Annotated in this window: 69 protein-coding genes, 17 tRNA genes, 1 rRNA gene, 21 pseudogenes and 1 riboswitch; of the genes and pseudogenes, 24 read left to right on the forward strand and 84 right to left on the reverse strand. The window is 47.4% G+C overall.

The features are described from left to right. Window positions 1-4: 4 nt before the first annotated feature. The 3 pseudogenes from D368_RS08925 to D368_RS08935 form a co-directional block, all read right to left on the reverse strand. Window positions 5-774: pseudogene (locus tag D368_RS08925) on the reverse strand (NAD-dependent protein deacylase). A gap of 24 nt (window positions 775-798) precedes the next feature. After that, window positions 799-1913: pseudogene (locus D368_RS08930) on the reverse strand (mechanosensitive ion channel family protein). Window positions 1914-2076: 163 nt separating this feature from the next. Further along, window positions 2077-2182, reverse strand: a pseudogene (locus D368_RS08935) (YhdX family protein). A 169-nt stretch (window positions 2183-2351) separates the two neighbouring features. Here D368_RS08935 and D368_RS08940 point away from each other — a divergent pair. From D368_RS08940 to crcB, 3 genes are read left to right on the forward strand one after another with little or no spacing between them, the layout of a single operon-like run. Next, window positions 2352-3068, forward strand: coding sequence for a glycerophosphodiester phosphodiesterase family protein (locus D368_RS08940; protein WP_128574729.1), 717 nt, complete (start codon window positions 2352-2354; stop codon window positions 3066-3068). A gap of 1 nt (window position 3069) precedes the next feature. Further along, entirely contained in the window at window positions 3070-3465 is a 396-nt protein-coding gene (locus tag D368_RS08945; RefSeq protein ID WP_070081569.1) for a fluoride efflux transporter FluC, read from the forward strand. After that, window positions 3462-3821: a fluoride efflux transporter CrcB gene (gene crcB / locus D368_RS08950; protein ID WP_070081568.1), complete on the forward strand. Its 360-nt coding sequence runs from the start codon at window positions 3462-3464 to the stop codon at window positions 3819-3821. Before D368_RS08945 ends, crcB begins: the two co-directional genes overlap by 4 nt. A gap of 12 nt (window positions 3822-3833) precedes the next feature. On the opposite strand, the gene D368_RS08955 is transcribed toward crcB, so the two are convergent. The 3 genes from D368_RS08955 to D368_RS08965 form a co-directional block, all read right to left on the reverse strand. Further along, entirely contained in the window at window positions 3834-5222 is a 1389-nt protein-coding gene (locus D368_RS08955; protein ID WP_121984133.1) for a hemolysin family protein, read from the reverse strand. 229 nt (window positions 5223-5451) lie between these two features. Continuing rightward, window positions 5452-6696, reverse strand: coding sequence for a beta-ketoacyl synthase N-terminal-like domain-containing protein (locus D368_RS08960; RefSeq protein WP_101562854.1), 1245 nt, complete (start codon window positions 6694-6696; stop codon window positions 5452-5454). Between the two features lie 32 nt (window positions 6697-6728). Further along, a complete protein-coding gene (locus D368_RS08965; protein WP_015417125.1) occupies window positions 6729-7913 on the reverse strand; it encodes a pyridoxal phosphate-dependent aminotransferase in 1185 nt (394 codons plus the stop codon). A 179-nt stretch (window positions 7914-8092) separates the two neighbouring features. Between D368_RS08965 and cueR the strand changes: the two genes are divergently transcribed. Then, window positions 8093-8518: a Cu(I)-responsive transcriptional regulator gene (gene cueR / locus D368_RS08970; RefSeq protein ID WP_014304704.1), complete on the forward strand. Its 426-nt coding sequence runs from the start codon at window positions 8093-8095 to the stop codon at window positions 8516-8518. Window positions 8519-8579: 61 nt separating this feature from the next. Next, window positions 8580-9914 carry a hemolysin family protein gene (locus D368_RS08975; RefSeq protein WP_003155308.1) on the forward strand — a complete coding sequence of 445 codons (1335 nt, stop codon included), beginning with the start codon at window positions 8580-8582 and terminating at the stop codon, window positions 9912-9914. Window positions 9915-9958: 44 nt separating this feature from the next. Here D368_RS08975 and D368_RS08980 read toward each other — a convergent pair. Continuing rightward, window positions 9959-10557: pseudogene (locus tag D368_RS08980) on the reverse strand (lysophospholipid acyltransferase family protein). A gap of 238 nt (window positions 10558-10795) precedes the next feature. Between D368_RS08980 and sigM the strand changes: the two are divergent. The 3 genes and pseudogenes from sigM (at window position 10796) to D368_RS08995 (ending at window position 12630) form a co-directional block, all read left to right on the forward strand. Continuing rightward, window positions 10796-11287 (forward strand): RNA polymerase sigma factor SigM, encoded by a 492-nt coding sequence (gene sigM, locus D368_RS08985; RefSeq protein WP_003155312.1) that lies wholly within the window; start codon window positions 10796-10798, stop codon window positions 11285-11287. Then, window positions 11277-12352: pseudogene (locus D368_RS08990) on the forward strand (anti-sigma factor). Before sigM ends, D368_RS08990 begins: the two are co-directional and overlap by 11 nt. Then, complete coding sequence (locus D368_RS08995) at window positions 12340-12630, forward strand: anti-sigma-M factor (protein ID WP_003155315.1); 291 nt, start codon at window positions 12340-12342, stop codon at window positions 12628-12630. The pseudogene D368_RS08990 and the gene D368_RS08995 overlap by 13 nt, the downstream one beginning before the upstream one ends. A gap of 35 nt (window positions 12631-12665) precedes the next feature. Here the strand turns inward: D368_RS08995 and D368_RS09000 are convergent, their stop codons facing one another. From D368_RS09000 to D368_RS09015, 4 genes are all read right to left on the reverse strand, one after another. Further along, a complete protein-coding gene (locus tag D368_RS09000) occupies window positions 12666-14021 on the reverse strand; it encodes a sodium-dependent transporter (protein WP_128574730.1) in 1356 nt (451 codons plus the stop codon). 114 nt (window positions 14022-14135) lie between these two features. Then, the gene (gene bcaP / locus D368_RS09005) at window positions 14136-15539 is read right to left on the reverse strand and encodes a branched-chain amino acid transporter BcaP (protein ID WP_014304702.1); all 1404 of its coding nucleotides are present in this window, start codon (window positions 15537-15539) and stop codon (window positions 14136-14138) included. A 330-nt stretch (window positions 15540-15869) separates the two neighbouring features. Beyond that, window positions 15870-16739 carry an SDR family oxidoreductase gene (locus D368_RS09010; protein ID WP_033574464.1) on the reverse strand — a complete coding sequence of 290 codons (870 nt, stop codon included), beginning with the start codon at window positions 16737-16739 and terminating at the stop codon, window positions 15870-15872. Window positions 16740-16818: 79 nt separating this feature from the next. Further along, window positions 16819-17922, reverse strand: coding sequence for a citrate synthase/methylcitrate synthase (locus D368_RS09015; protein ID WP_024085068.1), 1104 nt, complete (start codon window positions 17920-17922; stop codon window positions 16819-16821). A 109-nt stretch (window positions 17923-18031) separates the two neighbouring features. Between D368_RS09015 and citR the strand changes: the two are divergent. Further along, window positions 18032-18906 (forward strand): annotated as a pseudogene (gene citR, locus D368_RS09020) (transcriptional regulator CitR). 68 nt (window positions 18907-18974) lie between these two features. Here the strand turns inward: citR and D368_RS09025 are convergent. Next, window positions 18975-19799 carry a C40 family peptidase gene (locus D368_RS09025; RefSeq protein ID WP_024085067.1) on the reverse strand — a complete coding sequence of 275 codons (825 nt, stop codon included), beginning with the start codon at window positions 19797-19799 and terminating at the stop codon, window positions 18975-18977. Between the two features lie 457 nt (window positions 19800-20256). On the opposite strand from D368_RS09025, the pseudogene phoA reads away from it, so the two are divergent. Continuing rightward, window positions 20257-21620: pseudogene (gene phoA, locus D368_RS09030) on the forward strand (alkaline phosphatase PhoA); the annotation flags it as partial. A 7-nt stretch (window positions 21621-21627) separates the two neighbouring features. Here the strand turns inward: phoA and D368_RS09035 are convergent. Next, window positions 21628-23033: pseudogene (locus D368_RS09035) on the reverse strand (SpoVR family protein). 169 nt (window positions 23034-23202) lie between these two features. Between D368_RS09035 and D368_RS09040 the strand changes: the two are divergent. The 3 genes and pseudogenes from D368_RS09040 (at window position 23203) to lytF (ending at window position 26907) form a co-directional block, all read left to right on the forward strand. Further along, entirely contained in the window at window positions 23203-24717 is a 1515-nt protein-coding gene (locus tag D368_RS09040) for a mechanosensitive ion channel (RefSeq protein WP_031378438.1), read from the forward strand. Between the two features lie 126 nt (window positions 24718-24843). Next, a pseudogene (nsrR, locus tag D368_RS09045) lies at window positions 24844-25276 on the forward strand (nitric oxide-sensing transcriptional repressor NsrR). Window positions 25277-25452: 176 nt separating this feature from the next. Beyond that, window positions 25453-26907: a peptidoglycan endopeptidase LytF gene (gene lytF, locus D368_RS09050; RefSeq protein ID WP_071392053.1), complete on the forward strand. Its 1455-nt coding sequence runs from the start codon at window positions 25453-25455 to the stop codon at window positions 26905-26907. 42 nt (window positions 26908-26949) lie between these two features. Here the strand turns inward: lytF and D368_RS09055 are convergent, their stop codons facing one another. Continuing rightward, window positions 26950-27273 carry a DUF3889 domain-containing protein gene (locus D368_RS09055; protein ID WP_071392054.1) on the reverse strand — a complete coding sequence of 108 codons (324 nt, stop codon included), beginning with the start codon at window positions 27271-27273 and terminating at the stop codon, window positions 26950-26952. Between the two features lie 191 nt (window positions 27274-27464). On the opposite strand from D368_RS09055, the gene D368_RS09060 reads away from it, so the two are divergent. Then, a complete protein-coding gene (locus tag D368_RS09060; RefSeq protein WP_070081560.1) occupies window positions 27465-27707 on the forward strand; it encodes a YhdB family protein in 243 nt (80 codons plus the stop codon). Window positions 27708-27720: 13 nt separating this feature from the next. On the opposite strand, the gene D368_RS09065 is transcribed toward D368_RS09060, so the two are convergent. The 13 genes and pseudogenes from D368_RS09065 to D368_RS09125 all read right to left on the reverse strand — a co-directional run bounded on the left by D368_RS09065 (window position 27721) and on the right by D368_RS09125 (window position 41842). Continuing rightward, window positions 27721-28245: an NADPH-dependent FMN reductase gene (locus D368_RS09065; RefSeq protein WP_128574732.1), complete on the reverse strand. Its 525-nt coding sequence runs from the start codon at window positions 28243-28245 to the stop codon at window positions 27721-27723. Then, window positions 28242-28889 carry a response regulator gene (locus tag D368_RS09070; protein WP_071392056.1) on the reverse strand — a complete coding sequence of 216 codons (648 nt, stop codon included), beginning with the start codon at window positions 28887-28889 and terminating at the stop codon, window positions 28242-28244. Before D368_RS09070 ends, D368_RS09065 begins: the two co-directional genes overlap by 4 nt. Further along, on the reverse strand, window positions 28889-30025 hold the full coding sequence (locus D368_RS09075; RefSeq protein ID WP_070081557.1) for a GAF domain-containing sensor histidine kinase: 1137 nt from the start codon (window positions 30023-30025) through the stop codon (window positions 28889-28891). Before D368_RS09075 ends, D368_RS09070 begins: the two co-directional genes overlap by 1 nt. 144 nt (window positions 30026-30169) lie before the next feature. Continuing rightward, window positions 30170-31911: pseudogene (locus D368_RS09080) on the reverse strand (phospho-sugar mutase). A gap of 139 nt (window positions 31912-32050) precedes the next feature. Beyond that, window positions 32051-33718: a glycerol-3-phosphate dehydrogenase gene (gene glpD, locus D368_RS09085; RefSeq protein WP_101562852.1), complete on the reverse strand. Its 1668-nt coding sequence runs from the start codon at window positions 33716-33718 to the stop codon at window positions 32051-32053. A 138-nt stretch (window positions 33719-33856) separates the two neighbouring features. Continuing rightward, window positions 33857-35345: pseudogene (glpK, locus tag D368_RS09090) on the reverse strand (glycerol kinase GlpK). 16 nt (window positions 35346-35361) lie between these two features. After that, window positions 35362-36188: pseudogene (locus D368_RS09095) on the reverse strand (MIP/aquaporin family protein). A 172-nt stretch (window positions 36189-36360) separates the two neighbouring features. Next, window positions 36361-36936, reverse strand: a complete 576-nt coding sequence (locus tag D368_RS09100) for a glycerol-3-phosphate responsive antiterminator (protein WP_025649522.1) — start codon at window positions 36934-36936, stop codon at window positions 36361-36363. A gap of 16 nt (window positions 36937-36952) precedes the next feature. Continuing rightward, window positions 36953-38305 carry an aspartate aminotransferase family protein gene (locus D368_RS09105; protein ID WP_102422641.1) on the reverse strand — a complete coding sequence of 451 codons (1353 nt, stop codon included), beginning with the start codon at window positions 38303-38305 and terminating at the stop codon, window positions 36953-36955. Between the two features lie 241 nt (window positions 38306-38546). Continuing rightward, window positions 38547-40085 (reverse strand): bifunctional GNAT family N-acetyltransferase/carbon-nitrogen hydrolase family protein, encoded by a 1539-nt coding sequence (locus tag D368_RS09110; protein ID WP_003155346.1) that lies wholly within the window; start codon window positions 40083-40085, stop codon window positions 38547-38549. Then, entirely contained in the window at window positions 40078-40767 is a 690-nt protein-coding gene (locus D368_RS09115) for an HAD family hydrolase (RefSeq protein WP_071392058.1), read from the reverse strand. The genes D368_RS09110 and D368_RS09115 overlap by 8 nt, the downstream gene beginning before the upstream one ends. A 127-nt stretch (window positions 40768-40894) precedes the next feature. Continuing rightward, window positions 40895-41317, reverse strand: coding sequence for a CBS domain-containing protein (locus D368_RS09120; RefSeq protein ID WP_003155348.1), 423 nt, complete (start codon window positions 41315-41317; stop codon window positions 40895-40897). Window positions 41318-41447: 130 nt separating this feature from the next. Continuing rightward, window positions 41448-41842: pseudogene (locus tag D368_RS09125) on the reverse strand (DUF5365 family protein). Between the two features lie 109 nt (window positions 41843-41951). On the opposite strand from D368_RS09125, the gene D368_RS09130 reads away from it, so the two are divergent. Further along, window positions 41952-42860 carry an RluA family pseudouridine synthase gene (locus D368_RS09130; protein WP_101562850.1) on the forward strand — a complete coding sequence of 303 codons (909 nt, stop codon included), beginning with the start codon at window positions 41952-41954 and terminating at the stop codon, window positions 42858-42860. On the opposite strand, the gene D368_RS09135 is transcribed toward D368_RS09130, so the two are convergent. Together D368_RS09135 and D368_RS09140 are read right to left on the reverse strand one after the other, a co-directional pair. After that, complete coding sequence (locus tag D368_RS09135; RefSeq protein ID WP_101562849.1) at window positions 42857-43453, reverse strand: class D sortase; 597 nt, start codon at window positions 43451-43453, stop codon at window positions 42857-42859. The genes D368_RS09130 and D368_RS09135 overlap by 4 nt on opposite strands. Continuing rightward, a pseudogene (locus tag D368_RS09140) lies at window positions 43450-45503 on the reverse strand (bifunctional metallophosphatase/5'-nucleotidase). Before D368_RS09140 ends, D368_RS09135 begins: the two are co-directional and overlap by 4 nt. A 192-nt stretch (window positions 45504-45695) precedes the next feature. On the opposite strand from D368_RS09140, the gene D368_RS09145 reads away from it, so the two are divergent. Beyond that, complete coding sequence (locus D368_RS09145) at window positions 45696-46361, forward strand: spore coat protein (protein WP_014304688.1); 666 nt, start codon at window positions 45696-45698, stop codon at window positions 46359-46361. On the opposite strand, the gene D368_RS09150 is transcribed toward D368_RS09145, so the two are convergent. After that, window positions 46281-47264 (reverse strand): hypothetical protein, encoded by a 984-nt coding sequence (locus D368_RS09150; protein ID WP_128574733.1) that lies wholly within the window; start codon window positions 47262-47264, stop codon window positions 46281-46283. The two genes, D368_RS09145 and D368_RS09150, sit on opposite strands and share 81 nt — an antisense overlap. A gap of 120 nt (window positions 47265-47384) precedes the next feature. Next, window positions 47385-47903, reverse strand: a complete 519-nt coding sequence (locus tag D368_RS09155) for a YhcN/YlaJ family sporulation lipoprotein (protein WP_486129249.1) — start codon at window positions 47901-47903, stop codon at window positions 47385-47387. 148 nt (window positions 47904-48051) lie between these two features. On the opposite strand from D368_RS09155, the gene D368_RS09160 reads away from it, so the two are divergent. After that, the gene (locus D368_RS09160) at window positions 48052-48549 is read left to right on the forward strand and encodes a hypothetical protein (RefSeq protein WP_128574735.1); all 498 of its coding nucleotides are present in this window, start codon (window positions 48052-48054) and stop codon (window positions 48547-48549) included. A gap of 56 nt (window positions 48550-48605) precedes the next feature. Here D368_RS09160 and D368_RS09165 read toward each other — a convergent pair whose 3' ends face one another. Beyond that, the gene (locus D368_RS09165) at window positions 48606-49997 is read right to left on the reverse strand and encodes an L-cystine transporter (protein ID WP_003155366.1); all 1392 of its coding nucleotides are present in this window, start codon (window positions 49995-49997) and stop codon (window positions 48606-48608) included. 151 nt (window positions 49998-50148) lie between these two features. On the opposite strand from D368_RS09165, the pseudogene D368_RS09170 reads away from it, so the two are divergent. After that, window positions 50149-51222 (forward strand): annotated as a pseudogene (locus tag D368_RS09170) (GGDEF domain-containing protein); the annotation flags it as partial. Window positions 51223-51243: 21 nt separating this feature from the next. On the opposite strand, the gene D368_RS09175 reads toward D368_RS09170, so the two are convergent. Continuing rightward, window positions 51244-52074 carry a MetQ/NlpA family ABC transporter substrate-binding protein gene (locus D368_RS09175; RefSeq protein ID WP_003155368.1) on the reverse strand — a complete coding sequence of 277 codons (831 nt, stop codon included), beginning with the start codon at window positions 52072-52074 and terminating at the stop codon, window positions 51244-51246. 382 nt (window positions 52075-52456) lie between these two features. Here D368_RS09175 and cspB point away from each other — a divergent pair, with 382 nt between their 5' ends. Next, window positions 52457-52657, forward strand: coding sequence for a cold shock-like protein CspB (cspB, locus tag D368_RS09185; RefSeq protein WP_003155376.1), 201 nt, complete (start codon window positions 52457-52459; stop codon window positions 52655-52657). Between the two features lie 90 nt (window positions 52658-52747). Here the strand turns inward: cspB and D368_RS09190 are convergent, their stop codons facing one another. The 18 genes and pseudogenes from D368_RS09190 to queG all read right to left on the reverse strand — a co-directional run bounded on the left by D368_RS09190 (window position 52748) and on the right by queG (window position 68992). Beyond that, window positions 52748-53695: an ABC transporter permease gene (locus D368_RS09190; protein WP_003155377.1), complete on the reverse strand. Its 948-nt coding sequence runs from the start codon at window positions 53693-53695 to the stop codon at window positions 52748-52750. Then, a pseudogene (locus tag D368_RS09195) lies at window positions 53688-54604 on the reverse strand (ABC transporter ATP-binding protein). The gene D368_RS09190 and the pseudogene D368_RS09195 overlap by 8 nt, the downstream one beginning before the upstream one ends. Next, window positions 54605-55276 (reverse strand): ABC transporter ATP-binding protein, encoded by a 672-nt coding sequence (locus tag D368_RS09200; protein ID WP_128574736.1) that lies wholly within the window; start codon window positions 55274-55276, stop codon window positions 54605-54607. Window positions 55277-55309: 33 nt separating this feature from the next. Continuing rightward, window positions 55310-55687: a GntR family transcriptional regulator gene (locus D368_RS09205; RefSeq protein ID WP_071392067.1), complete on the reverse strand. Its 378-nt coding sequence runs from the start codon at window positions 55685-55687 to the stop codon at window positions 55310-55312. 2 nt (window positions 55688-55689) lie between these two features. Beyond that, window positions 55690-56457 carry a hypothetical protein gene (locus D368_RS09210; RefSeq protein ID WP_070081544.1) on the reverse strand — a complete coding sequence of 256 codons (768 nt, stop codon included), beginning with the start codon at window positions 56455-56457 and terminating at the stop codon, window positions 55690-55692. Between the two features lie 119 nt (window positions 56458-56576). Next, window positions 56577-56948 carry a hypothetical protein gene (locus D368_RS09215; protein WP_128574737.1) on the reverse strand — a complete coding sequence of 124 codons (372 nt, stop codon included), beginning with the start codon at window positions 56946-56948 and terminating at the stop codon, window positions 56577-56579. A gap of 12 nt (window positions 56949-56960) precedes the next feature. Beyond that, a complete protein-coding gene (locus D368_RS09220; RefSeq protein WP_003155386.1) occupies window positions 56961-57494 on the reverse strand; it encodes an NAD(P)H-dependent oxidoreductase in 534 nt (177 codons plus the stop codon). Between the two features lie 24 nt (window positions 57495-57518). Next, a complete protein-coding gene (locus tag D368_RS09225) occupies window positions 57519-59114 on the reverse strand; it encodes an MFS transporter (RefSeq protein ID WP_003155387.1) in 1596 nt (531 codons plus the stop codon). Window positions 59115-59154: 40 nt separating this feature from the next. Then, window positions 59155-59820, reverse strand: coding sequence for an HlyD family secretion protein (locus tag D368_RS09230; protein ID WP_007610259.1), 666 nt, complete (start codon window positions 59818-59820; stop codon window positions 59155-59157). Between the two features lie 36 nt (window positions 59821-59856). Then, the gene (locus D368_RS09235) at window positions 59857-60321 is read right to left on the reverse strand and encodes a MarR family transcriptional regulator (protein WP_003155389.1); all 465 of its coding nucleotides are present in this window, start codon (window positions 60319-60321) and stop codon (window positions 59857-59859) included. Window positions 60322-60506: 185 nt separating this feature from the next. Next, on the reverse strand, window positions 60507-61685 hold the full coding sequence (gene yhbH, locus D368_RS09240) for a sporulation protein YhbH (protein WP_069473223.1): 1179 nt from the start codon (window positions 61683-61685) through the stop codon (window positions 60507-60509). A 190-nt stretch (window positions 61686-61875) separates the two neighbouring features. Further along, window positions 61876-63771, reverse strand: a complete 1896-nt coding sequence (prkA, locus tag D368_RS09250; RefSeq protein WP_069473222.1) for a serine/threonine protein kinase PrkA — start codon at window positions 63769-63771, stop codon at window positions 61876-61878. A gap of 358 nt (window positions 63772-64129) precedes the next feature. Further along, a complete protein-coding gene (locus tag D368_RS09255) occupies window positions 64130-64840 on the reverse strand; it encodes a hypothetical protein (RefSeq protein ID WP_101562844.1) in 711 nt (236 codons plus the stop codon). Window positions 64841-64851: 11 nt separating this feature from the next. Continuing rightward, the gene (locus D368_RS09260; RefSeq protein ID WP_071392070.1) at window positions 64852-65565 is read right to left on the reverse strand and encodes a polymer-forming cytoskeletal protein; all 714 of its coding nucleotides are present in this window, start codon (window positions 65563-65565) and stop codon (window positions 64852-64854) included. Further along, on the reverse strand, window positions 65556-66188 hold the full coding sequence (locus tag D368_RS09265) for a YhbD family protein (protein ID WP_015417094.1): 633 nt from the start codon (window positions 66186-66188) through the stop codon (window positions 65556-65558). Before D368_RS09265 ends, D368_RS09260 begins: the two co-directional genes overlap by 10 nt. Window positions 66189-66325: 137 nt before the next feature. Then, entirely contained in the window at window positions 66326-66808 is a 483-nt protein-coding gene (gene trmL, locus D368_RS09270; protein WP_007610253.1) for a tRNA (uridine(34)/cytosine(34)/5-carboxymethylaminomethyluridine(34)-2'-O)-methyltransferase TrmL, read from the reverse strand. A gap of 36 nt (window positions 66809-66844) precedes the next feature. Next, window positions 66845-67755 (reverse strand): annotated as a pseudogene (locus D368_RS09275) (amidase domain-containing protein). A gap of 76 nt (window positions 67756-67831) precedes the next feature. Next, window positions 67832-68992: a tRNA epoxyqueuosine(34) reductase QueG gene (gene queG, locus D368_RS09280; RefSeq protein WP_029973233.1), complete on the reverse strand. Its 1161-nt coding sequence runs from the start codon at window positions 68990-68992 to the stop codon at window positions 67832-67834. A gap of 84 nt (window positions 68993-69076) precedes the next feature. On the opposite strand from queG, the pseudogene D368_RS09285 reads away from it, so the two are divergent. Next, a pseudogene (locus D368_RS09285) lies at window positions 69077-69701 on the forward strand (hypothetical protein). A gap of 89 nt (window positions 69702-69790) precedes the next feature. Here D368_RS09285 and D368_RS09290 read toward each other — a convergent pair. After that, window positions 69791-69864: transfer RNA gene (locus D368_RS09290), tRNA-Gly, on the reverse strand. 188 nt (window positions 69865-70052) lie between these two features. Between D368_RS09290 and D368_RS09295 the strand changes: the two genes are divergently transcribed. Together D368_RS09295 and D368_RS09300 are read left to right on the forward strand one after the other, a co-directional pair. Beyond that, window positions 70053-70256 carry a helix-turn-helix transcriptional regulator gene (locus D368_RS09295; RefSeq protein WP_003155407.1) on the forward strand — a complete coding sequence of 68 codons (204 nt, stop codon included), beginning with the start codon at window positions 70053-70055 and terminating at the stop codon, window positions 70254-70256. After that, window positions 70253-70719: pseudogene (locus D368_RS09300) on the forward strand (hypothetical protein). Before D368_RS09295 ends, D368_RS09300 begins: the two are co-directional and overlap by 4 nt. Before the next feature lie 20 nt (window positions 70720-70739). On the opposite strand, the gene rpsN reads toward D368_RS09300, so the two are convergent. From rpsN to D368_RS09330, 6 genes are all read right to left on the reverse strand, one after another. After that, on the reverse strand, window positions 70740-71009 hold the full coding sequence (gene rpsN, locus D368_RS09305; protein WP_014417259.1) for a 30S ribosomal protein S14: 270 nt from the start codon (window positions 71007-71009) through the stop codon (window positions 70740-70742). Between the two features lie 174 nt (window positions 71010-71183). Further along, window positions 71184-72320, reverse strand: coding sequence for an FMNH2-dependent alkanesulfonate monooxygenase (gene ssuD, locus D368_RS09310; RefSeq protein WP_128574738.1), 1137 nt, complete (start codon window positions 72318-72320; stop codon window positions 71184-71186). A gap of 24 nt (window positions 72321-72344) precedes the next feature. After that, window positions 72345-73181, reverse strand: a complete 837-nt coding sequence (locus D368_RS09315; protein ID WP_128574739.1) for an ABC transporter permease — start codon at window positions 73179-73181, stop codon at window positions 72345-72347. Then, entirely contained in the window at window positions 73178-74131 is a 954-nt protein-coding gene (locus tag D368_RS09320; protein WP_128574740.1) for an aliphatic sulfonate ABC transporter substrate-binding protein, read from the reverse strand. The genes D368_RS09315 and D368_RS09320 overlap by 4 nt, the downstream gene beginning before the upstream one ends. Window positions 74132-74181: 50 nt before the next feature. Continuing rightward, the gene (locus tag D368_RS09325) at window positions 74182-74949 is read right to left on the reverse strand and encodes an ABC transporter ATP-binding protein (protein WP_014417255.1); all 768 of its coding nucleotides are present in this window, start codon (window positions 74947-74949) and stop codon (window positions 74182-74184) included. 222 nt (window positions 74950-75171) lie between these two features. After that, window positions 75172-76107: an amidohydrolase family protein gene (locus D368_RS09330; protein WP_128574741.1), complete on the reverse strand. Its 936-nt coding sequence runs from the start codon at window positions 76105-76107 to the stop codon at window positions 75172-75174. A gap of 256 nt (window positions 76108-76363) precedes the next feature. Here D368_RS09330 and katA point away from each other — a divergent pair, with 256 nt between their 5' ends. After that, window positions 76364-77809 (forward strand): catalase KatA, encoded by a 1446-nt coding sequence (katA, locus tag D368_RS09335; RefSeq protein WP_003155420.1) that lies wholly within the window; start codon window positions 76364-76366, stop codon window positions 77807-77809. 70 nt (window positions 77810-77879) lie between these two features. Here katA and D368_RS09340 read toward each other — a convergent pair whose 3' ends face one another. From D368_RS09340 to D368_RS09365, 6 genes and pseudogenes are all read right to left on the reverse strand, one after another. Beyond that, window positions 77880-78845, reverse strand: a complete 966-nt coding sequence (locus D368_RS09340) for an ABC transporter ATP-binding protein (protein WP_014304668.1) — start codon at window positions 78843-78845, stop codon at window positions 77880-77882. Further along, window positions 78838-79824 (reverse strand): ABC transporter ATP-binding protein, encoded by a 987-nt coding sequence (locus D368_RS09345; protein ID WP_071392074.1) that lies wholly within the window; start codon window positions 79822-79824, stop codon window positions 78838-78840. Before D368_RS09345 ends, D368_RS09340 begins: the two co-directional genes overlap by 8 nt. Then, window positions 79821-80726, reverse strand: a complete 906-nt coding sequence (opp4C, locus tag D368_RS09350) for an oligopeptide ABC transporter permease (protein WP_003155427.1) — start codon at window positions 80724-80726, stop codon at window positions 79821-79823. The genes D368_RS09345 and opp4C overlap by 4 nt, the downstream gene beginning before the upstream one ends. 12 nt (window positions 80727-80738) lie before the next feature. Next, window positions 80739-81694, reverse strand: a pseudogene (locus tag D368_RS09355) (ABC transporter permease). Window positions 81695-81762: 68 nt separating this feature from the next. Further along, complete coding sequence (locus D368_RS09360) at window positions 81763-83484, reverse strand: ABC transporter substrate-binding protein (protein ID WP_069473213.1); 1722 nt, start codon at window positions 83482-83484, stop codon at window positions 81763-81765. Window positions 83485-83486: 2 nt separating this feature from the next. Continuing rightward, window positions 83487-83666, reverse strand: coding sequence for an FbpB family small basic protein (locus tag D368_RS09365; RefSeq protein ID WP_003155431.1), 180 nt, complete (start codon window positions 83664-83666; stop codon window positions 83487-83489). A 254-nt stretch (window positions 83667-83920) separates the two neighbouring features. Between D368_RS09365 and D368_RS09370 the strand changes: the two are divergent. Further along, window positions 83921-85277, forward strand: a pseudogene (locus D368_RS09370) (FAD-binding oxidoreductase). A 40-nt stretch (window positions 85278-85317) separates the two neighbouring features. Here the strand turns inward: D368_RS09370 and thiC are convergent. From thiC to rrf, 20 genes are all read right to left on the reverse strand, one after another. Continuing rightward, window positions 85318-87090 (reverse strand): phosphomethylpyrimidine synthase ThiC, encoded by a 1773-nt coding sequence (gene thiC / locus D368_RS09375; protein WP_069473211.1) that lies wholly within the window; start codon window positions 87088-87090, stop codon window positions 85318-85320. A 121-nt stretch (window positions 87091-87211) separates the two neighbouring features. Then, a riboswitch (TPP riboswitch) is annotated at window positions 87212-87322 on the reverse strand. Between the two features lie 49 nt (window positions 87323-87371). Further along, window positions 87372-88070, reverse strand: coding sequence for a Type 1 glutamine amidotransferase-like domain-containing protein (locus D368_RS09380; RefSeq protein WP_198863607.1), 699 nt, complete (start codon window positions 88068-88070; stop codon window positions 87372-87374). Window positions 88071-88155: 85 nt separating this feature from the next. Beyond that, entirely contained in the window at window positions 88156-88482 is a 327-nt protein-coding gene (locus D368_RS20095; RefSeq protein WP_223883531.1) for a hypothetical protein, read from the reverse strand. A 399-nt stretch (window positions 88483-88881) separates the two neighbouring features. After that, window positions 88882-88963, reverse strand: a tRNA-Leu gene (locus D368_RS09390). A gap of 246 nt (window positions 88964-89209) precedes the next feature. Further along, window positions 89210-89298: transfer RNA gene (locus tag D368_RS09395), tRNA-Leu, on the reverse strand. 7 nt (window positions 89299-89305) lie between these two features. Beyond that, window positions 89306-89376, reverse strand: a tRNA-Cys gene (locus D368_RS09400). A 6-nt stretch (window positions 89377-89382) separates the two neighbouring features. After that, a tRNA-Gly gene (locus tag D368_RS09405) sits at window positions 89383-89457 on the reverse strand. 54 nt (window positions 89458-89511) lie between these two features. Next, window positions 89512-89583 (reverse strand) — tRNA-Gln (locus D368_RS09410). A 9-nt stretch (window positions 89584-89592) separates the two neighbouring features. Next, window positions 89593-89668, reverse strand: a tRNA-His gene (locus D368_RS09415). Between the two features lie 29 nt (window positions 89669-89697). Then, window positions 89698-89771, reverse strand: a tRNA-Trp gene (locus tag D368_RS09420). Between the two features lie 10 nt (window positions 89772-89781). Further along, a tRNA-Tyr gene (locus tag D368_RS09425) sits at window positions 89782-89866 on the reverse strand. An 11-nt stretch (window positions 89867-89877) separates the two neighbouring features. Next, window positions 89878-89950 (reverse strand) — tRNA-Thr (locus tag D368_RS09430). A gap of 3 nt (window positions 89951-89953) precedes the next feature. Next, window positions 89954-90029: transfer RNA gene (locus D368_RS09435), tRNA-Phe, on the reverse strand. Window positions 90030-90039: 10 nt separating this feature from the next. Beyond that, a tRNA-Asp gene (locus tag D368_RS09440) sits at window positions 90040-90116 on the reverse strand. An 8-nt stretch (window positions 90117-90124) separates the two neighbouring features. Next, a tRNA-Met gene (locus tag D368_RS09445) sits at window positions 90125-90201 on the reverse strand. A gap of 7 nt (window positions 90202-90208) precedes the next feature. Then, a tRNA-Val gene (locus D368_RS09450) sits at window positions 90209-90284 on the reverse strand. Between the two features lie 10 nt (window positions 90285-90294). Then, window positions 90295-90366, reverse strand: a tRNA-Glu gene (locus tag D368_RS09455). A 35-nt stretch (window positions 90367-90401) separates the two neighbouring features. Then, window positions 90402-90492 (reverse strand) — tRNA-Ser (locus D368_RS09460). 5 nt (window positions 90493-90497) lie between these two features. Continuing rightward, window positions 90498-90572: transfer RNA gene (locus D368_RS09465), tRNA-Asn, on the reverse strand. Between the two features lie 9 nt (window positions 90573-90581). Continuing rightward, window positions 90582-90697 (reverse strand): 5S ribosomal RNA (gene rrf / locus D368_RS09470). Between the last annotated feature and the right edge of the window lie 62 nt (window positions 90698-90759).

The raw sequence follows: 90759 nt of genomic DNA on the forward strand, positions 1-90759 counted from the left end.
TTTTTTATGTCGCGGCGCTGATCCGTTTTGCAAATTCACCGATCTTCTCATGGATGACAAGATCAAATAAATGGTCGCAATATGTCGGCTCAAGGTTAATGATCACCTGCTTCAAACCGGGAATCCGGCCCGCATCCTCAGGGACAAACCTTGCCGGCGCCACTTCAAGCGAAGTGCCGATCACAAGAAGAAGATCAGCTTTATCAAGCTTTTCATAAAGGGTTTCAAAATGCTGAACGAGATCGCCGAACAGCACGACATCCGTTTTAATACGGTGCCGCATACCGCATGATTACCGATTTCGGCCGTACATTCCGGCACTTCGTCCTTCAGCAGATGAGAAAGCCCGTAGCGCGCTCCGCAGCGGGGGCATGCGGCGGTCTGAATTGAACCGTGAAGCTCATAGACACTGCTGCTTCCCGCTTTCTTATGCAGTCCGTCAATATTCTGCGTGAAAATGTCTACCTGCTTTCCCCGCTTTTCAAGATCCGCCAAATACGTATGGCCGGCATTCGGCTCATAGCTTCCGCTCATTTTCATCTGAAAGAGCTGTTTGAATTTAGGCCAGAATTCACGCGGACGGCGTTCAAAGTATTCCCTGCTCATCGCTTCCATTCTGGAGGTGTCTTCGGTCCATATACCGCCCGCCGAACGAAAATCGGGAATGCCGGATTCCGTGCTCATTCCCGCTCCCGTCAGCACCAGGATACGTTCAGCCTGATTGATCAATGTTATAAACGCTTCCACTCTTCCACCGCCTTTTCTTTTTATCATATCATGAAAAAAGAACGGCGCCTGTTATGCCCGTTCTTTTTCTCCGGAATGATCCTTCACATGAACCGGATCATCGTGGCTCTTCTGTTTTACGAATACATTCTGGCCCGGATAGGCGAACTCCACGCCTTCCTCAGCAAAAATATCAATAATCCGGCGGTTGATATCCTGCCGCACGTCCAGGCTTTCCGCCCAGACGATGGTCTTTGTGTAAAAGTTGAAAAACAGATTGTAATAGCTGTCCGCAAACACGTCAAAGTTAACCATAATCGTATCATCATGCACGCCTTCATGTTCACGAAGCATTTCTCTGAGCCTTGTGATACACCGCTCTAAACGATCAATCGGCGTCGCATAAGAAACACGAACGGAAAACGTGACCTGGCGCTTCGTCATCCTCGTCCAGTTTGTGATGGCTTCCATGGACAGCGTTGAATTGGGTACGGTAACAAGCGCCCCCTGCGCCGTCCGGAACCTTGTGCTTCGGAATGTGATATCTTCAACGCCCCCCGTCACAGATGACGTCTCGACCCAGTCGCCGATCGTAAACGGCTTTTCCGTAATGATGATAATGCCGCCGAAAAAATTGCTGATCGTATCTTTAGCCGCAAGCGCGAAGGCCAAGCCGCCAAGTCCGAGTCCGGCCACGAACCCGTTTACATCATAATTGAATTCCTGCGCGATCACACTGACGCTGAGCGCGAGAATGACAAAGCGCAGCACCTTGGATAAAAACGGCGCCAAAATGTCATCCATATCCAGCTCAAAGCGCTGATTGACTTTATGAAATAAAACGAAGACGCCGATGTCAGGTTGCAAAGCCCCCAGGCGATCAGCGCAACGATCAGAGAGCGGTATAATTTTTTGACAATATCCATCTGCCCGTCTAAAAACGGCGAATACTCAATCGCCAAAAACAGACCCAGCGCCACGAAAAACCATCTGGCCGGCTTGTCAAACGCTACGGCAATCTGTTTGAATATGTCGGTTTTCGGCTTGTTCGCCAATTTGTAAATGAGCTGAAAAAAGTATTTGACAAACAGTTTTCTCAAAACGAGAAAAGCCGCTAAAATTCCGATGCTGATACTGATCTGCAAAATATGGTCAAGAGTAAAAAAGCTCTGAAATTGTGTCATCATGGCATATGCTCCTTTGTCTTGTCGAAAATCTATTATACTAAAACATTCGGACATCAGCTTGTTTTATTGTCTTTAGGCAGCCTGAAAAACCCCGGCATCAGAGCACAGCCGGGGTTTTTCACACATTCGTTCATCTTTCAGCCAGATACAACAGGGTCAGGCACTATTTCTTCTTTGATTGTGTCTGTTTCAGGAGAGTCGCTTTTTTGGATTTCAGCATCGGTTTCGGCCTTAATTCTTTCTTCCACTTTCAATCTCCCTTTTCCCATGATCTCGCCTCCTTTTTGCCATTATAAAACATCACTGCGGATTGTAAACCGAAAAAAGCACTATCTTTATTCCAAAAAAATACTGTTTTGCACATTCACCAGTTTGAATCGCTGTGCATATACGAATCTGATATAATAACAGAAATGCCCATGAGGGGAGCTGACAAGCTTGTATACCATCGCTCATCGCGGCGCATCCGGTTACGCGCCCGAAAATACATTTGCGGCATTTGATATCGCTGCCGAAATGAACGCTGATTTCATTGAGCTTGACGTCCAGCTCACAAAAGACGGCCAGATTGTCGTCATCCATGATGACAAAGTCGACCGGACGACGGACGGCTCCGGTTTTGTAAAAGATTTTACGCTGAAGAAGCTGCAGTCTCTGGACGCCGGCAGCTGGTATGGGGCTGAGTTTAAAGGGGAGCGGATTCCCCTGCTCGAAGAGGTTCTGGAGCGTTATCATTCTGAAATCGGTTTTTTAATTGAACTGAAAGGGCACATTTCTCAAGTCGGTCTTGAAAAAGCAGTCGGCCAGCTGTTAAGCAGGTTTACCTTTTCCACCCACCCTATCGTTCAATCATTCAGTCTCAAGTCGATTCAGACCTTTCACGACATGTATCCGTCCATTCCGACTGCAATTATTGCAAGACCCAGCTTCGGGATGTTTTCAAAAAGCCAGCTGGCCGCTTACAAATCAGCCGCAAATTATGTCAATATTAAATATACCCGCCTGAATCAGTTCTTGATTTCCACCGCTCACAAACACGGCCTGAAAGTATTTGCCTGGACGGTCAGAAATCACAAGACGGCCGAAAAGCTGCAAATGATGGCAGTTGACGGCATTGTAACTGATTTTCCGGATATTATTTCTAAGGATGGCTGATATGAAACAATACATCGCAATTTTTATCGGAGGCGCGCTTGGCGCATTGCTCCGCTTTGAAATGAGCGCGCACATTCACAGCGGATCTTTCCCGGGTGCCACTTTCCTCGAAAACGCGGCGGGAAGCCTTTTACTCGGTCTTATTACGGGTTATTTCATCATTCGGGCTAAACGCCCTCTTTTGACCGCCTTTTTAGGAACCGGTTTTTGCGGAGGTTTCACGACGATGTCAACCTTCGCAAAAGAAACCATTTTTCTGCTGCAATCGTCTCCCGCAGCGGCTTTTTGTTATGCTGCCGCGACTTTATTCGCTGGTCTTGCCCTTGCATACGCCGGCATTTTTTGGGGACGGCGGATTGCCCTTCACGCAGCGGGAAGGGGGCATGATACGCCATGACGATTGTCCTGATGCTTATCGCGGCGGGTATCGGAGCGGTATTACGGTCTCTGCTGGGTAAAACAATTTCAGAAAGAACAAAAGGTTTTCCGATTCCGCTTGGAATGGCTGCGGTCAACCTGCTCGGCTCCTTCGGCCTCGGCATATTCACCGGCTTGGGTCTGGATAATCCTTCTGCCGGCATTATCATCGCGACGGGCTTTTTCGGTGCGTTTACGACCTTTTCCACATTCAGTATTGAAGCCGTGCAGCTGATGATGAACAACCGCATAAAGGAAAGTCTGCTCTACATCGCTGTTTCAGCAGCCGGAAGCCTTTTGGCGTTCTGGTGCGGCTTTGTTATGATATCCATTTAAAAAACCTTGAGCTTATTTTTCGCTCAAGGTTGCGTTATGAAGCATGACCGTTTCAGGCACGGGCAGCGGGCGGTTTATTGTCCCCTGACCGCCCGGGCGGCCCTGTTCTTCTTTGAGTTCAAGCTGTTTAATAAACCGGCCGTCCATTTCTAATATGAGAGCAGTGTATCCCCCGATTTGTATCGACTCACCCGCACAAATGTCAATATTCCGTTTCAGCACAAGACCGCCGATCGTATCGACTTCCTCTTCAATCTCTGCGCCGAGAAGATGATTCACCTGATCGATCCGAACCTTTCCGTCCAGCACATAATGGCGTTCGGACAGCTTTTGAATCTGCGGCTGTTCGTCCTCATCAAATTCGTCTCTGATATCGCCGACGATTTCTTCAAGTATGTCTTCGGTCGTCACAAGACCGGACGTTCCGCCGTATTCATCAGACAATATCGCCAAATGAATCCGTTCTCTCTGCATTTTTATCAGCAGGTCGTGTATCGGGATCGTCTCGATGACTTCAATCACCGGGCGGACGTAAGACGTGATGGATACTTCCGCTTTTTCATCTTCTGTCATAAACAGCAGATCTGAAAAGAGATGCTTCGTATTGATCATGCCGATGACACTGTCTTTGTCCCCGTCCGTTACGGGCCAGCGCGTATATTTGTCTTTCAGCATCATATCAAGCATTTCCGGCACGTCCATATCGGTGGAAACAGCCGCGATTTCTTTTCTCGGGATCATGATTTCCTTGGCGATCCGATTATCAAAATCAAAAATTTTATTCACAAATGTATATTCAGACGGATTGATTTCTCCGTTTTTTAAACTTTCTGACAGCAGGATCCGCAACTCTTCTTCAGAGTGGGAGCCTTCATGCTCAGATGCCGGCTTTAATCCGGCCAAACCGGTCAGAATTCTCGCGGAGCCGTTCAGCACCCAAATAAACGGGAACATGAACACGTAAAATAACCGAAGCGGTCCGGCGATCCATAACGTCAGCTTTTCCGCTTTTTGAATCGCAACCGTTTTAGGCGCAAGCTCACCGACGACGACATGTAAAAACGTAATCAGCCCGTACGCCGCAGCAAAAGCAATCACATGCTCGGCTGAATCCGGCAGCCCCATGCCCTGAAACACAGGATGAAGCATCCGCTCAAATGCAGGCTCTCCCAGTACGCCGAGCCCGATGGATGTGAGTGTAATGCCAAGCTGCGAGGCGGATAAATACTCATCAAGATCCGTAATGATACGCTTTGCGAGCACCGCCCGTCTGTTCCCTTCTGAGATGAGCTGATCGATTCTGGATCTCCTCACTCTGACGATCGCAAATTCACTCGCCACGAAAAACGCCGTTAACGCAATGAGCACACCGATTAAAATCAAACTGTCAATATCGTCCATTTCACCTTATCCCGAATTGAAGGATAAGGACGTCACCTCCTGATTTCATCGTTTTTTCTTAAGCGAGAGGAACGAAATGGGTGATTGACTACACAGAGGGCCCCATCCTGCCACCTCCTAAGTCAAAGCATGATTGTCATTTGTATAGTTTATTGTATCACAACTCCATTCTTTCATCATTTTCAGATTTTTCATCATATAAAAACAGCCTTCAAAAAGAAGGCTGCCGTTATCTGCTTCGGAAATGATTTTCTAAACAAAGCGCCGTATTAATCCCCCCGAATCCCATGCTTAAGCTTAACGCATGGTGTACGGTATGGGCGCTCGGCCCGTCGGTCACCCACTGAAATGAATCGTCAATCGGCTCCGTTAAGTTTCGGATCGGATGAAGCTTGTTTTCCCGCATTTGCAAGAGAACAGCAATGATTTCCACCGTTCCGGCCGCACTCAGACCGTGTCCGGTAATCGATTTTGTCGCATTAATCCGCGCGTGCGACAGGCCGCTTTCAGAAAGCGCCCGGCATTCAGTCTTATCTCCGATCGGCGAACCGGTGCCGTGCGGGTTGATGTAATCGATCTCTTTCGCTGAAAGACCGGCCCGCTCCAGCGCCTGGCGGATCACCGTCATTTCGCCCTCTGCTGAAGGATTCGGGTTGCGGTTCGCATCGGAAGCCATCCCCCAGCCCTTTAAGCCGGCCCACGATCGTGCGCCCCTCTCTTCGGCAGATTCAGCGCGTTCCAGCACAATCGCCCCGCACGCCTCTCCGAATATAAACCCGTCCGTATGCCGGTCAAACGGGCGGCAGGCAGCTTCAGGCCGTTCAGCGTATGTATCAGTGCCCATCGCTCCCAAAGAACGGAGAGCGTGACACTCCATGTACGACAGATCGGCCAGCGCCCCGATCACGATGCACCGGTCAAACAGGCCTCCTATGATTCCTTGAGCAGCCTGGATAACCGCCGCCTGGCCGCTTGCCGACGCGCCGCCGACCGTAAAGGCCGGCCCTTTTAGCCCAAATTGCTCCGTGCAAAGCCCCGACAAATCACTATCCATAAAAGAAAGCCCGTATGTCGGATTTACAAATTGCGGCGTTTCACCGTTTTTCTCAAAGGCCTGCAGCAATTCGCGCTGCGTCATATTCGAGCCGCCGATGATCAGACCGGTGCGGCTGTGATCAGCGCCGTCTAATTGAGCGTCATGCCACGCTTCATATAAAGCGATAAGCGCCGTCTTTCCTGATAATGCGGCCCTTCGGTACAAGCGCTTCGACAGCGCGTCCGGCGGCGTTAATTCGCTAAGCTCCGCGCCGATAAACGAACTGCCTTTCTGCCGGCCGGGGCGTTTCATCACATCAAAGGCGTGCCGCCCCTCCATGAGCGCAGCGAGAAACGCCTCCTTGCCTTGTCCGACCGCGGTTAAGACTCCGATTCCTGTAATGCTGATGTCTGACGTGCCATTATTTCTCCTCGACATGTGTCCGTTCTCCCATCTTTATGTATTGGAAGCTATGAAGAAAAATCTTGATACAGTGCTTTGAAAATATCGCGCGACTGTCTGATCTGTTCCGAAGGCACGCTGAAAGATAATCGGAAATAGCCGCTTTTTCCAAATCCGCTGCCGGGTACGATCAATAGTTTGTATTTCTGTGCGGCATGCATGCAGAACGCCACTTCGTCTTCAATCGGTGATTTCGGAAAGACGAAAAAGCCTCCTTTCGGCATTTCAAATTCGAAGCCGGCTTCTGTGAGGATGTCCACCATAAGGTCTCTCCGCTTTCTGTAAGGTTCAGCGTCAATCGAAAGATCATCCATTTTCGCCACGGCGCGCTGCATCATGACCGGAGCGTTCACAAAGCCGAGCGTCCGGTTGCAGAAAACGAATGCATCCGTCAGAAGATCGCCCTCAGGCATTTGGGCGTCCGCCGCGATATACCCGAGCCTTTCCCCCGCAATGCCGAGATCTTTACTGAACGAACTGACTAAAATCACGCGGTGATACGCCTGAAACGGATTCGCCTGCTCTTCTCCGTAGATCAGCTGGCTGTACGGTTCATCAAATAAAATAAATATGCTTTGGCCGTTCCGCTCTTCGGCTTCTTTTAATAAGGCGCCTAATTCGTTAAGGTTTTTCTGACTGAGCACAGTCCCCGTCGGATTATGCGGCGTATTGACGATCAGTCCTTTCGTACGGGGGGTGATCGCACCTTTAACCGCTTCAATATCAATCTCAAATGAGTCAGTCAGCGGGCAGATGACGGGTCTGCCGCGGTAATTTTCAACATACGCTTTATATTCCGCAAAATAAGGCGAAAGAAGGATGACTTCTTCCTCCGGGTTTAAAATGCTCTTCAGCGCAACATTCAGCGCCCCGCCGGCTCCGACCGTCATGACTGTATGCCTGGCGGAAATTTCTGTCTGAAACCGCTCTGACAAAAAGCGGGCAACCTTTTCTCTCGCCTCCGGAAGCCCTTGGTTTTGTATGTATCCGTGCCGTCCTGTTTCAGCCGCTTCGCATAGCGCCTTTTTAAATGTTTCAGGCGGCTCCGCAACCGGATTTCCTATCGAAAAGTCAAACACCTTATCGGCGCCGAACTCTTTTTTCAGCCGAGCGCCTTCATCAAATAGTTTGCGTATCCATGAACCTTTCTCCAGATTCTGTGTCACTTCCCTTGATAAACCGGCCACTGTCATCTGTCCCTTCTGTCTTTTTCTGCCGTTTCTATTTACAATGATTATGAAAGATTTACATGGCGCAGTCAACGCTTTTTCAGACAGCCTGCCGCCCCGTTTCAGGAGAAAGACGGAAAACAATAAACTTGTGCAAACTCCCCTTCATATATTAAACTATTCTCATAACTATAACGTGATGGTTGGGGAGGGATTTAGATGGGGCTGAGACTTATCGCATCAGTGAATTAGCAGAGCTTGCCGGTGTAACGAAACGCACGGTGGATTACTACACAAACCTCGGGCTTTTAAAGCCTGACAGGTCTTGTTCGAACTATCGTTACTACGATACACTTGCACTTAATCGGTTAAAGTTTATAGTCGCTTGTAAAAAGCAGCGATTGGCCCTGTCTGATATAAAAGATCGACTGGAGAACCAGTTTCCCTCTTCAGCCCTGCCTGACGATGTTGGAAATCTGGCATCGGAAATTGATCACATGAATCAAAACATCTCCGGGATCTTGAATCGGTTTGAAAAGCTTGAACCAGAGGAGCGCGCCCAGCTGAAAAAAAGGCTGGCTCCTGAAAAGCTTGCAGTGCTTCAATCATTTATGCTGCTGTTAAGTTAAACCATTATCTTACTAACAGGAGGTGTTACCTTCATCTTCCCAAAAGAAGTGAAGGTTCTAATTGGACATTGTGAATTTGATTTTAGTCGCGGTTTTAATCGCGCTGACGGCATTTTTCGTAGCATCTGAGTTTGCGATAATCAGAATCAGAGGCTCACGGGTTGACCAGCTTATAGCAGAAGGAAATAAAGCCGCAATCGGTGTCAAAAAAGTGACCACGCATTTAGATGAGTATTTATCGGCGTGCCAGCTCGGCATAACATTGACTTCCATCGGTCTTGGTGTCTTAGGCGAATCAACGATTGAACGCTTGCTTCACCCGCTTTTCACAAAGATAAACGTACCAAGCTCATTATCGCATATTATTTCATTTATTCTCGCCTATGCGATCATTACATTCTTACACGTGGTCGTGGGAGAATTAGCGCCGAAAACAGTCGCCATCCAGAAAGCGGAAGCCGTTTCAATGCTGTTTTCGAAACCGCTCATTTGGTTTTACCGCATCATGTTCCCGTTTATCTGGCTTCTGAACAACTCCGCCCGTCTTTTAACGAAGACGTTCGGTCTGGAGACGGTGTCTGAAAATGAGCTTGCCCACTCTGAAGAAGAGCTGCGCATCATTTTATCGGAAAGCTATAAAAGCGGTGAAATCAACCAGTCTGAATTTAAATATGTGAACAAAATCTTTGAATTTGACGACAGACTTGCAAAAGAAATCATGATTCCGCGTACGGAAATCGTCAGTCTGCCGCATGATATCAAAATTTCTGAAATGATGGATATCATTCAGATTGAAAAATATACCCGGTACCCTGTCGAAGAGGGTGACAAAGATAATATTATCGGCGTTATTAACATTAAAGAAGTGCTGACCGCCTGCATCAGCGGCGAAGTATCAGTCGACTCGCCCATTACGGATTTTGTCAATCCGATCATCCATGTGATTGAGTCGGCACCGATTCACGATCTGCTTGTAAAAATGCAGAAGGAACGGGTTCATATGGCGATTCTGTCGGATGAATACGGCGGAACCGCGGGGCTTGTCACCGTTGAAGACATTATTGAAGAAATCGTCGGGGAAATCCGTGATGAATTTGATATCGATGAAATCAATGAAATCCGCAAACTCGGCGACGGCCATTACATGCTTGACGGCAAGGTCCTGATTGATCAAGTGAACGAACTCCTCGGCATCCATTTAGAAAATGACGAGGTCGACACCATCGGCGGCTGGTTCCTTACCCAGAAATACGACGTCGAACAATACGACTCGATTATCGAAGAAGGCTGCGAATTTATCATTAATGAAATTGACGGCCACCACGTCGCATATATCGAAGTGAAAAAACTGGCGTTTGATGAACTGCTGGAAACCGCCGAACAAAAAGAAGCATAACAAAAAAGCTTGCGCGTCTGATACAGACGGCAAGCTTTTTTCATTTACAGTTGTTCAAGTTTTTTCTCAAGCTCTTTAATTCTGGCATTCAGCTCTTCTGTCATGGCCGCAAGCCTCTCCTTCGGCGCAAGATCGGAAAAGTCCTCCAAAAAAATCGGCTCGCCGATGATAAGCCGCATTTTCCCTTTTTAAACAGCGCTTTTCCCGTAGACGGCCCTTTATATGCGGCCGGAACGAGCGGCGCTTTCCCCATTTGGGCGATGGTCACGGCCCCTCTTTTCAGCGGGACGTCTTCAGAAGTTCTCGTGCCGCTCGGAAAAATCCCGACAATCTTCCCTTCCTTCAGTAGCTTAATCGGCGTTTTAATGCTGCTCGGACCCGGATTTTCACGATCAACCGGAAACGCGTGAATCTTCTTTAAAAAACTTCCGATCCACTTTTTCTGAAACAGCTCTTTTTTCGCCATATAATGAATCTGATGGGGCAATATCCCGACACCGAGCGTGAGGACGTCCACCCAGCCCGCATGCGTGCACGCGATAACGAATCCTTTATCAGACGGAAGATTCTCTTTATTGTATACTTTGACTCCTCCGCGCAGAGAAAGAATGAATTTGATGGCATTTGCACAAAACTTATACATAACGCACTTCCTTTGTTGTAATGATCAAAAGTGTTCTCTCTCTATTATAACAATATTTTTTATTACCTGGTACTAATAAATATATTTTTCCTCCGCCGATCTCTATCTTTTATGACGGATTTTGGGTACTATAGAGAAATGGTGTTTGATGAGGTGAAAATGAATTTAAGCCGTTTGCATGGAACGTGCAACTTTAAACCTTTCTTATGCGTGTATAACATAGAGGGGAGAAAAGGCAGTGACGATCGATGAAATTTACCAAATGTATATGAATGATGTTTACCGGTTCCTGCTCTCCATGACAAAAGACAAGCATCTCGCTGAAGATTTGCTGCAGGAAACCTTTATGAGGGCATACATACACATTCACTCCTACGACCACAGCAAAGTAAAGCCATGGCTTTTTCAAGTGGCGAGAAATGCGTTTATAGATTATGTCAGAAAACATAAAAAGGAAGTGACCATTTCCGATGACTTAATTGGGAGCCTTTTTCAGACGGCTGTTCAAAGCCCGGCTCATCAGATTGAAATCAAGGAAGTGCTGACAGGGTATATGTCCGAACTTCCCGACAATTATCGGGAGGCCTTAACACTGTATTATTTAAAAGAACTGAATTACAAAGAAGCATCCCATATTATGAATATTTCAGAGGCTAATTTTAAAAGTGTTTTATTTCGTGCCAGACAGCGGCTGAAAGCACTTTATAATAGAGGTGTTAATGATGAATGAAGAATTTAAAAAGCGTTTTTACCAATACAAAAATGGAGAAATGAGCGACCGGGAAATGGCCGCCTTTGAAGAAGAGCTGGAAAAGCTTGAAGTCTATCAGGAGTTGATTGAAAGCGAAATGCAGGACGACCGGGAATGGGACGTCGGCATCAGCCCGGAAAAACAGAAGGCCATTTTGTCATACGGAAAACGCAAATCGTATTTGCGGATTTCAGTTCTCGCCGTCATCTCCACTTTGATGATTTTGCCGCTTTGCACTTTGGGAAGCTACCTCTATTACGGTCTGGGAGGAAAGGAAAGCACCGGCAATCAATTAATGGAAACCGCGGCCGTGACGGTGGCGACCACCATGCCGAACGTCCTCGTCGATACCTCCGGACTGAAAAGCCAAGTGAAACTGTTTGGAATGAATACAGAGTTTCCGCTGCAAAAGCAGATCGGCACAAAAACGAAATCCGTCGGCGGAGAACGGATTGAAATGTTTTTAGATACGGTCAAATCGCCTGCCGTTAACTACTATGATCTAGACGCGGCACAGGCAAAGCATTATTTCGCCCATCCTTCCGGCTTAAAGGAACGCACGATTGACAAAGCCGGACAGACATTGAAAAAATTGCCTGAAGGAAGCGTGGCGGAGGTCTATCTTTCTTATGACCGGGCCTACCCTTCTTCTCAAGTATATTCAACTTTTAAAAATACGATGTGAAGTTTTTATGGAACGCGGTCGAAACGGAGAAAAATCTGAAAGACAGTCCTTATGCCGAGCCGTTAGGATTCCCCGGGAAAGATTCCAAGATGGTGTCCTCTTTCGAAACGCAAGGACAGACAGACCGTGAACAATTTATCAATGCCCTTGAATTTATGTCCCGCCATAAAAAATGGGCGCATGCAATATCGAAACGCAAAGACATGAATCTGGGCAGCCGAATCGATTATGTTGAACATCACGGAATGAACGTATACGGCTCTGTCGTGACGGGGCCGACAAAAGAAATCGAACGTCTGCTGAAAAACAAAACAGTAAAAGCAGCAAACATCGGTGAGGTGGAATTATGGAATTGGTAAGAATTTTTAAAGAGCATAATGTTTTCGGCTGGATATCAGTCGGTACCGCGATTTTGTCGCTGCTGCTTTTGAACGTGGCAATCATCAGCAATGTGACTTTCTATTCTTATCAGATGCTGCCGTTTGCGATGGCCGCCGTGCCGTTCGGCATCATTGAGCTGTTTATTAAAAAAGGACGGACGGGCCCGGGACTGCTCGGTGTCATCCTCAACCTTTTCGTCATTGTCTGTGTATATACGATCGTTGCCGTTGATACGAATCTGCAATTCGGTTTTTAAACATAAAAACAGGCCCTTTTACGGGGGCCTGTTTTTTAAAATGGAAGAACGCCGATTAAATGCAGCAATACGACGATGATAGCCAGCGGCACGAGATATTTCAGAAGGAAATACCACACCTGAAAGAAACGATAGCCGATGGCGGAACCGCTTTTCATCTCGGCGAACAGCTCCCGCTTCGGTATTTTCAGCGGGATGAAGATTGATATTAATAAAGCGCCGAGCGGAATCAGCACATTGCTCACAGTGAAATCCGCTAGATCAAAAAACGTTTTTCCGAACAAATGAACATCACCGAGCACACCGTATGATAAACACGACGGAATTCCGACTAAGAAAATGAGCAGACCGCTTGTCCACGACAGCTTCTTCCTTTTCGTTTCATCACCTTTCCCGACAGTCGCTACGATAATTTCCACCATCGAAAAGGCCGAAGTCAGCGCGGCAAAGAAAAAGACCGCCAGAAAGCTGATAAAAAACAGCGAGCCGAACGGCAGCCGGTCAAACACAGCCGGCAGTACGGTAAACAGCAGTGTAGGCCCTTCATCCGGTTTAAAGCCGAACGAAAAAACCGCCGGAAAAATGGCCAGTCCCGCAAACAGCGTGACGAGCACATTCATCATAACAATGGAACCCGCCGATCCCGGAAGGTTTTGGGTTTTCGGCAGATACGAACTGTATGTCACCATGACCGAAACGCCGAGCGTTAATGTAAAGAACGCCTGTCCTAAAGCATATAGGATGGATTCCGGCGTCAAATCTTCAAAGTGCGGAACCAATAAAAATCTAATCCCCTCAACGGCATGATCGAGCGTGACTGAACGCAGCACAAGCAATAGAAACAGCACGAATAAAATCGGCATCAGCACCGCACTGACACGTTCAATCCCTTTCTGCACGCCTTTTGCGACGACCGCCACGGTCATGATCATAAATACAAGCTGCGCGGCGAGAGTCTGGATCGGATTTTCAATGACCGTCCCGAACACCGTTCCGTACTGCTCCTGAGTGAGCCCGGATAAAGAACCCGTAACAGCTTTTAACACATAAAGCAAAATCCACCCGCCGACAACACTGTAAAAAGACAAAACTAAAAAACAGGCCGCCACACCCACATAACCCGTGAGGTGCCATACCGACTTCGGCGCGGCTTGTTTGTAGGCATCAATCGCATTTGTCTGGCTCCGTCTTCCGAAAATAAATTCACCGAGCAAAAGCGGATAGCCTAAAAGCACGGTAAAGAGGACGAATACAAGAAAAAAAGCGCCTCCTCCGTTCGTACCCGCTACGTAAGGGAACTTCCAAATGGCTCCCAGACCGATCGCCGAACCGGCAGCGGCCATAATAAATCCTATTTTTGAGGCCCATTGAACCCTTTTTTGGTCAGACACGACTTTCCACTTCCCTTCCGCCCTATATTATCCCTTATTCGCTGCGATAACTTAAGCCCATTTCAATATGTTTCATTATTCCGAAAAATAAAAAGGAGCGGCGGGTGCCGCTCCTTACAAATCCCCGTTTAATTTCGAATGCTTTCTCGAATATAAGAAATAAATCACCAGACCGATGATCAGCCAGATAAAGAAACGGAATATGGTGGTGGCGCCAAGGTTAATAATCAAAAATACGCAGAACAGAATGGACAATATCGGAATAAAGGGAACCCCCGGACATTTAAAAGCTCTCGGCAGATCAGGCTGTTTCTTTCTCAATACGATAACCGCCACTGAAATCAGGACAAACGCGGCAAGCGTGCCGATGTTCACCAGCTTCGCCAACTCATCAAGCGGGACGAGCGAGCCGAGTAATGCCGACAGGATGCCGAACACCCATGTCACCACGTGCGGCGTTTTATGCTTCGGATGGACTTTTGAAAGCGCCCCCGGCACCAAACCGTCACGGGACATGGCAAACATCACCCTCGTCTGGCCGTACAGCATGACGAGCATCACCGTTGTCATTCCCAACACTGCGCCGATATCAATAATCCCGGCCACCCAATTCTGTCCGGCCATCTGCAGGACGAGAGACACGGGATGGTCAACGCCTTCAAAGCGGGCAAACGGAACGACGCCCGTCATAATCGCCGATACGGTCACATACAGCACGGTGCAGACGATTAATGAAAAGATAATTCCTTTCGGCAGATCCTTCGCCGGATTTTTCGTTTCTTCAGCGGCGGAAGAGACGGCGTCAAAACCGATAAAAGAGAAGAAAACGAGCGCCGCGGCACTGAAAACACCGCCGAACCCCATCGGTATAAACGGCTGCCAGTTGTGAGGTTTGACATATACGGCCGCAACGGCGATAAACAATAGAACAACCAGAACCTTCAAAATGACCATAATATTATTGACCCGCTTCGATTCCTTAATGCCTAAGTAGAGGAGGAATGTAATCGCAAGCACGATAACAAATGCGGGGAGATTAAAGAATGTGACCGTGCCTTTAATGGATCCCGGCGCGGCCGTTAATGCAGTCGGAAGATGAATGCCGAAGCCCGCCAAGAATGATTGAAAATAGCCGGACCAGCCGACCGAAACCGCGCTGACGGCGAGCATATATTCCAAGATTAAATCCCATCCGATGATAAATGCGAGAAGTTCACCCAGTGTCGCATAAGTAAACGTGTAGACGGAACCGGAAACCGGGACGCTTGAAGCAAATTCGGCATATGACAAAGCCGCAAATAAACACGCAAGAGCGGCGATGACAAATGAAACAGTCAGCCCCGGCCCCGCCGTGACAGCGCCTGTTCCGGTTAATACAAAAATTCCCGTTCCGATGATGGCCCCTATCCCCAGAAGGGTCAGATCAAAGGCCCCTAACTCTCTTTTCAGCGACTTTTCCCCGCCCGTTGCGGCAAGCAGGTCCTGAATGCTTTTCTTTCTGAATATGCTCCCCTTCATCTGCTTCACTCCTTGTAAATCAATATATGTTAGAATATTCAGACAACAATAGCAATAATGACTAAATTCTTATTTTTCGCATGAAATGTTTCAGCACATCATTCCTTTCTCCTACATCATATTATAGCGAAAAATATAAAAATGAAAATAATTTTTTTGAAAATTCTATATATTATTTCAGTTTTCATAAAACAGAACTCAGCGGATTCTCTGCTGTGAAATATTAACATTAGTGATTCGGCTGGAGACTTCCATTTTTTAAAAATCGTATTCATATGTAATCAAATAAAAATCCCGCACTTTTTAAAAGCGCGGGATAAGACTTGCGTATTATGTTGAAATAAACCTGCCGCCATTTACGTGAATGGTCTGCCCCGTCATATAGGAAGATTCGTCTGAAGCCAGAAGCACATAAGCTCCGGCGTGTTCCGCAGGCTGTCCCGGTCTTCCCATCGGAGTGTCCAGACCGTGCTTTTCCACCTTTTCTTCAGTAAACGTTGCCGGAATCAGGGCGGTCCAGATCGGCCCGGGTGCCACCGCATTTACTCTGATCCCCTGATCGGCCAATGACATCGCCATTGAACGCGTAAAGGAAACGATGCCGCCTTTCGTGCACGAATAGTCGATCAATGATGTGTCTCCCTGATAAGCGGTAATCGACGTTGTATTAATGATGGCGCTCCCTCTTTTGAGATGAGGCAGCACAGCTTTAGTCATATGAAACATAGAAAACATGTTTGTACGGAATGTCTTCTCCAGCTGTTCAGCCGTAATATCAAGAATCCCGTTTTGCGGATGCTGCTCAGCCGCATTATTAACGAGAATATCTATTTTTCCGTAGTGATCTAAGACTTGCCGGACCGCCTTCTGACAATGCGCCTCATCACCGACGTCTCCCGGAATTAACAGGCATTCGGCCTGGTATTCTTCCGCACGCTTTTTCGTTCTCTCGGCATCGGCATGTTCGTCTAGGTACAGGATGGCAAGATCCGCCCCTTCCTTCGCGTAAGCGATCGCAGCCGCTGCGCCGATGCCGCTGTCTCCGCCCGTGATGACGGCGACTTTTCCTTTTAATCTGCCCGATCCTTTTACATCCGGGTCCTCCAAGAGCGGTTTTGGCTCCATGTCTGCCTCAATGCCGGGCTGGCGGTTTTGCACCTGCGGCTTTTGTCCTTCCGTCTGTCTGTCCATCGGATTCATATTCTCACACTCCTGCAATTGGTATTACTGAGACGATACCACGCAGTGCGGGGAATTAAACGGACAAATATGCCGGTAATTAAAGCTGCTGAGCCGTTTCGGGAAAAGCGCCGGTGTATTTCGCAGACGGCCTGTAAATCATGTTGTCAGCGGACTGTTCAAGCACATGTGCGCACCAGCCTGCCATTCTGCTTGCTGAAAAGGTCGGCGTAAATAAATCATTGTCGACATCAATGGCCTGCATCACAGCCGCTGCGTAAAACTCCACATTCGTATACAGCTTCCGTCCGGGCTTATATTGCTCTAACAAGCGGATGGCTTCCTTCTCCACATAAAGCGCCAAGTCAAGCGACGGATCATTTCCTGCCACTTCTTCAGCCTTTATGCGCAGCGCTTCCGCCCGCGGGTCTTTTGTTTTGTACACCCTGTGCCCGAAGCCCATCAGGCGTTCTCCCCTCATAAGCTTCGCTGTCAAATACGCTTCTGCATTTTCTTTTTCCCCGATGTCTTCAAGCATTTTCGTGACACCTGAAGGAGCGCCTCCGTGCAGCGGCCCTTTCATCGTACCCAGTGCGGCAGTGACGGCAGACACTAAGTCCGATTCAGTCGAAACGGTGACTCTCGCCGAAAAAGTCGATGCATTCATCCCGTGCTCCATCGCCAGAATCATATACGTCTCAAGCGCTTTCTTTTGGGCTGCGGACGGCTGCCTGCCTGTCAGCATATACAAATAGTTTTCAACGTGTCCGTATCGCGCCTCGGGTGACAGCGCTTCCTGCCCTTGTTTACGGCGGTATCTGTACGCAATAATCGTCGGTGTGACGGCAATCAGTTTAATCGCTTCTTCCGGCTTGGGCGGATATGTAAATGAATCTGTGCCCAAACCCGAAACAGCCGTTCTCAGCACCGCCATGTCGTCCATTTCATCCGGAAGCGTTTCCAGTAAGCCGATCAAATGTTTCGGAAGCCCGCGCTCGGCTGCAAGTTCTTCCTGAAACGCAAGCAATTGCCGCTCATCAGGAAGCGCCCCGTTCAAAATGAGATACGCCGCTTCTTCAAAACTGAATTGCAATGCGATATCCTTCGCGTCATAGCCGCGATATATTAAATGCCCCTTTTCTCCGTCAATGTGGCTGATCGCCGTTTCTGCACAAGTAATCCCTTTCAATCCACGATAAATCAATTTCATTCCCCCTTATCCTCTTTCTGTTATTATAGTAAATATAATATTTAAAAAATAATGAATATTTTTAAGGGAATTAATTAAAACTTTTAATCAGAGGAGTGCATCTATGGATTTTAAATGGCTTCACACCTTCGTCACCGCGGCAAAATACGAGAATTTCAGAAAAACGGCGGAAACGCTTTTTTTATCTCAGCCGACCGTCACCGTTCATATAAAATTATTAGAGAAAGAAATCAGCTGCAAGCTGTTTCAGCGGAGCGGCCGGAAAATACAATTGACGGAAGAAGGAAAAGCATACGTGCCGTTTGCCATGAGACTTTTGGAAGACTATGAAAACAGCATGGCGGAGCTGCACAGGGTGCGCCAGGGCTACTCGCACACGCTGACACTCGCTGTTTCGCCGCTTATCGCCGACACCGTTCTCCCGTCTGTCATGAAGCGTTATACAGAGGACAATAAAGAAACCGAAATGACGGTCACCATTTTCGAATCGGAAGAAATCGCCTCTCAAATCAGAAACGGCTCAGCCGATATCGGACTGAGCTGCTTAAAGGTGCAATCATCTTCCCTCACTTGCCGTCCCCTGTACAATGACCCAGTTGTCCTCGTCGCGCCACCCGGCCGAAAACCCGGGACAGGGAAGGCGGATGAAGTGAAAGACCTGTTCGGACAATATCTGCTTTTGACCCATAACCATCCTGACTATTGGGATGATTTGCTCCGCCAGGTCAGAATACAGTTCCCTTTCGTCAGAACAATGAAGGTGACACAGACGCATATTACGAAACGATTTATTAAAGAGGGGCTGGGCGTCTCATTTCTGCCGCTGTCAGCGGTACGGTCCGAACTCGCCGCAGGCAGCATGATTGAAATTCCGTGCGAATTCGCCCAGATGCCGAGCGCGGGCGCGTACGCCATCGCCCTCTATGAAAATGAAAAAAGAAAACCTTTTTAGATTTTTTATCACATTTTCATTTTTAGGTGAAACAAATGGAGCTCTGCCCCGTCTAAATAAAAAACCCGTTCGGATGAACGGGTTTCTCTCACTGCTAGAATCTTTTCGCGCCCAGGTAGCGCGGCTTCCAGTAGCTGTTATTCAGATCACTTGTTGTGACGCCGTCAGAACCGGCATGGATGAACTTGTTATTTCCGATGTACACACCCATGTGTGAAGGGCCGGCCTGATATGTTGTAAAGAAGACGAAATCTCCTCTTGACGGGCTGGACACGCTCTTCATTGAGCTCCAGTATCCCGCAGTGCTTGTTCTGCCGACACTCGTCTGTTTGTTTAACAGGTACCAGATAAATCCGCTGCAGTCAAAGCCGGAAGTCGTTGTTCCGCCCCATACATACGGCGTGCCGATTAAAGATTGCGCATCAGAAATCAGCTTGTTTACATTCAGGCTCGTCTGTGCAATATTATGGCTGGATGAAGGCTTCTTTGATGACGAAGATCCTGAAGACGCTGAACCGGAAGTTGATCCTTTTACTTTAAGCACTTGTCCGATGCGGATCAGGTCCGTTTTTAAACCGTTTAAACTTTTTAATTGGTTTACCGTCATTTTATATTTATTCGCAATTTTCCAAAGGCTGTCGCCTTTTACGACTTTATATGTAGACGATGATGACTTGCTGCCCGAATTTGAACCTGAAGATGATTTACCGTTGATCGAAAGCGTCTGACCGATGTAAATGATATCCGATTTTAATTTGTTCTCAGATTTAATGGAATTAATTGACGTTCCATACCGATTTGAAAGTCCCCATAATGTATCGCCTTTTTTTACCTTAATCGTTTGCGCAGACGCCGCGCCCGCAAACAAAGTCGTCCCCAAAACCACTGCCGTTGTTGCTGTAACAAGTTGCTTTTTCATATTTTCCTCCCCGAATGATTCTATCTATTTTATGTGTCTCTTTTTAAAGTTTTTATCTGTTTCCTATTATAAGGTTCAATTTCCACTAGAAATAGACTTGACTTCCCGTGACAAATTTCTTACTAATTCGTTTTTGAAAAAAGTTTTTAAGGGTATTAAATATTTCAATTTGATTTCAAACGTGACGAAAAACGAGTCAATTTGTCATGTTTTTTTCCTGTGATCCTCGTATTTTGGAAAAACAAAGCAGTTTACTTTCCAAATAACTCCTTGTTAAAAAAATCCTCGTCTTTTTCAAAAAAGTGAATGGTTTTCACCCTTTCTTGAAAACATAAGTTACACCGGAATTTACATTTCTAACAATGTTTCACCTGAAATTTACAGGAGAAACAGGCGCTCTTTACAAACACCCCCTACCATTAGACATGCAGACACGATTAAAGGAGGACGAGTGAGAATGAGTCTATTTAAACAGGTTCGATCAAAACTTCTGCCGGCGGCAGCCGTATCCGTGCTGACAGCCGGTCTGATTGCGGGCGCAGGGTTTCAGCACTCTGAACAGGCTGCGGCAAAAAAACAGCCTGACAAAAACGAGATCAGAAACGTCATCTTCATGGTCGGCGACGGAATGGGCGCTCCCTATATGAACGCCTACCGTTCGGTCATTAACAAAGGAAAGCCTTCGGATGGTATGAAACTGACGGCATTCGACCCCAATCTCGCCGGTATGATGATGACTTATCCTGACGATCCTGATTCCAATATTACCGATTCCGCGGCGGCTGGCACGGCAATGGCCACGGGCGTAAAAACGTATAACGCGGCGATCGGAGTCGATAAAAAGGAAAGCGGGTCAAATCCGTCCTCGAAGAAGCGAAACAAAGAGGGAAATCCACCGGACTTGTCGCAACTTCGGAGATTGCCCACGCCACCCCTGCGGCATTCGGAGCCCATAACAAATCCCGAAAGAACATGAATGACATCGCAAGCAGCTACTTTGATGACCGCATCAACGGAAAACAAAAAGTCGATGTGCTCCTCGGAGGCGGCAAATCAAACTTTATCCGTAAAGACCGCAATGTAACAAAGGATTTCAAAAAAGCGGGATACAGCTATGTGACATCAAAACAGGAGCTGAAAAAAGATCGTAACAAGAAGATTCTCGGCCTGTTTGCCGATGGCGGACTCGATAAAGCAATCGATCGGTCAAACGCCGTCCCTTCATTAGAAGACATGACAACGGCGGCGATCGACAGGCTGAACAAGAATAAAAAAGGGTTCTTCTTAATGGTCGAAGGCAGCCAAATAGACTGGGCGGGACATGACAATGATATAGTCGGCGCAATGAGTGAAATGAAGGATTTTGAAAAAGCATATAAAGCAGCGATCGCATTTGCCAAAAAGGACAAACATACGCTTGTCGTTGCCACGGCTGATCATACCACCGGCGGATTGACGATCGGCGCGAATGACGATAAAAACTGGCATGTTGAACCGATTCTTGCCGCCAAGAAAACCCCGGCATTTATGGCTGACCAAATCAAAGCGGGCAAATCCGTATCTTCCGTGCTTGCGCGTTATACAGACCTGAAATGGTCAAAAGCTGAAATTAAACAGATCGAAACGGCCGCAAAACAGGATGCTGACAAGAGCGTCTACAAATCGATCATTAAGCTTTTTAATGCGAAAACCAACAGCGGCTGGACAACCGGCGATCATACGGGCGAAGAAGTTCCCGTTTACGCATACGGTCCGGGAAGAGAGTCATTTACGGGGCTTTTAAACAACACGGACCAGGCCAAAAAGATTTTTCACATCCTTTCTTCTTTTACAGATATCTCCGGTGCACTCCTTTGCCGTCATACGAGAACATCACTTCTCTGTCTTCAAGAACAGATTCGATGTGCACGCTCCTGCCCCACAGCTGGTACAGATACGGCAGCACTTTCTCCAAATATTTCAGATCAAGCTCAATTCCCTCATACCAATGTTTAATATAAAGCTCATTATTCTTCAGGTAATCCCCGTCATTGACGGTCAGATAAGGAAATCCCCCGTTGACCCGCATGTTCACGAGCTGGTCGCGCACGGCCTTCCATTCTTTGTCGATCACTTTATAGTCCCTGCCCTGCTTTTGGAATAAATACAAATCCTCACGCATGACGAGATCTTTCGTCAAATAATTGCGGATAAACGATATATCCGATTCAATTTCCCTGACCTCAAACATTTTCTCGCGGCCGGACCCGGGCTTTACCCCTGTTTTTTTCATTTCATCTGTCGGGTTGTCATAACGCTCTTCGATGTCTTCAAAAATTTTCAGTCCTAAATAATACGGATTGATTCCCGTTTTTGACGGCTGAACGACGCCTGCGTTCAGCTTCGCAAATTCGATGGCTTCATCTGAAGTCAGGTCAAGCTCGCGGATAATCCGCTGATGCCAATAGGATGCCCAGCCTTCGTTCATGATTTTCGTTTCCAGCTGAGGCCAGAAATACAGCATTTCTTCTCTCATCATGGTTAAAATGTCACGCTGCCACGGTTCAAGCTCCCGCGAATGTTCCTCGATAAACAGCAGAATATCTTTTTCCGGCCGGGGCGGAAACGGTTTTTTCCCTTTTTCTTTTTCACCTGCTTCGGCTTATCCATTCCCCATAAATCATCGTAAGGCGATGCCGCGGTTTCTTCTTCGTCCTCCTCTTCGTCATCGACGCTCCACAGCAGCTTCGGCCTGACAAGCGACGGATCGATATGCTCCTGAATCGCCAGAATGGCATCTAAAAAGGACTCCACCTCTTTTATCCCGTGAATTCTTTCATAATGCTTAATCCGCTCCGCCGCAGCCGCCATACTCTCAACCATGTCCCGGTTCGTATTTTGAAAGCGGCAGTTATTTTTGAAAAAATCACAATGGGCAAGAACATGGGCTACAATTAATTTATTTTGGATCAGCGAATTGCTGTCCAGCAAAAAAGCGTAGCAAGGGTTGGAATTAATGACAAGTTCATAAATTTTGCTCAAACCGAGATCATAATGGAGTTTCATCTTATGAAATTGTTTGCCGAAACTCCAGTGGCTGAATCTCGTCGGCATGCCGTACGCGCCGAATGTATAAATAATTTCAGCCGGGCAAATTTCATATCTCATCGGGTAGAAATCAAGGCCGAAACCCTTCGCAATGTCGGTTATTTCCTCAATTGCCCGCTGTAAACCTTTTGTCTCCTCCGCGTTCAAGCGAATCCCCCCTACTTGGACTTATTTATAATGTATGACCCCTCCTCTCAAAAGATGAAATAACAGGCCGGTTTCCGACTGAAAACTTTCGGCACATCCGCCCCGTTTGCTTTATATGTAAGTGGGTAAAACACACACCATACCCCAAAAAGAAAAGGAGCGATTCTACTTGAATACAGCAGACATGCTTACGACGTATCTCAGCAAACTCCCGAATCTGATCATTGCACTGCTCGTCCTGCTTATCGGCTGGGGCATTGCCAAAATCATTGAAAAAGCCGTATACAAAGGCCTGCAAAAAACAAAAATCGACGACAGGCTGTTCGCCGAAAAAAAGCCGGCGCGCTATTCCTCAGAAAAAGTCATCAGTAAAGTCATTTATTTTATCGCATTAATCATCGTTTTTATTCTATTCTTTAACATTCTGCATCTGACAACCGTGGCTTCACCTTTTGTCAGCATGCTGTCGGCGATAACGGCGGCTGTGCCGAGCGTCTTAAAAGCCGGCTTGATTCTGCTCGTGGGCTGGGCGGCCGCTTCGCTTTTCAGCTATCTCGTCAAAAAAGCGGGCATGAAACTCGCTGAAAACGGCCGGCTCAGAAAATGGACAATGGTGTCTGAAGAAGCGGAGATGAGCAGATCCGTTACGGCCGCTTCACGAATCGTTTTTTACTTCGTCTTGCTCTTGTTTCTGCCCGGCGTCTTGTCCGCTCTCCAGATCAGCGGAGTGTCAGGGCCGTTTACAAATATGATTCAAAGCGTTTTGTCCTTTATACCGAAATTATTCGCCGCGGCGCTGATTGTTTTAATCGGCTGGCTTGTTGCCCGTCTCGTCCGTGATATCGTCACAAACTTTCTGGCGAGTATCGGCACGGAAAGGCTCGCCGCACGTATGGGGCTTTCTATTTATCTGAAGGATACGAGCCTGTCGGCAATCATCGGAACGATTGTCTACGTGCTGATTTTCATTCCGGTGATCATCTCTGCGCTTGACCGGCTTGATGTGGCGGGTATTTCTGAACCGGCGTCAGCCATGCTGCACACGGTCTTCACAATGCTCCCTAATATCATCATCGGTATTGTGCTGATCATCGCCGGCATCTGGGTCGGAAAATGGGTCAACAGCATTGTATCCGGGCTCCTGCACCGGGCCGGTTTCGACTCTCTTCTCGGTAAAATGGGCTTTGAACAGGCGGGCACCCCGAAGCTGACGCTTTCTCAGACGGTCGGCATGATTGTTCAGATCATCATCGTCCTGCTCTTTACGGCAGAGGCGCTGCAGCTTGTTCATCTCGAATTTCTCGTCGTTATCGCAACCGGTATTATCGCTTACCTGCCTAATGTTCTGGCCGCTGTATTTATTCTCGGAATCGGACTTTTGGCCGGACAGCTCGTCAGCAGGCTGCTTGCCGGCATGCTGAGCGGAAAGGAATTCAGATTCCTGGCGCCGCTTGCGAAATATACCATTATCACTCTCTCAATCTTTATGGCGCTGGATCAGCTCGGTGTCGCCGACACGATCGTAAATGCCGCGTTTATTCTGATTCTGGGCGGTTTCGCGCTTGCCTTCGGACTTTCATTCGGGCTTGGCGGAAAAGAATTTGCCTCCCGTTATCTCGCAAAATTGGATCGCAAAATTGAAAAACATCAATCGGCTGACGATCGTAAGCCGCCGATGTCTTAACAAAAAAACGTGTGCTCAGAAGGAGCGCACGTTTTTAAAAAGTTAAGGGAGCAAATTCCTTTTTCATTTTAGATTCATATATGATAGACTGTAACAGAAGCAAAATCTCTTTTTCGAGGTCATTCTATGAAATTAACGAACTATACCGATTACTCTTTACGCGTTTTGATTTTTTGGCTTCCAGACATTCCGACGAACTTTCCAACATAAAAGAAATCGCAGATACTTATTCCATCTCTAAAAACCACCTCATGAAAGTCATTTACCGTCTCGGCCAGCTCGGGTATGTCGAAACGATCCGGGGCCGGGGAGGCGGAATTCGATTAGGAATGACACCGGAAGACATAAACATTGGAGAAGTCGTTCGAAATACAGAAGACGACTTTAACATCGTAGAATGCTTTGACTCCAAAAAAATCTCTGTATCATATCTCCCGCCTGCAACTTAAAGAACCTTCTGAATGAAGCCCTGCAAGCTTACCTGGCCGTTTTAGACAAATATACGTTAAGGGATCTGGTCAAAAACAAAGAGGAGATTATGAGACTGCTCAGAAGCTGAAGGAATGTCCGCATTCCTTCTTTTTTATGCCGGCATAAGAAAAAGGACTATTTCTATTAATATGATAAACGATTGCAGACAAGTGCCGATATAAAGATTATCATTACTGATATCCTCACCTTGCGGCTGCAACGAATGGGGATAGAAAAATTATCGCAGGAAAAGGGAGATTCACTATGAAAAAAAAGGTAGCGGTCGGTTTGACTGCATCTGCGATCGTCGGGTCTGCGTTAGCTGTAACACCGGCAGAAGCACAAACGATTAAGGTTAAAAGCGGAGATTCATTATGGAAGCTTGCCCAAAACTACAATACAAGCGTGGATGCCATTACATCAGCGAATCATCTAAAATCCACCGTTATTTCTATCGGGCAGACGCTCACCATCCCTAACGGCAAATCAGATTCCGGCAGCAAAAAGCCATCTTCAAAGAACAGCGGCACGACTAAAAGCGTTTATACAGTGAAAAACGGCGATTCGCTGTGGCTGATCGCATCTGATTTTAAAATGTCCGTACAGGAACTGAAAAAATTGAACGGTCTGACAAGCGACTTAATCCGCGCCGGACAGAAGCTGCAAGTGACGGGGAAAGTTTCCTCAAGCACCGATCAGAAAAAAACCGCGCCGGGCAGCAGCTCAAACAGCAGCAAAAATCAGTCATCATCTTCCGGGACCTATAAAGTAAAACTCGGCGATTCCCTATGGAAGATCGCAAACAGCGTCAATATGACCATTGCGGAACTCAAAGTATTAAACAACTTAAAAACGGATACGATCTACGTAAACCAAGTCCTGAAAACAAAAGGAACGTCTTCTTCGGGAAACACGCCGTCAAAAGACAATTCAAACCAAAATAAAAACCAGACGCAAACGTCCTCCTATACAGTAAAAAGCGGAGACTCACTCTGGAAAATCGCAAACGCATACAATATGACGGTTCAGCAAATCAGAAGCATCAACAAACTGACGTCAGACATGCTGCGGGTCGGACAAGTGCTGAAGCTGACCAAAACGTCTTCTTCCGGCTCTTCGTCTTCACCGTCAGCTCCGAACCAGTCCGGAAATACAGGGAAAACCACTACATATACCGTGAAAAGCGGGGATTCTTTATGGGTGATCGCCCAAAAGTTCAATGTAACCGCCCAGCAGATCCGCGAGAAAAACAATCTGAAAACAGATGTTCTTCAAATCGGACAGAAGCTGACGATTACCGGGCAGCAGACAAACACGACACCGAATCAGTCCGGCAGCACAGGCGGCACAGGTTCAACAAGCGCGAAGATTAATGTAATGATCGATGCCGCAAAAGCTCAGCTGGGCGTACCGTATGTATGGGGCGGGACGACGCCGAGAGGCTTTGACTGCAGCGGTTTCATTTATTACGTTCTCAATAAGGTCACTTCTGTATCCAGACTTTCAGCCGCAGGCTACTGGAATACGATGACATCAGTCAGCCAGCCGGCGGTCGGTGACTTTGTCTTTTTCTCAACTTATAAAGCCGGACCTTCCCACGTCGGTATTTATCTCGGGAACGGCCAGTTCATTAATGCCAACGATTCGGGTGTCGTTATTTCCAGCATGAACAACTCCTATTGGAAACAGCGCTACCTCGGCGCAAAACGTTTCTTCTGATATCTGATAAGCTGTACGGCCGCATAAGGCTGTGCAGCTTTTTTACAGTCTGAAAATATTGATGCTGATCACGTGTTTTGTTACGGGATGGAAATACACTTCAGCACGGCATGAAAACGTTTCTTTTGCGGTTTGCACCGTTACGCGAAACACGTCTTTCGTCTGTTCCCTGTTCACTTTTGTACGGCCCATGTACGAATAATCGGTAAGCTCGGCCCCCTTGTATTCACGTTCAAGCTGGTTCCATGCGAGCTGTTCCCATTTTTCAACTGACGGATCGAGGTGTTCTGTATGCCCTTTTTCAGCGATAGAGGCAATGAGAATGCCGCAAAACAAGAGGGCAAGCGCAAATGGAAGGGATTTCATCTTTATGTTCTCCTGAGTCGTTTTTTGTCAATCTTAGCGTGTCCAAAGAAGAGACGGATATGCGGTTTTATTTTATGTCTCCCTCATATTGCTATGCCGCAGTGATAAGGACACCAAGTTTTCCCCCGTTGCATCCGGGCTTCGGCGGCATAAACTAACGGAGAACTTCTCATTGAAAGGAGAAGCGTAAGATGGATCATGCCGATTATGATAAAGCCTTGTATTACACACACCGGTCTCAATGGGACAATTTATTAATTTTGATGGTTCGTACAAAAGATGATTTATTATCAAAGCGTATTGAGCACTTTCTGCACGCGTATCATTTCGAATACGATCATGCCGTGCTTGAAAAAGAGCTGTATTCCCTTCTCGGGTATATTGATCATGCGACAGAGCTCGCTTATGAAGATCAATTAGCCATTTTGACATAAAACAATCCCGGCGTCAGACGCCGGGATTTCTTGTGTTTGTGAACATATTCAGCTCTTCGATCATGTCTTTCAGGCTGACCGCCATATCCTCAGATACGGTCCGGCGCTCCATGTCGATGTGAATCGGGTCTAATACCAGCTGTTTCGGGATGACATTTGCATAGACGCCCCGCATGACCGTCCGCATATTCGCCAGCGCGTTCATGCCTCCTTTTCCTCCGCCCGCCGCGGCAATGATGGCCACCGGTTTGTATGCCCAGTGATCGCTGCTTAAAAAATCGATGGCGTTTTTTAAAGCGCCGCTCATGCCGCTGTGATACTCGGGAGATAATAAGACGACGGCCGCCGACTTTTTCACCTGCCGCCTTAACTTTTGCACTGAAGACAGCTCGTTCTGTTCTTCTTCACCGTTATAAAGCGGCAGTTCACTTTCGCTCAAATCAATAAAATCGGTATGAAACCGATCTCTGATATAAGAAGCGGCAATTCTAGTCCGCCCGTTTTTTCTCGGTGTGCCGCTGATCACTAATATGCTCATGATTTTACCGCCTTTCCAAAAACATTATATTTTACCGCATACAATGCCGCCTGCGTCCGATCGGAAAGATTCAGCTTTGACAGCAGGTTGGACACGTGGGTCTTCACTGTTTTTTCTGAAATAAACAGTGCCGCCGCAATTTCCTTATTGCTTTTTCCTTTGGCTATTTCTTGAAGAACATCTTTTTCACGGGGGGTCAGCTGATAATATTTTTCCTTATCCTGATTATCCTGAACCATATGGGTCAGCACGTGAGGCACAATATCCGCCGACAGCCGGTAACGTCCGGAATACACTTCCCGGAGCGTTTTCACTAAATCATCGGGCTGAGCGTCTTTCAGCTGATACGCTTTTGCGCCGGCTTTAAGGGCGGGAATGACGTGCTCCTGATCAGAATAGCTCGTCAAAACGACGATACTGATGTCCGGAAATCGTTCAGCCGCGATTTTTGCCGCTTCTATGCCGTCCATATCAGGCATTGATAAATCCATCAGAATGATGTCCGGCTCCGTCTTTTCAGCTTGCTGAAGCGCTTCAGCACCGGTGGACGCCTCACCGACAACTTCAATGTCTTCCTGAGTGGCGAAGAAATAGCGCAGTCCTTTGCGGACAACATGATGATCATCAGCAATCACAATTTTCATCAATCAGACCTCCTGTCCCGAAACGGAAGCCGAACGGAGACAATCGTTCCGGCGCCAAGCTCGGATTGCAGTGTAAAGCGGCCTCCGATCGCTTCAGCCCGCGCTTTCATGCCGGCCACGCCGAGCGATGGGAGCACAGCATGCGCATCAGAGCTGAAGCCCGCTCCACGGTCGCTAATGTGAAGCTCAGCGCAACCCGGCTTTTTAACGGCGGAAATGATAACCCGGTCCGTTCCCGCATGCTTTTTACAGTTATTCAAGGCTTCCTGGGCGATCCGCCAAAGCGCGTGTTCCTGTTCATCCGTAAGCTCCAGCTCATCCTCCGTTTCACAAACGGCTTCCAGGCCGATAAGAGCGGCGTAGCTTTTGATCGACGCATACAGCCCTTTCGTTAAGCTTTCCGGCTTCAGCTGCCAAATGAGCGCCCTCATTTCTGTTAGCGCATCCTGAGACAGCTCTTGAATAAACGTAATCATCTGCCGGAGCCGATCATCATCTGTAAAGCTCTTTGCGGCTTTTGCCGTTAAGCTGACGGAAAACAGCATCTGATTGACGGAATCATGCAGGTCTTGCGCAAGTCTGCTTCGTTCCATCAACAGGGCGTTCTGCTGCTCAAATTCGGCCAATTTCATCCGCTGAATCGCCGTTCCGATTTGAAATGCAACCGCTTCAAGCAGATGCAGTTCTTCTTCGTTGAAAAATGTCTTTTCACTTGCGGCGACGTTTAATAAACCGAACTTCCGGCCGCCGTCCTCAAGCGGTACGGTCGCATGATGGGTAATGCCCTCCGTATCGCGGCAGTTCGTCGTCTGTTCCGCAAATTCAATCCGTTTACAATTCATTATGTTTACGGCCTTTGTCAATCCGCCATTGCTGAATTTGGTCAGACAATAGCATTCTCCGCTGCACATGAGTGCATTTTCCCGCTGACCTAGAGCCGGCGGTAAATAAGCGGATGCGGCGAGCGTATAAGACCCGTCCGGCTCAATCAGAAAAATCCACCCTGTCTGCAGTCCGGTCAGGCTGAGCAGTTCGCGGAGCACTTTATCAAGCGCTTCCTTTAAATCGTGGTTTTGGTTTAAGGTTTCCGCAATCGCTTTTAACGTTTTTAACGTTTCTACCGTCGTTTTCGTCAATTTCCCTCACTCCGGCCAATCAGAATTATCCATATTATATCAATTCTTTTCTGTATATTCCTTTGTTTTCAGCATGAATTTTCCTCATACTTTCGGATGAGGCGTATAAAAAACCGCCGGATGTCGCTTCCGGCGGTTTGTTGTTTATTTCGTTTTTTCCACTATGTCATCCACCGTTTTCATGACGGCTTCAGATAATGCGGCAAGACGCTGTTCGCTGTCTTGTAAAGAAGTTCCCTTCACGGCGAAGTAGAACTTCACTTTCGGCTCCGTTCCTGATGGACGAAGGCAGAACCAAGAGCCGTCTTCAAGGAAATATTTCAGGACATTTGACTTCGGCAGATCAATATCTTCTTCATGATGATCGGCAAATACAGTCCGTTTTCCCGTTGAATAGTCTTCAGCCTGCGTGATTTGTTTTCCGGCCATCTGCTTCGGCGGATCGTTTCGGAATGAAGTCAGGATAGCGGAAATCTGCTCGGCTCCCTGTTTTCCTTTTAACGTCAATGACTTCAAGCCTTCACGGTAATATCCGTATTCTTTAAAAATGGACAGCAGCGCGTCATAAAGCGACATGCCCTGCTTTTTATAAAAGGCGCATACCTCGACGGCTAACAGCGCAGCCTGGATCGCGTCTTTGTCACGCGCGAAATCGCCGATTAAGTAGCCGTAGCTTTCTTCATACCCGAACTGGAACGTGTATTGGCCTGATTTTTCATATTCTTTGATCTTTTCACCGATAAATTTGAAGCCTGTCAGCGTGTCAACCGTATCTAATCCGAACGATGAAGCGACGGCGCGGCCCAATTCGCTCGTGACAATCGTTTTCATGACGACACCGTTTTCAGGAAGGGTGCCCTGTTTTTCTTCTCGGAAAGCAGGTAATGCAATAAAAGCGCGCCTGTCTGGTTTCCCGTCAGCACTGTGTACTTGCCTTCGCTGTTTTTTACGGCAATGCCGAGACGGTCGGCATCCGGGTCCGTAGCGACGAGAATATCGGCATTTTGTTCTTCTCCGAGCTTAATGGCATATTCGAATGCCGCGTGCTCTTCCGGATTCGGCGATTTGACGGTTGAAAAATCCGGGTCCGGCAGCTCTTGCTCCTTTACGACGGTGACGTTTTTGTAACCGAGTGCTTCAAGACCGCGGCGCACCGGTTTATTTGCCGTGCCGTGCAGCGGAGTGAACACGACGCTGACATCCACTTCATCCGAAAGCTCGGGATGTACGGAGATGGAAGTCAGTTTTTCAGTATACGGTTTATCAATTTCTTCACCGATTATTTTAATCAAACCTTTTTCTTTCAGCGACTGTTCATCTTCAACTTGAATCGTTAATTCATTTTCTATGGCATTCACTTCCGCAATGACGATGTCCGCTTCTTTCGGCGGCAGCTGTGCGCCGTCATCGCCGTACACTTTATATCCGTTATATTCAGGCGGGTTATGGCTGGCCGTCACGACGATGCCGGCATAAGCGTTCAGCTTTCTCACCGCAAAAGACAGCTCAGGCGTCGGGCGGAGCTCATCAAATACGTATGTTTGAATGCCTTGGGAAGCAAGGGTTTTTGCAGCTTCCATCGCAAACTCAGGAGATTTATGACGGGAGTCGTATGCGATCGCAACCCCTCTTTTTTTCGCGTCTTCCCCCTGTTTCGCGATATACGCCGCAAGTCCGGCGGATGCTTTGCGGACCGTGTAAATGTTCATTCTGTTCGTACCCGGCCCGATTTCTCCTCTCATGCCTCCTGTTCCGAACTCAAGATTTTTGTAGAAAAAATCTTCCAGCAGCTGCTCGTTTCCTTCTGCGTCCGCCAATAATTTTTTCAATTCTGAATCTAATTGTTCGGCCTGATTCCAGCGTTCGTAACTCTTACTCCAACTCATGTTCGTCCTCCTATAATTTCAGCTTATGACCATATTTTAATATGAAGCGGCTGCCCGTGTCACTTGATAACTTAACCAAATGCTTTATGTAAAAAGATAAAAGAAGGGCTCATGCCTTTTCGGCACAGCCCTCCGGTTATTATTGTTCGAGCGGAACAACCGCGTCGTGCAGCAGCGTATTTAACCACTCAGTGTGTTTTTCTTTCGTTTCGTCATTCCATTGGAATCGGTCGCTCATGTAATCAATCACGGCCGTTTTATACGTTTGCACCCATTTGATGTCGAAGAACAGTCTTCCCGTTCTGCGGACGAAGAAATCGGCAGGTGTCGCAGCCATTTCTTCTTCGATGCTGTAAGCCGCTTCCGCCAGAATGTGAACCGGAATCTGGCGTTTTTCCGCTTCATCTTTCAGGCCTTCAATCCGGCTGAATACATTTTCAACGTTAGAGCCGTATCTGATGGCTAACTGCTTAGCGGTTTCCTGTGATAAACCGATTTTCAAGCCGTCTTTTGTCTTTGCTTCCACAAATGACTCGAAGTTTTTAGAGCCGCCGACATGTCCGCCGGAAATCGGCATCGTCTTCGTCTTGCAGCCGCCGAAGTCCTGGCCGCCCTCTTCTTTCAAGCGGTCGCGGACAAGATCGACAATGTGCTCAGCCATTTTACGGTAGCCCGTCAGTTTTCCTCCGGCGATCGTAATCAGGCCTGATTGAGATGTCCAGATTTCATCTTTACGGGAGATCTCAGACGGGTCTTTCCCTTCTTCGTGAATAAGCGGTCTGAGGCCGGCCCAGCTTGATTCAATATCGTCCGCCGTAATGTTCAGTTCCGGGAACATATAATTGATGGAGCTGACGACATAATCGCGGTCCTGCACCGTCATGCGCGGGTGCTCAAGTTTTTGTTTGTAAACCGTATCGGTCGTACCCACGTATGTTTTTCCTTCGCGCGGAATGGCGAACACCATCCGGCCGTCCGGCGTATCAAAGTACACCGCCTGTTTAAGCGGGAATACGGATTGGTCGAATACGAGATGGACCCCTTTTGTGTGCTGGAGATGTTTTCCGCTTTTGCTGTGGTCTTTTTCTCTCAGCTCGTCGACCCACGGACCTGTCGCATTGACGATTTTTTTGGCGTACACTTTGTATTCCTTGCCTGACAGCAGATCTTCAATTAAAACGCCGACAACTATTCCTTTTTCATAAAGCAGTTCTTTCACTTTAGAATAGTTGACAGGCTCCGCACCGAATTTAACGGCTTCTTTCATGACTTCAATCGTCAGTCTCGCATCGTCCGTCCGGTACTCTACATAATAGCCTCCGCCTTTTAAGCCGTCTTTTTTGACGAGCGGCTCTTTTTGCAGTGTTTCTTTAGCAGACAGCATGCTTCTGCGCTCTGATTTTTTTACTCCCGCTAAATAGTCATACACACGCAGGCCGATTGAAGTAGAGAATGAACCGAACGTGCCGCCTTTATGAAACGGCAGCAGCATCCATTCCGGCGTCGTGACGTGCGGGCCGTTTTCGTACACGATGGCGCGTTCCTTACCGACTTCAGCCACCATTTTGACTTCAAATTGCTTCAGATAACGCAAACCGCCGTGGACAAGCTTTGTGGATCGGCTTGATGTGCCGGCCGCGAAATCCTGCATTTCGCTCAAAGCGACTTTCATTCCCCTTGAAGCAGCGTCAAGCGCCGTACCGGCACCCGTAATACCTCCGCCTATAATAAACAGATCGTATGTTTTTTTAGTCATGTCTTCCAGCATATGATCCCGTTCCAAACTTGAAAATTGGTGATTCATCATTACGCTTCCTCCTTGTTGTCACGGTATAGAAAAAGAGACCACAACAGCCAAAGCGCATGTCATCACTTTGGTGCTGTGGTCTCTCCTCATCTCAGGACCGTTCCTATTAACTTGTTTTCAGTATACCATAATTTTATCTTATTTAAAAGCCATAGCTGCATTTACTGCTTTTTTCCATCCGCCGTACAATTCATCGCGTTTTTCATCTTCCATTTCCGGTTTGAATTGCTTATCAAGGTTCCACTGATCGGCGATTTCAGTGCTGTCCTTCCAGTAGCCGACAGCGATTCCGGCTAAATACGCGGCACCGAGCGCCGTCGTTTCATTAATTTCCGGACGTTCGACCGGCACATCAAGCAAGTCGCTCTGGAACTGCATGAGGAAGTTATTTTTTACCGCTCCGCCGTCTACACGCAATGTTTTTAAAGAGATGCCTGAATCAGCCTCCATGGCATCAAGCACATCTTTCGCCTGATATGCGAGAGATTCAAGCGTGGCACGGATAAAATGCTCCTTCGTCGTTCCGCGTGTCAGGCCGAAAACTGAGCCGCGCACGTCACTGTCCCAGTACGGTGTGCCCAATCCGACGAAAGCGGGCACGACATAAACACCGTCAGCGGAATCCACACGCTCTGCGTATGTCTCGCTTTCTTTCGAATCCTGGAACATCCGCATGCCGTCTCTCAGCCATTGGATGGCAGAACCTGCGACAAAGATGCTTCCTTCCAATGCATACTCGACTTTTCCGTCTAATCCCCAGGCGATTGTCGTCAGAAGGCCGTGATCAGAAGTGATGGCTTTTTCTCCGGTATTCATCAGCATAAAGCAGCCTGTGCCGTATGTGTTTTTCCCCATGCCTTCTTCAAAGCACGCCTGACCGAACAGCGCAGACTGCTGGTCTCCGGCCGCTCCCGCAATCGGAATGTTCTTACCGAAGAAATGATAATCAACCGTTTTCGCGTACACATGAGAAGACGGTTTCACTTCCGGCAGCATGGATTTCGGCACGCCTAAAATATCAAGAAGCTCGTCATCCCATTTTAATTCATGGATATTAAACATCAGCGTTCTTGAAGCGTTTGAATAATCCGTTACGTGCGCCGCGCCTCCGGACATTTTCCAGATGAGCCATGAATCAATCGTTCCGAACAGAAGATTTCCGTTTTCCGCTTTTTCCCGCGCGCCTTCTACATTGTCAAGAATCCATTTGACTTTCGTTCCTGAGAAATAAGGGTCGATCAAAAGTCCCGTTTTTCTCTGAATGTATCATTATATCCTTTTTCACGAAGCTCTTCGCAAATGCCGGATGTTTGTCTCGATTGCCACACAATCGCATTGTATACCGGCTTTCCGGTATCTTTATCCCATACGACCGTCGTTTCCCTTTGGTTCGTGATGCCGATACCGGCAATTTGATCAGCGCTGATTCCGGACTCGGAAATCACAGTCGCGATAACGGCGAGCACCGATCCCCAGATTTCGTTCGCATTGTGCTCCACCCAGCCCGGCTGAGGGAAATGCTGTGTGAATTCCTTTTGAGCGGAATGCACGATTTTTCCTTCTTTATTAAAAAGAATCGCTCTTGAACTTGTGTGCCTTGGTCAATTGATAAAATATAGGTCTCCATGATGCCGCTCTCCTTTTTAAATATATTCAGAATTTGATAATGTTTTCTGTGATTGAGATTTCTTGGTATAAATATAGAGTATGAAAAGCACTACAACCATTATAACGCTTACAAACCAAAAGCTAGGTGTCACATTTCCTTTAAACGCGGCATTGTAAAATACGCCGCCGAACGCACCGCCCATGATCGGACCGATTACGGGAATCCAGGCATATTTCCAATTTGACGGCCCTTTTTCGGGATCGGCAGAAAGGCGTGAGCGATTCTCGGCCCCAAATCCCGCGCAGGGTTGATCGCATATCCGGTCGTCCCTCCAAGAGAAATCCCGATAGCAACGATGAGGAATCCGACAATCAGCGGGTTCAGCCCTTTTGTAAATTCATTCGCTCCGATTGCCAAAATGCCGAGCACAAGCACAAACGTACCAATGACTTCACTTATCATATTCCCAAATGTATGAGGAATACTCGGGCCGGTCGAGAAAACGCCCAGTTTAGCGGCCGGATCATCCGTCGCCTTCCAATGCGGCAGATAATGAAGGTACACAACAACCGCACCGATCATTGCTCCGATCATCTGTCCCGTAATATAAACAGGGACGTCTTTCCAAGGAAAGCTGCCTTCAAGCGCAAGGCCTATCGTTAAAGCCGGATTCAAGTGAGCGCCGCTGATGCTGCCGACGGCATATGCCGCCATGGCTACTCCCAATCCCCAGCCGAATACAATAACAATCCATCCGGATTGGTATGAAAGCGATTTCTTTAAATTGACTCCCGCACAAACTCCGCCGCCGAAAATAACAAGCAGCATTGTACCGATTACTTCTCCCCAAAATGCTGTCATCACCATTCCTCCTAAATGACAAAATAGCAGGTTTGACAGAGTTATAGAGAATAAAAAACCCACAACAAACCGCTTTACGCTTTATTGCTTCCGTAAAGAGCTGTTGTGGGTCTCCGGATCTCCATCACATAGTATTAACCTAGGTCTATTGTAACAATGGGTGTAAGCGGTGTCAATCTTTTTTTGTCATAGAATGTTCATATTTAGCCCATAGTTCGGTGTCTGAAGTCGTCACGGCCGTGGCTCCTGCCTGCAAGGCGTTTTCAACGTCCTGCTCCGTGCGGATAAAGCCGCCGGCAAAAATCGGAATCCCCGTCATTTCTTTAATTTCTCTAATTAAAGTCGGAACGATGCCCGGGAGAACCTCGATAAAGTCAGGCTTATGCTTTCCGACGAATTCCATGCTTTTCTCCATGGCGCTCGTATCCAAGAGAAACAGACGCTGGATCGCGTATATTTTCTTTTGTTTCGCTTTGACGATGACTGATGATCTCGTCGAAATGATGCCCGCGGGCCGGATATCCTGACAAATAAACTCCGCACCGTATTCGTCATGCTTAATGCCGTGAATTAAATCGACGTGAACCATCAGAAGTTTTCCGTGTTTTTTCGCTTCATTCACGACACCTTTTAATTGACCGAGGTGGATATCTAAAATGACGCCGTATAAGAACGGACTCTCTAAAAATGCATCGAATTGCTTCATATTCCGGATAGCCGGTAGAATCTTCTGGTTGTGAAAACTCATGTTTTACTCCTTTACATTAAAAATCAATGCTCAGCACGCTTTCCTTGACGGTCGAAATGATGAAAGAGAGCTCCTCGTCGGACAGGCAAAAAGGCGGAGACAGCTGAATGACATTATTATATCCCGCTACAGTATCACCATTTTTCCCGACAAGCAGGCCTTTTTCTCTGCAGGCGGTGATGACGTGCTGCACAAGGGCGGCATCAGCGGGTTCCTTCGTGATTTTGTCCTTGACGAGCTCAATGCCGGCAAGAAGGCCTTTGCCCCGTACATCGCCGACCGCCGGATGTTCTCTGAGCGGCTCAAGCTCACGGAGCAGCCGTTCTCCAAGCTCCCGGGAGCGGGCGATCAGATTTTCGTCCTCCATCAATTGCAGGTTTTTCAAAGCAAGGGCGCAGGCTGCCGGATTGCCTCCGAATGTATTCACGTGCCGGAAGCGGCCGTACGGCTCACCGCCTGAATACGCCTCAAAAATCTCCCGTTTTACTGCCGTTGCCGACAGCGGCAGGTAAGCGCTCGTAATGCCTTTTGCCATTGTGACGATGTCCGGTGAAACGCCGTAATGCTGAAATCCGAACGGCTCTCCCGTGCGGCCGAAACCGCAAATGACTTCATCACTGATCAGAAGCGCGCCGTGGCGGCGGCAAATATCCTCTACCTTTGCCATATACCCGTCCGGGGGCATCAGTATCCCTCCGCCTGTAATAATCGGTTCCATAATAACGCCGGCAATCGTTTCGCTTAACTCCCACGTCATGATCCGGTCGATTTCATGCGCGCTTTCCAATGTGACGGCATCGCCGGGATTCCGATAGAGATCAGGCGGCGCCGCGTGCAAAAAACCTTGTGAGAGCGGCTCATATTTATATTTTCTCTGCGCCTGACCGGTAGCGGCGAGCGCCCCCATCGTATTGCCGTGATAGCCTCTGTACCGGGAGATGAATTTGAAGCGGCTGTGATCGCCGTTTTCAATGTGGTATTGGCGGGCAATTTTGAACGCGGTTTCATTTGCTTCCGATCCGCTGTTGGAAAAGAAGATTACATAATCGCCGCCGAGCCATTCATTCAGTTTTTCCGCAAGCTCAATCGCGGGTTGATGGCTTTGGGTCAGCGGATAATAAGGAAGCTCCTTCAATTGGCTGTAAGCCGCATCGGCAAGCTCCTTTCTCCCGTATCCGATATTGACGCACCACAGTCCTGACATGCCGTCCAAATACCGCCTGCCGTCAATATCCGTAACCCAGGCGCCTTCCCCTTTTTGGACGATTATGCTGTCATCCGGCTCCGCCCCTTTCATCGCGTGCCAAATCAGCTCTTTATCCTTTTGTTTGAGTGACTGATTTTTTTGTACATGTTCCACACCGCTCATCTCCCTTTCAATATCATTGCACTGTATCGAAAGCTGCCCGGCTTCTGCGCCGATTCTCATGGTGAAGTTTTCCTCTTAATAAGAATATAAAGGCGCGGCATGGGCGAGTCAATAAAGCGGCGGCAATTAAAAAACGCTTTCTCCCAGAAAGCGAAAGGGCTACAAGAGCATATCCCGAAACCGGGGCCGGCGCAAGTGTTTTTATAAAAAAACCCGCCCCTTAAGCGGAGCGGGCATTTTTTTATTTCAGATGCGTAATCCGGTAAATATCTTTGCGCCGGTCTTTCAGCTGGCGCACGGTTCCGTTTTCACGCTGCCTTCTTAAGATTTCAAGGTCCACATCCCCGATCACGACCATTTCGATATTCGGATTCGTTTCACCGACGATTCCGTCTCTGGCGAATTCAAAATCAGACGGAGCAAAAATGGCTGACTGCGCGTATTGAATATCCATATTTTCTGTTTGCGGCAGGTTTCCGACCGTACCTGAGATGACGGTGTAAATTTGGTTTTCAACCGCTCTCGCCTGAGAGCAGTACCTTACGCGCAGATAGCCTTGGCGGTCTTCAGTGCAGAACGGCGTAAAGATAATTTTCGCCCCTTGATCCGCGGCAATTCTCGCAAGCTCCGGAAATTCGATATCGTAACAGATCTGAATAGCGATCTTTCCGCAGTCCGTATCAAATACGCGCACCCTGTCTCCGGCGCTGATGCCCCACCATTTCCGCTCATTCGGCGTAATGTGAAGCTTATATTGTTTTTCAATCGTGCCGTCACGTCTGAATAAGTAGGCGATGTTATAAATTTTCCCCTCTTCTTCAACGAAGTGGGAGCCGCCGATGATGTTGACATTATATTTCACCGCGAGATCTGTAAAGAGGCTGATATAGTCCTCGGTATATTCGGTAATCCTCTGAATGGCCAGACTCGGAGAACGCTCCTCGAGAAATGACATGAGCTGCGTCGTGAAAATCTCCGGAAATACCGCGAAATCAGATCTCGCATCTGAAGCCACATCGACATAATATTCAACCTGATTGGCAAATTCCTCGAAAGAGTAAATCTTTTTCATTTCATATTGAATGACGCAGATGCGCACCGGAAATGCCGATTTGTAATAGCGCTTTGACTGCGGCAGATAATCGACATTGTTCCATTCCATTAATGTCGCATATTTAATGGACGCGGTGTCATCCGGGAGATAATTCGGATTGATCCGCATGAGCGTAAATCCGTTCATCAGCTGGAAAGAAAGCACCGGATCATAAATCTGATGGCGCGTCACCTGTTCGACATAGGCTCTCGCCGTCATTTCTTCCGCATACTTATGATAATTCGGAATCCGCCCGCCGATAATGATGCTTTTCAGATTCAATCGTCTCGCCAAGTCTTTTCTCGCCTCATACAGCCGGTGTCCGATTTTCATCCGTCTGTATTCCGGGTGAACCATTACCTCAATCCCGTACAGATTCAATCCGTCCGGGTTGTGGTTCGTGATATAACCGTCGTCTGTAATGTCCTGCCACGTGTGGCGGTCATCATATTCATCGAAATTGATGATCAGGCTTGAGCATGAACCGATAATTTCCCCTTCATACTCGGCGCAAAACTGACCTTCCGGAAAGTGAGCGAGATGGCTGATTAAATGCTCAGGCTCCCACGGCTCCATCCCCGGAAAACAATCCTTTTGCAGCTCAATAATTTTGTTGATATCTTTCTCTTCCATATTCCGTATGACCATTTTCTTTTCAAAACGGGTCAGATCAAGTTTCTCAGACAATGCTGCTTCCCCCTGCCGGTTCGTTTTGATCGTTCAATCGCTGTAAGAGTAATTCAAGTTCCATTTCCGCCATCGATTCCAGTCTGTGATCGTATTCTTCAAATAACAGGGCGCTTGTTACCTTATTCGGGACGATGACACATTTCATGCCGGCGCGTTTGGCTGCGATTGAGCCGTTGACCGAATCCTCAAAGGCAAGACATTCAGAAGGTTCAACGCCTAAATGTTCCGCAGCTTTCAGATAGAGCTCCGGATTGGGCTTCACTTCTTCTACGTCGTCAGCCGTCTGAATCACTTCAAATTCATCAAACAGGCCTAATTCCTTCAGATGGCCCGACACCCATTTAAAATCTGAGCTGGAAGCGAGCCCCACCTTCAATCCTAATTCTTTTGCCGCGGCTAAATAAGCCTCCACCCCGGGACGCGCCGTTTCCGTCTTCATCCGCTGTTCGAAGCGCCCGCGCCTGACCGCCGTCAGTTCATCATGATCGAGCTTTCTTCCCAGCTGCTCCTCTAAATATGCGAATGGCTTAAACCCCGCCGCCGTTCCGATCACCTTTCCCCAGACGGATAAAGGCAACGTTGAACCGTGTTCCTCAAACATTTCCTGCAGCACTTCATATTCATGGGTTTCTGTATCTAAAATTAACCCGTCAAAATCAAAGATTAATGCTTTTATCAATGGTTACAGCTCCTTTAGCTAAACGTACTGACCTATGTATACACTATACCGTGAATTTCTTTCGCGTTCAAAATGTAACATTCTCACGGAAAGAAGAGCCTGCATGAGTGCAAGCTCTCTTCATCCGTTACTGTGTGTTTTGACTGGAAATATTAGAAAGAGCCGCTCCCGCAGACTCATTTGAACGCTGATCGACCGCTAAGTCTCCAAGCGCAACGATCCCGACCAGATGATTTTGATCGACAATGGGAAGGCGGCGGATTTGGTGTTGGGCCATCAGATGTGACGCCTCTTCAAGACTCATTTCCGGGTTTCCGGATACAACTTGAGAAGACATCACGTGTGAAACAGGTGTTTGGCCGTCGCGGCCTTGAGCCGTTGTTCTCAATGCGATATCACGGTCTGTCAGCATTCCTTTTAATTCCCCTCCGTCAACGACGGGAATTGCTCCGACATTATGCTGGTGCATCAGCGCAGCCGCTTCCTGGATCGTTTGGTTGGGAGAAACGGTAGCCACGTGGGTAGTCATTGATTGTTTGATTGAACTCATTGTAAAGCACCCCTTTCGCATTTTATTATGCTCGGGGATTTGACTCATTATAAAGGGAGTTAGAGGAAAGAAATTGTGGTATCATGTCAAGGAAGCAAAAAAGAGCCTGTCAAAAGGCTCTTTATACCCGTCAGATCAGCCTTCTGTGACCGCAGGCTTCTGATCCGGCCCCTGTCTCGAAATCATCATAGGTAAAGGGAAAATTCATTCCGCATTCATTCAGCAAAGCGCAATTTTTATCAAACAGCGCCCGCTCTTTGACATCATATACGGGGTGCGGCTTTGACAGCATGATATGTACCGTTTGCAGACAAGCCATAATTTGAAACGCTTCTTTTAAAGTTCCTTGGTAACGTTGGTTTTGTAAAGACAATACGCCCCTTTTTTAAAGCGCTGAATTTCCAGTTCGGAGAAATAAAGAGGAAAGACATTTTGAAACAATTCAGAGGAAAGCTCTTGTATCGCGCTTTCTTGTCCGTCAGTCGCTGCGTTCACAATTCTCACATCAATCACCTTTCTTGCCATGTGAATATCCTTAATCTTTATCAAGAATAGCATAGAAAAAAACGCGAAAGCTAAGGTAAGTGTTTCCTATTGAAACAGCCGCTTTCCGCTTGAAAAGGAGCTTTATGATATGAAACAAAATGACCGCGGTCTGGAACTCCTGATTACGGAAAAACACGCCGGACAATGGCTGTTTTCAGTCCTGAAATCTGAATTCCAGGCGTCAAAACCCGTGATAACGGAATGGATGAACCAAAAAAGCATTCAGGTGAATCGGACATCCCCGAAAAATAACATCATACTGAAAACCGGAGACCGCTTATTCATTGATCTTCAGGAAAAAACGGGTTCTTCGGTGATTCCTGAATACGGAGAGCCGGACATTTTATTTGAGGACCGTCATATGCTGATTGCAAATAAGCCGGCGGGAATGCCGACTCATCCAAATGAAGAGGGTCAGACCGGAACCCTCAGCAACCTGATCGCTTACCATTTTCAAATCAACGGCGAACAGGCGAAAGTGCGCCACGTTCACCGTCTTGACCGTGACACGTCAGGCGCGGTCGTTTTTGCGAAACACCGCCTGGCTCATGCAATCCTTGACCGTCAGCTCGAAACCAAAACATTAAAACGCACCTATATCGCCGCGGCGGAAGGAAAAGTCACGCCGAAAAAAGGCACGGTTGACTCGCCGATCGGCCGCGACAGGTCACATTCCGTCAGACGTCGCGTCTCACCCGGCGGACAAGCCGCCGTCACCCATTACAAAGTGAAAGGCTATCATCCCGGTGCGCAGCTTACATTGGCAGAGCTTGAACTGGAAACCGGGCGAACACATCAAATCAGGGTGCATATGGCAAGCATCGGCCATCCGTTGGCGGGCGATGACCTGTACGGCGGAAGCAGGGCGCTGTTTCACAGGCAGGCGCTTCACGCCAAAAAAGTCAGTGTCTTCCATCCGATCTCAGGAGAAGAAATCGTTGCCGAGGCGCCGATGCCGGCTGATCTGGCTCATTTTACCGAAACGTATTTTTCTTAAACCGGGTCGGCATATATAATATATCGTTTCGGCGCATTTCCAATGTAAGAAAACGGATAGCAAGTGGTCAGGATCAGTTCCTCCCGCTTATGTTGAAGGGTGATGACAGACGTATCATCCCGGCTGACGATTTTTGTACGGCTGATTTTATAAGAAAACGTGCCGTAAGACAAAATCACGTTCAGTCTGTCTCCTTTTTTCAGTTCGCCGGTCCGGCGGAACACCGTGTCCCTGTGGCCGGATAACACAATTTGACCGAGATCGCCAGGATAATAGCTGTCCTTATAATGTCCGACGCCTTTTGCTAAATCATCTGCGTCAGTCCCTTCGACGATCGGGAGCTCAGCGTCAATTTCAGGGATTTCTAAAATGCCGCTTGCCTCACCCGTTTCGGGGTGAAATTCTTTTTTGCGCTGTGCCTGCACAGCGCTTTTTGTTTCGTTCTTTTCCAAGACAGGTTCTGTTGCTTTTTTTGCTTCTTCAAGCGATTGGTTCGTTTTCATATGTGAATCAATGATCTTCCAGCTTCCGTAACATGTGATGATAACACCTGCGATGATGACGAGAAGCGGAATATGTTTCAGTTTGTTCATCGTGTGCGGGCTCCCCTTTTCTTTCTGAAAAGCCAATATACGCCGGCACCCGTGATCACCAGGCCGGCCAATGCCGTCTGATGGCTGCCCGCTGAAGTATCAGGCAATGGGCGGCCTTTTTGTGTGCCGCTTTCAGTCTGTTCTGTGCTTTGTTCCGAATTTGCAGCAGACGCCGGACGGGATTCGGGAATTGACTGCACTGTATCGGATGCTGTTTCTTCTGCGACAGGACGTTCAAGTTTTTTGGCTTGATCAGGCTGTTCTGCTGCATCCGGTTTTTTAGCGGGTTTTTCCGCTTGAGGTTTTTCTCCTTTATCAGGCCCGGTGCCGCCCGGTGTTTCCCCGCTTCCCGGCTGATTGCCGGTGTCATCAGGCGTTTCGGCGGCTGATGCCGTGCGGATTCGGCCGTCGGTTTGATAAGAAATCGGTGCGGAAAAGCTTTTGACATAGTCTACTGTCGCTTCCAAATCCTCAGGCCCCGTCACCGGATTCTTGCCGAGTTTCCCGATCGGACCGTATTTTGCCCCCGCCGCTGTCGCCATAAATTGATTGACTGTTACTGTATATCCTTTTTCGGGCTGTATGTCTGTGCCGTCCGCCATCTTCATATCCACCGCTTGTCCGGTTTCCGGGTTCCATGTATAGGAAAATCCGCTGATGCTGTAATCCGGTCCGTACACCGGAGATATTTGCGCGTTGATGATCTCCCGCAAATCTTTTCCTTTGATTTCAAGCTTCGTCAGCACATTGCCGAACGGCTGTACATTATATAGGTCTCCCCATGTGATCGTCCCTTTTTTATGCCGTCCCGGATGCCTCCCCCATTCATAAGCGCAAAATCGGATTTCATCTTCGCTTTCATACCGTCGGCAATCAGATTTCCGAGCGCCGTGTCGCCGTCATTTGAATATCCGCCCGTTATATCATGGGCCGCTTCCCCGACCGCTTTGCTGATAATCGGTTTCACTTTCTCTTCATATTTGCTTAATATGCCTGCCGCATCCGGATCAGGCTTGATTTTACTTTGATCGATATATTGGATTTCCGCTGATTTTTTCACGATATCCTTCGACTCTTTATCAAGTTCGAGATCGGCGATTCCGATTGCTTTTCCGTATTCAAATGCCTGCACGATCAGCTTGCCGTTGATTTCTCCGTTTACGACTTTATGATTGTGCGCGGCGAAAATCACGTCAATCTCTGAGTCTGTTCCGCTTGCAAGCTTTGCGGATTCTCCCGTGATGGCTGAGCCATTTTGTTCAGCAGACATATGAGCGAGCACGGCGATTGCTTTAATTCCTTTTTTCTTCAGGTCAGCGGCGGCGTCATTGACGGCCTTTACCTCATCCGTAAACGTAATATTTTTAATTCCGTCCGGAATGACCATGCCCGCGGCCGATCTGGTTACAACCCCGATAAATGCGACCGGAATTCCGGAAACGTATTTGATTTCATACGGCGGCAGAAAGGACTCCCCTGACTTCAATTTACAGTTGGCGCAGACGAGCGGGAAATTTTGGCCGTCATAACCGCTTGTCCCCTTACCGTCCGGATGATCTCCTCCATTGATGATCCGTTTAAGCTCATTCGTTCCTTCATCGAATTCGTGATTGCCGACAGTTCCGACATCAAAACCGATGTCTTCCATCAGTTCTACTGTCGGTTCATCCTGAAAAAGGGCTGACACGGGAGAGCTGCCCCCGATCATATCGCCCGCATGCACGACAAAGGCGTGTTCTTTCTCGGCTTTCGCCTTTTTAATGTACGCGGCGGCGTAGTCCATCCGTCCGAAAGTGCCATCCGGTTTACCGTCTCCGTTAAGGTCAAGCTCATATTGCTGATCAATTTTTCCGTGCAGATCATTCATGCTGATGATTCTGAGCGGGATACGGCCGGAGTCTTCAGTCTGCCGTTCTTTATACGCTTTATCCGTTCCAGCTTCATTCAGTGATCCGGCTTGTCCGATTGCTTCCGCATCTTTCACGCTGAACATCATAAAACAAACCGTCAGCAAACAGCACGAAAGACGCAAACCCCTTTTTTTCTTCATTCATTTCCCCCCTGTCTTCTAAGAAATACGTTAGCTTATTTTCTTAAAAATCACATCACTTTTTTGTAAAGATTGTCTTCGCTGGCGCAAAATAGTAAATAATCCCCACGTAACGAAATAAGTCTTGATGTATAACGGATCGGCTTTTTTCACATCTTAAATGTGATTTGACATGAAGGAGGAAAACAACCAGTGGAACAGCAGCAGAATCAGCAGCAGCCGCCAGTAAATCAGGGGATTCCGGGTTCACCGCAAGTGAATCACGGAGGACATGAGCTTTTCGATATGCATGAAGTGCTGGCCGGAACAGTCGGCGTTTTGGATCAATTTATGATGCTCAGACAGTTTATTCAGGATCAGCAGCTGGCCGACATTCTTGACCGCCAGTATCAATTCATTCTCGGACTCTATAATCTGACGGCAGAATGCTTTAAGACCGGCCAAAAGCCTTCTCAGGAAACGTCGACATATATGATGGAGGAACAGAACCAGGCCGTCTACGGTATAAAACCGACTCAGCCGAAAAAACCGAATCAATCATTAAATGATGTCAAAGATCTCGGAATAAGCGGCCATATGCTCGGCCTGATTAAAGCTCAAGCTTCTCTCTTGACGATGAGCTCGCTTGAAATGACCAATCCCGTCACAAGAAGAGTGCTCTCCGCCCAAATTCAGCAATATGTCGAAATGGCGTACGAAATCTTCTTATACCAAAACAAACACGGTTATTATCAGGTTCCTCAGCTCAATGCACAAGATATGCAGACCATGCTGAATTCATTTGCGCCGGCGCAGGGACAGCCGCAAATGCCTCCGATTAAAGGACAAATGGGACAGCAGCAGCAAAACCTCCATTAATGAAAAAAACGGCGTTGGAAACCTGACTCTCCAATGCCGTTTTCTTTTTTCATATGCTTTTGTGAAATCATGTTCAAATTGTTTCAGACTTTCTTTCGTAGCTGCTTCAAAGCCTTTTTCAAAATCCTGTGTTTCGGCGGTTTTATTGATAATGGTTAAGATAATGCCTTCTCCGAATGTTTCGGTTAAATCCTTTATCATATAGAAACTTTGCAAATAAACATCCGTTTCATATTCCATACGCGATTTCTGCCATTTTCGGTCGGTCGTTAATTGATCAAACGGCACGACGGAAAATGCAATCGGATCAATGACCACATCATAATGCGCAACCCACTCGCTCAGCCCCTCATGAAACCAAAGCGGAAATACAGACGTATCCGTCCCCAATTGCCGTGTTTTTTGATGAAACGCGTAGTGTGTATATTCATGTATAATCAATTGCTTATACATGAAAACGGCCAGCTCATCTTTTTTCAAAAGCTGTTTTTTCTCTTCTGGCAAAAGCCCCATCATCTGCTCCTGCTCTGAATAAAAACCGACTACATTTTTCAATCCTGAGTATTGCTCCATTTCAGCTTCATCTGAAAAGAAAATGAGTTCAAGAGGCGCCGCTCCTTTATAGCCGACAATGATTTGGTTGATACGCTTTGCGTGGTCCAGCGTAAGCTTGGTCAGATCCAAGAGCGGCTTTTCATCCGCCGTATAGTAAATCGCTGTATGTTTGTAAATTTCTTTATTCATGTGTTCAGTCACTTGTTCCTTCGTCGGAACAGAGCGGCTGTTTTGGCCTGACAGGACGTACATCATACTTACTGAAACGGCTGAACTGACAGCCAATATGACAAGGACTCCGCACAGGATCAGAGTGAATGCGGCCCGTTTCCCCATGCCGTCACGCAAACAAGCTCCCCTCCCCGATCCTTTAATTTTCATCTCATTCTTTACTTTATGCTCAGGAGCGCTGGGTCGTGACGGCAGATAAAATAAAAAAGCCGCAGCAAATGCGGCTTTTCCATTCATTTATTTATTGGGGTTTGGGAATACACGCTGCACCATTTGGCCGAATTCATCAAACAGTCCGGATACCGGGTGGCCGTTTTGGATTCGTTTTCCGTAGCCTTGCATACGTTCAACGAAGTCCGGGTTCGCTGATACATATACAGTCCGGACATGTTTATCGGCTGATTTCACCTTATCGGTAATCTTATTTTTCAAATGGTTGGCGATGGCGCCTTTTTGTCCGTTTGTCAGAACAACGGCTACATAAGCGCTGTTTCCGGCAACGATCACAGTCGCATTTTTAACTTCTTTTAAATCAGTCACCTTGTCGGCGGCTTTATCAGCCACTCTCAGGTTACGGTTGTCATTGTGATCGGTGTTTTGGTTATGACGGTTCACTGTATTCATATTTGTCGCACCGTCGTTAGGCGTGTTGCGGTAATTTACATTCTGGGTGCGGTTGTCATTTCGTTTTCCTTCTCCCTGGTTCCCCATACTGCACCCTGCGGTAATCAGCATCGGCAGAAGAAGGGCAGAAATAACTGCTTGTTTTTTATCATGTGAATTCCTCCTTTCTCACTTTACGTATAGGTTTTTCTATTCGGCGGGATTTATGCACGCCGTTTGCATTCTGAGCGGTTTGGATAAATATCAGAAGGAAAGGGAAAGGTAAGGCGTAATCAATTGAATGAGGAGGGATTTAACTTGTTCAGACAAAAAAAGCGGCATCAGCCCGACAGCGCTGCTGATCGGATCATCGATTCTGATTGCAGCTTTATCACCCGAAATCCGCCGGAAAATCTCCGGAATGGTTTCAGGCCGAATGCAGCATAAAGATGGTACACACTCCATGCAGCCTGCTGACCTGATTCAACAGGCTTTCAGCGGGGAATCCGGCGGACAGCAGCACACGGACAAAGCACGGCATTCACAAACCGGCTCCATGCAGCCTGCTGAGCTGATCAAACAGGCTTTCGGCGGGGAATCCGGCGGACAGCAGCATGAGCAGACTTCCCGCAACCACTCCGGCTCATCCCATACGGACGGACAGGCAGACCGCAGTAAAAAAACTTCGCCGAAGCCTCACTATACCGAGCCGATTCACTTCGAAGAAAGCGCGGTTAATGTTTTAAATGACAGCACCGTGATGAATATGCTGGAAGAAATTGAACCCGGAAATCATTAGAAACAAAAAAATCCTTCATTCGTTCAACGATGAAGGATTTTTCGTTTTAGCGCTACTTAAGCTTCTTCAGCTTCAATGACGATTGAGGAATCATTGTACACCGCGGTATCGGTTTCCTTCGTCATTTTACTTGTTAACAGCCCTGCGGTCATACTGCCGCTCACATTTAAGGCGGTACGCCCCATGTCAATTAACGGCTCAATTGAAATGAGCAGCCCGGCAAGCGCGACAGGCATGTTCAAAGCGGATAGGACGAGCAGAGCCGCAAATGTCGCGCCGCCCCCCACACCTGCTACACCGAATGAACTGATTGCCACGATGGCGATGACGGAGATGATAAATCCCGGTTCAAACGGGTTTTGCCCTACTGTCGGCGCAATCATCATCGCGAGCATCGCCGGGTAAATGCCGGCACAGCCGTTTTGACCGATCGATAAACCGAATGAACCGGCGAAGTTCGCAATTCCTTCAGGGACGCCCATGCTTTTTTGCGTTTTAATATTAAGCGGCAAAGCCCCTGCGCTTGAACGGGACGTAAACGCAAACACCATGACAGGAAATGCTTTTTTCACGTATGTGATCGGATTTAAACCGCTGAACGTAATCAGCAGCAAGTGAATGATAAACATGACGATAAGCGCGGCGTATGAAGCGATCACAAACATCCCCAGTTTCGCAATGCTGTCGATGTCGCTTGTCGCGATCGTCTTTGTCATAATCGCCAATACCCCGTAAGGCGTCAGTCTTAAAATTAATGTCACGACGCGCATAATAATCGCGTATACCGCATCGACAATTCCGCTGAACGTCGCGGCATGCTCCGGCTGCTTCCGTTTCACGCCCAGAAAAGCGATGCCGAGGAAAGCGGCAAAAATAACGACTCCGATGGTGGAAGTCGGTCTGGCTCCCGTGAAATCAAGAAACGGATTTCCCGGCAGAAGCTCAACGATTTGCTGAGGCAGCGTTTTGGCCGTCATATCCTCAGATTTTTGCTGCAGCTCCTGGCCTCTTGATAACTCGGTGCTTCCCTGGTCGATATGAACGGCTTTCAAATCAAAGGAAAGCGCCGAAACAATTCCGACTGCCGCGGCAATTGCTGTCGTAGCGATCAAAATTCCGATGATCAGTCCGCTGATTTTCCCGATGTTATGGGTCAGTTTCAGCTTCGTAAATGCGCCGAGAATAGAAATAAAGACTAGCGGCATGACGATCATCTGAAGCAATTTGACATAACCGCCGCCGGCGATATTAAACCAATCAGCCGTTTGTGTCACGATATGTGAAGCCGGCCCGTAAATCAATTGCAGTGCAAAACCGAATACAATGCCTAGTCCGAGCGCGGTAAAGACACGTTTAGAAAAGGAAACGTGTTTTTTTTGCATGACAAACAGACCTGCTATAAGCAAAAGCATAATAAAAACATGTAAGACTACAAATAAATTCTCCAAAACAGGTAAACACTCCCTTGCTCATTATCCTTTAACACTATATTATATCAATTCCGATCGGTCAAGTAAGGATTGACAATATATGTATTTTTATTGATTTTTCTCTTTTCTTTCCACCCTTTCTCTAGTAACTTATATAAGGGTGATTGTTATGCTGAAGGAACTGTTTCTTAATTTAACGATTTTAATCACATTTAATTATCTGTTCACCCTTCTTTTTAAAGAGTCGCTTTCGTATAAAGAAGACCGTCCGATGTTTCAATTACTGAAGGGGACGGTCTGCGGGCTTTTAGGAGTTTTTCTGATTGTTTTCGGCTTTTCTTACTCCGATTCCATCATTGATCTCAGAAATATCCCCATTATCATCGCCGCTCTTTACGGAGGCTGGGTGTCTACGGCAGCCGCCTTTGCGATTATCGTCGCAGGCCGTATCCTGATCAATTTCAATGCCAGCGCCATTTTTTCCATCGCCGCAGTCGGGGTTATTGCGATACTTTCTGCGGCCGTCCTCAGAGGAAAAAAGCCGGATCACAAAAAGGCGTTCGTTATGCTGCTTTTTTCAAATGTTATTTTCACCCTGACGCTGCTGTTTCTTATGCCTGAGCAGCCTGCCGGGGCCCTCGTTTATTATTGGCTCATTTCCGTCTTGGGCGGAATGCTGTCACTGTATATCATTAAACACGAAGCCGATGCCCGCGTTTTGTTCAAGCAATACAAGTTTCAAGCGAATTATGATTTTCTGACGGGGATTTTTAATAAGAGAAAATTCGAGGACGTCTCGCGCGTTCTGTACGATCGGGCGTCTCAATCCCCCTCGTCTCAGCTCGCGCTTATTTATTTGGATATTGATCACTTTAAGCAGATCAATGATCAATACGGGCATTATGAAGGGGACCAAGTGCTGAAGGAACTGGGGGCACGCCTAAGGTTCTTACTCAGCAGTTCTCATACGTCAGCCCGCATCGGCGGGGAAGAATTTGCCGTGCTTATGCCCAATTGCACGTATACAAAAGGGCTTCACCTCGCAGAGGAAATCAGGCACACGATTGACGCGAACCCGATTCTGCTGACGAGCGGAGATACAATTCCCGTGACCGTTTCCCTCGGCATCGCGCATTATCCGACAAATACACCGGATCCTCAGACATTGCCCCTGATCGCGGACCGGATGCTGTACAAAGCGAAAACATCAGGGCGCAATCAAGTGTGCAGCACTGAAAAAAAGAATGATCGCCCGAAGAGGAAATCATTCTTTCTTTTCAGTGAGAAAGCCGCCCCTCAGGAAAACGGGAATCAGGCTGCCCTCATATTCTTTTTCAATCAACGCCGCGGTATCGTCTGATTGATACAAAGACAGGAGTTTTTGCATCCGTTCATCATCTTTATCCTCAGCTCTGACGGCGATCAGATGAATATACGCTTCCTTCATTTGCGCCGATCGGATCAGCGCGTCCTTCTCCGCATGAAATCCTGCTTTTTTCGCCTCGCTTTGACTGAGAACTGCTGCGTCAGCATGTTCCGCCGCCTGATAGGCGTTCTTTTTTGTTTCCGTTTTTAAGGTCAGATGCTTCGGGTTGTCCTTGATCATATCAGTTGAACCCGTACCGGTGAATCCCTTTTTCAATGTAATCAGTCCGGCCTCCTGCATGAGAAAAAGCGCCCTGCCGAAGGCCGCCGCTTCATCAGGCACGGCAATGACCGCTCCGTCCGGTATATCCTTCAGCCGTTTATGTTGCTTGGAATACACCCCCAGCGATGCCGCATATGTCGTTCCTAAAGGAGCCAGCTTCTTTTTCACGTGAGGCGGCAAAGATTTAAAATTAGTAACGGATTGAAACGCATTGGCGTCGAGATCCCCGCCGGCAAGTGCCAAATCGGCCTCGGCATAATCCGAAAACGTTACCAAAGAAAGCTGCAATCCTTCCTCACCGGCTTTTTTCGCGACAAACTCCCAGATCGATTGATCAGATTCATTGATTCCGATAGTAATGGTCCGGTTCCCGTCAGGATAATCGCATGAAGTAAGTGACATGATCAAAATGAAAAGAAACAGACTGTTTATAAGCCGCAGATTCAAGTTGACCTACTCCCTATCTATTTTTATGTACAGAAGCTGCACCATGGTATTCGGGCTCATGATTACATACAATACCGATTAAAAAAAGGGTTGTCAATTGCTTCCTTAAGAGGCTGCAAAGCGGTTTTTATCAGCTGGAAATGGGCTGTTCTGGTCTCAAATCAGATTTCCGTATCAGAGCGTTTTCCTCTTAAAACATGTTATTTCGAAAAAAGTTACATTTAGCAGTTGTTTTTTCTTCGGATTACTGGTAGAGTAAAGGTAATTATTTTTGTTCGAACTATCTTTAAGAAGAAAGTTTTGTAAGAGTTTTCGTCTTGGAAGTTTGTTTTAGAGCAAGAATAGTGAATTTAAGCGTTATGTCGCTTTAGGAGGAAATTTCATGTTAGAAGGTAAAGTAAAATGGTTCAACTCTGAAAAAGGATTCGGATTCATCGAAGTAGAAGGTCAAGACGATGTATTCGTTCACTTCTCTGCTATTCAAGGCGAAGGCTTCAAAACTTTAGAAGAAGGCCAATCTGTTTCTTTCGAAATCGTTGAAGGAAACCGCGGACCACAAGCTGCTAACGTAACAAAAGCATAAATTGTTTTAAAAAACCTGCCGGTGTACGCCGGCAGGTTTTTTCATCTAAAACGAAAAGCTGTTTTGCAAAGGCAAAACAGCTTTTTTATATCAGGTGGCAATATCCCGTTTTAAGAAGACGCCGAATGCGAGCGCCAGAAAAATAACGAAGTAAATCACAAGCATCACAACAGAAAATGTCATCGTCATCCCCTCTACTAAAGGAGTCCCGTTCATATATTGCGACAAATCCGTGTTCGCAAATAAAATATATTTGGTCCATTCAAATTTCGCAGCAAGAAATACCGTCGCCGTGTTCCCCATAACCAATAGAAAAATAGAAAATCCGACCGCTAATGAGCTGTTCCGGAATACCGCAGACAGCATAAACGCCATCGTCGCAAGCATAAAAGCGGAGACAGATTCATAGACATATGTTTTAGCGAGGAAAGCGATGATATTTTGCTCAAAAACATGGCCGTCTTTGTATACGAGATGAACATCAGCCGCAGTATCTCCGCCTGTACCGAAAAAGACCAATCCCAACAGAGCGGAGCCGGCAAATAAAATCACAAGCATCAGCAGTCCGAACAGCAGCACCGTCATATATTTAGATAGCAAAATCTGAAAACGGCTGAGCGGACGGATGGCCAGCAGCTTGATCGTCCCCCAGTTGAACTCATTCGCCACGATGCCTGCGGCAATGATAATCGTAAACAGCCCGGTCAAAACAGTCATCATCGAAGAATCAGCTACGTATGACCACACTGTGTACCCTGTATCCTCGGGGATGTTATGATCCATACGGTATTGATTTATCGCGACATTCTGTTTCAGGTTATCAATGAGCGTCTGATTTCCGGTTTCCTTCATCTGCTGTTTCATTTCTTTGTTTTCAGCCTGGAGCTCCTGTTTCCAATTCGGATTGGCTTCGCTCGAGGTGAAATGGTTTGACAGAAGCGCAAAACCGATCATCGAAACGCCTAAAATCACAATCATAGCCCACGTGCCGACGCGGCTGAAAATTTTTATCCATTCATTATAGATCAGCTTAAACATATTGAACCTCCTCTTTCGTCCCGCCGGTAATCTCCAAGAAACGGTCTTCCAAAGATTTTGTCATGATTTTCACTTCATATAAGCGGATGTTTTCACGGACGAGCAGTGATATCACATCAGGCACTTCCTGTTTGGACAGCTGGATCTCAATGCCGTTTGTCTTCTTCACACAGTCAAACTGATTCAAAACGGCAAGAGCCTCTTCTCTTTGTTCAATATGGAAGAAGTATGTATCTTTATCCTCTTTTCCTTCATCCCTTACTTTTTGAATATCGACAAGCTCTCCTTTTTGCAGAATGCCGATTCGATCGCACATTAGCTCCATTTCTGACAGAAGATGGCTTGAGACGATGACAGCCATTCCTTTTTCACGTGTCAGCTTTTTCAGATGGTCCCTGATTTCTCTGATGCCGGCGGGATCGAGGCCGTTTGTCGGCTCATCCAGAATCAGCACCTTAGGATTATGCAGCAGGCTTTGGGCGAGGCCGAGACGCTGTCTCATCCCGAGAGAGTAGGTTTTTACTTTGTCATGTATTCTGTCCTGCAACCCGACGAGCTCGATGACCTCATCTATTTTTCTTTCGTAACGCCTTTTACCATCCTTGCGTACTGCTGTAAATTTTTATAGCCGCTCAAGAATTTGTACAGCTCCGGGTTTTCCACGATGGCTCCGACGTGCCTGACCGCTTTTGCATAGTTTTTCGTAATGGATTCCCCGCAGATTACGATGTCTCCCTGAGACAGTTTCATTAATCCGACCATCATTCTGATCGTAGTGGTTTTCCCCGCTCCGTTCGGCCCTAAAAATCCAAACACTTCGCCCGCCCGGACGGAGAAGCTCAGATCATGAATAATCGTTCGTCCTTTTATCGTTTTCTTTACCTGTTGCAGTTCTAATACGGTTTCCAATTAGAATCCCCCTTCTATTTCATGCGCCTGCATGACGCTTCTATACCATTGCAGCACGGACATTCCTTCCTGTTCCCGAATTTCTTCGACCTCGCGCCGTTCAGCGATTTTCCCTTTTATGAAAACCATCACTTCGTCTAACAGCGTCTCAATCTCGCCGATCTCATGCGTGGCGATGACAACGATCTGGCTGTCAAAATCAATATAAGATACGAGACTGTTGACAATCGACTCCCTGACCGCCGGATCAAGACCTGAAAACGGCTCATCCAGCAGAATGACCGATGCTTTTCTCGACAGGGCCAAAACGATTTTCATCCTGCCCCGGCTGCCTTTGGACAGCTCTTTTATCTTCTGCTCCGCTGAAAGATTCATTTCCGCTAATAGGTTATGTGCTTTTTCCAGCTGAAAATCCGGGAATTGCGAATGATAAAATGTGAGCATATCACCGACAGTCGTCCGGGCGGAAAACATATCATGTTCGGTTAAATAAGCCGTACGAAACAGCATGTTCCTGCTTACTGCGCAGTCTCCCATCCGGACGGCGCCCGATGTCGGGAACGCAAGCCCGGCAAGCATTTTAAGCGTTGTTGATTTACCGCTTCCGTTCGGCCCTAAAATTCCGTAGATTTTACCCGGAGACAATGAAAATGATACATCGCTGACCGCGATCCTGCGGCCGTATTTTTTGTTACGCGTTCAAAATCAAGATTCATCGTTTGCTTCCTCCGCATATTGTTTGATCCCGTCGAGCATTTCCTCAGGAGATAACCCCAGCTCCGCCATTTCCTGAATAAAGCGTTTGAAAACGTCTTTTGTCAGCCTGTCTTTCAGCTCTGCTTTCAGATCGGATCTTTCCGCTATAAAGGTTCCCTGTCCTCTTCTCGTCTCCACGATCCCCAGCCTTTCCATTTCACTGTACGTTCTTTGTATCGTGTTCGGATTCACTTTCATCTGTACGGCCATCTCCCTTACGGACGGCAGTTTGTCCCCCGGTGAAAGCTCACTTCGGATCAGCCGGTAATATATACGATCGGCAATCTGCAGATAAATCGGCTTGGATGACTGAAATTCATTCTCCATCATTACACCTCAACCTTTCGATTCAGCAGCATAGAGGCCAGCGCGAGACAGAGCGCTGCAAGCACGATCACTGCCAGGAAGCTGAAAAGCGAAATGTGGACGGCTTTCAGCTCCATCGTCCATCCGGTCAATTTTGTATAATGAAAATGAAAATTCGCATACACTTTTACCGGCCATAAATCATGTTGAGATGAAGTGAAAGGCGTAATGATTTTATCGTCAATATAGGTCCAGACAAATGCAAGCACGATGCAGATCACCCAACGGAGGACGGGAAAATGTTTTAATGAGTGAAAAACAGTCCAAAATACGGCCACGATCACAGATAAGTACGCTGAACTGATCAGCAGGTAAGCATTCAGCCCGGTTAATGTGCCGGCCAGGGGAATGGCGTGTTCCAGCGCTCCTTTTGCAGAAAGCATCCGGTACATCCAAATGCCGTAACCGGTCAGCGCCAGCTGCCCGATCAACTGATACAGCAGTGAGGCCGTCAGCTTGGAAGCCAGCAGATAAAATCCCCCATTCGGATTGTAAAGCCACAGCTGGTTTTTTCCTTCTTTATGAAGGTGATAATACATAAAAAGCGGCGCTACAAGAAATTGAAAAAACCCCATTGCCGTAAAAAAGCCGAAAATGACGAGCGGTTCTTTCTGACGGGCAGCGATGACGTGGGCTGCAAACGCCCAGCAAATCATGCCGCAAAGCCACACCGCGAGCCAAATCCATGAAACTTTCGCATCTTTTTTCAGCAAACCTAAAAACGATGTCATTCTTTCTCTCTCCATTCGGATCAAGTGTATGAGTAACATAGTACACTAGATCATCATGTATTACAATATCTTCAATAAAAAAAAGACAAATCCACTCTTACGCGGATTTGCCTTTTCAATTACTTCTTTTTGTTTTTTAAGGAGAGCAGCGCATCACGATAGCTGCTATCCTGCATTTTGCCGCCGCTATCAGGAGCGTTTGGTTCCTGATCCGTCTCAGAAGTCTTAAACTTCTGAAGCGCCTGACGGTACACATCATCGCCCATTGTATTCTTTTTCTCACGGGGAGATTCAGATTTTACAACGACGGGAGCATGCTCGGCTGAGCGCTCCTCGGCCGGATCATGCTTTTCCGGCTGTTCGGCTGTAGTGCCGATCGCTTCTCTCTTTTCTTCTTTGACATCCTGTCCTGCAGAAGTGCTGCGGACATTGAATGTGATAAGAAGTGCAATCACAATGACAGCAGCAATAACCGCTATAATAATGGCCATATAACCCTCTCCTTACTGTCGTCCGGCAGTTAGATTACCAGTGACCTGGCTGACACGTCTGCCAAGCGCACGGCCTAATTGAAGGCCTTCTTCCGTCATCAGCACATCGCTGTCAACCGGGCATGTGACGCCCGCGCCGTAGTAAGAGCCGTACAGCGCGTTTTCAGGAACGTTGCCGGGAAGACCGACAACAATCATGCCTTGGTGAAACATAGGAGTGATCAGATTGTGCATTGTCATTTCTAATCCGCCGTGTGTTGTCGCCGTCGTACAGAATACAGCGCCGACTTTATCAATCAGCTCGCCTTCAGCCCACAGATAGCCGAGTCTGTCGATCCACGCTTTTAAGCCTGAACTGATGGTGCCAAAGTGTCCCGGGCATCCCCAGATAATGGCATCCATGTCTTTCAGCTTGCGGATGTCTGCTTGATCGACATGGTCGATCAGGACTTCAGCCTCAGCGTTTTCTCGTGCTCCTTCGGCAATGGCTTCAGCAAGATGTTTTGTGTGTTCGCCTTCACTATCGTACACTACGTAAATTTTCATTCAGGAAACCTCCCATTCAGATGATTAAGATTCCTTCACTTCTTTAGGGGCCGGGAGCAATGACAGCTCCTCTTTTTTCTTCGCCCGCTGTTTGTCTTTCCGTACGTCACGCAAGAACAGGCTCAGGACTACGCCGATAACCGCAAAGATCGTCGCCCACATAAACGCGTCATTAATCCCCATAACGTTGGAATTAAGTGAAGCTGTTTTGTAGAGATATGAATAAACGGTTTGTTTCGCCGCATCAAGCGACATGTTCATGTTGACCATTAAATTCGAAACCGCGCTTTGGAACGACTGCATGAAGCTTGGATCAGCCGTGCTTGTTTTATCCGCAATCTGCGAATAATGCATTGTCGTACGGTTCGTATAAATCGTTGTGATCAAACTTGTTCCGATTGATCCGCTGATCTGGCGGAGCGTGTTGCTCATCGCCGTGCCGTGGCTGTTCAACCGTGCCGGAAGCTGGTTCATTCCGGCTGTCATAACAGGCATCATTAACAGTGACATACCGAATGCGCGGATGGCATAGACAAGCATAATGTGCGTGTAAGGTGTGTCAATTGTCAATTTTGTGTACTGGAATGTCGTTGCGACCGTGATGACCAGCCCGATAATCGCAAGCGGTCTCGGACCGATTTTGTCAAACAGAATACCGGAAATCGGCGACATAATCAGCATGACAATCGCGCCCGGCAATAGCAAGAGACCCGATTGCAGCGCCGTAAAGCCGACTAAGTTCTGCAGGTAAATCGGAAGCAGGAACATTCCTGTGTAAAGCGCAACGGTAATAATGATATTAATGACACTGGAAAGTGAGAAAATATCATATTTAAATACCCGGAAGTCGAGCATCGGTTTTTCAGAGCGCAATTGCTGAATGACAAACGCGGCAATCGCGATGACACCGACAATGACGGTAGACAGCACGATCGGATCTCCCCAGCCGTCGCTGCCTGCTTCACTGACTCCGTAAAGCAATGAGGCGAATCCGACAATAGATAGAATCGCACCCAAGCTGTCGAGTTTGATTTTTTGCGGTTCCACCAAGTTCTTAAAGAGGAAAAACGCTATGATAATAACGATTGCCCCGATCGGAACAAGGCCGTAGAACATAATGCGCCATGTGTAATGCTCAATGATCCAGCCGGATAGAGTCGGTCCGACCGCCGGAGCAAACATCATCGCAAGACCGAAAATCCCCATTCCTTTCCCCCTGCTTTCAGGCGGGAAGATAAGCAGAATGGTTGTCATGACCAGCGGCTGCAGGATACCGCCGCCGACCGCCTGAATTAACCGGCCGATCAGCATGGTTGAGAAGTTAGGCGCGATTCCGCAGACTAACGTTCCCGCTGTAAAACAGAACATGGCTACGAGAAAGAGGCTTCTCTGTCCGAACCGGGTAATTAAGAACGCAGATAACGGAATCAAAACACCGTTGACCAGCATGTATCCGGTCGTAAGCCACTGAATCGTCGTCGCACTCACACCGAACTCGGTCATTAAGTGCGGCATCGCCACGTTAAGAAGCGTTTGGTTCAAGATCGCCAGGAATAACCCGGCCATAAGCACAATAAGCAATGTTTTAGGACTTTTTACTTGATTATCTGATTTAGCCACCTAAGACAACCTCCCTTCATGGTTTGATGACTGATCTGTATTATTCAGAGATTTTTACAGATGCGTTCATACCAGGAAGCACCTTGTCAGATGGGTTGCTGAGTGAAATTTTAACAGGAACTTTTTGCGTTACTTTAGTGTAGTTGCCGCTTGAGTTTGAAGAAGGCAGCATATCAAATGTTGAATTTGTCGCATAACCGATTTCTTCTACTGTTCCGTCAAATGTTGTATTAGGATCGCCGTCAACAATTACGTCTACTTTGTTTCCTACTTCAATGTCTCTAATGTCTGTTTCTTTAATGTTTGCAGTGATGTAAAGGTGTTTCATGTCAATTTCCTGGGCAATTGTCGTACCGGCTTGCACCATTTGGCCGTTTTTCACTTCGTTTTTCACGATTGTTCCATCCATGATGGCTTTAACGTCAGCATTTTGCTGTCCTTTAATTTTTGCAACAACGTCGTTTTTGCTTACTTCTTTCCCCTCATCAAGGTTCCAGTCAGTTACTTTACCCGCAGCAGGAGCTGTGATAGCAGCCATGTCGCCGGCAACTTTCGCTTCATCGGTTTTTACATAGTGTGTGCTTTGATAATAGTAGTAAGCACCTCCGCCTATAATTGCAAGAACAACAATCAAACCGATAATGTTGGTCAGAATTAAACGTCCTCTGTTCATTTTGTTTTCTCCTTTCGTTTCTTCCTCTATCATTTTGTGGAATGATGATAAAAATATGTGGGGATTTTTTTATTTTCCGTTTTTCACTGCACAGCCGTTTGCAAGCTTCGTTAAACTTTCCGCAAGCTTGCGCAGGTACTGCAGTTCAGCGGTATTGAGCTGCCGGTATAAGACCGCCGCTTTTTCGGCATATTGAACAGCAGCTTTCTTTAGAAGTTCTTCCCCCTCTTCGGTTAACTGAATCATAACAACACGCCGGTCGTCGTGATAGTCGCTCCGAACCATTAGGCGGCGCTTATACAGAATATCGGTCATTCTCGTGACAGACGCCGGTTTCAGATCAAGCGACAAAGCCAGCCTTGAAAGCTGCGTGCTTTTGCTCTTATGTATTTTGAACATCAGCAGATACTGCAGCACTGTAATATCAAAAGGTTCAAGCACTGTCTCCAGAATCATTTTCTGCTTTTTGTAAATCGATCTGGAAGTATCAAACAGTTGTTCAAAACTGAGCAAAGCGAGCTCTGATTCAATCACCGTATTTTCACCTCATTCCCTTAATAATAGTTCACAAGATAAAATATTAATAAATGAAAGAAGGTTTGTAAAGAGAAAAGTTTCATTTTTTAAGGATTTTTTTATGCCGTTTTTTCTCTTTATTTTTAATTTAAAAAAGCCGGGTGAAGAACCGCGGCCGCACGATTCTTCACTCGGCTTTATATTTAATACGATGCTTTGCTTATATCGGCTTCCTCATTTTTAAAAAAGCTTTTCAGCGCTTGAAATACGTCCGATTTCTGTTTCAGGATGTAGTATTTAAATTTATCATCTTTGACATTTTTATAGGCGGACATGAGGGTGGAATGCCTGTTATATTGATTGACCTCACCGTAACAGAACAGATTCGATTTTTTCATGATGTCATTGACGAGCTTTACGCACCGGGCGTTATCCGAAGTCAGGTTATCTCCGTCTGAAAAATGAAACGGATAGATGTTGTAGCGGGCGGGGTCATATTTTTCATCAATTAATTCAAGAGACTTCCGGTAAACGGAGGAACAGATGGTGCCCCCGCTCTCGCCTTTCGAGAAAAAATCTTCTTCCGACACAACCTTCGCTTCCGTATGGTGGGCGATAAATTCGATATCAACCGTTTCATACTTTGTCCGTAAAAATCGTGTCATCCAAAAAAAGAAGCTCCTCGCCATATACTTTTCCCATACGCCCATCGAACCGCTTGTATCCATCATGGCTAAAACGACAGCTTTCGATTCCGGCTTCGTCACATCATTCCATGTTTTGTATTTCAAATCTTCCGGATAAATAGGGTAAAACGACGGCTTGCCTGTCATGGCGTTTCGTTTATAGGCCGACAGCATCGTCCTTTTCTTATCGATATTCCCTGTCAGCCCGGTTTTCCGGATATCATTGAACTCGATATCGGTATGGACGATATTGTCCCTTTCCTTTTGCTGCAGATTCGGCAGTTCTAATTCCTGAAACAGCGCTTCTTCCAGATCCATCAATGAAACTTCCGCTTCATAATAATCCTCGCCTGCCTGATCGCCTGCTCCCTGGCCTTTTCCGGCGCCCTGCTTTTTATCTGCGCCGTCTCTTGCGACGACATCGCCGACTTCGCTGTCGCCGTCGCCTTGGCCGACATGTTTATTTTTATCATAGTTATAACGGATTTTATATTCATCAAGCGAACGAATCGGGATTTTCACGACATCTTTTCCGTTGGACATAATAATGCTTTCCTCAGTGACAAGATCCGGAAGGTTGTTTTTTATCGCTTCCTGCACTTTCTTTTGGTGGCGCTGCTGGTCGTCAAAGCCTTTGCGATGGAGGGACCAGTCTTCCTCTGAAATCAAAAAATTTCCGCTGTCATTACGGGACATGAATTCCCCTCCTTAACCGTTATGGTCGTTTTACATGTGTATTCCGGCTTGGTCCTGTTTATGAAACAAGTCCGGCGAAAAGATTTATTTTTATCTTATGCCGGCCGGACTCTCCAATTGACAAACAATTGCGAAAAACAGACAAAAGAACCCGTCCTTTTACAGACGGGCCTCTCGATGAAATCAAATATCAGCGGTTTAACAAGCTTCCGACATACTTCAGCAGTTCATTAGCGCTTGTCGAATTATAGCCGTGTTCATCTATTAACCTTGCCACTACCTCATTGACCTTTTTAAGCTGCTGTTCATCCGGCGTTTTGGTGGAGGTCGTAATTTTCACTACATCTTTTAAGTCTGCGAACAGCTTTTTCTGAATCGCTTCGCGGAGTCTTTCGTGCGAATTATAGTCAAAGCGTTTTCCTTTTCTTGCATAGGCGGATATGCGGATTAAGATTTCTTCGCGGAACGCTTTTTTGGCGTTTTCTGAAATGCCGATCTGCTCTTCAATGGATCTCATCAGTTTTTCGTCAGGATTCATTTCTTCACCCGTCAGCGGATCGCGAAGCTTATTTTTATTGCAGTACGCTTCCACATTATCTAAATAATTGTCCATAAGAGTTTTCGCGGATTCTTCATATGAATAGACGAACGCCTTCTGCACTTCCTTTTTGGCGATGTCATCGTACTCTTTCCTGGCGGCGGAAATAAAATTCATATACCGCTCTTTGTCCTCGGCGGAGATGGACGGATGCTGGTCGAGTCCTTCTTTTAAGGAACGCAGCACGTCAAGCGAATTGATGGATTCCATATTTTTTCTGATAATCGTTGAGGAAATGCGGTTGATGACATAGCGTGGGTCAATTCCGCTCATTCCTTCATCATGGAATTCCTTCTTCATATCCTCCAGATCAACGGAATTGTAACCTTCAACGCTTTCTCCGTCATAGAGCCTCATTTTTTTGACGAGATCAATATCAGAGCGGTTCGGTTCCTTCAGCCGGGTCAAAATAGAAAACATCGCGGCCACTTTTAATGTATGGGGGGCGATGTGTACGTCAGAAACATCACTTTCAGAAATCATTTTTTCATAAATCCGTTCTTCCTCTGACACCTTTAAATTATAAGGAACAGGCATCACGATGATCCTGGAGTGAAGGGCTTCGTTTTTCTTATTGGCAATAAACGAGCGGTACTCCGTTTCGTTCGTATGCGCAACAATCAATTCGTCGGCGGAGATGAGCGCAAACCGTCCGGCTTTGAAATTCCCTTCCTGCGTGAGTGACAGAAGGTGCCAAAGAAATTTTTCATCGCATTTCAGCATTTCCTGAAACTCCATCATTCCGCGGTTCGCTTTATTTAATTCACCGTCAAACCGATAAGCGCGCGGATCTGATTCCGAGCCGTATTCGGCAATCGTCGAAAAATCAATGCTCCCCGTCAAGTCGGCGATATCCTGTGATTTCGGATCAGACGGGCTGAAGGTTCCGATTCCGGTACGTTTATCCTCCGAGAAGAATATACGTTCAACCTTTACATCCTCAATTCTGCCGCCGTATTCTTCTTCAAGCCGCATGACATTAAGCGGAGAAAGGCTGCCCTCAATTCTGATGCCGTATTCTCTGTAGAAGTCGTCGCGCAGATGATGGGGAATGAGATGGAGAGGATCTTCATGCATCGGGCAGCCTTTAATGGCGTAAACAGCTCCGTTGTCTGTCAATGAGTAGGCTTCAAGCCCTTTTTTCAGCATGGTGACAAGAGTTGACTTTCCGCCGCTGACGGGTCCCATCAATAGTAAAATCCGTTTTCTTACATCGAGCCGCTTGGCGGCCGGGTGAAAGTATTCCTCCACGAGCCGTTCCAGAGATTCCTCAAGGCCGAACAGCTCCCTCGAGAAAAAGCTGTATGTCTTTTTCCCGTCATCCTCCTCGATTCCGCTGTCTTTTATCATATTAAAAACGCGAGAATGAGCAGACTGCGCGACCAATGGATTTTCTTTTATGATCTCCAAATAATCAGCGAACGTCCCTTCCCATTTGAGACGCTGCTCTTCCTCTCTGTACTTTTCAATTTTCTTTAATATATCCATAAGAACCTCCTCTATCATGGTTAATGCACTAGAAATAAGGTACTTTGTTACAATCTATGCGGTGACGTGATAATACATGCTTTTCGTTTCTTAAAAATAAAGACGTTATAAGGCCGTCATTGACAAGGGTCCGGTGCACCGTTCATAATGAAAGAAATACAGTTTCATCCAGACTCGGACATCAAATGGAAAAGCAAAGAGGAGGAGACATGATGAAAACGATCATTTTACTTGGGGTCATTCTCACTTTTTTAGTATCCATTTTTACGGCGGGTTACGACAGCAAACCTGAAAACAAATAACGGCAAAAGGGTGCTCTTTATGGAGAGCACCCTTTCCTGTACAACATAACAATGTTTCATATTTGAATATGTTCTTGGACAGTTGATTTTTCATGAGACTTGCAGCTTGTTTGATACTCGATTTTTCCGATTTTGCACCCCGGGCCGATTTCCACACGCTTCCCTCTGACAATGTCCGCTTCCGTGTATTCGAGGTAAATTGCGTCTCCTTCGATCAATTCAGCAGAAAGCATGCCGGCTTTCCGTTTAAGAAAACCGGGTTTCCGTCTGACGGTGATCGATGTGCCGCCGATTTCTTTCACACGGCTTCGGTCATAACGCAAATGGATGTTTACGTCCCCTGCGTTTAACAATCCCGCCACATTGATACATCCTGTTACATGAAGCAACTCCGTCTCGCAATTGCCGCCGACGGTGAGACTGCCTTTTATATGACACTGCTCTCCCGCGGCCCCGCCGCCAATTTCAGCAAGTCCTTTCAGCCTCATCCTGGCGAAACGCATGGAGCCGCCGACTTTCAATGTGCCGATCACATTTGCTGAATGTGCTGATAAATCTCCTGCAACTTCATGCTCTCCGAAAATTTTCAGCCTGTTGATCTCGGCATCTCCGAGAAAAAGTCCCGTGCCGAATATCCGGCAGCGTTCGCTTTGAAGTCCTTCGCCGACAGTTCCTTCCCCTTTAATGCTTACATTTTGGTAGGAACCGCCGGAGGCGTGTCCGGCTCCGTACATTTTTAAATGACTCAATTTTTTTGTCGTTTCCATCGCAGCTCCTCCTATCGTTTCACGACTTTGTTAACCAAAGCGGAAGGATCACATGTAAAATCGCCGCTGTATTCCACAGTCCCAATGGTGCAGCCTGCGCCGATCCGCACATGATTCCCGCGGACTGTCTTCGCGTTCGTGTCCGCCAATTCAATGATGTCACCTTCAATCAGCTCTGCTGTCAGCACCGGGGCCGGCATCAGCTTAAAACGCGTAAGCACGCTCTTTCTGCTCATCACTTTCAAATGGCGGCAGCCGATCTCTTTCACCCGGCTCTCTCCCGCCGCCAGCTTAATACTGACTTCATCGGCATTCAGCAGGCCGCCGATCTTGCATTTGCCTTCCGAACGGAACGTCTCTGTCTCGCAATCGCCTTCAATCCCGGCTTTCCCGGATATGAAAATATCATCAGCTTTCACACCGCCGCCGAAAGATGAAAATCCCGCGACGTTCAGCCGCTCCGTTTTGACATCACCTTTAATGACACCCGTTCCGTTGATACGGATGGATTCAGCTTCGGCGCTGCCGGAAATTTTCCCCGAACCGCTGATCGTCAGCGTTTGCGTCTTGACATGTCCGTCTGTTTTTCCGCTGCCGTTAAACAAAAGGCTCGTGCACTCCACATCACCTGACACCGTGCCGCTTCCGTTGATCTCCACTGTATGAAAACGGCCTCCTTTTGAACTTCCCGAACCGTTAATGATTAATTTATCTGTTACTTCCATTGATGGTCCTCCTGCATCCATTTCGTTTTTAATTCTTCCGATGCCGCAGCAAGCGCCACCCGTTCAACCACTTTGACAGTCGGTTCAAACAAAATATGTTCCGCGTCTGCGATGAAGCACGTCGTTACGCCAAGCTTCCGGAGCATGACAAGCTCCGTATTCGCTTTCAGCTCGGAAGCCTCATACGTTTTCAGCACCCCTGCCGCCAATTTTCCTTCCTCAAGGCTGATATTGCCCGATTGCAAAAGCCCTTCAAGCACATATAAAGACAGCAGCGCGCGGGACGTGAATGTCACGCCGTCTTCGCCATAAACTTGCAGCGCAGCTTTTGAAATCAGTCCCTTTTGAAGCAGTTCCGCAGACGTTATATTGACATCAGTCATTTGCGGAGACAGCATTTCTCTCATTTCATCCAGAGACAGATTTTCTTTCATTTTCTGTATTTTTGAGATGCGTTTTAATATTTCCGCCCTCGGAAAAAATGTTTCCTGGCCTGTAAACGTCGATTTTCGGATAAACCATTCTTCAGGAATTAAATTTTTCCGTTTCCACCGGTACAGCTGCCCGTATGAAATTGATGTTTCTTCCAGCAATTCTTTTTTAGAAATCAGTTGTTCCTCCATGAATCCAGCTCCTTCGATGAATGTATTGTAACATAACACTGTTACGTTGTTAAGCCTGAAAATATAAAAATGCCGTGAACCGCTGCTGCCCGTCTTTTTTATTCAATAAAAAAACGCCCGGATACGGGCGTTTTTTCTCACGTCAAATCTCTGTAATTTTGCTGGCGCAGCGCTTCATATACAAGAATCGCGGCCGTGTTGGACAGGTTTAATGATCTCACATGCTCGGTCATCGGCAGACGCAGGCAGCGGTCCATATTGTTTTCGATCAATTCTTTCGGAAGTCCGCTCGTTTCTCTGCCGAATACGAAGAAAAAGTCTTCCTCCGTATTTGAGTAATCAAATGATGTGTGCGGCTTTTGGCCGAATTTTGTAATGAAGAAAAACTTTCCGTTCTCATATGCTTCAAATAACTCTTCCAATGAATCATGATATACGACGTTGACGAACTCCCAATAATCGAGTCCGGCGCGCTTCAGCATTTTATCATCGGTTGAGAATCCGAGCGGGCGGATCAAATGAAGCGTTGTGTCTGTTGCCGCACAAGTACGTGCGATATTTCCCGTATTGGCCGGGATTTCAGGTTGATATAAAACGACATGTAATGCCACGATGTTCACCTCTGTTTTTTATTCCGCCCACCATTATATCATTAATTACTCTTTTGTCGTATCATCCGTAATATGAAAAAACGCATATCTGATGGAAGGAGTATACGCCGTTGAATCCTCATATGACCAATATCTCATTCTGCTGTCATACGTTTGGGCATTGACGAGCGGCATATTGCTTTTATCTTTTGCGACCACGATCGCCGTATGATTAAAACGGCCGTCTCCTTCAAAATCATAGCAAATGATATCTCCGGGCATCAGTTCTTCAGCTCTTGATACTTGCACCGCGCGAAGCCCTGCCTTGGATTGGGCCAGATACATCTTCATCGAATGCGCGACCGTCCAGCTGTAGCTCCACGAGCTTGCCTTCATCCACCAGCCTGAGCCTCTGTTCGGATGCCCCCGCATCGGTGCTTTTCCGGCATGTAAACATTGGGAAATAAAATTGGTGCAATTATCGCTGAAATTTTTATAAGCGGGGTTTCGTTTATTCCAAAACTTCTCCGCGTACTGCACCGCAGCCAGACGGTCGTATTGAAACGCCCGCCCGAAATCTTCCCGTTCACTCCGCTCATATTCAATTACGCTGTTTCCGTCAGAAAATCCCGCCGGTTTTTCTTTACTTCCCGGTCTTTAATCAAAAGCTCATCATAGAGAAATGCAGTCCGTTCCTCAATCTGCTCTTCTAAGTAAAGGTGTCCGTCATGCTCCTTGCACAAATATTCGAAATGAATCGTGTACATGACGCATAACGTGCCGTCGTCCTCAAGACTGCTTTTGACAATGACGGCTTTTGCCTTCGCTTTCACGATGTCAACTTTCCGTTTTTCAAACAGCTCTTTTTTTCTCGTCAGGACCTCAAGATCGCCGGCCTGCCCATTCTGCCTCATCTCGGTTCCGTTGATTAAATAATGAAGCCGGGCCTCCGCTAAATCTTCAATAATATGCTTCAAGCGCTCCACCCACCATACGATTTTATAAAGAAAAAACACTTGAACTCCGGCCAAGTGCTTTTTCTCTATACATATGTCAGGACCGGCCGGTTTTAGTCTTATCAGAAACCGATAACAGCTCCAGTCCCTTTTCAATTTCCCGTATGGCGTCCTCATCCTGCTCCTTTTGAAGCGCTTTTTCTAATTCCTCCGCATAATCAGGATCACCGATTTTCCCGATGGCCCAGGCGGCCGTACCCCTGATGACGGGGCGCGGATCTTGGTGCATCAAGGCCGTTAATTCCGGAAGAGACGAGGCATCTTTAAAATGAGCCAAAGCTAAAATCGCATTCCGCTGTATCGGCTTCTTGCCGCGCCATGATCCCGATACATGTCCGAATTTTTCTTTGAATTCGCGGTTGCTTATGGTCAAAAGCGGCTTTAACAGCGGCTTTGCGATTTCCGGATCAGGCTCCATCTGCGGATGAAGATGAAAATCTTTCCCCTTATTAATCGGACAGACCGTCTGGCACGTGTCACAGCCATACAGACGGTTTCCGATTTTCGTGCGGAACTCATCCGGCAAAAATCCCTTTGTCTGGGTCAGGAACGAAATACAGCGCTGGGCGTTAAGCTGTCCGGGATTGACGAGTGCGCCGGTCGGACAAGCGTCTAGACATTTTGTGCACGTACCGCACATATCTTCAATCGGCACATCCGGTTCAAAGGGCAGATTGGTGATCATTTCAGCCAGATAGACGTAAGAACCGTATTCAGGCGTGGTGATCATGCAGTTTTTGGCGCTGAAGCCGATTCCCGCCCGTTCAGCCACGGCCCTGTCGGACAATTCTCCTGTATCCACCATTGACTTTGTGCGGATATCCTCATGTTTGCTTTGGAGAAAATTTTCCAGCAGATCAAGCTTTTCCCGCAGCACATCATGATAATCCTTCCCCCAGGAAGCTCTGCAAAAAATGCCGCGCCGCCCGTCCCTCGTGCTCCTCGGCGCATCTTTCATTTTGGAAGGATAAGCAAGGGCGATGGCGACGATTGATTTGGCTTTCGGGAGAAGCAAAGACGGAGTAACCCGTTTTTCAATATCCGGCTCTTCAAAACCGGATAAATAGCCGAGTGATTCCTGAAGAATCAGCCGGTCCCGCAGACTGTCGAACGTATCAGCCGTTGTAAACCCGATTTTGTCGACTCCGATGCTTTTGGCGTATTCGATTAATTCCTCTTTCAGTTTATGAATATTCATTTTTTGCACAGCCTCCTTTCTTTGTGATCAGGCTCCCGCACGGGTATAATAGAGTTTTATCATCCCGAAATGGAGTGAACACACTTGAACATCAGTTTAGATCCACTTATTGCTGAACGGGTGCCGGGGATCAAAGCGGCAGCCGTCTTATATGAACAGATCGAAGTCGGGCCCGCTCCGCAAATGCTGAAAGGCCGCCTCCGTTTATTTCAAGAATCTCTTTACTTTGATTATGCTGACGGCGGTATAGATGAGCAGCCTTTTGTTAAAGAGTGGGCGCGTATGATGGAACAGCTCAGTCCCGCCTTTTCAGGACAAAAAACGCCGATGGAGCTTATGCTCGGCGATATTTCCCGGGAACGATTCATTGAAAGTGTGAATTCAGCCCATGATACCATACTTTTTTTCTCCTTGAAATATTCATTGCCCATCATGGCGTATGACGCCGCAGAAATAGATGAACCGATTTCGATTACAATCGGAGAAAAAGAACACGTACTTGCTTTCTCCGACTCTGGCGGCATTTTCGGCGGCCTTACCGGACATATCAACACCCGCCCTGTAACAACCGGCACAAAGAAAATGCTGCAGCTGATCTTTTTCCCGCCTTCATTTCATGCCGACGCGGCGGATGAGCTGCTATCATCTTTAACCAAAAATGTTTGAACAAATTCACGGAGGCACGCATACCGTCTCTTGGCTTTCATAAAAAGACACGCCTTCGTGTCTTTTTTCACATAAAAAAACGCAATACTTCGTTTATCAGAGAAACGAAACACTGCGTTAATAACGTATGTATGGAGCGGGTGATGAGAATCGAACTCACGACATCAGCTTGGAAGGCTGAGGTTTTACCACTAAACTACACCCGCATCAAAGTTTTTTTGTCAGTACCGATTTGATGTTTCTAATATTACATGTATATTTTTTTTCGTCAAGGGAATGTTAAAAAATTTGTCGAAAAAAATTCTTTTTTTGTCCACATGTTAAGTTAGGTTTACATTTTGTTAAGAATCTCATACAATATAAAAAAGAAGAAAACTTGAGGTACGCCCTGATGATGAAAAATAAAGTAAAAGAGCTGAGAGCCAGATTCGGCTATTCTCAGGAAACGCTCGGAAAAGAAGCCGGAGCCACCAGACAGACGATTGCAGCGATTGAAAAAGGAGATTATGTGCCTTCACTCTTATTGGCGCTTAACATCTGCCGGGCTTTCTCACTGCCGATGGAGGAAGTTTTCTGGCTGGAGGAGGAGAAAAAATGAGTTTGAAAAGAAAAGCGTGTTTTCACCTTGCACTCTACGGATTGGCCTGCTGGACGCTTATTTCCTTTATGGAAGCGGCGCCGCGGATCGCTCAGTTTTTCCAAACGGAGGGGAGCGGTTCATTTGAGCTGAATATCACTCCGTTTCTGCTGTTTACCGTTTGTGCCGCATTGTATATCTATGCCGAAAAGAAAAACGAAACGGCAAAAAGCACAGGCTTGTGCCCGATGAATTTGAGGAACAGGATGAAAGAGAACAAATGATGACGGCTAAAGCTTGCCGTTCCTCGTATATCGCCATTTACTTCTCATTGCCGGCCGCAGCCGTTCTGCTTTTGTTTTATCCGCTGATTCAGCCGCATCTACCTTTTTTTCCGATTCTTTTGATTTTCATTCTGATGATGATTCAGCATTTGGCTTATGTTTTCACTTTTCATAAGCACGGCAAAAACTCCGGTTCATGACAGATCCGGAGTTTTTTATGTTACCAGCTCGCTTTTTTCACCCCGGGAACCCGGCCTTTATGGGCCAGCTCCCTGAATGCGATTCTGGACAGTTTAAATTTTCTCATATATCCGCGGGGCCGCCCCGTCACCGTACAGCGGTTATGAAGCCTGGCCGGAGCAGAATCACGCGGCAGTTTGCTCAGCGCTTCCCAGTCGCCTTTCGCCTTTAATTCTCTTCGGATGTCCGCATATTGTTCAACAAGCTTCTGCCGCTTGAGCTCTTTGATCACTTTTGATTTTTTAGCCATTTCAGCACTCCTTTCAAATCGTAATAATTACGCTTTGTATCATATCATCCAGATGAGCATCGTGCAAGCTAAGCGCTTAAAAAGGCGGGTGAATACCCGCCTTCACTGCCGGCATTTCCCCGGAAATGAAACCGCAGAAAGCACCCGCCGTCAATGATCCGCCTTGCGACGTCATCAGACTGTCGCTTTATTTCCTCTTGCAAAATGGTCGTTTCCCATTGCTTCACCCAATCTGCGCTCAAGCTTTTTAGTCCGCTCATTCTGAAACGGCAGAAGCGGAAACACGAGTTCAGCCAGATAATAAGCTTCTTCCAGATGCGGATAGCCTGAAAAGATAAACGACTCAATGCCGAGTGCCTGATACTCTAAAATTCGATCAGCGACAGTCTGCGGATCACCGACAAGCGCCGTGCCCGCTCCGCCTCTGACCAGTCCGATGCCGGCCCAGAGATTCGGGCTGATCTCAAGCTTCGAGCGGTCACCGTTATGAAGATCGGCCATCCGTTTTTGTCCCGATGAATCAGCGCGCCGGAGCGCAGCCTGCGCTTTCGCAATTGTCTCTTCGTCTAAGTGGCTGATTAATCGTTCAGCCGCTTCCCATGCCTCTTCCTCAGTCTCCCGGACAATCACGTGAAGTCTGATGCCAAAACGCATCGTCCTTCCTTCCTTGGCAGCCTGTTTTTTAACGGTTTCAACCTTTTCTTTTACCTGCTCCGGCGGCTCTCCCCATGTTAAATAGACATCTGTATGTTTCGCAGCAGCCTCAATTCCCGCCTGTGATGAACCGCCGAAATATAATGGCGGATGCGGAGACTGTTTTGGCGGAAACAGGAGGTTGCTGTTTTCCACCTTGATATGGTCCCCTTCATATGTCACCGTTTCGCCCCGCATGAGTCCGCGCCAGACGGTTAAAAATTCTTCAGTCGCCTTATAACGTTCATCGTGGCTGATAAACATGCCGTCTCCCGCCAGTTCATAAGGATCTCCGCCTGCTACGACATTTACAAGCAAACGGCCGTCTGACAGCCGGTCCATTGTCGACGCCATTCTCGCGGCGACAGACGGCTGCATCAGTCCCGGCCGGACCGCCACTAAAAATTTCAAGTCACTCGTTTCCCCCGCTAAAGCGGCAGCCGTCAGCCACGGGTCTTCACATGATCTCCCCGTCGGCAGCAGAACCCCCGTATACCCGAGTCTGTCCGCCGCCTGTGCCACTTGCTTAAAATAAAGATGATCCGCTGTTCTCCCTCCCGTTTGCGTCCCTAAATACCGGCCGTCACCATGCGTCGGAATAAACCAAAGAATCTCCATATGAATCTCTCCTTTTTTAATAGGTTACCCTTCATAACTGTTCCGCCATTTTAATAGTTTCCGCTCGAGCATTCTGACCAATGCATCTGTCAGCTTGCCGACAGCCGCAAAAATGATAATGCCGACAAACACCTTATTTGTCTGTGAAAATTGTCTGGCATCCATAATCATATAACCGACGCCCTCGCTCGATCCCATCAGTTCCGCCACCACAAGACCGAGCCACGCAATGCCTAGAGAGAGCCTGATGCCGAGCAGGATATTCGGCAGAGATGCCGGAAGAATTAATTTCGTCATCTGCTGATACCAATTAAATTCCAGCACCCGCGCGACGTCAAACAGCTTCGCTTCCACACTGCGGATTCCGAGAAACGTATTAATGTACACGGGAAAAAAAGCCCCCAATGCGATCAGCAGAATTTTTGATGTCTCATCAAATCCGAACCACAAAATAAACAGAGGAGTCACGGCCAAGTGCGGAACCGTTCTGAGCATTTGCAGAGACGGATCAAGATATGCTTCCGTCCGCTTTGAGAAACCGACCAGCAGCCCGAAAACAAGTCCGAGGCCCGCGCCAAGCAGAAATCCGGCAGCCGCCCGGTATAAACTGATCTCTAAATGACCCCAAAGCTCACCTGAAAGAAGAAGTTCCTGAAACGTCTGCAAGATGACGACAGGTGACGGGAGCACCGTTGCAGAGACGATGCCCAGACTTGCGATAAACTGCCATACTGCGATGACCGCAGCCGGGAGTACAACCCCTTTCATCCATTGGTATGAATACCGCCGGGACTTTGCCGCAACTTTCTTTTCTGATTGGCTCAATGTGCCGGGAGCCGTTGATACTTCTGCTTTCATTATTTGCCATCCCCCGTTTCAAGCGCTTTTTTAATAAATGAATTGTCGACAACGTCTTTTACATTGATTTTCTTATGAATCGCTTTTGTTCGATATTGAAAATCAGCTGTTTCCTGCTGGGCTTTGACAATATCATCATTGATCGGTTCATTGAGAGGCTCAGTATTGTTAAGCACGTTTCTGACGACTTTCGGATCAAGATGTTTGATTTTCGCATATAAGGAGACGGCTTCATCTTTGTGTTCCTTTTGCCATGTAACTGCTTTATTGAACACTTTCAGAAAACGGACAACCTCATCCGGGTGTTCTTTGGAAAATCCCGTTCTGACTAACGTGAAACCGGGAGAATATAAATCTGTGCTTTCTCCGTTCGCCAATATTTCCGCCCCGTGCTGCAGCGTTTCAATCGACAAATACGGCTCCCAAATGGACCATGCGTCAACCGATTTGTTTTCAAAAGCGGAAACCGCCTCATCAGGCTGAAGCTGGATGAGGGTGACGTCATCGGCGGAAAGCCCCGCTTTATCTAAAGCTTTATAGAGAAAATCAAAGCCGCTGCTGCCTTTGGCTACGGCGATTTTTTTACCTTTCAATTCTTTCAGGCTCTGAATCCCGCTGCCCTTGTTTACGAGAATGCCGTTTGCCTTTAATCCGTCCTGAGACAGCCCGATCTCTTTAAAATCAATTCCTGCCGCCTGACCGGAAATGACCGGTGAATTGCCGACCTGGGAAAAATCAAGCTTATCGGCGGCAAGACCTTCAAATTGCGGAGGACCGCTTTGGAATTCGACCCATTTTACTTTTATTCCGTCTTTTTTGAAGGCCTCTTCAAACCAGCCTTTTTCCTTGGCAATGAGAAGCGGGCTTAAACTCTGCTGGATGCCGATCCGGATTTCTTTCACTGTTTTCCCGCTCCCCCCTGTCCCGTCTGCACTGCATCCGGCTGACATCATGACTGCTGCGGCTAAAAGAATGATGATTTTTTCACTTCGCTTCGTCCCTTCTATATCCCGGACCCGTCCGCAAACCGGAGGTCTTCCGTTTTCTCAAATTCAGAAAGCACCTTCTGCCGGACGGCCTGAAAATCCGCTGACGTCCGATTGCGCGGATGCGGAAGCTGAATCGGCATCAGGCTGTGCAGCCGGCCGGGCTTTGCCCTGAGGATCGCCAGCTTATCGCCTAAATAGACGGATTCATCAATATCATGCGTGACCAGAATCATCGTCGTTTTTTTCTCGCGCCATATATCAAGCAGCACATCCTGCAAATGTTTTCTCGTAAAAGCGTCAAGCGCCCCGAACGGTTCATCTAAAAGCAGCACCTCCGGCTCACGCAAAAGGGCTCTGGCGATGGCAACCCGCTGCGACATGCCGCCGGATAATTCGCGCGGATAAGCGTTCTCCGCTCCCTGCAGCCTGACAACCTCAATCAGATCATCCACTTTTTTCCGAACGGCCGGGTCGTTCATATTGAGATCGGCAGCGATGTTTTGTTTTACCGTCAGCCATGGAAACAGCCGGTGCTCCTGAAAGATAAATCCCTGCCGGATGCCCGGTCCCGACACATTGCGGCCGTTTATTGTGACAGAGCCTTTATAATCGGTATCAAGACCGGCAATCAATTTTAAAAGCGTGCTTTTGCCGCATCCGCTCGGCCCGATGACAGTCAAAAATTCTCCCGATGCAATTGACAGCTCAATATCATTCAGCACCGGTGTTTTCCGGCCTTCATGCTCAAAAGCTTTTTCTTGTATGCTGATGGTTACAGCCATCTGTCTTCCCCTCTCTTTCTCCCGCATGCGATCGAAAAACAAAAGGCCCCCATCTCCGATTGCTTGCAGAGATGGGAGCCTTCGGCGGTCCGATCGGCAACCCGTTTGTTTTTAAATTTGAATATCATGTTAATTCAAACTATTCCGACTTGTCAACTGTTTTTTGTACGAATTAAAAATGCGCCTTCCGGCATAAACCTGCCAGAGAGCGCATCGGCTGTATCACGTATTTACTTCCTTTTCTTGCCGGGCGATTTTTAATAATGTCCGCGCGTTGTTGCCGAAAATGTTTTCTATATCTTCTTCCCGCATATTGATTTCCCGGCAGGTCCTCACCTGCTCCTGAAGATATCTGTATACATATCCTCTCGGAAATCCGTTCGAATCCGTCCCGAAGATGATCCGTTCAGCACCGATTAATTCAGATGTCTTTCGAAACAGAATTTCCAAATCAAGCGGGTACGGCATCCACCTCATCCACTGATTTGAGCCGGACGTGTCAATATACACATTCGGGCAGCTCCAGCACAGCTGCAGCAGTTCCTGATAATATCCGGCGCCGAAATGCGGAATGATGAACGGTATATCAGCAAACTCTCTCGCGACGCGATAGATGGCGAGCGGGTTGATGTTGCGATGGCTGACAATGCCCCCCGCTCTCCCTAAAAGTCCGAAGTGAATTAATACAGGCAGTCTTTTGTCAGCCAGATACGTCCACAGCTTTTTCAGCGACGGATCATGAAACTCGATGTCTGTCAGCGGCCCGAACAGTTTATATCCTTTCAGACCGAGCTCTTCAACCGCTCTTTTCAGCTCCTCATACGCATCCTTTTGTTCCAAAGGATGATATGCAAATCCGGTAAATCTCGCGGGATTGGCTTGAATAAACGCCGCCATCCGGTCATTGCTCTCTGCTGTTAAAAAATTCAGCACGTCAATGCCATACTTATCTAATTCATTCTCCCATCTTGTCATCAAAGCGATTTCGCCGTCATCGCCCTCCACATCATGCGGATCAGGAAAATCCCAAGTCATATTCATTCTTTCTGACCGCTCCCGGTTATAATCGGAAAATGTCTTATCGTTTTTGCCGAAATAAAGGCTGTACGGCAGATGACCGTGAATATCGACAGGTTTAAAATGCTGCCGGAAAAGCATACAATCGCCGCCTCCCTTACCGCCTGACAATAAAAAAAGGCCCTTATCCAGTGAAGAATAAGAGCCTCTTGTGTCCAAGTCAGCGGTTTCTATTTTTTCTCATCTTAAACCCATTATTCCCGTCAGTCAAGTAGGCTTTCAAATCCAAACCCTTTTTTCGATAATAAAAATAATTATTTTATAATCATTATAAAATAATATTGACTTTTTAATGATAGGTGATATTATGTTTTTATAAATCTAAAGAGGTGATCACATGAGTTCAAATAAATTGACAACCAGCTGGGGCGCTCCTGTCGGAGATAACCAAAACTCAATGACGGCCGGCGATCGCGGTCCTGCTTTAATACAAGACGTCCATCTGCTTGAGAAATTGGCGCACTTTAACAGAGAACGCGTTCCCGAGCGTGTCGTTCACGCAAAAGGCGCGGGCGCACACGGTTATTTTGAAGTCACAAATGACGTTACAAAATATACGAAAGCCGCATTTCTGTCAGAAGTCGGTAAACGCACGCCGCTCTTCATCCGTTTCTCAACCGTTGCGGGCGAACTGGGCTCTAGTGACACAGTGCGCGACCCGCGCGGATTTGCCGTTAAGTTTTATACAGAAGAAGGAAACTACGACATCGTCGGAAACAATACACCCGTGTTCTTCATCCGCGATGCCATCAAGTTCCCTGACTTTATCCATACACAAAAAAGAGATCCGAGAACACATCTGAAAAACCCGACGGCCGTTTGGGATTTCTGGTCTCTGTCACCGGAATCCCTGCACCAGGTAACCATTCTGATGTCAGACCGGGGCATTCCGGCGACTCTTCGCCATATGCACGGATTCGGAAGCCATACATTTAAATGGACAAATGATAAAGGCGAAGGTGTCTGGATTAAATATCACTTTAAAACAGAGCAAGGCGTGAAAAACCTTGATGTTAATACAGCCGCAAAAATCGCGGGTGAAAATCCCGATTACCATACGGAAGATTTGTTCAATGCGATTGAAAACGGCGATTTCCCCGCATGGAAATTATATGTTCAAATCATGCCGTTAGAAGATGCAAACACATATCGCTTTGATCCGTTTGACGTCACAAAAGTGTGGTCTCAAAAAGACTATCCGCTGATCGAAGTCGGCCGCATGGTTCTGAACCGCAATCCGGAAAATTACTTTGCGGAAGTAGAACAGGCGACGTTCTCTCCCGGCACATTAGTCCCCGGCGTCGACGTCTCACCTGACAAAATGCTTCAAGGCCGGTTGTTCGCATACCATGACGCGCATCGCTACCGTGTCGGCGCGAACCATCAGGCGCTGCCGATCAACCGTTCCCGCAATGAAGTGAAAAACTATCAGCGTGACGGACAAATGCGTTTTGATGATAACGGCGGCCGCTCCGTCTATTACGAGCCTAACAGCTTCGGGGGCCCGAAAGAGTCACCTGAAGATAAACAGGCGGCATATCCTGTATCAGGTTTCGCTGACAGTGTAAGCTATAATCATCATGATCATTACACACAAGCCGGCGACCTGTACCGCCTGATGAGCGAGGAAGAACGCGCGCGCCTTGTCGCCAATATCGTCAGTGCGATGAAACCTGTGGAAAAAGAAGAAATTAAGCTGCGCCAGATCGGCCACTTCTACAAGGCTGATCCTGAATACGGCAGACGCGTTGCCGAAGGACTCGGACTGCCGTCACCAAAATAACATCAAAAAACCTGCCGGTCTGCCCGGCAGGTTTTTCCTGTTTATTATCAATAAAACCGTTTTTTCTCAATTACACGAAGTGGCATGCCGCAAAATGATGAAGCCCTTTTTCTGACAGCGCCGGACTTTTCTCAGCACATATCTTCTTGGCTGCCGGACATCTCGTTCGGAATTTACAGCCTGAAGGCGGATCAGAGGGGCTCGGTATATCACCCTTTAAAATTATCCGCTCCCTTTTCGCTCCGGGATCAGGAACAGGCACGGCTGATAACAGCGCTTTCGTATAAGGGTGAAGCGGCCGTGAAAAGAGCTCCTCCTTTGACGCGTATTCCACAATCGTCCCTAAATACATAATGGCGACCTTCGTACATAAGTGCTCCACCACGCTTAAATCATGAGAAATGAACAAATATGACAGCCCGTGCTGTTTTTGAAGGCTGCTGAACAAATTGATCATCTGCGCCTGGATGGAGACATCTAACGCCGCCACGGGTTCATCCATAATGATAAATTGCGGCTTGAGCGCCATCGCTCTTGCAATCACGATCCGCTGCCGCTGCCCTCCGGAAAATTCATGCGGATAACGATCGATAAAGTTTGCGGAAAGTCCGCAGGCTTCAAGAACCTCCGCCGCTTTATCACGCGCGTTCCGCTTTACCGCCAATTGATGCTCGATCATCGCTTCACCGATGGCTTCTCCGATCCGGCGCCGGGGATTTAAAGAACTGAACGGATCTTGAAAGATGAGCTGCGCTTCCGATCTGAAAGTTTTGAGCTCGCGCCGGCTCATCCGAAACACATCACGCCCCTGAAAAAACACCTCTCCCCCTGTTTTCTCATGAAGCCTCAAAATGGTCTTGCCGATTGATGACTTTCCGCTGCCCGATTCTCCCGCTAAGCCGAACACTTCTCCCTTTCCTATCGTAAAACTGACGCCGTCGACCGCTTTTACGGGTTTTTTATGAGTCTTTCTCATCCCCCCATGCTCCTCGTAATATTTTTTCAGCCCCTTGACCTCCAGCAACACATCACTCATCTGCTTTCTCCTCTCTGTAAAGCCAGCACGCCGCCTGATGCCCCTTCCCGAATTCAGTAAAATGCGGGCTTGATCTCCGGCATATTTCTGTGCTGTGTTCACATCGCTCCGCAAAATAACAAGACGATCCGGATAGGTCCGCAAGCTCGGGGACCTGCCCCGGAATGGTGTAAAGCGTCTCCCTTTTTTGACCGATAACCGGCTTGGCCGCAAGCAGCCCTTTTGTATACGGATGCTTCGGATCAGAAAACAGCTCTGCAACCGGTCCTTCCTCCACAATTTTACCCGCATACATGACAATCACATAATCAGCCATTTCAGCAACCACGCCAAGGTCATGAGTAATGAATAAAATAGACGTGCGAAATTGCTTTTTCATATCCCGCAATAAATCCAATATCTGCGCCTGAATGGTTACGTCAAGCGCTGTCGTCGGCTCGTCGGCAATGATCAGTTTCGGCTCGCAGCTTAGCGCGACAGCCGTCATGATGCGCTGCAGCATGCCGCCGCTCAGCTCATGAGGATATCGGTGCATAACCTGCTCGGCATGCGGGATCTCCACTAACGTGATCAGTTCAACGGCCCTCCGCCATGCCTCTTTCTTACTCAGCAACAAATGTTCGCGAATCGGTTCGGTCAGCTGCTCACCGATTGTAAATACCGGATTCAAAGATGTCATCGGTTCCTGAAAAATCATCCCGATTTCGCTGCCGCGGATTTTCTGCATGTCTTTTGGTTTCAATTCCAACAGGTTCCGTCCGGAAAAATGCACCGCTCCCCGTTCGATTCTCCCCGTCTCGGGAATAAGCTGCATAATGGACAATGACGCCATGCTTTTCCCGCAGCCGGACTCTCCTACAATACAAACCGTTTCCTCCTCATGTATCGTAAAGCTGACACCGTCCACGGCCTTTACCGCACCCTCCTCTGTATAAAAAGCCGTTTCCAAATGCCTCACTTCTAAAAGCGGTTTTTTCATTTCATTTTCACCTGCCGTTTTACCTTAGGATCAAAAGCGTCTCTTAAACCGTCTCCAAGCAGATGAATCGCCACAACGGTCAGAAAAATGGCCGTTCCCGGCGGAATCCACAGCCACGGGCGGAGTGTAAAATCCATAAAATGATTCGCCGCTTCCATCATGTTTCCCCAAGAAGGTGTCGGCGGAGCAACGCCAAGCCCGAGAAAACTCAGCGCAGATTCACTCAGCATCGCTCCCGCCACATGCAAAGTCGCCGCTACCAGTAATAACGGCAATGTGTTGGGAAGCAAATGATAGAGGATTTTCCGTTTATCACTAAGCCCCAAAACTTCCGCGGCCATCATAAACGGCTGCTCCTTCAGCGACAAAATCTGTCCGCGTACAAGCCGCGCCAAACCGGGCCATCCGATCAGACTTAACATCATCATAATCAGGTACATTCTGTATTCAGAAGGCACTTTCCACTCCGACATCACCGCAGCCAAAATCAAAAGCAGCGGCAGGCCCGGGATGGACATGAGCATATCAGCAATGCGCATAATGATCATATCAGCGGCTCCCCGATAAAACCCGGCCGCAGCCCCGAGTAAAGAGCCGATGACAAGCGACAGCACCATTGAAGCAAGCCCCACGGTCAGAGAAATCTGCCCCGCCAGCATCAGCCTCGTCAGCACATCTCTCCCGTACTGGTCGGTGCCCAGCCAGTGATGGATTCCCGGATGCTGATTGGCATTTGAAATATCCGTCCGATCTGTTATGTACGGAGAAAAAGACGGCCCGATAAAGCACAATAAAAACATAAAACATAAGAAAAGAAGACTGATGACCGTCAGCTTATGCTGCAGCAGGCGGCGGTACGTCTGCTTCCAAAGAGAAGGCGGCACCTCTTTTTGTTTTTTCATTCCGAACACCCCCTATTTCAGTCTGACCCGCGGATCAACCGCGGCATAAGCGATATCCGCTAAGAAGTTCCCCACAATCGTTAAACAAGACAAAAACAAGGTAAACGCCATCAAAACCGGATAATCACGATAATGCACAGATTCCAGCTGAATACGTCCGACTCCCGGCCACCCGAAAATCTGTTCAATAATGATGGCTCCGGAAAACAGTCCCGGCAGTTCAAAAGCAAGCAGGGTGATGGCCGGAATGAGCGCGTTTTTCAACGCATGTTTCCAGATGACGGTGCGCTCTTTCAATCCCTTCGCTCTCGCCGTTCTGATATAATCCTGTCTGATCACGTCCAGCATGCCGGAGCGGAAATACCTTGTCAGCGAGCCGATGCCGAGCATAGATAAAATCACGACCGGAAGGATCATATGTCTGGCGGCTTCAAGCACGTACGAAAAACCTGTACTCGTGCTTCCGATATCAATCATCCCGCCGACGGGCAATATTTTCAAATCCACCCCAAACCACTTAATAAACAGAAGGCTGATAAAAAAAGACGGAAACGCCATGGAAGCAAAAACAAGAAACGTCACGATCCCGTCAAACCATGAGTATTTCCTGACAGCGGATATGACACCCGTGATCATCGCGGCTGACCATGTGACAAGCAACGCCAAAAACGCGACAAAAAACGAATTCCAGACATATTTCCGAAGCAGTGACAGGACGTTCTCCTGATATTTCAAAGAAAACCCAAAATCTCCGCTGAGCACATTTCCGAGCCACGTCACATAACGCTTCCAAATCGGCTGATCCAGCCCGTAAAGCGCTTTTAACTCCTTCGCTCTTTCCGGAGTCAGATTTACATTGGAATCAATATAGTCGCCCGGCAGCATGGCAAATAAGAAAAAATAATAAAGGACGTACCGAATAAGATCACAAGCATTTGAATGAATCGTTCTGCGGCATACCGTTTCATAAAAAGCCCCTCCTTTCCGCTGAAAGGGCAAAATCCCCAGGATGCATCGGGTATTTTGCCCAACCGTTCTATCGAATTGAGACATTTGAGAGACTTGAACTGATTCCAGAATAATTGTCAGGCTCAAGCCCTTTTATTTTTCCGCTGACCGCCCTTGCGCTCTGACGGTAATGAATCAGAATGTAAGGCGGGTTTTCCCCGAGCTCCCGGTACAGCTGGTGATAAATCTCTTTTCTTTTGCTGATATCAAGCGTGCCGGCTCCTTTCTCTATCAGCCGGTCCGCTTTCGGATTGGAATACCCCGTCACATTATTGGGATGGCCGGAAGCCAGCTTTTCCACCGTGTCATTCGGATCAAGGATCTGCGAGGTGGAAACGGCGGCAAGGTCATATTGTTTGTCATTGATTTTCGCTACTTCTGTATTAAAATCCATCACTTCCGGTTTTAATGAGATTCCGATGTCCGCGTAATTTTCTTTCGCTATCGGGATGAAATCATCATCCGCTTTAGACGTGTAATAGCTGATTTCAAGCTTTTTGCCGTTTTTTTCACGTACACCGTCTTTGCCCGTTTTCCAGCCTGCTTCATCAAGAAGCTTTTTGGCTTTTTCAGGGTTAAACGCATACCGATTGACACCCTTGTCATCATAAGCCCACGAAACCGGAGACACCGGGACATTCGCGACCTCTCCGTAGCGTTTAAAGCGGACATCGACGATTTTTTGACGGTCAAGTCCGTAAATAAGCGCCTGGGACACTTTCTTATCTTGAAAAGGCGGACGCTTGTGATTGACGTATACAAGCCCGTAATCATTCACGACAGATACGCTTATATTGGCAAAACCGAGACTTTTTAAATGCTGAACCGTATCATCATCAGGTGAGAAAGAAGCGTAATCAAGGTCACCCGTTTCAAACAGCTGAAGGGAAGTTGACGGATCGATAATTTTATAAATCAGCTTTTCCGTTTTCGGTTTTCCGGCATAATAGTGTTCATTAGCCTGATAGCGTATTTCCTGTCCCGGAAGGTATTCTGTAAATTGATAAGGTCCCGCTCCGAGAGGTTTGGCATAAAGCTCTTTTAAATAATCCAGTTTGCCGAATTGATATTTCTTCCCGTAGTAGGCTTCTGACAGCACCTGCCCGCCCAAAAGAAGCAGCGACTTCGCACTGACTTTCTCAGTCGTGATTTGAATGGTTCTGTCATCAAGGACGCGAATGCCCTCTATCGTCTTTGCCTTTCCTTCTTTGTAAGCCTTACCGCCTTTAATATAAGCCGTGGTGATATCTTCATAGCCCGCGTATGCAGGATCATGCAGCAGTGTTAAAGTGAATGCGGCATCCTTTGCGGTCAACGGTGAACCGTCGCTGAAAACGAGATTTTTTCTTAAACGGAACGTGTATGTTAGCTGATCTTTGGAAATTTTCCAGCTTTCCGCAAGAGCCGGGGCAGGCTTCCCCGTTTTATCCAGTTTGACTAACGGTTCAAAAATAGGATCTGTCGCATTTCCATCCCAGCCGTTTTCGTAGAAGTACGGCAGAAACACGCCGCCCGGCGCGGAAATCCCAGCAACAAAAGTGTCAGTTCTGGCTTTCGATTTAGCGGGAATCGCCGCCGGATGAGAAGCTTTAAATTCCTTTGTCTTGACATGGGCGATACGTGTTTCTTCCTTTTTATCAGCCGCAGATGATGGTTCTTCCCCGGCACTCCCTAACGCGCACCCTGATAACACGATGGATACCGACAGCGCGAGTACCGTTGTTTTTATCCTCCATTTTCTCTCCTTCATCTTTATCGAACCCCCGCATGCTTTTCATCTATCTTTATATAAATCTGCTCCATCTGTTCCTCATTTCTCATAATCTCCCGTTTGTTTTTCTCTACAAGCAGTTCGAAATTCAATGTGTGTTTTCTGTACTTTTTCCGTTTTTTGCTCTTTTTGCGCACATGTGATACCTTTTTTAACGCCACTTTTCATCCCTCCGCTTTTCATTTAATGACTTTCACGCAAAAAAGGCCCTTATCTGTTTAATAGATAAGAGCCTTCGGTGATCCGATCAGCCATCGTTTGGAAATATGTAATGATTATGTTAATTCATACAATCCCTACCTGTCAACTATAATTTAAAATATCGTGTCCTTCCGGGGGTTTTCCTCATACACTCTCTCATTTTTCCGCATATGCTAGAAAACATAGCAGATTACAAGTGAAAGTGAGTGAGAATGTGGAAAAGACAACATTGACCGGTCGCATCGTCAAAAAAAGATGACCCGGACTATAATGCTGCAAGAACCAATATCAATTTAAGCCTGCAAAGATATCCAGACATCATTGTGTTTTGTCAAAACAAACATGACGCCCTCAATGCGGTGAGATGGGCGCGTGAGAACAATGTGCCTTTCCGTATCAGAGGCGGAAGACACAGCTACGAAAATTTTTCTCTGCTAAATGACGGACTAGTCATTGATCTCAGTGAAATGAAGAAAATAAGAGTAAATGAGGATAAGCGGCTGGTCTCGATTGAAGCGGGAGCCGAATTGGGGGAAGTCTACCGGACACTCTGGCGGTACGGCTTGACCCTTCCTGCGGGAACCATTGCGAATGTGGGAATCACGGGGCTGACGCTCGGGGGAGGAATCGGATATTTAACAAGGACTGCCGGACTTACTTGCGATCGTCTCCTCCAGCTCGAAATGATCATAGCGGACGAAAAAGCGGGTGCTGACTTGATCACAGTCAACCGCTCAAAGCACTCTGATCTATTTTGGGCATCTCAGGGCGGAGGGGGAGGCAACTTCGGCATTGTCACATCCATGATGTTTAAAGCCGTGCCGATCTCGTGCGTGTCTGTTTTTTCTGTCACTTGGGGCTGGGATGATTTCGAGGAAGTATTTAACACATGGCAGCGCTGGGCTCCATTTACAGACAACCGGCTTACCTCATCAATTCAGTTTTGGCCTAAGGAAGTCAACCGCATAGAAGCGCTCGGTCAATTTACCGGGACAAAAGAGGAGCTGAAAGAACTGCTGGCTCCGTTAATGAAAGCGGGAAAACCGACAAGCGGCATGGTCAAGACAGTGCCATTTATTAAAGCGGCAGCCTTTTTTAACAGCCCGGGAGGCAATCAGCCGCAAAAGATGAAGCGGTCAGGATCCTTTATTGAAAAACCATTATCAACACGCGCAATATCCACTTTAAAGCGCTATTTAGAGCACGCTCCGAACGAAAACGCCAGTGTCTGGCAGCAATCTCTCGGCGGGGCGGCCGGACGGATCGCTCCGGACCAAACGGCATTCTACTATCGCAACGCAATCATTGCCCAAGAATATATTACAACTTGGACATCTGCTGAAGAAGAAAGACAAAATGTCCGCTGGATCGAAGGACTGAGAACGTCCCTATCAAGAGAAACGATGGGAGATTATGTGAATTGGCCTGATAGAGAAATCAGAAACTGGCTGCAAACGTATTACGGAGAAAATGTTCACCGCCTCCGTCAAATCAAAACGAAATATGATCCGGAAAATATATTCCGCTTCGAGCAGAGCATTCCGCCGCTTCGCCGTTCACCGTTTTTCTAAAAAAGATGAAGATGGACACACTCCATCTTCATCTTTTCTTTTATTGATATAAGCGGCTTCCCTTCTCTGCAAACTCTTTTGCTTTTTCTTTCAGCCCTTCATTGACGGCCTCGTCTTCAGTAAGTCCGTTTTCCTTCGCATAATCACGAATATCCTGAGAAATTCTCATGCTGCAGAACTTAGGGCCGCACATCGAACAGAAGTGAGCCGTTTTTGCGCCTTCAGCCGGCAGTGTTTCATCATGATATTCCATTGCTCTTTCAGGATCAAGTGACAAATGAAATTGATCACGCCAACGGAATTCAAACCGCGCCTTAGACAGAGCATCGTCACGGATTTGTGCACCCGGATGCCCTTTAGCAAGGTCTGCGGCATGTGCCGCGATTTTGTACGTAATGACGCCTTCTCTTACATCATCACGATTCGGCAGGCCCAAATGCTCCTTCGGCGTGACATAGCAAAGCATCGCCGTCCCGTACCAGCCGATCATCGCCGCGCCGATCGCTGAAGTAATGTGGTCATAGCCCGGAGCGATATCCGTCGTTAATGGGCCGAGCGTGTAAAAAGGCGCCTCTTTACAAATTTCCAGCTGTTTGTCCATGTTTTCCTTAATTTTATGCATCGGCACATGACCCGGCCCTTCGATCATCACTTGCACATCGTGCTTCCACGCAATCTCCGTCAATTCTCCGAGAGTCTCCAATTCCGCAAACTGCGCTTCATCATTGGCATCCGCAATCGAACCGGGACGAAGCCCGTCACCAAGTGAAAAAGCGATATCATAGGTCTTCATGATTTCACAAATTTCTTCAAAATGCGTGTACAGAAAGCTTTCCTGATGATGAGCCAGGCACCATTGCGCCATAATCGCCCCGCCGCGGGATACGATTCCCGTCGTGCGTTTGGCCGTTAACGGGACGTAACGAAGCAATACGCCGGCATGGATGGTGAAATAATCCACGCCCTGCTCCGCCTGCTCAATCAATGTGTCACGATAAATGTCCCACGTTAAATCCTCGGCAATGCCATTAACTTTTTCAAGCGCCTGATAAATCGGCACCGTCCCCACAGGCACGGGGCAGTTGCGGATAATCCATTCACGCGTCGTATGAATGTCTTTTCCCGTGGATAAGTCCATCATCGTATCGGCGCCCCAGCGAATCGCCCACGTCATTTTTTCGACTTCTTCTTCGATAGAAGATGTAACAGCCGAGTTGCCGATATTGGCATTAATTTTCACATGAAAATTCCGGCCGATAATCATCGGCTCGCTTTCCGGGTGGTTGACGTTAGAAGGAATAATCGCCCGGCCGCTGGCTACCTCGTCTCTGACAAATTCGGGAGACACATGCTCGCGAATTGCGATAAACTCCATTTCCGGCGTAATGATGCCTTTTCTCGCATAATGCAATTGTGTTACATTTTTCCCCGGCTTGGCCCGAAGCGGTTTCCGCTGCAGGCCGGGGTATTCGGCGGCACGGCCCTCTTTTTTATAGCCGTTGTCTTCAGGTCTCACGGTCCGGCCGTTATATTCTTCTACATCTCCACGCCCGGTAATCCACTTTGTGCGGAGCGCCCCCAGACCTTCATGAATATCAATCTGTACATCCGGGTCTGTATACGGTCCGCTCGTATCATAAACACGGACCGGCGCATTCTCCTCTTCCCCGAACGCCCCCGTTGTCGGACTAAGGCTGATTTCCCGCATCGGCACTCGTATGTCGGGCGAAGAACCTTCTGCATAAACCTTTTTACTGCCGGAAAAGCTCGACATAATGGAAATGTTCGCTTGCTGTACTGATTGATTTTGCATACAAATCTCTCCTTTATCATTTGAATAACAGAACCAAGCTCAGCACCAGCACAAAAAAACCGGGTTCAAAGAAGAACCCGGTTTTGCAGTCAGAAAGAAACTATTATTGTTTTCATCAACAATAATAAAACCTTTACTTCCCCACGCTGGTACGAACCAGATCAGGTCCAAAGGGTTAAGAAGCCGCCGCTTCTCTCTCAGCCCGCTCAGACGGGCACCCCCAGTAACTATTGATTTCGCTCTCATCGTAACATAAGTTGTGTACAAAAAAAAGCATATTATCAAAATTCAGATAACGGGACGCTCATAAGCTCTGTTTCCCGAACGCCTTCTTCGGTATTAAAAACCCGATAACCCTTTGCGGTTTCCCGGGAAGAGACAGCCCGGAACAGCTGACCGTCTTTATAATGAAGCGCAGCGCCATCATCAGCGGCATAGCCCGCCCTGAGTTTCTTTTCGGAAATCAGGCGGTGATACACCGGCCGGCGCTCCGCTTCTCCGTCATAGTGCGGACAAAAGCTGCCCGGCAAAAATCCTAAAGCTCTTAACTCTCGCAAATCCCCCGCTGAATCCGTCACTCCTTCTTCATACCAGCAAATCGCTCCGGCGCTGAGACCCGCCAAGATGATGCTGTTTTCCCAAGCTTCACGAAGAATAAGGTCAAGCCCCCACTCTTTCCATAAGACAAGCATATTGCGCGTATTTCCGCCGCCGACATATATAATATCTTTCTTCATGAGAAAGGATCTGAGATCAGAACCCGGCGGTTTAAACAGCGACAAGTGATCCGGCTCACACCACAGCTTTTGAAAGGCCTGATAAAACCTGCTGATATAATTCTCCGAATCTCCGCTTGCCGTCGGCAAAAAACAAACTTTCGGCTTTGACCGCGCCGACTGCTCTAAAATATACTGATCCAGCACAAGATGATCCGGCTCCATTGAAAACCCCCCGCCGCCCATTGTAATAATCTGCTTCAATGTCATCACCTCTTTTTTCTCAAGTATAACAGCTCATTAAAAAGGCGTTATCCCAATTTCGGATAACGCCTTCAAAAAGTATTTATTATCTGAAATACGCACCGTATAACATAACGGAGATCCCCGCGGCGATAATCGCCGGAACAAGCTTCGAACGGGCATACTTCACAACATTGATCCCCAACACCGTATTATCACTGAGGGGAGAAGCAAACCAAATGTTCCGCTCGCAAACACGGCCCCGATCGCTAATAATAAGCTGGTATGTAACTGAACCGCCAGCGTCCCAAGTCCCCCAGGATGACCCGATAAAATAGGATATAACAGCCCCCAGTATAAAAAGAGACGGCGCAATAAACATATGAGGGATCCATGATGTTAAATGAGAAGTAACATATTTCGAGAATCCCAGATTTTCAGCTACTGCTGTTACGGCTCAAATCAGCGATAACATAATAATAACGTTGACCAATTCGTTTCCGCCCTTAATAAAATGGGTAACAAGCTCGCCTGCAGGAAAGCGCTGAAACATAAAAAGAGCTAATGCTGCAATAACCGCTGCCAATAATGCGATTAACATGACCTCAAGCATATCGCTTTTGAATGGCCGCCCCACCAGCTGAGAAACAGTGTTAATAGCAAAAGCAGCCGATCGGAAAGATTAAACTCCACGGCCGAATCGGTGTTTCCTTAATATAAGCACGGTGCGCCGAATCCAGCTCCTCCTGCTGCAGGTATCATGTTTTCACAAGCCTTGGAGGATATTTTCATACAACAAAAAAGGCTTCTACAATATGTAGAAGCCTTTGTATACCGGTGGCCGGGGTCGAACCGGCACTCCAGAAGGAACACGATTTTGAGTCGTGCGCGTCTGCCAATTCCGCCACACCGGCATATAATCCGTCGTGTTCAACCGACGTATATAAATATAACATGCATTTTATAAAGTGTCAATGGTTTTAGTAAAGTTTTTTCAAATGGTAATGCAGTATATACGATACAAGCAAGAAACTTATATTGATAGTCTTCACGCTTTTATTATATAAAAAAAGCGACCTGCAATATGCAAATCACTCTCATATATGTTTTATAATAATAAAATTGATGACCAATTTAACATAATTCGCTCAAAGTTAAATTGGTGCCGAGGGCCGGACTTGAACCGGCACGGTAGTCACCTACCGCAGGATTTTAAGTCCTGTGTGTCTGCCAATTCCACCACCCCGGCAATAGAAAGGCGACACCCGGATTCGAACCGGGGATAAAGGTTTTGCAGACCTCTGCCTTACCACTTGGCTATGCCGCCGTAATTTGGAGCGGAAGACGGGATTCGAACCCGCGACCCCCACCTTGGCAAGGTGATGTTCTACCACTGAACTACTTCCGCAACATGTAAAAAGAACTTATTACATCTTATGCTGTTGTTTTTTAAAAAATGCAACTGGGCTAGCTGGATTCGAACCAACGCATGACGGAGTCAAAGTCCGTTGCCTTACCGCTTGGCTATAGCCCAATGATAATATGGGGCGATTGATGGGAATCGAACCCACGAGTGCCAGAGCCACAATCTGGTGCGTTAACCACTTCGCCACAACCGCCATAATCTGAAGATGAATAAATAATATAGTGGCAGGGGCAGTAGGAATCGAACCCACACCGGAGGTTTTGGAGACCTCTGTTCTACCGTTAAACTATGCCCCTATTTATAAAATGGTGGAGGGGGGCAGATTCGAACTGCCGAACCCTGAGGGAGCGGATTTACAGTCCGCCGCGTTTAGCCACTTCGCTACCCCTCCATCATTTAGAGTGCCGGCCAGAGGACTTGAACCCCCAACCTACTGATTACAAGTCAGTTGCTCTACCAATTGAGCTAGACCGGCAAATGGTGGCTCGGGACGGAATCGAACCGCCGACACACGGATTTTCAGTCCGTTGCTCTACCAACTGAGCTACCGAGCCTTTTTATAAATGGCGGTCCGGACGGGACTCGAACCCGCGACCTCCTGCGTGACAGGCAGGCATTCTAACCAACTGAACTACCGGACCATTTTTTTTGGTTGCGGGGGCAGGATTTGAACCTGCGACCTTCGGGTTATGAGCCCGACGAGCTACCGAACTGCTCCACCCCGCGATGATAATGGTGGAGGATGACGGGCTCGAACCGCCGACCCTCTGCTTGTAAGGCAGATGCTCTCCCAGCTGAGCTAATCCTCCATCATATAAGTGACCCGTACGGGATTCGAACCCGTGTTACCGCCGTGAAAGGGCGGTGTCTTAACCGCTTGACCAACGGGCCCTGGTATTTTTCGTTTGTTATGTATTGATAATTAGTGGCGGAGAGCAAGGGATTCGAACCCTTGAGACGGGGTTACCGCCTACACGATTTCCAATCGTGCTCCTTCGGCCACTCGGACAGCTCTCCATAAATGGCTCCGCAGGTAGGATTCGAACCTACGACCGATCGGTTAACAGCCGATAGCTCTACCACTGAGCTACTGCGGAATGAAGTCTGCCTGGCGATGTCCTACTCTCACAGGGGGAAACCCCCGACTACCATCGGCGCTGAAGAGCTTAACTTCCGTGTTCGGCATGGGAACGGGTGTGACCTCTTCGCCATCATCACCAGACGTTTTAGTGACATGTATTATTATACTATGTATTTCAGAAAAAGCAAGAGTTTTTTAAAAAA

This window comes from Paenibacillus lentimorbus NRRL B-30488, assembly GCF_000411595.1.
Lineage (GTDB): Bacteria > Bacillota > Bacilli > Bacillales > Bacillaceae > Bacillus > Bacillus velezensis.

What these genes read in the sequence shown, in the direction of transcription:
- lytF (WP_071392053.1), top strand. Translation starts at nt 25,453, where the DNA reads ATGAAAAAAAAGGTAGCGGTCGGTTTGACTGCATCTGCGATCGTCGGG.
- D368_RS09320 (WP_128574740.1), bottom strand. Translation starts at nt 74,131, where the DNA reads ATGATGTCAGCCGGATGCAGTGCAGACGGGACAGGGGGGAGCGGGAAA.
- D368_RS08995 (WP_003155315.1), top strand. Translation starts at nt 12,340, where the DNA reads ATGGAATTGGTAAGAATTTTTAAAGAGCATAATGTTTTCGGCTGGATA.
- D368_RS09260 (WP_071392070.1), bottom strand. Translation starts at nt 65,565, where the DNA reads ATGGAAGTAACAGATAAATTAATCATTAACGGTTCGGGAAGTTCAAAA.
- D368_RS09065 (WP_128574732.1), bottom strand. Translation starts at nt 28,245, where the DNA reads ATGAGCATATTAGTGATCAGCGGCACACCGAGAAAAAACGGGCGGACT.
- glpD (WP_101562852.1), bottom strand. Translation starts at nt 33,718, where the DNA reads ATGATGAATCACCAATTTTCAAGTTTGGAACGGGATCATATGCTGGAA.
- D368_RS09060 (WP_070081560.1), top strand. Translation starts at nt 27,465, where the DNA reads ATGGATCATGCCGATTATGATAAAGCCTTGTATTACACACACCGGTCT.
- D368_RS09345 (WP_071392074.1), bottom strand. Translation starts at nt 79,824, where the DNA reads ATGAAAAAACCGCTTTTAGAAGTGAGGCATTTGGAAACGGCTTTTTAT.
- D368_RS09295 (WP_003155407.1), top strand. Translation starts at nt 70,053, where the DNA reads ATGAAAAATAAAGTAAAAGAGCTGAGAGCCAGATTCGGCTATTCTCAG.
- D368_RS09325 (WP_014417255.1), bottom strand. Translation starts at nt 74,949, where the DNA reads ATGGCTGTAACCATCAGCATACAAGAAAAAGCTTTTGAGCATGAAGGC.
- D368_RS09210 (WP_070081544.1), bottom strand. Translation starts at nt 56,457, where the DNA reads ATGACATCGTTTTTAGGTTTGCTGAAAAAAGATGCGAAAGTTTCATGG.
- D368_RS08945 (WP_070081569.1), top strand. Translation starts at nt 3,070, where the DNA reads ATGAAACAATACATCGCAATTTTTATCGGAGGCGCGCTTGGCGCATTG.
- katA (WP_003155420.1), top strand. Translation starts at nt 76,364, where the DNA reads ATGAGTTCAAATAAATTGACAACCAGCTGGGGCGCTCCTGTCGGAGAT.
- D368_RS09230 (WP_007610259.1), bottom strand. Translation starts at nt 59,820, where the DNA reads ATGATAGAGGAAGAAACGAAAGGAGAAAACAAAATGAACAGAGGACGT.
- D368_RS09100 (WP_025649522.1), bottom strand. Translation starts at nt 36,936, where the DNA reads ATGAGTTTTCACAACCAGAAGATTCTACCGGCTATCCGGAATATGAAG.
- opp4C (WP_003155427.1), bottom strand. Translation starts at nt 80,726, where the DNA reads ATGAAAAAACAAAAAGAGGTGCCGCCTTCTCTTTGGAAGCAGACGTAC.
- D368_RS08960 (WP_101562854.1), bottom strand. Translation starts at nt 6,696, where the DNA reads ATGTCGAGGAGAAATAATGGCACGTCAGACATCAGCATTACAGGAATC.
- queG (WP_029973233.1), bottom strand. Translation starts at nt 68,992, where the DNA reads ATGAATATTCATAAACTGAAAGAGGAATTAATCGAATACGCCAAAAGC.
- D368_RS08955 (WP_121984133.1), bottom strand. Translation starts at nt 5,222, where the DNA reads ATGGACGATATTGACAGTTTGATTTTAATCGGTGTGCTCATTGCGTTA.
- D368_RS09130 (WP_101562850.1), top strand. Translation starts at nt 41,952, where the DNA reads ATGAAACAAAATGACCGCGGTCTGGAACTCCTGATTACGGAAAAACAC.
- D368_RS09205 (WP_071392067.1), bottom strand. Translation starts at nt 55,687, where the DNA reads ATGGAGAATGAATTTCAGTCATCCAAGCCGATTTATCTGCAGATTGCC.
- D368_RS09265 (WP_015417094.1), bottom strand. Translation starts at nt 66,188, where the DNA reads ATGGAGGAACAACTGATTTCTAAAAAAGAATTGCTGGAAGAAACATCA.
- cspB (WP_003155376.1), top strand. Translation starts at nt 52,457, where the DNA reads ATGTTAGAAGGTAAAGTAAAATGGTTCAACTCTGAAAAAGGATTCGGA.
- ssuD (WP_128574738.1), bottom strand. Translation starts at nt 72,320, where the DNA reads ATGGAGATTCTTTGGTTTATTCCGACGCATGGTGACGGCCGGTATTTA.
- D368_RS09215 (WP_128574737.1), bottom strand. Translation starts at nt 56,948, where the DNA reads ATGGCCATTATTATAGCGGTTATTGCTGCTGTCATTGTGATTGCACTT.
- D368_RS09070 (WP_071392056.1), bottom strand. Translation starts at nt 28,889, where the DNA reads ATGAAAATTGTGATTGCTGATGATCATCATGTTGTCCGCAAAGGACTG.
- D368_RS09105 (WP_102422641.1), bottom strand. Translation starts at nt 38,305, where the DNA reads ATGAGCGGTGTGGAACATGTACAAAAAAATCAGTCACTCAAACAAAAG.
- crcB (WP_070081568.1), top strand. Translation starts at nt 3,462, where the DNA reads ATGACGATTGTCCTGATGCTTATCGCGGCGGGTATCGGAGCGGTATTA.
- D368_RS09135 (WP_101562849.1), bottom strand. Translation starts at nt 43,453, where the DNA reads ATGAACAAACTGAAACATATTCCGCTTCTCGTCATCATCGCAGGTGTT.
- thiC (WP_069473211.1), bottom strand. Translation starts at nt 87,090, where the DNA reads ATGCAAAATCAATCAGTACAGCAAGCGAACATTTCCATTATGTCGAGC.
- D368_RS09190 (WP_003155377.1), bottom strand. Translation starts at nt 53,695, where the DNA reads ATGTTTAAGCTGATCTATAATGAATGGATAAAAATTTTCAGCCGCGTC.
- D368_RS09360 (WP_069473213.1), bottom strand. Translation starts at nt 83,484, where the DNA reads ATGAAGGAGAGAAAATGGAGGATAAAAACAACGGTACTCGCGCTGTCG.
- D368_RS08965 (WP_015417125.1), bottom strand. Translation starts at nt 7,913, where the DNA reads ATGACAGTGGCCGGTTTATCAAGGGAAGTGACACAGAATCTGGAGAAA.
- yhbH (WP_069473223.1), bottom strand. Translation starts at nt 61,685, where the DNA reads ATGTCCCGTAATGACAGCGGAAATTTTTTGATTTCAGAGGAAGACTGG.
- D368_RS09220 (WP_003155386.1), bottom strand. Translation starts at nt 57,494, where the DNA reads ATGAAAATTTACGTAGTGTACGATAGTGAAGGCGAACACACAAAACAT.
- D368_RS09340 (WP_014304668.1), bottom strand. Translation starts at nt 78,845, where the DNA reads ATGAGTGATGTGTTGCTGGAGGTCAAGGGGCTGAAAAAATATTACGAG.
- rpsN (WP_014417259.1), bottom strand. Translation starts at nt 71,009, where the DNA reads ATGGCTAAAAAATCAAAAGTGATCAAAGAGCTCAAGCGGCAGAAGCTT.
- D368_RS09160 (WP_128574735.1), top strand. Translation starts at nt 48,052, where the DNA reads ATGAGGAGGGATTTAACTTGTTCAGACAAAAAAAGCGGCATCAGCCCG.
- prkA (WP_069473222.1), bottom strand. Translation starts at nt 63,771, where the DNA reads ATGGATATATTAAAGAAAATTGAAAAGTACAGAGAGGAAGAGCAGCGT.
- D368_RS09025 (WP_024085067.1), bottom strand. Translation starts at nt 19,799, where the DNA reads ATGAAAAAGCAACTTGTTACAGCAACAACGGCAGTGGTTTTGGGGACG.
- D368_RS09330 (WP_128574741.1), bottom strand. Translation starts at nt 76,107, where the DNA reads ATGCTTTTCCGGCAGCATTTTAAACCTGTCGATATTCACGGTCATCTG.
- D368_RS09010 (WP_033574464.1), bottom strand. Translation starts at nt 16,739, where the DNA reads ATGAATCCGATGGACAGACAGACGGAAGGACAAAAGCCGCAGGTGCAA.
- bcaP (WP_014304702.1), bottom strand. Translation starts at nt 15,539, where the DNA reads ATGAAGGGGAGCATATTCAGAAAGAAAAGCATTCAGGACCTGCTTGCC.
- D368_RS09120 (WP_003155348.1), bottom strand. Translation starts at nt 41,317, where the DNA reads ATGAGTTCAATCAAACAATCAATGACTACCCACGTGGCTACCGTTTCT.
- D368_RS09055 (WP_071392054.1), bottom strand. Translation starts at nt 27,273, where the DNA reads ATGAAATCCCTTCCATTTGCGCTTGCCCTCTTGTTTTGCGGCATTCTC.
- D368_RS09255 (WP_101562844.1), bottom strand. Translation starts at nt 64,840, where the DNA reads ATGGAAACGACAAAAAAATTGAGTCATTTAAAAATGTACGGAGCCGGA.